100 protein-coding genes (1 of these 100 only partly in view) are annotated in these 114,945 nt (G+C 67.3%); 33 read left to right on the plus strand and 67 right to left on the minus strand.

What is annotated here, in order from left to right; translation table 11 throughout:
* Positions 1 to 20: 20 nt before the first annotated feature.
* The 6 genes from CXG43_RS07265 to CXG43_RS19095 form a co-directional block, all read right to left on the minus strand.
* On the minus strand, positions 21 to 1,247 hold the full coding sequence (locus CXG43_RS07265) for an FtsX-like permease family protein (protein WP_232767665.1): 1,227 nt from the start codon (positions 1,245 to 1,247) through the stop codon (positions 21 to 23).
* Positions 1,244 to 2,554: an ABC transporter permease gene (locus CXG43_RS07270; RefSeq protein ID WP_101099359.1), complete on the minus strand. Its 1,311-nt coding sequence runs from the start codon at positions 2,552 to 2,554 to the stop codon at positions 1,244 to 1,246. Before CXG43_RS07270 ends, CXG43_RS07265 begins: the two co-directional genes overlap by 4 nt.
* Positions 2,555 to 2,570: 16 nt before the next feature.
* On the minus strand, positions 2,571 to 3,353 hold the full coding sequence (locus CXG43_RS07275; protein WP_157825111.1) for a class I SAM-dependent methyltransferase: 783 nt from the start codon (positions 3,351 to 3,353) through the stop codon (positions 2,571 to 2,573).
* Positions 3,340 to 4,215: a hypothetical protein gene (locus CXG43_RS07280; protein ID WP_157825109.1), complete on the minus strand. Its 876-nt coding sequence runs from the start codon at positions 4,213 to 4,215 to the stop codon at positions 3,340 to 3,342. The genes CXG43_RS07275 and CXG43_RS07280 overlap by 14 nt, the downstream gene beginning before the upstream one ends.
* On the minus strand, positions 4,187 to 5,410 hold the full coding sequence (locus tag CXG43_RS07285) for a hypothetical protein (RefSeq protein WP_157825107.1): 1,224 nt from the start codon (positions 5,408 to 5,410) through the stop codon (positions 4,187 to 4,189). The genes CXG43_RS07280 and CXG43_RS07285 overlap by 29 nt, the downstream gene beginning before the upstream one ends.
* A gap of 70 nt (positions 5,411 to 5,480) precedes the next feature.
* Entirely contained in the window at positions 5,481 to 5,789 is a 309-nt protein-coding gene (locus CXG43_RS19095) for a hypothetical protein (protein WP_157825105.1), read from the minus strand.
* 255 nt (positions 5,790 to 6,044) lie between these two features.
* On the opposite strand from CXG43_RS19095, the gene CXG43_RS07290 reads away from it, so the two are divergent.
* Positions 6,045 to 6,407, plus strand: a complete 363-nt coding sequence (locus CXG43_RS07290) for a helix-turn-helix transcriptional regulator (RefSeq protein ID WP_101099363.1) — start codon at positions 6,045 to 6,047, stop codon at positions 6,405 to 6,407.
* A gap of 410 nt (positions 6,408 to 6,817) precedes the next feature.
* Here CXG43_RS07290 and dinG read toward each other — a convergent pair whose 3' ends face one another.
* The 3 genes from dinG to aroE all read right to left on the minus strand — a co-directional run bounded on the left by dinG (position 6,818) and on the right by aroE (position 10,248).
* Complete coding sequence (gene dinG / locus CXG43_RS07295) at positions 6,818 to 8,893, minus strand: ATP-dependent DNA helicase DinG (protein ID WP_198551450.1); 2,076 nt, start codon at positions 8,891 to 8,893, stop codon at positions 6,818 to 6,820.
* A 156-nt stretch (positions 8,894 to 9,049) separates the two neighbouring features.
* Positions 9,050 to 9,403, minus strand: coding sequence for a hypothetical protein (locus CXG43_RS07300; protein ID WP_101099365.1), 354 nt, complete (start codon positions 9,401 to 9,403; stop codon positions 9,050 to 9,052).
* 2 nt (positions 9,404 to 9,405) lie between these two features.
* Positions 9,406 to 10,248 (minus strand): shikimate dehydrogenase, encoded by an 843-nt coding sequence (gene aroE, locus CXG43_RS07305; RefSeq protein ID WP_101099366.1) that lies wholly within the window; start codon positions 10,246 to 10,248, stop codon positions 9,406 to 9,408.
* Positions 10,249 to 10,315: 67 nt separating this feature from the next.
* Between aroE and CXG43_RS07310 the strand changes: the two genes are divergently transcribed.
* Positions 10,316 to 11,182: a PD40 domain-containing protein gene (locus CXG43_RS07310; protein ID WP_101099367.1), complete on the plus strand. Its 867-nt coding sequence runs from the start codon at positions 10,316 to 10,318 to the stop codon at positions 11,180 to 11,182.
* Positions 11,183 to 11,248: 66 nt separating this feature from the next.
* Here CXG43_RS07310 and CXG43_RS07315 read toward each other — a convergent pair whose 3' ends face one another.
* The 4 genes from CXG43_RS07315 to CXG43_RS07330 form a co-directional block, all read right to left on the minus strand.
* Complete coding sequence (locus CXG43_RS07315; protein ID WP_101099368.1) at positions 11,249 to 11,515, minus strand: hypothetical protein; 267 nt, start codon at positions 11,513 to 11,515, stop codon at positions 11,249 to 11,251.
* 33 nt (positions 11,516 to 11,548) lie between these two features.
* Positions 11,549 to 12,538, minus strand: coding sequence for a porphobilinogen synthase (hemB, locus tag CXG43_RS07320; RefSeq protein ID WP_042613203.1), 990 nt, complete (start codon positions 12,536 to 12,538; stop codon positions 11,549 to 11,551).
* Between the two features lie 24 nt (positions 12,539 to 12,562).
* Positions 12,563 to 13,480 (minus strand): bestrophin family ion channel, encoded by a 918-nt coding sequence (locus CXG43_RS07325; protein WP_101099369.1) that lies wholly within the window; start codon positions 13,478 to 13,480, stop codon positions 12,563 to 12,565.
* Positions 13,481 to 13,605: 125 nt separating this feature from the next.
* Complete coding sequence (locus CXG43_RS07330; protein WP_042613201.1) at positions 13,606 to 13,854, minus strand: hypothetical protein; 249 nt, start codon at positions 13,852 to 13,854, stop codon at positions 13,606 to 13,608.
* Positions 13,855 to 14,042: 188 nt separating this feature from the next.
* Here CXG43_RS07330 and CXG43_RS07335 point away from each other — a divergent pair, with 188 nt between their 5' ends.
* Entirely contained in the window at positions 14,043 to 14,507 is a 465-nt protein-coding gene (locus CXG43_RS07335) for a hypothetical protein (RefSeq protein WP_101099492.1), read from the plus strand.
* Positions 14,508 to 14,595: 88 nt separating this feature from the next.
* On the opposite strand, the gene CXG43_RS07340 is transcribed toward CXG43_RS07335, so the two are convergent.
* From CXG43_RS07340 to CXG43_RS07350, 3 genes are all read right to left on the minus strand, one after another.
* Positions 14,596 to 16,395 (minus strand): DUF885 domain-containing protein, encoded by a 1,800-nt coding sequence (locus CXG43_RS07340; protein ID WP_101099370.1) that lies wholly within the window; start codon positions 16,393 to 16,395, stop codon positions 14,596 to 14,598.
* Positions 16,396 to 16,498: 103 nt separating this feature from the next.
* Positions 16,499 to 18,724 carry a S9 family peptidase gene (locus tag CXG43_RS07345; RefSeq protein ID WP_101099371.1) on the minus strand — a complete coding sequence of 742 codons (2,226 nt, stop codon included), beginning with the start codon at positions 18,722 to 18,724 and terminating at the stop codon, positions 16,499 to 16,501.
* 78 nt (positions 18,725 to 18,802) lie between these two features.
* Entirely contained in the window at positions 18,803 to 19,492 is a 690-nt protein-coding gene (locus CXG43_RS07350; protein ID WP_101099372.1) for a glutathione binding-like protein, read from the minus strand.
* Between the two features lie 109 nt (positions 19,493 to 19,601).
* Here CXG43_RS07350 and CXG43_RS07355 point away from each other — a divergent pair, with 109 nt between their 5' ends.
* The 3 genes from CXG43_RS07355 (at position 19,602) to CXG43_RS07365 (ending at position 22,267) form a co-directional block, all read left to right on the plus strand.
* Complete coding sequence (locus CXG43_RS07355) at positions 19,602 to 20,216, plus strand: TIGR00645 family protein (RefSeq protein WP_101099373.1); 615 nt, start codon at positions 19,602 to 19,604, stop codon at positions 20,214 to 20,216.
* A 161-nt stretch (positions 20,217 to 20,377) separates the two neighbouring features.
* Positions 20,378 to 21,415 (plus strand): energy transducer TonB, encoded by a 1,038-nt coding sequence (locus CXG43_RS07360; protein ID WP_101099374.1) that lies wholly within the window; start codon positions 20,378 to 20,380, stop codon positions 21,413 to 21,415.
* Positions 21,416 to 21,562: 147 nt separating this feature from the next.
* On the plus strand, positions 21,563 to 22,267 hold the full coding sequence (locus CXG43_RS07365; protein ID WP_101099493.1) for a transposase: 705 nt from the start codon (positions 21,563 to 21,565) through the stop codon (positions 22,265 to 22,267).
* 53 nt (positions 22,268 to 22,320) lie between these two features.
* Here the strand turns inward: CXG43_RS07365 and CXG43_RS07370 are convergent, their stop codons facing one another.
* The 4 genes from CXG43_RS07370 to CXG43_RS19100 all read right to left on the minus strand — a co-directional run bounded on the left by CXG43_RS07370 (position 22,321) and on the right by CXG43_RS19100 (position 28,537).
* Positions 22,321 to 23,505 (minus strand): ABC transporter permease, encoded by a 1,185-nt coding sequence (locus CXG43_RS07370; RefSeq protein WP_101099375.1) that lies wholly within the window; start codon positions 23,503 to 23,505, stop codon positions 22,321 to 22,323.
* Positions 23,502 to 24,248, minus strand: a complete 747-nt coding sequence (locus tag CXG43_RS07375) for an ATP-binding cassette domain-containing protein (protein ID WP_101099376.1) — start codon at positions 24,246 to 24,248, stop codon at positions 23,502 to 23,504. Before CXG43_RS07375 ends, CXG43_RS07370 begins: the two co-directional genes overlap by 4 nt.
* Positions 24,245 to 25,759 carry an alpha/beta fold hydrolase gene (locus CXG43_RS07380; protein ID WP_101099377.1) on the minus strand — a complete coding sequence of 505 codons (1,515 nt, stop codon included), beginning with the start codon at positions 25,757 to 25,759 and terminating at the stop codon, positions 24,245 to 24,247. The genes CXG43_RS07375 and CXG43_RS07380 overlap by 4 nt, the downstream gene beginning before the upstream one ends.
* A 162-nt stretch (positions 25,760 to 25,921) precedes the next feature.
* Positions 25,922 to 28,537: a hypothetical protein gene (locus tag CXG43_RS19100; RefSeq protein ID WP_157824981.1), complete on the minus strand. Its 2,616-nt coding sequence runs from the start codon at positions 28,535 to 28,537 to the stop codon at positions 25,922 to 25,924.
* 105 nt (positions 28,538 to 28,642) lie between these two features.
* On the opposite strand from CXG43_RS19100, the gene CXG43_RS07395 reads away from it, so the two are divergent.
* From CXG43_RS07395 to CXG43_RS07415, 5 genes are all read left to right on the plus strand, one after another.
* Positions 28,643 to 29,584, plus strand: coding sequence for a LysR substrate-binding domain-containing protein (locus CXG43_RS07395; RefSeq protein ID WP_101099380.1), 942 nt, complete (start codon positions 28,643 to 28,645; stop codon positions 29,582 to 29,584).
* A 96-nt stretch (positions 29,585 to 29,680) separates the two neighbouring features.
* Positions 29,681 to 30,877: a CaiB/BaiF CoA-transferase family protein gene (locus tag CXG43_RS07400; protein WP_101099381.1), complete on the plus strand. Its 1,197-nt coding sequence runs from the start codon at positions 29,681 to 29,683 to the stop codon at positions 30,875 to 30,877.
* Positions 30,874 to 31,806 (plus strand): hydroxymethylglutaryl-CoA lyase, encoded by a 933-nt coding sequence (locus CXG43_RS07405; protein WP_101099382.1) that lies wholly within the window; start codon positions 30,874 to 30,876, stop codon positions 31,804 to 31,806. The genes CXG43_RS07400 and CXG43_RS07405 overlap by 4 nt, the downstream gene beginning before the upstream one ends.
* A 70-nt stretch (positions 31,807 to 31,876) precedes the next feature.
* Positions 31,877 to 33,217: an SLC13 family permease gene (locus tag CXG43_RS07410; protein WP_101099383.1), complete on the plus strand. Its 1,341-nt coding sequence runs from the start codon at positions 31,877 to 31,879 to the stop codon at positions 33,215 to 33,217.
* Positions 33,218 to 33,260: 43 nt separating this feature from the next.
* A complete protein-coding gene (locus CXG43_RS07415) occupies positions 33,261 to 34,520 on the plus strand; it encodes an OprD family outer membrane porin (RefSeq protein ID WP_101099384.1) in 1,260 nt (419 codons plus the stop codon).
* A 546-nt stretch (positions 34,521 to 35,066) separates the two neighbouring features.
* Here the strand turns inward: CXG43_RS07415 and CXG43_RS07420 are convergent.
* Positions 35,067 to 35,816, minus strand: coding sequence for a ferredoxin--NADP reductase (locus CXG43_RS07420; RefSeq protein WP_101099385.1), 750 nt, complete (start codon positions 35,814 to 35,816; stop codon positions 35,067 to 35,069).
* A 103-nt stretch (positions 35,817 to 35,919) separates the two neighbouring features.
* Here CXG43_RS07420 and CXG43_RS07425 point away from each other — a divergent pair, with 103 nt between their 5' ends.
* The 5 genes from CXG43_RS07425 (at position 35,920) to CXG43_RS07445 (ending at position 40,392) form a co-directional block, all read left to right on the plus strand.
* A complete protein-coding gene (locus CXG43_RS07425) occupies positions 35,920 to 36,867 on the plus strand; it encodes an ABC transporter ATP-binding protein (protein ID WP_101099386.1) in 948 nt (315 codons plus the stop codon).
* The gene (locus CXG43_RS07430; protein WP_042612435.1) at positions 36,864 to 37,664 is read left to right on the plus strand and encodes an ABC transporter permease; all 801 of its coding nucleotides are present in this window, start codon (positions 36,864 to 36,866) and stop codon (positions 37,662 to 37,664) included. Before CXG43_RS07425 ends, CXG43_RS07430 begins: the two co-directional genes overlap by 4 nt.
* A 4-nt stretch (positions 37,665 to 37,668) precedes the next feature.
* A complete protein-coding gene (locus CXG43_RS07435) occupies positions 37,669 to 38,406 on the plus strand; it encodes a DUF3800 domain-containing protein (protein WP_232767668.1) in 738 nt (245 codons plus the stop codon).
* Positions 38,407 to 38,563: 157 nt separating this feature from the next.
* Positions 38,564 to 39,502: a 2-dehydropantoate 2-reductase gene (gene panE / locus CXG43_RS07440; protein WP_101099387.1), complete on the plus strand. Its 939-nt coding sequence runs from the start codon at positions 38,564 to 38,566 to the stop codon at positions 39,500 to 39,502.
* 5 nt (positions 39,503 to 39,507) lie between these two features.
* On the plus strand, positions 39,508 to 40,392 hold the full coding sequence (locus tag CXG43_RS07445) for an epimerase (protein WP_232767671.1): 885 nt from the start codon (positions 39,508 to 39,510) through the stop codon (positions 40,390 to 40,392).
* A 57-nt stretch (positions 40,393 to 40,449) separates the two neighbouring features.
* Here the strand turns inward: CXG43_RS07445 and CXG43_RS07450 are convergent, their stop codons facing one another.
* Positions 40,450 to 41,259, minus strand: a complete 810-nt coding sequence (locus tag CXG43_RS07450; RefSeq protein WP_101099494.1) for a TatD family hydrolase — start codon at positions 41,257 to 41,259, stop codon at positions 40,450 to 40,452.
* A gap of 66 nt (positions 41,260 to 41,325) precedes the next feature.
* Between CXG43_RS07450 and hrpB the strand changes: the two genes are divergently transcribed.
* A complete protein-coding gene (hrpB, locus tag CXG43_RS07455) occupies positions 41,326 to 43,830 on the plus strand; it encodes an ATP-dependent helicase HrpB (RefSeq protein ID WP_101099389.1) in 2,505 nt (834 codons plus the stop codon).
* Between the two features lie 127 nt (positions 43,831 to 43,957).
* The gene (locus CXG43_RS07460; protein WP_101099390.1) at positions 43,958 to 44,359 is read left to right on the plus strand and encodes a hypothetical protein; all 402 of its coding nucleotides are present in this window, start codon (positions 43,958 to 43,960) and stop codon (positions 44,357 to 44,359) included.
* A gap of 142 nt (positions 44,360 to 44,501) precedes the next feature.
* On the opposite strand, the gene CXG43_RS07465 is transcribed toward CXG43_RS07460, so the two are convergent.
* Positions 44,502 to 45,035 (minus strand): pseudouridine synthase, encoded by a 534-nt coding sequence (locus CXG43_RS07465; protein ID WP_232767674.1) that lies wholly within the window; start codon positions 45,033 to 45,035, stop codon positions 44,502 to 44,504.
* 158 nt (positions 45,036 to 45,193) lie between these two features.
* Between CXG43_RS07465 and CXG43_RS07470 the strand changes: the two genes are divergently transcribed.
* Complete coding sequence (locus tag CXG43_RS07470) at positions 45,194 to 45,763, plus strand: hypothetical protein (RefSeq protein WP_157825208.1); 570 nt, start codon at positions 45,194 to 45,196, stop codon at positions 45,761 to 45,763.
* A 27-nt stretch (positions 45,764 to 45,790) separates the two neighbouring features.
* On the opposite strand, the gene CXG43_RS07475 is transcribed toward CXG43_RS07470, so the two are convergent.
* Positions 45,791 to 46,657 (minus strand): class I SAM-dependent methyltransferase, encoded by an 867-nt coding sequence (locus CXG43_RS07475; protein ID WP_101099393.1) that lies wholly within the window; start codon positions 46,655 to 46,657, stop codon positions 45,791 to 45,793.
* 169 nt (positions 46,658 to 46,826) lie between these two features.
* Between CXG43_RS07475 and CXG43_RS07480 the strand changes: the two genes are divergently transcribed.
* A complete protein-coding gene (locus CXG43_RS07480) occupies positions 46,827 to 47,777 on the plus strand; it encodes an aldo/keto reductase (RefSeq protein WP_101099394.1) in 951 nt (316 codons plus the stop codon).
* A gap of 207 nt (positions 47,778 to 47,984) precedes the next feature.
* Positions 47,985 to 50,081, plus strand: coding sequence for a methyl-accepting chemotaxis protein (locus CXG43_RS07485; protein WP_101099395.1), 2,097 nt, complete (start codon positions 47,985 to 47,987; stop codon positions 50,079 to 50,081).
* A 240-nt stretch (positions 50,082 to 50,321) separates the two neighbouring features.
* Here CXG43_RS07485 and CXG43_RS07490 read toward each other — a convergent pair whose 3' ends face one another.
* Positions 50,322 to 51,224: a LysR substrate-binding domain-containing protein gene (locus CXG43_RS07490; protein ID WP_101099495.1), complete on the minus strand. Its 903-nt coding sequence runs from the start codon at positions 51,222 to 51,224 to the stop codon at positions 50,322 to 50,324.
* A gap of 106 nt (positions 51,225 to 51,330) precedes the next feature.
* Here CXG43_RS07490 and CXG43_RS07495 point away from each other — a divergent pair, with 106 nt between their 5' ends.
* Entirely contained in the window at positions 51,331 to 52,545 is a 1,215-nt protein-coding gene (locus tag CXG43_RS07495) for an MFS transporter (RefSeq protein WP_101099396.1), read from the plus strand.
* A gap of 94 nt (positions 52,546 to 52,639) precedes the next feature.
* On the plus strand, positions 52,640 to 53,443 hold the full coding sequence (dkgB, locus tag CXG43_RS07500; protein WP_101099397.1) for a 2,5-didehydrogluconate reductase DkgB: 804 nt from the start codon (positions 52,640 to 52,642) through the stop codon (positions 53,441 to 53,443).
* A 48-nt stretch (positions 53,444 to 53,491) separates the two neighbouring features.
* On the opposite strand, the gene CXG43_RS07505 is transcribed toward dkgB, so the two are convergent.
* From CXG43_RS07505 to mgtE, 3 genes are all read right to left on the minus strand, one after another.
* A complete protein-coding gene (locus CXG43_RS07505; RefSeq protein ID WP_101099398.1) occupies positions 53,492 to 54,193 on the minus strand; it encodes an alpha/beta hydrolase in 702 nt (233 codons plus the stop codon).
* A 234-nt stretch (positions 54,194 to 54,427) separates the two neighbouring features.
* Positions 54,428 to 57,142: a bifunctional acetate--CoA ligase family protein/GNAT family N-acetyltransferase gene (locus tag CXG43_RS07510; protein ID WP_101099399.1), complete on the minus strand. Its 2,715-nt coding sequence runs from the start codon at positions 57,140 to 57,142 to the stop codon at positions 54,428 to 54,430.
* A gap of 24 nt (positions 57,143 to 57,166) precedes the next feature.
* Positions 57,167 to 58,480: a magnesium transporter gene (gene mgtE / locus CXG43_RS07515; protein ID WP_101099400.1), complete on the minus strand. Its 1,314-nt coding sequence runs from the start codon at positions 58,478 to 58,480 to the stop codon at positions 57,167 to 57,169.
* Between the two features lie 330 nt (positions 58,481 to 58,810).
* Here mgtE and CXG43_RS07520 point away from each other — a divergent pair, with 330 nt between their 5' ends.
* Positions 58,811 to 60,604 (plus strand): monovalent cation:proton antiporter-2 (CPA2) family protein, encoded by a 1,794-nt coding sequence (locus tag CXG43_RS07520; protein ID WP_101099401.1) that lies wholly within the window; start codon positions 58,811 to 58,813, stop codon positions 60,602 to 60,604.
* A 58-nt stretch (positions 60,605 to 60,662) separates the two neighbouring features.
* Here CXG43_RS07520 and CXG43_RS07525 read toward each other — a convergent pair whose 3' ends face one another.
* The 21 genes from CXG43_RS07525 to CXG43_RS07625 all read right to left on the minus strand — a co-directional run bounded on the left by CXG43_RS07525 (position 60,663) and on the right by CXG43_RS07625 (position 82,006).
* Entirely contained in the window at positions 60,663 to 63,983 is a 3,321-nt protein-coding gene (locus CXG43_RS07525; RefSeq protein WP_232767690.1) for an ankyrin repeat domain-containing protein, read from the minus strand.
* Positions 63,984 to 63,996: 13 nt separating this feature from the next.
* Positions 63,997 to 64,257: a YcgL domain-containing protein gene (locus tag CXG43_RS07530; protein ID WP_101099403.1), complete on the minus strand. Its 261-nt coding sequence runs from the start codon at positions 64,255 to 64,257 to the stop codon at positions 63,997 to 63,999.
* A 127-nt stretch (positions 64,258 to 64,384) separates the two neighbouring features.
* Positions 64,385 to 65,635 carry a beta-ketoacyl-ACP synthase gene (locus CXG43_RS07535; RefSeq protein ID WP_101099404.1) on the minus strand — a complete coding sequence of 417 codons (1,251 nt, stop codon included), beginning with the start codon at positions 65,633 to 65,635 and terminating at the stop codon, positions 64,385 to 64,387.
* A complete protein-coding gene (locus CXG43_RS07540) occupies positions 65,635 to 66,366 on the minus strand; it encodes a 3-ketoacyl-ACP reductase FabG2 (protein ID WP_101099405.1) in 732 nt (243 codons plus the stop codon). Before CXG43_RS07540 ends, CXG43_RS07535 begins: the two co-directional genes overlap by 1 nt.
* Positions 66,363 to 66,815: a hotdog family protein gene (locus tag CXG43_RS07545; protein WP_101099406.1), complete on the minus strand. Its 453-nt coding sequence runs from the start codon at positions 66,813 to 66,815 to the stop codon at positions 66,363 to 66,365. The genes CXG43_RS07540 and CXG43_RS07545 overlap by 4 nt, the downstream gene beginning before the upstream one ends.
* On the minus strand, positions 66,812 to 68,005 hold the full coding sequence (locus tag CXG43_RS07550; RefSeq protein ID WP_101099407.1) for a beta-ketoacyl-[acyl-carrier-protein] synthase family protein: 1,194 nt from the start codon (positions 68,003 to 68,005) through the stop codon (positions 66,812 to 66,814). The genes CXG43_RS07545 and CXG43_RS07550 overlap by 4 nt, the downstream gene beginning before the upstream one ends.
* On the minus strand, positions 68,002 to 68,550 hold the full coding sequence (locus tag CXG43_RS07555; protein ID WP_101099408.1) for a DUF3261 domain-containing protein: 549 nt from the start codon (positions 68,548 to 68,550) through the stop codon (positions 68,002 to 68,004). Before CXG43_RS07555 ends, CXG43_RS07550 begins: the two co-directional genes overlap by 4 nt.
* A 1-nt stretch (position 68,551) precedes the next feature.
* Positions 68,552 to 70,900, minus strand: coding sequence for a hypothetical protein (locus CXG43_RS07560; protein WP_101099409.1), 2,349 nt, complete (start codon positions 70,898 to 70,900; stop codon positions 68,552 to 68,554).
* Positions 70,893 to 71,519: an outer membrane lipoprotein carrier protein LolA gene (locus CXG43_RS07565; protein WP_101099410.1), complete on the minus strand. Its 627-nt coding sequence runs from the start codon at positions 71,517 to 71,519 to the stop codon at positions 70,893 to 70,895. Before CXG43_RS07565 ends, CXG43_RS07560 begins: the two co-directional genes overlap by 8 nt.
* A complete protein-coding gene (locus CXG43_RS07570) occupies positions 71,516 to 71,938 on the minus strand; it encodes an acyl-CoA thioesterase (protein WP_101099496.1) in 423 nt (140 codons plus the stop codon). The genes CXG43_RS07565 and CXG43_RS07570 overlap by 4 nt, the downstream gene beginning before the upstream one ends.
* On the minus strand, positions 71,925 to 73,475 hold the full coding sequence (locus CXG43_RS07575) for an aromatic amino acid ammonia-lyase (protein WP_101099411.1): 1,551 nt from the start codon (positions 73,473 to 73,475) through the stop codon (positions 71,925 to 71,927). Before CXG43_RS07575 ends, CXG43_RS07570 begins: the two co-directional genes overlap by 14 nt.
* Positions 73,465 to 74,412, minus strand: coding sequence for an acyltransferase (locus CXG43_RS07580; protein WP_101099412.1), 948 nt, complete (start codon positions 74,410 to 74,412; stop codon positions 73,465 to 73,467). The genes CXG43_RS07575 and CXG43_RS07580 overlap by 11 nt, the downstream gene beginning before the upstream one ends.
* Entirely contained in the window at positions 74,412 to 75,182 is a 771-nt protein-coding gene (locus CXG43_RS07585; RefSeq protein WP_101099413.1) for a glycosyltransferase family 2 protein, read from the minus strand. Before CXG43_RS07585 ends, CXG43_RS07580 begins: the two co-directional genes overlap by 1 nt.
* Positions 75,172 to 76,860 carry an AMP-binding protein gene (locus CXG43_RS07590; RefSeq protein ID WP_101099497.1) on the minus strand — a complete coding sequence of 563 codons (1,689 nt, stop codon included), beginning with the start codon at positions 76,858 to 76,860 and terminating at the stop codon, positions 75,172 to 75,174. Before CXG43_RS07590 ends, CXG43_RS07585 begins: the two co-directional genes overlap by 11 nt.
* Positions 76,853 to 77,404 carry a hypothetical protein gene (locus CXG43_RS07595; RefSeq protein WP_232767677.1) on the minus strand — a complete coding sequence of 184 codons (552 nt, stop codon included), beginning with the start codon at positions 77,402 to 77,404 and terminating at the stop codon, positions 76,853 to 76,855. The genes CXG43_RS07590 and CXG43_RS07595 overlap by 8 nt, the downstream gene beginning before the upstream one ends.
* A gap of 22 nt (positions 77,405 to 77,426) precedes the next feature.
* Positions 77,427 to 77,702 carry an acyl carrier protein gene (locus tag CXG43_RS07600; protein WP_232767680.1) on the minus strand — a complete coding sequence of 92 codons (276 nt, stop codon included), beginning with the start codon at positions 77,700 to 77,702 and terminating at the stop codon, positions 77,427 to 77,429.
* A complete protein-coding gene (locus CXG43_RS07605) occupies positions 77,699 to 77,956 on the minus strand; it encodes a phosphopantetheine-binding protein (protein ID WP_042612466.1) in 258 nt (85 codons plus the stop codon). Before CXG43_RS07605 ends, CXG43_RS07600 begins: the two co-directional genes overlap by 4 nt.
* A complete protein-coding gene (locus CXG43_RS07610; RefSeq protein ID WP_198551401.1) occupies positions 77,943 to 78,749 on the minus strand; it encodes a lysophospholipid acyltransferase family protein in 807 nt (268 codons plus the stop codon). Before CXG43_RS07610 ends, CXG43_RS07605 begins: the two co-directional genes overlap by 14 nt.
* The gene (locus CXG43_RS07615; RefSeq protein ID WP_101099416.1) at positions 78,739 to 79,479 is read right to left on the minus strand and encodes a beta-ketoacyl synthase chain length factor; all 741 of its coding nucleotides are present in this window, start codon (positions 79,477 to 79,479) and stop codon (positions 78,739 to 78,741) included. The genes CXG43_RS07610 and CXG43_RS07615 overlap by 11 nt, the downstream gene beginning before the upstream one ends.
* Before the next feature lie 114 nt (positions 79,480 to 79,593).
* Complete coding sequence (cydB, locus tag CXG43_RS07620) at positions 79,594 to 80,607, minus strand: cytochrome d ubiquinol oxidase subunit II (RefSeq protein WP_101099417.1); 1,014 nt, start codon at positions 80,605 to 80,607, stop codon at positions 79,594 to 79,596.
* A gap of 1 nt (position 80,608) precedes the next feature.
* The gene (locus tag CXG43_RS07625) at positions 80,609 to 82,006 is read right to left on the minus strand and encodes a cytochrome ubiquinol oxidase subunit I (protein WP_101099418.1); all 1,398 of its coding nucleotides are present in this window, start codon (positions 82,004 to 82,006) and stop codon (positions 80,609 to 80,611) included.
* A 606-nt stretch (positions 82,007 to 82,612) separates the two neighbouring features.
* On the opposite strand from CXG43_RS07625, the gene CXG43_RS07630 reads away from it, so the two are divergent.
* The 4 genes from CXG43_RS07630 to hemF all read left to right on the plus strand — a co-directional run bounded on the left by CXG43_RS07630 (position 82,613) and on the right by hemF (position 87,908).
* On the plus strand, positions 82,613 to 84,982 hold the full coding sequence (locus tag CXG43_RS07630) for a S9 family peptidase (protein WP_101099419.1): 2,370 nt from the start codon (positions 82,613 to 82,615) through the stop codon (positions 84,980 to 84,982).
* Between the two features lie 69 nt (positions 84,983 to 85,051).
* Complete coding sequence (locus CXG43_RS07635; RefSeq protein ID WP_101099420.1) at positions 85,052 to 85,615, plus strand: hypothetical protein; 564 nt, start codon at positions 85,052 to 85,054, stop codon at positions 85,613 to 85,615.
* 41 nt (positions 85,616 to 85,656) lie between these two features.
* The gene (locus tag CXG43_RS07640; RefSeq protein WP_157825209.1) at positions 85,657 to 86,940 is read left to right on the plus strand and encodes a hypothetical protein; all 1,284 of its coding nucleotides are present in this window, start codon (positions 85,657 to 85,659) and stop codon (positions 86,938 to 86,940) included.
* Between the two features lie 71 nt (positions 86,941 to 87,011).
* Positions 87,012 to 87,908: an oxygen-dependent coproporphyrinogen oxidase gene (hemF, locus tag CXG43_RS07645; RefSeq protein ID WP_101099422.1), complete on the plus strand. Its 897-nt coding sequence runs from the start codon at positions 87,012 to 87,014 to the stop codon at positions 87,906 to 87,908.
* Between the two features lie 290 nt (positions 87,909 to 88,198).
* On the opposite strand, the gene polA is transcribed toward hemF, so the two are convergent.
* On the minus strand, positions 88,199 to 90,976 hold the full coding sequence (polA, locus tag CXG43_RS07650) for a DNA polymerase I (RefSeq protein WP_101099423.1): 2,778 nt from the start codon (positions 90,974 to 90,976) through the stop codon (positions 88,199 to 88,201).
* 99 nt (positions 90,977 to 91,075) lie between these two features.
* Between polA and CXG43_RS07655 the strand changes: the two genes are divergently transcribed.
* The gene (locus tag CXG43_RS07655) at positions 91,076 to 91,360 is read left to right on the plus strand and encodes a DUF2782 domain-containing protein (protein WP_182656420.1); all 285 of its coding nucleotides are present in this window, start codon (positions 91,076 to 91,078) and stop codon (positions 91,358 to 91,360) included.
* 16 nt (positions 91,361 to 91,376) lie between these two features.
* Positions 91,377 to 91,619, plus strand: a complete 243-nt coding sequence (locus CXG43_RS07660) for a hypothetical protein (RefSeq protein WP_101099425.1) — start codon at positions 91,377 to 91,379, stop codon at positions 91,617 to 91,619.
* Positions 91,620 to 91,786: 167 nt separating this feature from the next.
* On the opposite strand, the gene CXG43_RS07665 is transcribed toward CXG43_RS07660, so the two are convergent.
* Complete coding sequence (locus CXG43_RS07665) at positions 91,787 to 92,233, minus strand: universal stress protein (protein ID WP_042613877.1); 447 nt, start codon at positions 92,231 to 92,233, stop codon at positions 91,787 to 91,789.
* Between the two features lie 129 nt (positions 92,234 to 92,362).
* On the opposite strand from CXG43_RS07665, the gene CXG43_RS07670 reads away from it, so the two are divergent.
* Positions 92,363 to 93,076 carry a ThuA domain-containing protein gene (locus CXG43_RS07670; RefSeq protein ID WP_101099499.1) on the plus strand — a complete coding sequence of 238 codons (714 nt, stop codon included), beginning with the start codon at positions 92,363 to 92,365 and terminating at the stop codon, positions 93,074 to 93,076.
* 18 nt (positions 93,077 to 93,094) lie between these two features.
* Here the strand turns inward: CXG43_RS07670 and CXG43_RS07675 are convergent, their stop codons facing one another.
* The 7 genes from CXG43_RS07675 to rpmB all read right to left on the minus strand — a co-directional run bounded on the left by CXG43_RS07675 (position 93,095) and on the right by rpmB (position 102,918).
* Positions 93,095 to 96,865: a hypothetical protein gene (locus CXG43_RS07675; RefSeq protein ID WP_157825210.1), complete on the minus strand. Its 3,771-nt coding sequence runs from the start codon at positions 96,863 to 96,865 to the stop codon at positions 93,095 to 93,097.
* Positions 96,866 to 96,999: 134 nt separating this feature from the next.
* Positions 97,000 to 97,326 carry a low molecular weight protein tyrosine phosphatase family protein gene (locus tag CXG43_RS07680; RefSeq protein WP_101099427.1) on the minus strand — a complete coding sequence of 109 codons (327 nt, stop codon included), beginning with the start codon at positions 97,324 to 97,326 and terminating at the stop codon, positions 97,000 to 97,002.
* 17 nt (positions 97,327 to 97,343) lie between these two features.
* Positions 97,344 to 99,533, minus strand: a complete 2,190-nt coding sequence (gene uvrD, locus CXG43_RS07685) for a DNA helicase II (RefSeq protein ID WP_101099428.1) — start codon at positions 99,531 to 99,533, stop codon at positions 97,344 to 97,346.
* A 9-nt stretch (positions 99,534 to 99,542) separates the two neighbouring features.
* Entirely contained in the window at positions 99,543 to 100,943 is a 1,401-nt protein-coding gene (locus tag CXG43_RS07690) for an FAD/NAD(P)-binding protein (protein WP_101099429.1), read from the minus strand.
* Positions 100,944 to 100,976: 33 nt separating this feature from the next.
* Positions 100,977 to 102,395, minus strand: coding sequence for a cardiolipin synthase (gene cls / locus CXG43_RS07695; protein ID WP_101099500.1), 1,419 nt, complete (start codon positions 102,393 to 102,395; stop codon positions 100,977 to 100,979).
* Positions 102,396 to 102,506: 111 nt separating this feature from the next.
* Positions 102,507 to 102,671, minus strand: coding sequence for a 50S ribosomal protein L33 (gene rpmG, locus CXG43_RS07700; protein ID WP_042613882.1), 165 nt, complete (start codon positions 102,669 to 102,671; stop codon positions 102,507 to 102,509).
* Positions 102,672 to 102,681: 10 nt separating this feature from the next.
* Positions 102,682 to 102,918 carry a 50S ribosomal protein L28 gene (rpmB, locus tag CXG43_RS07705; protein ID WP_019185625.1) on the minus strand — a complete coding sequence of 79 codons (237 nt, stop codon included), beginning with the start codon at positions 102,916 to 102,918 and terminating at the stop codon, positions 102,682 to 102,684.
* Positions 102,919 to 103,228: 310 nt separating this feature from the next.
* Between rpmB and CXG43_RS07710 the strand changes: the two genes are divergently transcribed.
* Entirely contained in the window at positions 103,229 to 104,506 is a 1,278-nt protein-coding gene (locus CXG43_RS07710) for a glycosyltransferase (protein ID WP_101099430.1), read from the plus strand.
* Here the strand turns inward: CXG43_RS07710 and CXG43_RS19105 are convergent.
* Together CXG43_RS19105 and CXG43_RS07715 are read right to left on the minus strand one after the other, a co-directional pair.
* Entirely contained in the window at positions 104,495 to 104,647 is a 153-nt protein-coding gene (locus CXG43_RS19105; RefSeq protein WP_157825211.1) for a hypothetical protein, read from the minus strand. The two genes, CXG43_RS07710 and CXG43_RS19105, sit on opposite strands and share 12 nt — an antisense overlap.
* The gene (locus CXG43_RS07715) at positions 104,644 to 105,540 is read right to left on the minus strand and encodes a LysR family transcriptional regulator (RefSeq protein WP_101099431.1); all 897 of its coding nucleotides are present in this window, start codon (positions 105,538 to 105,540) and stop codon (positions 104,644 to 104,646) included. The genes CXG43_RS19105 and CXG43_RS07715 overlap by 4 nt, the downstream gene beginning before the upstream one ends.
* Before the next feature lie 128 nt (positions 105,541 to 105,668).
* Here CXG43_RS07715 and CXG43_RS07720 point away from each other — a divergent pair, with 128 nt between their 5' ends.
* Positions 105,669 to 106,058, plus strand: a complete 390-nt coding sequence (locus CXG43_RS07720) for a RidA family protein (RefSeq protein WP_101099432.1) — start codon at positions 105,669 to 105,671, stop codon at positions 106,056 to 106,058.
* A gap of 181 nt (positions 106,059 to 106,239) precedes the next feature.
* On the opposite strand, the gene CXG43_RS07725 is transcribed toward CXG43_RS07720, so the two are convergent.
* From CXG43_RS07725 to CXG43_RS07755, 7 genes are all read right to left on the minus strand, one after another.
* Positions 106,240 to 109,407, minus strand: coding sequence for a CusA/CzcA family heavy metal efflux RND transporter (locus CXG43_RS07725; RefSeq protein ID WP_101099433.1), 3,168 nt, complete (start codon positions 109,405 to 109,407; stop codon positions 106,240 to 106,242).
* Between the two features lie 28 nt (positions 109,408 to 109,435).
* A complete protein-coding gene (locus CXG43_RS07730; protein WP_101099434.1) occupies positions 109,436 to 110,404 on the minus strand; it encodes an efflux RND transporter periplasmic adaptor subunit in 969 nt (322 codons plus the stop codon).
* A complete protein-coding gene (locus tag CXG43_RS07735) occupies positions 110,401 to 111,672 on the minus strand; it encodes a TolC family protein (protein ID WP_101099435.1) in 1,272 nt (423 codons plus the stop codon). Before CXG43_RS07735 ends, CXG43_RS07730 begins: the two co-directional genes overlap by 4 nt.
* Positions 111,673 to 111,731: 59 nt before the next feature.
* Entirely contained in the window at positions 111,732 to 112,109 is a 378-nt protein-coding gene (locus CXG43_RS07740) for a hypothetical protein (RefSeq protein ID WP_157825213.1), read from the minus strand.
* Positions 112,110 to 112,167: 58 nt separating this feature from the next.
* Positions 112,168 to 112,782 carry a hypothetical protein gene (locus CXG43_RS07745; RefSeq protein ID WP_157825214.1) on the minus strand — a complete coding sequence of 205 codons (615 nt, stop codon included), beginning with the start codon at positions 112,780 to 112,782 and terminating at the stop codon, positions 112,168 to 112,170.
* A 63-nt stretch (positions 112,783 to 112,845) separates the two neighbouring features.
* Positions 112,846 to 114,621 (minus strand): DUF885 family protein, encoded by a 1,776-nt coding sequence (locus CXG43_RS07750; RefSeq protein WP_101099438.1) that lies wholly within the window; start codon positions 114,619 to 114,621, stop codon positions 112,846 to 112,848.
* 84 nt (positions 114,622 to 114,705) lie between these two features.
* Positions 114,706 to 114,945, minus strand: the 3' portion of a protein-coding gene (locus CXG43_RS07755) for a lipid-A-disaccharide synthase N-terminal domain-containing protein (protein WP_101099439.1). Its footprint extends 102 nt past the window's final position; the window shows 240 of its 342 coding nt (coding positions 103–342); its start codon lies beyond the right edge, outside the window; its stop codon occupies positions 114,706 to 114,708.

Genomic DNA, 114,945 nt, shown 5'->3' on the forward strand with positions numbered 1-114,945 from the left:
AGGCCCTCCATCCCTTTTCTCTACTGCCCCTGTTTCGCAGCGCGCCACGCAGGTACAAAGGCAGCGAGCTGCCCAATCAGGATGACCGTCAGTCCGCCCGTGACCAGATATAGCAGCCCTATGCGCGGAACCTCGTAGTGTAGGGCGACAAGCAAATTGATGCCCATTGCCGCTGCCGTGCCGACCAGCGTGCCCGCTGCCGTCAGCATCAGGTTCTCAATCAGGAAGTAGGCGATGACATCGATCCTCCGCGCTCCAAGTGCGCGTCTTATCGCAATCTGAGGATAGCGTCGACGTACCCAGAAGCTGGACAAACCGTAGATACCGGTAGCGGTCACCAGCAGCAGAGCAAGCGAGGCACTGAGAAACATCACGGCCATGATCTGGTCGTGCCGAAGATAGTCTGTCCTCATCTCCTGGAACGTGCTGCTCCTCACGATGCTACGGCGGGGATCGCGTTGCAACAGCTTCTCAAACGCCAGTGCCACTACACCCCCCGATACGCCCGGCGCCTCCCGGATGGCGAACATGACTCGGCTTGTATCGGGAATGAGCGGCAAGATGAGCGACAAGCCGTCGTCACCATCTTTCCGGAATACTGGCCGCGCAAGCCTTCTTACAATTCCGACAACGCGTATCGGGTACCGGGCATCAGCATAGATGAACCTGCCAACCGCACTGCTGCCGGGAAACATTCGAGCCGCCAGATCCTCGGTAAGAACGACTTCGGACACCCCATGCAGGCCTGCATAATCATCTCTCGAACGCATGGAAACAAAGGCCTCAGGCGAAAGATCGCGGCCCGCAGTCAGTTCAAGCCCAAGCAGGCGAACCGCGGGACTCGACACTGCATAGACTGACGGCTCCACCTCGATTATTCCGTCAATCTGATCGCTTTCAATCGGCTTGTTGGTAAAACCAGCGATCCAGTTGCGTTCTGACAGAGGAAGAGACCCTGTCGCCAATGCGTCGATAACACCAGGGATGCGCCGCAACGCCTCAATGTCCTCAGCGATGGCTACGGACGGGGCCGCGAGGGGATCATTCACGAACTCGCCTTCGACTACCAAGAGGCCTTCCTCCTGCATCCCGGTCGCATGGCTCAACGAGGAAACCCGGTCCATCAGAAGAGACATCAGATTTGCCACGCACGCCATGGCTACGAGCACCTGCATGAATAAAAGAAATGCCGTGATCCGATTGCGTCGCAGCGATCGTGCGATCAAGGAAACCTGGTTGAATATCACTCAGCCACCTTGATCTGCATCGCAACGCGTCCCGAGGTCGCGCGCATGGCAGGTAACAGCGCAGCAAGCAGGCTTGAGACCAACGCGAGCATGAAAATTGCGAGAATAAGTCCCGGTCCCAGACGTACCAGCGACGCATAGTCTTCGGGTTGGCTGCGGACCAGAGCAACGCCCAGCCAGGCAACAAGCAGACCGAAAATCCCGCCGAAGAAGCCGATGATCGCCGTCTCACTCAATAGCTGGGCGATTATGTCGATGCGCCGAGCGCCCAGAGCGCGACGGATGGATATCTCATGGCTCATGCCAACAAAACGGGCAAAAATCAGTGCACTCATGTTGAGCAGAGACACTCCCAGAAAAGCGATGCATAGAGCGAGCTGCAATCTGACATCATCGGGCACGATCCGCCGTTCAGTCAGGTATTCCCGAAGACGTGGCAGCCGTGGCGGCACAAATCGTTCAAGTCGACCGACGCGGACCTGAGCGTGAAGGTAGTTCTCCAGGAATCGGATGTAGTCCGCCTTTTCTGCATCATCTCCGAGCTGCACCCAGAACTGCAGCCACGAAGATCGCGAGTCTTCCAGGCTGTTACTCGCGACCGCGTTGGACCAAGAGAAGATGCTGCTCGCCACGTTGAGCTCCAGCTCTATTGCCAGCGCCAGGGGAACGAAAAATTCCTCTGATCCGCTGAAGGCGTCCTGCTGAAGATCAGTGTGAAACCGCGGGCGCGGCTCCCACTTGTCGGCTATGCCGATAACGGTGAAAGAGTGTCCCCCCAGTCTGATGGAGTCACCGATCCGGGACCTATTGAACCCTACCCTCGCGGCCAGTGAACGACTCAGAACCATGACCCGGGCACGGTTGCCCTCTTCGGCCGATGTCCATGCGCGACCGGCCACCAGACCTATTCCAAACATCTCAAAGACGCGGGCAGTGGCGTACTGTCCACGTGCGAAAAATGGCACTGGCACACCCGCCTGGCTGTCGACAAGCAGCCTACCGGAAGCAAGCGCTGCCTGTTGGTACCCCGGTCCCTGCCTGAGCAGTGCTCGTGCATCCGGCCAGGTCATGGCAACCCGTGGATCCCGTCCGGCACGTACTGGATACGACGAAGGGAGGATATCCAGAACAGGATGAAAAAGGTGCCCGCTGCGTCCCGGCAACGGATCCCAGGACATGGTGGAGACCACAGTAATCATCGTCATGCTGGCTCCGACGCCCAGGCCAAGCCCCAGCATCAGTGCAATGCTCATGCCTTTGGTTGCCAACAAGCGTCGATACGCCAGCGTGAGGTAATAAGTGATCACGATCTACTCCAACAGATCAATGGAGAAATGCAGCGGACGTCGGTACAACGTCCACCGGCTCCACTGAAAGCCACGCGGTGCTGTTCTGTGCTCTTTGTCGATCTTCGATGAGATGCATCAGGCGAAACCGGGAGCACTGAACTTTGCGCACAAGTGCGGACACCTCAGCCTCCGTGCATCCCGCTAGAATTCCAATGGGCAACTTGTTCTGGTTCAGATCATCTACGATGCGCTCCAGAGTGAGATAACTCAGTCTCTGCGTCGATGCACTGTCTATGAAGATGGACGCAGTAGGCCTGAGTCGACCCAGGAACGCCCCAAGCAATGACTGTATGCTCTCAGGCGAGTGGCTGAAATCAGAGAAAACGCAATCTACGCCTGGGTCGAGATAAGGCGCCGCCGCAATTTTCTTGAGGTCAATATCACCTTCCACCTGCGCGACCGGGCCATCGACCCCCGCCCAAACCAGCAGCGCTGCCACGAAATCGAGGTAGCTGGAAGGCCCGTCGTCCCTATTAAGCAGGTTGGCCAGAGCACCATCCAGACCAGAAGCGAAGCGGCGTCCCGCCTCGGATTTGAAATGAGAGGCGTTATCATACGTGTACAGCGTTCCGACACCAGTCTCTTTCATGGCAGCCGCTACCCACGCGGTGGTAACGCCAAACCCGGTCCCGAGCTCTACCATGACCCGCGGACGAGTACGCTTTACAAGACTGTAAAGAAGAACGCAAAGATCCTCACTTCCGTAGACCCAGCCCATCTTGCTGCGCAGTTCCAATAAGCGATCAAAGCGGCACACGGAGCTCTCCTTGGTGACCACAACAAATCCATTCATCAATCTCCCGCGTCACATCGACGAACGCCGCGATAGTCGCCAGAAGAGGAGAAAATGCGTGAAATCTGAGCGATGCGCCTTCGGCGAATAGGAGCATCTCACCAGCGTCCGACCGGAAGACCTTGCGAGCAACTGAAACGATTCGTCTGATGGCTGCATGATCAACATCGACCTGCTTTCCAGGAAAATAGACGCCCTGCGCTGACCTGCCCAGATACCAGGGAATGAGAGGCACGCCTCGTGGCTTGGAGACATGGAACTGGCTGCTTTCGTTCTCCTCCCGCGTCATCGCCCGTTCCACTTTCCAGTCAAATAAAGACCACACTGACTTCTGGAACGGGTTGTCGAGCCTGCTCAGGTCCGGTCGTTCCCAACCGCGAGATCGAATGAAGTCCGGCGTGAGCACCTCAGGCGCACCCCGCTTGATCTCGAACCACTGGGCATCCAATGGCAGGAGTGTGCGAGAAACACCTCGTGTGCCGGTGTCGTGCGCCAAGCAGGCTGCGAGATCGAGCCAAGGTCTGATTCGTATGTGGAACCAGCGCACATCAACCTTCTCGGCCCTCAACATGGCGGCTACCTTGGTGCCATGCAGCGAGAAAATCCGATTTATAACGCGGGCTCCACGTACCGCGTCGTTGAAGAAATCTGGAACCTCAATCCTCAGCATTTCAGGCCACGGTTGGACAGTCATGAAATCGCAGAGCTCATCTACGTGTATCACGGCTGACTTTGACCTCGACGCTCGAATCGCAACAGGATCGGCACTATCAGAGACAACAATGACCGTATCCGATTCAGCCAAGGGCGCCGGCTCTGTATTCATCCTTCATCTTCCTCTGCATTAGGTCGATCGATTGGCTGATAGCTTCGGGCAGTGGACTGGATGTGGTGAGGCGCGAGGAGAGCTTCTGTTCAATAAGAAATCCAACAGCACAGCCAGCAAGTCGTCGTCGCACATGGTCCCGCTCCGAAAACGCAAGGTCAGTAGCATTGCTCAGGTGCAGCTTGAGAAGCCGGTGGCAGATGTAGTAAACGAACACTGCATGAATGTAGGAAGCGTTAGGGATCTGGTTGCCCGACCATGGCGATACGACCCGGTGGGCGCATGCAGTTGGAACGAAAAATGTATGCGTCAGTTCCCAGGCAGCCAGCACGTTGTGCGTCGCTTCGTGCATGAGGCTCTCCATGCACGCTGCGACCTCCAGATCCGGATGGTGGGTATTGAGCAGGCGAAGAGATCCCGGCTGACGCGGAGCATGTTCCGAGCCGAAACGGCGAGAGCCTTCGTCATCAAATTCGTGGGATTTACGCAGGATTATCCTGCGCACGAAGTTCCTGATCAGGGCTCCATAGAGCGGCTCGGCTCTATCTATTTTTGTAATTGCCTGCTCCAGCTTCAGCTTAATACCGAGGCGCTCTTCTCCAGTGAATGCTAACGCCCGCTGACTCATCACGCCCGAACTTTCCTCGTGATGACGTGCCAGCGGGCTATCAAAGTCCAGGGCAATGCAGCCACCAATAATGGGGGCCGCACGGACGGACCATTCACCCTCGTCAGTCTTTTCCGCCAGGCAGTCGCCTGACGGGCTATCAATTCTCCAACGTCGGGTGCCGCGAAGGAACCTGCTGACCTTCCCATTGGCAAGTTCTGCAAGCGCGCACTCTCTCTCCATGAGGTCATGTATCGCAACCAGAGCACGGGTCAGCTCGGCTTCTCGACTGTTGGACGAAGTCGACGTCCGCTGACTGATGGTTTCCATTCCGGCTACGACAATCAGATACTCACATAGCTCTGAACTAAGCAGTACCCGCGCTCGTCTAGGGGCGGACATGCGTTGAAATATCCAACGGATGGAACGAGCGAGGGTGCCGTACTCTTCTTTGGCAAGCACTTCCATGAGTCGGCCGCGCATACGCTCTAGGCGAGCCCACTGCAACCTATCCATCAAGCCAGCCGCATCGGCCGTCGCATCCGCGAGTTCCATGAGGCAGCGGGGATTAGAGACGTCCAACGTCATCTCATGGGTTCTCATTTCCTACCTGCGTTCGTCCTGGGCTCGTCTTTCATTGCAACTCATCGTTTCTTCCCTAAACATCGAAACGACTGTTGGCATCTCCCAACCCTGCCGGCAGGCCTGCACCTTGCGCGGTATCGTGGTGATGGTGAGAGCCGATGGAATCCGAATGGTGATGAGCGTCAGAAGCGGCCGTGGCTGTTGCACTGGCGAGTTCGCACATGCGTAGTGCCTCAATATCCGGGCACGTGGTAGTTGCGGCCAACAACGTTTCATGGCCTGCCAGCGCATGTCCGCCATCAACAGAGAGATCCGCGGCGACAACGCCGCAGACAACGAGAGTGAGGGATGAGAGCGCTGCAGTTGTCAGTCGATTGTTCATACTCAGTTGTCTCCAATGGATGCTGATGTATCGCGGTTGCGTCATGGATGGTGGCGTTCGCTCTTCTGCCTAACACCCACCCTCATTACTCCACGCCCTCGATGGTGTTCGCAAGCGCGTCGCTGTGGCCTGCACAGCAGGTCAATCCAGCTGCACGTTCATCGTCTCCATCAGCTCCAATGCAGGACGTCGCGGCTGACCTTTGACTGGCTGAGTGCGATCTCAAACACTGTCGATCACGCTTGCCACCGCTTCATGGAGATTCCTTTGGACTGGGACGCCGGCACACTGGCTGCACGGATACGCTCGGTGAGAATAGACCGTGGTTTTTCGCAGACCGATCTCGCCACTGCCTTGAACGTCAACCGCTCGACGATCGGCCACTGGGAGCGCGAGCATGGCTTCACGCCATCGATCGTCCATCTTCACCGCTTGAGCCAGGTCATGAACGTCAGCCTCACTTGGTTGGCAGAGGGCCGACACGCGGGCACTGGTGCCGGAGTGGGTGGAGCGAGGGCATCCCTCGAATGCAGGCTGCTGTCTTCGTCCAGGAATCTTCCACTCACCGTCGTTGCCAATGTCGTGACATTGATGGAGAGCGCCGAAACACTTCTTTAGATGCTCCGGACTGCAGACGAAAACCGCCCTTTCCGGCAAGTCCCAGGGATGGCAGAGTGCGACCGACAAGGGCGCCGTGCGCAGCACCGCGCTGCTGACAAGGGGCGCGAGCACGGTAGCGCCGAGCCATGCTCGGCGAGCACAGCGGAAGGCAGAAGCGTGACGACCAACGGTCGTCACCCACCGAAGCAGACGGTCGTCATCCACACACCGCAGAGCATGGCGGCCAGCAGCCGTCACTGCCGACAGCCGTGGTTGCGTCCGAGCCATGCTCGGCGAGCGCAGCGGAAGGCAGAAGCGTGACGACCAACGGTCGTCACCCACCGAAGCAGACGGTCGTCATCCACACCCCGCAGGCGCATGACGGCCAGCGGCCGTCACTACCGACAGCCGTGGTAGCGCCGGGACGGTCAGCCGATGATGCGTTTGAACGGGGGCAGTGCGTCGATGATGCGCTTGCCGTAGCGGCGGCTGAGCAGGCGCGAGTCAAGGATGATGACGCGGCCGGTGTCGGTGGAGGTGCGGATCAGGCGGCCGGCGAACTGGGTCAGCGTGCGCAGCGCGTGCGGCACGGCGATCAGGTTGAAGGCGTTCAGCCCGCGTGCCTCGAACCACTCGCTCAGGGTGGCGGTCTGCGGATCGGTCGGCACCGCGAACGGCACCTGGGTGATCACCACCGTGGTACACGCCTCGCCCGGCAGGTCCAGGCCCTCGCCGAACGAGTTCAGGCCGAACAGCACCGAGCCTTCGCCTGCGGCAACCCGACGCAGGTGCTCGTCGATCAACCGGGTCTTGGACATTTCTCCCTGCACCAGCACCTGCTTGCGCTTGGCGGCAGGCATCAGGCCGGCTACTTTCTCCATCTTCCAGCGCGAGGTGAACAGCACCATCGAGCCTTTCTTCCAGTCCAGTTCCTTGCCGAGATAACGCGCCACTTCGCGCGGGTGACCCTCGCGGTCATCCGGCGTCACCGGGAACGGCGGCACGATCAGCTCGGCCTGGTTGGGCAGGTCGAAGGGCGAGGACAGCGACACCATTTCAGCGTCCTCCGGGATGCCGTTGTCGATCGCCAGTGACTGGAAATCACCACCGCCGGTCAACGTGGCCGAGGTCATCACCACCGAGTCCACTTCGTCCCACAACAGCTTGCGCAGTACATGCGCGGCCGATACCGGCGAGCCGTGCAACACCAGGTCGCCTTCGCGCGTGGCGGTGATCCAGCGTGCCATCGGCGGCGCGCCTTCCTTGTCTTCGCGGCGCCAGGCCTGCCACAGGTTGTACTGGCCTTCGACCATTTCCAGCGCCATGCCAAGGTTGCGCTGCAGACGCTCGCGGGCGGGATCGTCCTGCTTGCCCTTGGCCACCTGCGCATTGGCCGCGTGCGCCCAGTTGAACAGGCTGCGGGTGTCGTCGGCCAGCGCTTCGATCGGCTCGCGCCAGGCCTCGGGCAGGCGCCCGTTGGCCGCGCGCCACATCGGTTCTTCGTCGGCCGGCGCCGGCATCCACAGTGCTTCGACGTGATCGCGGAACGCGCGCAGCTGCTTGGCTACGTTGGTGGCGACATCGATGGCTTCGTTCGGCAGCAGGTTGCCAAGCCGGTCCTTGTCCACCGCACGGTAGGCACCGGCGATCAGGATCTGCAGGCGTCCCACGCGCTTGGCCATGTCATCCAGGGCCAGGCTGGCCGCGCCCTGGTCGATGGCCACGTTGCCGATGTGGTGGCCTTCGTCCAGCACCAGCAACATGTCCGAGGGCGCGGCGATCAGCGGCTGGTTGTTCTCACTCTCGCCGATGGACAGCGCTGACAGCAGCAGCGCATGGTTGGTGACCACGATCTGCGCATCGCGCACGGTGTTGCGCGAACGCAGCACCGCGCATTGCGCCGAATAGGCGCAGCGCCGTCCGGCACAGGCAGAGGCCGGCGTGGTGATGCGGCCGCGCAGCCCCGGGCTGATGGTTTCCGGAGCGTTGTCGATGTCACCGTCCCAGCTGCCGGAGGTGAAAGCCACCGTCAGCCGCGCGGCGATGTCCATTTCAATCGGGGCCAACGGCCGGTCGTACAGCGGCTGCTCGTCTTCGAACATGCCGCCCTGCGACGCCTCGCCCTGCGCTTCGGCGGCATTGCGCGTGCACAGGTAACGGGTGCGGCCCTTGGCCAGCGCCACGGTGGCTTCCAGCCCGGTGGCCTTGAGGAAGTTCGGGATGTCGCGCTCGACCAGCTGCGACTGCAACGCCACGGTGCCGGTGCTGATCACCAGCTTCTTCTTGGCGGCGATGGCGATGGGTACGCCGGCGGTGAGGTAACCCAGGCTCTTGCCGACGCCGGTCGGTGCCTCCACCACGCCCACGCCGCCGCTCCTGGCCAACGCACGCGACACCACGCCGATCATCTGGCTCTGCGAGCGGCGGGTGGCAAAGCCGGGGGTGTTGGCCTGCAGCGTGGTGTACGCCTTGCGGATTGCATCCTTCAGGGCGTCATCAAGCATGCGCGGCACGGCGACGGGTTCGGTCACGCCAGGATTACCGGTACGGGATCAGGCTGCGTATTGTCGCACGCTGGACCGCCCCACCCGGGTCGGCGACGCTGAACCTGTCAGCCCGCTGCGGGCCGGTCCCCGCGCTGCCGCAGGGACCTTGCCGGGTCAGGCCGGGCGCGGCACGCCACCGCGCAGGGCGCGCGTCAGCGCCCAGACCACCAGCACCAGGCCGAAGGCTTCGACCAGCGACAGCGCGAAATGGACCCCGTTGAGGATCATGCCGAGCCCGGCGATCGATCCGTACTGCCCGCTGTTGATCAGCCACAACGGCAGCAGCGAAGCCAGCAGGCCGAACACACTGGTGGCGGCCAGCAGCAGCAGCCCGGACAGCGCGCCGGTGCGTACCGGCCCACGGGGTACGTCCATCACCCAGACCACGCCGATGGTCAATGCGATCAGCACCGGCAGCCGCACCGCCGCCATGCTCAACACGGTCATCAGCAGATCGGTGCTTTCCATGTTCATTCCTCTCCGGTGAGGCGCGTGTTGCCACGCAGCCCGGCATATACCGCGTCGGTGTCCGGGCGGACTTCGTGCCACTGCTGGAAGCTCTCGGCGGCCTGTTCGACCAGCATGCCCAGGCCATCGACGGTGTTGCGGCATTCGGCCGAACGCGCCCACGCCAGGAAGGCGATCGCCGCATCACCGTAGTTCAGGTCCACCGCGGTGGTCATGCTGTTGACCAGCGACAGCGGCAGCTTGAAGGACGCACTGGGGTCACGGCCGGCCGAGGTCGCGTTGACGATCAGTTCGAAGTCGCCCAGGTCGTGCAGGTCGTCCCAGTAGCGGCTCAGCGCACGGCCCGGCTCGCCCATCGCATCGATCAGTTCATCGGCGCGTTCCGGCGTGCGGTTGACCACCACCAGTTCCCGGATGCCGGCATCCAGCAGCGAGGGCGCCACCGAGCGTGCCGAACCGCCGGCACCCAGCAGCAGTACGCGGCGGCCGCGCAGGTCCTGGCCGTGGCGGTCGGTGAGGTCACGCACCAGCCCGGCACCATCGGTGGTGTCGCCGTGCCAGCGATCGCCCTTGCGCAGCAGCGTGTTGACCGAGCCGGCACGGGTGGCGCGCGCGGTGCGCGTGGTGCACACCGCGAAGGCCGCTTCCTTGTGTGGAAGGGTGACATTGGCGCCACGCCCGCCTTCGGCAGCGAACGCTTCCAGCGCGGCAAGGAAGCCGTCCGGCGCGGCGTCGATGGCACGGTAGTCCACCGCGATGCCTTCCTGCCGGCCGAATGCGGCGTGGATGTCCGGCGACAGGGAGTGGGCGATGGGGTGGCCAAAGACAGCGTAGCGATCGGTCATGGAATCCTCGGATGGTTCGAAGGGGACGCCCTACACTGGGCCTCCCTGTACTGCCTGGACCTGGACGATGCGATCTGCCCTGCCCCTGCTGGTTGTGGCCGCCAGTTTACTCTGCGCCCCCGTGGCGATGGCGTTGAATGAGTTCGGCATCGAAGGCATGGGCGTGGTCTCGACCAAGGCCGGGGAAGGCCGCGCCAGCCTCCGCCCGGATGGCCAGCGCATCGTCTTCGCCAGTGACCGCGTCGGCGGCAGCGGTGGCTGGGACCTGTGGCAGGCCGAGCTGCGCGAAGGCCGCTGGCAGGCGCCGCAGCCGCTGCCTTTGAACAGCACGGCCGATGACCTGGACCCGTACTTCAGCCACGACGGGCGCTGGCTGCTGTTCGCCTCCAACCGCGCTGGGACGATGGCGCTGTACCGGGTGGCCATCGATGCGGACGGTCGCTTCGGCGCAGCGGAGCGCTGGCAGGAGGGCGCGTTGCTCACGGCGGAGCGCGGTGCGGCCTTGAGTGCGGACGGGCAGCGGTTGCTGTTCGCGCGGCAGGCCGGCAAGGGGCGCGGTTGGGACCTGCATCTGGCGACCATAAGCGATGGAAAGCGCGGCCAGGCGGTTGCGCTGGAGGCACTGAACAGCGCGGCCGACGAGACCGACGGCGATTGGTTGGGCAACGACGGTGCAGTGGTGTTCACGCGTGCCGGCGAGGGCACGGCCCAGCTGTGGCGCAGCGACTGCGCGTGGTCCGCGGCGGCGTTGCAGTCGGTGGCGTTGTCGTTCAATACGGCCGATGGGATGACCCGTGCAGCGGTGGTCGATGCGGCCAGGCCGGGTGAACTGTTGCTGGTGAGCAGCAGCGCACGCGCGCCACGCGCGGGTGGTAGCGATGTGTACCGGATGATGGCGCCACGCACGGTGGCGGTGGCCGGGTGTGGCAGCTGATGGGGAAGCGTGACGACCAACGGTCGTCACCCACCAGTGCCAAGGGCAGACGGCCAGCGGCCGTCGCTACCGGTCCAGCAGGCTGGCGCGGGCCTGTTCGTACTCTGCTTCGCTGATGCGGCCCTCGTCCTTGCGCCGGTTCAACACGGCCAGTTCGGCCTGCACCGCTTCGGGCAGCTGCAGCTCGCGCGATACGCGGGCGGCGGCCGACGGCAGTTCCGGTGCACGCCGTTTTTCGCGGAACGACGCCAGCGCCAGCCAGACGATCAGCGCGCCGAACACCACCACCCCGATGATCCAGATCATCCAGTGGCCAACGCCCAGGATCTCCATCGTTCCATCCTCCTCGTGCAGAAGCCGCTATTGTCAGCGCTCGTGCAGCCAGCGCGCCACCTGCGGCGCGAAATAGGTCAGCACGCCATCGGCGCCGGCGCGCTTGAAGCACATCAGCGATTCCATCACGCAGGCACGTTCGTCCAGCCAGCCATTGGCCGCGGCCGCCTTCAGCATCGCGTACTCGCCACTCACCTGGTAGGCGAAGGTCGGCACGCCAAAGGTTTCCTTGACCCGCCGCACCACGTCCAGGTACGGCATGCCCGGCTTGACCATCACCATGTCCGCGCCTTCTTCCAGGTCCAGTGCGATCTCGCGCAGGGCCTCGTCACCGTTGGCCGGATCCATCTGGTAGGTCTTCTTGTCGGCCTTGCCGAGGCTGCCGGCGCTGCCCACCGCGTCGCGGAACGGACCGTAGAAAGCCGATGCGTACTTGGCCGAGTAGGCCATGATGCGGGTGTTGATGAAGCCGGCTTCGTCTAGCCCACGGCGGATGGCGCCGATGCGCCCGTCCATCATGTCCGACGGCGAAATGACATCCACGCCGGCCCGCGCATGCGACACCGACTGCTTCACCAGTGCTGCCACGGTGATGTCGTTGAGCACGTAGCCACTGTCATCGATGATGCCGTCCTGGCCGTGGGTGGTGTAGGGATCCAACGCCACGTCGGTCATCACCCCCAGCGTCGGGAAGCGTTCTTTCAATGCGCGCACGGCACGCTGCGCCAGCCCGTCATCGGCCCATGCGGCTTCGGCGTCCAGCGACTTCAATGCCGGATCGATCACCGGGAAGATGTCGAGCACCGGGATGCCCAGCTCCACCGCCGCTTCACCGACTTTCAGCAGTTCTTCGATGGACAGGCGCTCCACGCCCGGCATCGACGGGATCGCGGTGCGGCCGGCATGCTCATGCACGAACACCGGATGGATCAGGTCGTCCACGGTCAGCGTGTTTTCGCGCATCATCCGGCGCGAAAAATCATCGCGGCGCATGCGGCGGGGGCGGTACAGGGGGTGCGACATGGGGGGCTCCGTCAAGGCATCAGGTCACTGCAGGCGATAGTCGCGCGGCAGCAGGGGGTCGGGTAGCGGGCGCTGGCCGAGCGCGTCCAGCTGGTCGATTTCAACGGTACGCACCATCGCATCCAGCGGCAGGTCGTTGGGCTCGGTACCGAAGGGGTCTTCCATCTCTTCGCCCAGCTGGTCCAGGCCGAAGAAGGCATACGCCAGCACCGCCGACAGCACCGGCGTGGCCCAGCCCAGCGAACTGGCCAGGCCGAACGGCAGCAGCACGCAGAACAGCCACGCGCAGCGGTGCAGCAACAGGGTGTAGGCGAACGGCAGTGGGGTGGCGAGGATGCGCTCGCAGCCGGCCTGGATGGATGACAGCGCATGCAGGCGCTCTTCCAGCTGGGCATAGAGGATCGGCGACAGGCGGCCGGCGTGCAGCGGTACGGCCAGCTCGGCGGCGATCATCGACAGCAGCGCGTCCAGGGTGTTGCGGCGGTCATGCAGCAGCACGCGCTGGTCGGCATCCAGCCATTGGCGTACCGCCTGCGCTTCGTCCGCGCCGCGCAGGCGCGCGGCCAGGCCGTGCGCGAAGGCAATGGCGAGATGGCCGATACGCGTGCGGCGTGGCGCATCGTCGGGCAGCAGCTGCTGCACCTGGCGGGCCAGCGAGCGCGACTCGAAAATGAGCTGGCCCCACAGCTTGCGGCCTTCCCACCAGCGTTCATGGCAGGCGTTGTTGCGGAAACTGAGGAAGATCGACAGCACCAGGCCAAGCAGCGCGAACGGCGCGGAAGACACCCGTTCGATGCCCGGCACGTTGCCCAGTTCCACCACCGCCGACACGACGATGGCCAACAGCAGGATCGCCAGCACCTTGGGCGCCACCGCCGGAACGATGGAGCCCCGCAGGATGTACAGCAGCTGCCAGCCGTGCGGACGTGGGCGGATGATCATTGGGCGTCGGGGGCGTTGGGCGCCGATCTGGCGCTGGGCAGGGCCGGGCGGCCCTCGGGCTGGTCATTGTACGCCCGCCACCCTGCCCTCCCTGCGCACCTGCGACCGAGGGTCGCACCGCAGCCTCAGACGATGCCGCCGCCCAGCCCCAGGCGGAAGATGCCGACCACGATGACGATGCCGTTGAGGATCAGCCCGGTCCAGGCCCGGCCACGCTTGCTGGGATGGGTGAACAGGATGCCGATCGCTGCGATCAACGCACCCACTGCGGCGAACGGGATCAGGAACCAGTTGCCCCAGCCGAGCAGCGGCACCAGCGCGACCACCATCCATACCAGTGCCACGATGCCCCACAACAGACTGATCAGTCCCATACGCCCTCCTCGCCGATGGATTGGGGCCCACCATAGCCGTTCGCGTGGGCGTCGGATAGGCCCGCATGGGCTTGCCGCCGCGCTCACCGCTGCGGTGCTAGCGTGCCTGCAGGGCCCCGGCGTTGGGGCCGATTCAGATCGATGGACCGATGATCCGCTGCCTACCTACAGGGGTTCGAGCCATGAAGATGACCACCACGACATTCCGCTGGACCGCCGCTGCCGCCGTGCTGCTGCTGGTAGCCGGCTGTGCCAGCACTTCGCGGGTGATGCTGGGCCAGGCCCGCGCCCCCATCGACCCTGCCCAGGTGCAGGTGTATTCCACCCCGCCGGCCGGTTCGGTGGAGATCGCCCAGCTGGAATCGTCCAGTGCGGTGGGCTTCGGCACGCAGGGCCAGACCGATGCGGCCGTGGCCCGCCTCAAGCGCGATGCCGCCGCGCTCGGCGCCAACGGCGTGATCCTGATGGGCGTGGGCTCCAGCGGCTCGCCGGTGGGCATGTCGGTGGGTGCCGGCAGCTACGGTTCGCGCGTCGGCGGTGGCGTGGGCATTGGCATTCCGACGACCCAGCGCAAGGCGGCCGGCGTGGCGATCTGGGTGCCCAACCCGGCGCCCGTCCCGCGCCTGCCGGCCCAACAGATCCCTGCACGTTGAACAAAAAAGGGGACGGAGGGGATTAAGTCGTCTTCAGCCGTAAACGGGCCAGAAACGACTTAATCCCCTCCGTCCCCTTTTTAGTGGGTCAGCGGTATTTCGGGATGAAGACTTCGTTGACCGCCTTGGCCAGCTGGTCCGGCGGCAGCAGGCCCTGGTCCAGCAGGAAGTTGTTGAAGGCCTTGCGGTCGAACTTCGTGCCCAGCGCCAGCTCGGTCTGCATGCGCAGTTCCAGGATGCGGGTGTAGCCGTAAAAGTAACTGCCGGCCTGGCCGGGCATGCGCACGGTGTAGCGGTCCAGTTCCTGGGTGGCCATCGCCTTGGACAGGCTCACTTCGTCGATCAGCACGCGCTCGGCGTCGGCGCGTTCGATCAGGCCCAGGTTGAGCATCGGGTCCAGCATCGCGCGCGCGGCGCGCAGCAGGCGGAACTGCAGCGCGATCAGCTGGCCGTCCAGCGGTTCGTAGGGCACCATTTCCGCTTCGGCATACAGCGCCCAGCCTTCGACGTTGACCGAATTGAACGCGAACATCGTGCGCGCCAACGAGACACCGCGCTCGACCATCGCGGTGAACTGCAGCTCGTGGCCGGGACGGCCTTCGTGCGCGCTCAGCGTCCAGGCGGCGGAACCGAAGTTGAAATCATCGTACTGCGCGCCTTCCCCGGCCGCCGGGTTGCCCAGCGGCAGCACGAAGGTGCCCTGCTGCCCGGTATTGTTGACCAGCGGTGCCGGCAGGAAATGCGGGGCCGGGCTGGCCGCGCTTTCCGCAGCCGAACCCAGCCGCATCTGCATCGCGCGCTGCGGCACATCGACGATCTGGTGTTCGTGGATCAGCGGATCGATCGCATCGATGACCTTGCGGTAATGGCCTTCCAGCTGGTCGTTGGCGATGGTTTCCTTCTTCAGCGCGCGGATCACCGCGACCGGATCGGTCGGGTCGCTGACCTTCAGGCCCTTGGCCTGCACCACCAGCGGCGCCAGCTGGCGCATCGCCGAACGGGTTTCCATGAACTCCAGCTGGGCGCGCTGCATCAGCAGCTTCGGGTCGATGTCGATGCCGACCTGCTTGAGCTGGTAGGCATACACCGGCGCGGGCAGGCGGGTGTCTTCGCGCGCCTTCGGCAGCACCGTGCTGCGCGTCCATGCCGCGTAGTCCTTCAGCTGCCCGGCGAGGGTCTTCATCGCCTCGTCGGCACCGGCGACCTTGTACTTCTGCAGCAGCGATTCGATGCCGCTGATGTAGGTCTCCACGTTGTCCAGCGACTGCTGCACTTCGATCTTCGTCGGCTGCAGCAGCGCACTGTTGGACAGCCGTTCTTCGTAACGCTGGCGGGCCAGCGTGGTCAGCGGCGTACCGCCCGGCTGCAGGCCGGCGTAGGCCTTCAGGCGATCGACCGCCTTGGCGCGGCGCTCGGCCGGCACCTGGTCGGACAGCAGCAGGTTCAGACCGCTGAAGATGGTCTGCGGGGCGTCGCTCCACGGCAGGAAGTACTGCTCGCCCAGCGTGCTGCCTTCGATGCTCTCGCTCGCCGCACCGATCATGATCTCCAGGTCCTGGCGGACGTTGGGGTCCTTCTCGCTGGCCAGCTTTGCCTGCAGTTCACCGCGCGCCTGGGTCATCGCCGCGCGATAGCGCTTGGCGTTGTCCGGGCCGAGGTCGGCGACCTTGTCGTCGTAGCCGGGTACGCCGAAGAAGCCGGTGCTCTCCGGCTGGAACGGACCCTGCGCATCCAGCAGGATCTGCGCCAGCTGGTTGCTGCGCGCCACCCAGGCCGGGGCCGCGGCGGGCTTCTTGGAAGCGGCGGCCGGGGCCGCATGGGCCGGAGCGGTGGACAGCAGCGGGGCGGCACCCAACGCGAGGGCAATGGCAAGGACAAGCGGCTTCATCACACACTCCAGGATGCGGGCAATGCCAGCACCCTACGCATTCATGGCGGAAGCGGCAATGCGCCGGAGGTCACGGGGGCGGGCGGCAGCTCATGCCGGGCGATCAGGGCTTCAGGCAGCGGCCGAGGAAATCCTCTGCAATGCGATAACGGTGCAACGCGTCGGCACCGGACAAGCCGTGCTTGGCGCCCGGGTAGGTCATCAGTTCGAACGGCTGGCCGCGCTTCTGCAGCGCGCTCATCAGCACCGTGGAATTGCTGAACAGCACGTTGTCATCGGCCATGCCGTGGATCAGCAGCAGGCGCGAACGCAGGCCATCGATATGGGTCAGCACGCGTGCTTCGGTGTACCCGGCTTCGTTGCGCCCCGGCAGGTCCATGTAGCGTTCGGTGTAGTGAGTGTCATACAGGCCCCAGTCGGTGACCGGTGCACCGGCCACGCCGCAGGCATAGCGGTTGGACGCCTTGGCCAGCAGCATCAGGGTCATGTAGCCGCCGTTCGACCAACCCTGCACACCGATCCGCGCCGGGTCCACCCACGGCTGCTTCTGCAGCCACTCCACGCCACGCAGCTGGTCGGCCACTTCCACCGTGCCCTGCTTGCCATACAACGCACCGCCGAAGTCGCGGCCACGGCGCGGGGTGCCGCGGTTGTCCAGCGAAAACACCACGTAGCCCTGCTGCGCCAGGTACTGGTTGAACAGATGGTCGCCGCGACCCGGCCAGGCGTTGGTGACGGTCTGCGAAGCGGGACCGCCGTACACGTACACCGCCACCGGATAGCGCTTGGCGGCATCGAAGCCGGCCGGCTTGATCACGCTGTAATTCAGTGGCGTGCGGCCATCGGCGGCGGTCAGCGTGCCGAATTCCACCGGCAGCTGTGCGTCCCGGTAGCGCGCATAGGGATGCGCCGGATCGGCCAGGTTGTTCTCCACCAGGGTGGCGATCTTCTCGCCGTTGGCGCGGAACAGTTCGATCTGCGGCGGCGTGCCGGTGTTCGACCAGCTGTCCACGTAGACGCTGGCGTTGCGTGCGAAGCTGGCCGTGTGCATGCCCGCGGACGGCGACAGTTTCCTGGGCGCGCCACCTTGCAGCGGCACGCTGTAGATGTGGCTCTCGCGCGCCGATTCCATGCCCGCGCGGAAGAACACCAGCCCGGCCTTTTCATCCACGGCCAGCAGCTCATCCACCGGCCACGCGCCGGTGGTCAGCGCGTGCGCCTTGCCTGCCTTGTCGATGCGGTACAGGTGTTCGAAGCCGGTGCGTTCGGACGACCACAGCAGGCTGCCGTCATCGAGGAAACGCAGGCTGTTGTGCAGCGGCACCCACGTCTTGCTGGTCTCACGGGCGAGCACGCGCTGGCGGCCGTCGGCCAACGTGGTTTCCACCAGCTCCAGCTGGCGCTGGTCACGGCTCTGGCGCTGGAAGCTGAGGTGCTGCGGATCGCGCCAGTCCACGCGCGCCAGGTAGATGTCCGCCTCCTTGCCGAGGTCGATCCAGCGCGGCTGTGCGTCCAGCGCCGGGGCGATCACGCCCAGCTGCACGCGCACGTTGGCATCGCCGGCGGCCGGGTAACGCTGTTCGATGACATCGGTGCGGTCGGGGTAGACCTCGTAGCGCTTCTGCACCGGCACCGGGCTTTCGTCGATGCGGGCAAAGGCGATCGCCGAATCGTCCGGCGCCCACCAGTAACCGGTGTGGCGATCCATTTCCTCATCGGCCACGAACTCGGCCACGCCGTTGCCGATGGTCGCGCTGCCGTCGCCGGTCAGCTGGCGCTGCTGGCCGCTGGCCAGGTCGATCACCCACAGGTTGCGGGCGCGGATGAAGCTGACGAATCCACCGCGCGGGGACAGCTTGGCATCGGTGGCGAAGCCCTCGCCGTGGGTCAGCTGGCGCACGGCGGCGGTGCCCTGCTTGCCCAGGTCGTACAGATACAGTTCGCCACCAAGCGGGAACAGCAGGCTGCGCGCATCGGGCGACCACTGGTAATCCACGATGCCGGTCATGGCCGCGATGCGCTGGCGCTCGCGGCGTGCCTTTTCTTCATCGCTCAGCGTTTCGGTGCCGGGCAGGACGACCTTGGAATCCACCAGCAGGCGGGTCTGCGCGCTGGCGATATCGTAGGTCCACAGGTCCAGCTGGTTGCGGTCGCTGTCCTTGCCGCGCAGGAAGCTGACCTGCGATCCATCGGGCGCCACCTTGGGCTTCATCAACGTCGGGCCGGACAGCGGCAACGAGCCGGTGATGGCTTCCAGGGTGAGTTTTTCAGCGTGGGCGGTGGTGGCGGTAACGAGCATCAGGGCAAGGGCAGCGAACAGGTGGCGCATGAAAGGTTCCGGTATACGGCTGCCCCAATCCTAACCCGGCGCCGCCGCATGCGTGGAAGCACCGGGCGTGGTCCGGCTTCAGCGCTTGCCGAACAGGTGCTTGCGTTCTTCATCGCTGAGCGGCTTGCCGGCATCCGGATTGACCTGCTGGCGCAGCGCGTACGCACGTTGGGTGGCCGGCCGCGCGGCGATCGCCTGGTGCCAGCGCTGCAGGTTCGGGAAGGCGGCGAAGTCCGGCGGCAGTTTGTCGTAAGCCCCGATCCACGGATAGCTGGCCATGTCGGCGATGCTGTACGCGCTGCCGGCCAGCCATTCGTGCTCGGCCAGGCGCTTGTCCATCACCCCGTGCAGGCGGCTGACTTCGTTGCCATAGCGTTCGATGGCATACGGAATCTTCTCCGGCGCATACACGTTGAAATGGCCCATCTGCCCGCTCATCGGGCCCAGCCCGGCCATCTGCCAGAACAGCCATTCCAGGGTTTCCACGCGCTCGCGGGGGTCGCGGGACAGGAAGCTGCCGGTCTTTTCGGCCAGGTACAGCAGGATCGCGCCGGACTCGAACACGCTCAGCGGCGCGCCACCACCGGCCGGAGTCGGGTCGAGGATCGCCGGCATCTTGTTATTGGGCGAGATGGCGAGGAATTCCGGCTTGAACTGGTCGCCGGTGCCGATGTTGACCGGATGGATGCGGTACTCAAGCCCGGCTTCTTCCAGGAACAAGGTCACCTTGTGGCCGTTCGGGGTGGGCCAGTAATACAGATCGATCATGGCGGGTCACTCATCGGGGATGTGCTGCGAGTGTAGTAGGTGGACCCGCTTGGCACTGTCTCATTGGACCAGTACTCTGCGCCCTTTCCTGCAACGCAGCATGCCGTCCATGACCCCTCAGCACAGCCCCAATCCCCTGTCCACCCTGATCTTCGCCTCACGCTGGCTGCAGCTGCCGCTGTACCTGGGCCTGATCGTCGCCCAGGGTGTCTACGTCTACCTGTTCGGCAAGGAGCTGTGGCACCTGATCATGGATGCCAGCAACCTGGGCGAGCAGCAGATCATGCTGATCGTGCTGGGGCTGATCGACGTGGTGATGATCTCCAACCTGCTGGTGATGGTGATCGTGGGCGGCTATGAAACCTTCGTCTCGCGCCTGCGCCTGGAAGGCCACCCGGACCAGCCGGAATGGCTGAGCCACGTCAACGCCAGCGTGCTGAAGGTGAAGCTGGCGCTGTCGATCATCGGCATCTCCTCGATCCATCTGCTGAAGACCTTCATCGCCGCCGGCGCGCTGGACGGCCTGCCGCTGTGCCCGCCGGAACTGATGAACGCTGCCGCCTCGGCCGCCAATGCCGGCGCCGCCAAGTGCGCCACGCTGACCTCCACCGGAGTGTTGTGGCAGACCATCATCCATGCCGTATTCATCCTGTCGGCGATCGGCATCGCCTGGACCGACAAGCTGATGGGCGGCGGCAGCAGCGGTACGCGGGATGCTCACTGACCTGGTGGCAGGGGTGGCTTATCCGCCCCTGCCCTTCCCCCCCGGGGGATGCTAGATTGCACAGCTGACAGTATCTGCCTGCGGCGTCGGGAAACGCCGCAGGCTCGTGCCTGGGACCATTGCCAGGTCTTTCGTATCGTCGTTTCAAAGGGGGAAACAGGATGTCGTACGCCAGGAAATCCGTCGTTGTTCGTGCGCGCCTGCTGGCGCCTGCCGTCCTGCTGATTGGCCTCGCCGCCTGTTCAGGCAAGGACGAGACCGCCGCACCCGCCACCGATGCCAAGCCCGCCGCCGCCGCGCCTGCCGCCACCGCGCCCGCCGCCGAACCGGCCGTGTCCAGCAAGGTGCAGGCGATGGGCAGCGAGGAACTGCGCGAAGCGGCCAGCCAGGCACTGCGCGACAACCGCATGTACGCCCCCGCCGGCGACAATGCGATCGAGTACTACCTGGCGCTGCGCGACAAGACCCCGGACGATGCGTCGGTGAAAAGCGCGCTGACCGACCTGCTGCCGTACACGCTGATCGCCGCCGAACAGAACATGGCGCGCGAGGACTTCGAGGAAGGCCAGCGGCTGATCGCGCTGATCGAGAAAGTGGACCCGAAGGCGCCGGCATTGCCGCGCCTGAAGCAGGGCATCACCCGTGGCGTGGAAGTGGCCGCGCTGCGCACCACCGAAGAAACCGAGCGGGTCAAGCGCGAAGCCGAGGCCAAGACCAAGCAGTTGGCCGAACAGCAGAAGCTGGCCGAGCAGCGCACCCGCGAAGCCGCCGCGGCGCAGCAGATCGCCTCGCAGCAGGCCGCTGCCACCCCGGCGGCCGCCGCACCCGCGCCGGCCGCGCAGGATGCCGAACGCCAGGCCGCCGCCCGCCGTGAAGCCGAACAGCGCCAGCAGCAGGCCGCCGCACAGGCCGCCGCCGCTGCCGCCGCACGCCAGACCGCAGCGCCCACCCTGCGTCCGGTCAGCACGCCGGCCCCGCGCTACCCGGCCGACGCGCTGCGTTCCAATACCTCCGGCGAAGTGCTGGTGGAGATCACCGTCGGCACCGACGGCTCGGTCACCAGCGCCCGCGTGCTGCGCGCCACCCCGGCCCGCACCTTCGACCGCGAAGCCCTGGCCGCCGTGAAGCGCTGGCGCTTCGAACCGGTCGCCGCACCGGTCACCACCCGCCGCACGCTGGCCTTCAGCCCCGGCGGCTGAAAAAAGGGGACGGAGGGGATTAAGTCGTAATCCCCTCGTTTCCCCCACTTCGTGCCTTGCTGCCACAGCGTGGCACGACGTGGCCTGATAACACCGCGCGTCCTCGCCCCGCAGGCTGGGCTTCCACCCAACATGGAAGCCCGCGCCATGCCCCGCCATGCCCGCCTGCTGGTGCCAGGTCTGCCGTTCCACGTCGTCCAGCGCGGCGTCAACAAGGGCGCGATATTCGCCGACGATCTGGACCGCGACCATTTCCTGCGCGTGATGCACAAGGCCTTCGTCAAGCATGACGTTGCGCTGCACGCGTATGTGCTGATGGACAACCATGTGCATCTGCTGGCTACGCCGAAGACCACCGGTGGCCTGGCCCATGCGATGCGGGCGCTCGGTACGGGCTACGTGCAGGCGTTCAACCAGCGACACGGTCGATCCGGCCCGCTTTGGCAGGGTCGCTTTCATTCCAGCATGATCGACAACGACGCCTACCTGCTGGCGGTCTACCGCTACATCGAACTCAATCCGGTGCGCGCCGGCCTGGTGGCCTCCCCCGAACAGGCTGCGTGGTCCAGCGTGCACGGCAATCTGGGCCTGCGCCGTGACCCGTTGCTGACCCCGCATCCCGCGCTGCTGATGCTCGGTGGCACCCCCGCGCAACGCCGTGTCGGCTACCGGGCGTTCCTGCGCGATCATCGTCGGGCCAGCGCGGAGGCCCCGGCAATCCGCGAACATGGCAGGGCGCAGTGCCCGCTGGACAGTGCGCGGTTCCTGGAAATGCTGGCTGAAACCCTGGGGCGCCCCGTAGCGGCACCGCCACGGGGCCGCCCGCGCAAGCCAGGCAGCGAATCGCGATGAGGGGACCGAGAGGCGAGTCGAAAACGACTTAATCCCCTCCGTCCCCTTTTTGCTCAGCCGGAGATCGCGAGGCGTTCCTGGCGGTAGCGGTGGATCGCGGCGAACCACAGCAGGGCGGCCAGGCCGAGGTTGGCGCCGAGGTAGATCACCCAGATGGTCGGGCTGATGTGCTCGTGGCGGATCACCTTCAGCAGCATCTGGTTCTGCGACAGGAACGGGATGGCGTACTGCCACACCACGCTCTTCAGCGGATACACCAGCAGCGCGTAGCTGGGCAGCATCGGCAGCAGCATCAGCCAGGTCATGTGGCTCTGGGCTTCCTTCATGCTCTTGGACGCGGCCGACAGGAAGGTCAGCAGCGAAGTGCCGATCAACAGCATCGGCAGCATCACCAGCAGCATCTGCAGCATCGAACCCAGCCCCATGTTGAGCTGGCGGCCAACGCTGCTGTCGGACAGCTGCGCGCTGAGCTTGAACGCCACCAGGGTCAGCACCAGCGAGGCGATACCCACCACGCAGGCGGCGGCGATCTTGCCGCTGACGATGGCGCTGCGCTTGGCCGGGGTGGCCAGCAACGGCTCCAGCGACTGCCGTTCGCGCTCGCCGGCGGTGGTGTCCATCACCAGGTAGGCGCCGCCCAGGAACGAGGTGATGGTCAGCAGCAGCGGCAGCAGCATCGACAGCATCATGCCCTGCTTGGCCTCGGCCGATGCCAGGTCCTGGGTCGCCACGTCCAGCGGGCGGGCGACCTGCGCGTCGATGCCGCGTGCCATCAACCGCAACGAACCGACCTGGCCGTTGTAGGTCTGCAGCGCTGCCTTGAGACGTGCGGTGGGCACGTCGGCGGCGCGTCGGGTGCTGTCCTGCAGGATCTCCACCAAGGCCGGCCGGCCATCGCGCCAGTGTTCGTCGAACGACTCGCTGATCCGCAGCGCCACATCGATGCGCTGGTCACTGATCGCCTCGTTGAGGTCCTTCGGGGCAGCGGTCGCGTTGAGGCCCTGCGCGGCCAGGAACCGCACCAGGTTGGGTGCGTTCTGCGCGCCGATCGTCGGGATTTCCAGCGGCTGCTCGATCTGGGACTTGACCCGGCTTTCGGCCAGCTTGCCCATGCCGAGGATCAGGATCGGATACAGCAGCGGGCCCATCAGCAGGGTCAGGGCCAGGGTGCGGCGGTCACGCGAGAGGTCGCGCAGTTCCTTGCGCATCACCGTGAACAACGTGGACATGATGCTCATGCGTGCAGGCCCTCTTCGGTGCCGATCAGTTTGACGAAGGCGTCCTCGAGGTTGCTCTGGCCCGCTTGTTCGCGCAGTTCATCGGCGCTGCCGGCAGCCATCACCGTGCCCTTGGCGACGATCACGATGTGGTCACACAGCGCGGCCACCTCCTGCATGATGTGGCTGGAGAAGATCACGCAGCGGCCTTCGTCGCGCAGGCCATGCAGGAACCGGCGCATCGCGCGGGTGGTCATCACGTCCAGGCCATTGGTCGGTTCGTCCAGGATCACGTTGCGCGGGTCATGCACCAGCGCGCGGGCAATCGCGGTCTTGGTGCGCTGGCCCTGCGAAAAGCCATCGGTCTGACGGTCCAGGATGTCGCCCATGTCCAGCGCCCGCGACAGCGATTCGGTGCGCTGGGCGATGGTGCCCGCGTCCAGCCCGTGCAGCTCACCGAAGTAGGCGATGTTCTCGCGCGCGGTGAGCCGCTTGTAGACCCCCCGCGCGTCGGGCAGCACGCCCAGCCGGCGGCGCACTCCCGTGGCGTCGACATTGGCATCGATGCCATCCACGGTGACCCGGCCCTGGTCCGGGCTCATCAGCGTGTACAGCATGCGCAGGGTGGTGGTCTTGCCGGCGCCGTTCGGTCCAAGCAGCCCGGTGATGCGCCCGTCTTCGGCACGGAAGCTGACGTCCTGCACCGCCTGGATGCGGCCGGTCTTGGTGTGGAATGCCTTGTGCAGGCCCTCTGCGACGATCATGGTTCCCATCCGTTGAACGAGGTGAACGCCGGCACGTGGCTCAGCGAATCCAGGCAGCTGGCATCCACTGCCTTGGCGTCTGCGGTGTCGATGTACTGGCCCAGCACGCGCGGCATGCAGCCGGCGTTGATACTGCCGTGGCCCTGCCCGCGGGCGACGATGTGGCGACCGTTGGGCAGGCCCTTGAGCACCTGCTCGGCGTAGCGCGGCGGGGTGACCGGATCCAGCTCGCCGGACAGCAGCAGCACCGGCAGGTCGCTCTTGAACGGCGTGGCGGCGTCGGCGGCGGCCTTGTCATGTGGCCACACAGCGCAGGCAGCGAAGAACATCTGCGCCACGTTCGGACCCAGCAGGCGATCGCTCTGCGGCGCCGGCTGGAAGCGCGATGCGTCCTCGCTGCAGATCACCGACCACTGCATGCCCCGGCTGATCTGCAGGTCCATCGCGCGCGAGGCGTTGCGGGTCAGCGCCGCGAGCGGACCGTAGCGCCCCTGCGCGGCTTCGTCGAGCACCACCGGCAGCAGCGAGGACAGTTCGGGAATGTAGGAGAAGGCGAAGATCAGGCCGAGCACGCTGTCCGGCTTCAGCACGTCCTGGCGGGCCTCGGCGGTGGCCGGGTCGCGGTAGTCGACCGTCACCGGCGCGGCGGCCAGGGTGTCCAGCACGCTGCGCAGCTGGGTACGGGTGTTGACGGGGAAGCGCTTGGCGCAGGCCGCGTCCTTGATGCACTGCGCGGACTGCAGGATGATCGCGTCCTCGAAGGTATTGGCGAAGTCACCACCGACCACCAGGTCGTTGGGCACCACGCCGTCGATCACCATGCTGCGCACGTGCTGCGGATAGCGCGCGGCATAGCGCTGGGCGACGCGGGTGCCGTAGGAGCCGCCCACCAGGTTGAGCTGCCCGGCACCGAGTGCCTTGCGCACCGCGTCCAGGTCATCGATGGCCTGCGAGGTGGTGTAGAAACGCGGATCCGCACGGCCTTCCAGCGACGTGGCGCACTGCGCGGCGTAGCCCTGGATGTACGCTTCGGTGGGATCGGCGTGCTCGTCCATCGGCAGTTCCTTGCCGTCCGCGCCGAGGCAGCTCAGCGGGTTGGAGCCGCCGGTGCCGCGCTGGTCGATCAGGAAGATGTCGCGCTGTTTGCGCACCTGGCGCAGCGCGGTGCTGACCGGCAGCGCCACGTCGCTGGCTGCCTGGCCAGGACCACCGGCCAGGAAGAACACCGGATCCGGCAGGCCGCTGGCCGCCTTGTCCGCATCCAGCCAGGCAATGCGCAGGTCGATCTTCCGGCCCTCCGGCGCGGCGGGGTTTTCGGGCACGCTGAAGGTGCCGCACAGCGCTTCGACATTCGCCGCGGCGACTGCGCCGGTCAGCGTGCAGGGTTTGAATTCGATCTGCCCGTAGTGGCGCCCGCTGGCCGAGCCTTCGGTTCCCGAAGGTGGCGCACTGCATGCAGCACACAGGACACTGGCCAACACCCCGGCCAGTTTCAGGTGGTTTCTGGACATCTTCCTTGCTTCCCCTTGCTGATGGTCATGCGACAAGGACGGGGCCCCGGCGCGGATGTGACCAAGTTACACCGAAGCACGGGAGGGCCGCGATGGGTTCCGGCATCGGACCGCGAAACCGAGGCTCCCGGGACACGGCGTGGCGCAGGACGCGACAGTGGGCTAGCTGCCATCGACCCGCTCATAGCCCTCGCCGGCAAGCCACATGACGATTTCCTCCTCGGTATAGCGACGCAGACGATCAAATCCATTTTCGTAGGCGAACGCGCGGTCCTGCGGACGTTCCATGTCGCCCAGCACATAGCGTTCCTGATGCTCAGGCGCCCTGTCGAAGACCAGCGCGCCCTGCTGGCCATGTGGATCGGCATAGCGCAGCACACCCTGTTCGAACGTGAAGCACGCAGGACACATTGCAGGTCCGGGCGAAGGATCTTCGAGGTCATCCGGAGCGGTGGACGTTTCGACAGGGCGTCTTGAGCCCGCTTCGATGTCCGGACCCGGCACCCTCACCATGCCTCGCGCTTCCAGTTGATCGGCCAAGGCTTCAAGGTTGTACGCATAGCCCGCCTGTAGGCCGAACCGTCTGGCGAACGCCTCATCGGGCGAAGTTGGGCAGTGAAGTATCGCGCCGCCAGCCTGATGGGACGTGGGACACCCCAGGCGCAGGACGCCCGGTATCCGTTTTTCGTCTGCGTAAAGCAGACAGTCCCCGGTGAGGGTGAAGCTGTTGGCGTAGAGCTCCACCGCAGCATGCTGCGCGCTCGGGGGTATCACCACCGGATTGATGAAGCTGAGCGTGCGTTCGTGGGGAAGCCGGTCGTGCGGCGGCATCCAGGACAGCTGCTCTTCTTCGGTGACCCAGAGATTGCCCGCCGGTTCCGGGATTGTTCCGCGCTGAGCTCCAGGAAGGGCATCGCCCCGGTGCTCCGGGCCGGGATCGTAGTCCAGTCCACTGACATCCTGCAGGCCGGCCACCAAGCCGTCGAGGTCCGATGCGCCGATGGTCCAGTCGCGCTTTTCGTCCCGGACACTCAGCGCCCCTGCCTCATCGACCTGGACATCCAGCACGCCTGCGGCGACACCGCGCGCCCTGGCCTGGTCACTGGCAATCAGGTAGGCAATCAGCAGGTGCCTGCTGCCTCCGATATCCACATGTTCCATGAGACGGAAGGTGTTGCGCAGAAGCGACATGCGGTGGTCAAGCAGATCCACACTGACGGGACCTTCAAGCAACGCGATGGTGATGACGGAAAAGACAAGGTTGTGACCCACCTCGGCAGGTCGTGAGGGAAGCGTCGGCGAAGGGTGCCCGGGTCGCCGGATGATCTGGATGGCAGACGTGCGCAGCGCCTTGGGAATCCTCTCCTGTATCGGGTGGGCGATGGTTCTCGCGTCTGCGCCAGGCAACGCCGCCCCCGCGAAACTGAACATGTTGGTGAAGCGTTCGCGTGCGCGCGGATGGACGCAATAGCGGGTCATCGTGCTCTGTTCGCGCAGCGCGCGTAGTTGCCTGCACATTTTCCGGCCATCATGGAAGCGCAGACAGCGGGGGCTGTCCACGACGGAAGTGAAAGCGGCTGGGGGTACCGCCGGGGCGGGCATCGGCAGCGCCGTGCGTGACGCGCCAAGCTCCTTTCGCCTGCCGAACAAAGGAGTCGCCGTCGTCGTCGACGTTGCCGGCGTTTCCGCCCTGCGCCGGTCCTCCTGATCGCGAGCCTTGAAGACCGCGCTCGAAGAGTGTGACAACGGGCCCATCATCGATTCCCGAGCGCTATCCGCATTGGAGGCCTGCGCATGACCGGCCATCGCCCCGCCGTTTCTCGCCGCTCCCCGGATCAGGAACCGGTCGCTGTTTCCTGCCTGCGGGCCCCTGCGCTCGTTCGCGTCGGCCCGGTCCAGGGTATTGGTCCTGCGGACTTTTATTCCCGTGCGGGTTCGTGGCTTGACCGGGCGCGCGGCGGCCTTGGGCCTTGCCGGTCGCGGTGGTGCCCCTCTTCCGCCGGAACGCTTGGCGGACGCACCTGGGAAGACTGCGCTGCCTCCCGCATACATCCACCCGCTTGGCCGTTCCGGCGCACGTTCCAGGGTGACGCCATGGCCAGCCGGAAGACCGGCCATGGTGAGACCCGTGGTCTGGTTGCGTGTCACGGCGGGGCCGGGAGCGCCCGGTGAGGCCGCAATGCAATACCCGTTGCCACAAGGGTCCGGCGGGGTCGGCGACGGGCCATGACTGATGGCGCTCCACACGCCTGACAGCAGCCGCACACCTTTGAGCGAGCCCAACAGAGCGCGCTGCGTGGAAGATAGCGGCGCAGGGCCGGGATCGTCCTGCACCCGGGTGGCCCACGCAACAGCCGCCAGGACAAGGATCACTGCCTCATGCCGTTCACTCGTATCACCCAACCGAGGCAAGGCATCCAGCAGCTGTTCGCTGAAAGCGCTGAGCACGAGGCCGACAGGGACGCACCGCAGGGCATCCGTGACATGGCCACGGCGTAGGCCGGACAGCGCCCGTCCCGCCCGCCAGGCACAATCGATCCATGTGAGGCCGGGAAGGTGCCGGCATGCCGCGCGCATCAGCTGGATCGCGGCGATCTGCCGGCCCCAGTCAATCATTTCCTGCGAGATCTCGGCGGGCACGATGGCTCGAGATGGGGCCTGGGATAAAGGTCGGTTGCTTATCGCGCCCGGACGCAGGCCGGGGACCAGCCGACGAATATGCGTCATGACATTCACGCTTCCTGCGGTTCCGCAGGAGAAACACTGCACGGTATCCATGTGAGGCGCCTGGTCTGGGGTCCTATTTTCAGCCTTTCAGCGCCATCGCCACTTGCAGATTCAGTGCGTGCCCGGGAGCGCTGAGCAATGCGGGCGCACCGTACAATGCCGCTCACGCCCCAGCGCAGGATCGCCCCCATCAGCCAGCCGATGTCCATCGACCGGATCAGCCTGACCACCCTGCGGCTGTTCGTGGCCGTGGCCGAGGAAGGCTCGCTGACCCGTGCGGCCGATCGCGAGGCGATTGCCACCTCTGCCGCCAGCCGGCGCCTGAATGACCTGGAGAGCGGACTGGATGTGGCGCTGTTCACCCGCAACTCGCGCGGAATGCAGCTGACCCTGGCCGGCGAGAGCCTGCTGCAGCACGCGCGGCGCATGCTGCTGGCAGCTTCCGCACTGTCATCGGAACTGCTGGAATACCGTCGCGGCATCCGCGGGCATATCCGCATGCTGGCCAACCTGTCGGCCATCGTGGCCTACCTGCCGGAAGAACTGGAGCAGTTCTTCCTGACCCATCCAGACCTGCGCATCGAGCTGGAAGAACGCCCCACCGGCGGCGTGGTGCGCGGCATCCAGGAAGGCTGGGCGGAAATCGGCGTGTGCTCCGGCGATGGCGAACTGGGCGAGCTGACCGCCGTGACCTTCCGCCGCGACCGGCTGGTGATGCTGATGCGGCCGGACCATCCGCTGGCCGGCAGCGGGCCGCTGGCGTTCGCCGATACGCTGCCCTTCGACCAGATCGCGCTGCATGCGGAGAGCTCGATCTTCACCCGTTCACAGATGGCCGCGCGCGATGCCGGCCGGCCGCTGCGGCGGCGCATCCACGTGCCCGGCTTCGACGCCATCTGCCGCACCGTGCAGGCCGGGCTGGGCATCGGCGTGGTGCCCGAGCCGGTGTTCGCGCTGTTCGGCCGGGCCATGCACCTGCACGTGGAAGCGCTGACCGATGGCTGGGCCCAGCGCGAACTGAAACTGGTCTGGCGCGGCGACCGGCCGTTGTCCACCGCCGCCCAGCAGCTGGTCGAGCACCTTCGACCAAAGGCGTAGGCGTTCGCATTTCGCGAACGGTTTTTCGTCAGAAAGGCATGGCGTCATCCGATGATTGCGACCTACCCTGCCGGTCTAGTCCTGGGAGGGTAGAAGATGTCCGGTCCATTGCACGGCATCCGCGTTGTTGAATTCGGAACACTGATCGCGGCGCCGTTTGCCGCGCGGCTGTTCGCCGAGTTCGGCGCCGAAGTGATCAAGATCGAATCGCCCGAGGGCGGCGACCCGCTGCGCAAGTGGCGCAAGCTGCATGGCGACACCTCGCTGTGGTGGTCGCTGCAGGCGCGCAACAAGAAGTCGGTGGCATTGGACCTGAAGTCCGCCGAGGGCGCCGAGGCGGCGCGCCAACTGGCTGCCAGCGCCGATGTGGTGATCGAGAATTTCCGTCCCGGCGGGCTGGAAAAGCTCGGCCTGGGCTGGGACGTGCTGTCCGCGCTGAATCCGGACCTGATCATGGTACGCATCTCCGGCTACGGCCAGGATGGTCCATACCGCGACCGCCCGGGCTTCGGGGCGATCGGCGAGGCGATGGGCGGCATCCGCTACACCACCGGTGATCCAAGCACGCCGCCGGCACGCGTGGGCATCAGCCTGGGCGACTCGCTGGCCTCGCTGCACGGGGTCATGGGCGCGCTGATGGCGCTGCTGCGGGTCAAGACCGGCCAGGGCGGCGGCCAGGTGGTGGACGTATCGCTGGTGGAAAGCGTGTTCAACCTGATGGAAAGCCTGGTGCCCGAACACGCGATGTTCGGCACGGTGCGTGAACGCACCGGCGGCGCGCTGCCGGGCATCAGCCCTTCCAACACCTATCCCACCGCCGATGGCAGCTTCGTGGTGATCGCCGGCAACAGCGATCCGATCTTCCGCCGCCTGATGCGCGCGATCGACCGCAACGACCTGGCCGACGATGCCGCGCTGGCGACCAATCCGGGCCGGGTGCTGCGCAATGCCGAGCTGGATGCGGCCATTACCCACTGGACCAGCGGGCTGCACATCGATGCAGTGCTGGCCGCGCTCGACGCGGCCGACGTGCCCGCCGGGCGCATCTACTCGGCCGCCGACATCGTCGCCGATCCGCACTACCGCGCGCGCGGCATGCTGCTGGAAACCACCCTGCCCGATGGCCAGCCGATCACCCTGCCGGGCATCGTGCCGAAGCTGTCGGCCACACCGGGCCGGATGCACTGGACCGGCCCGGCACTCGGCGAACACACCGACCAGGTACTGGCCACGCTGGGCATGACCGCGGCCGCCATCGCGACCGCCAGTGGCCGCACCGGAGAATCCGCATGAGCACTGTCCGTCCGTTGATCGTGCAGGAAGTCTGCCTGCGCGATGGCCTGCAGATCGAACCGGTGTTCGTGCCCACGGCCGACAAGATCCGCCTGGCCGATGCCTTCAGCGCACTCGGCTTTGCGCGCATCGAAGTCAGCAGTTTCGTCTCACCCAGGGCAGTGCCGGCACTGGCCGATGCCGCCGAGGTATTCGCCGGCATGCAGCGCGCGCCTGGCACGGTGTACGTGGCATTGATACCCAACCTGAAGGGCGCCGAGCGCGCGTTGGCCGCCGGCGCGGGTGAGCTCAACCTGGTGATGTCGGCCGGGCAGACCCACAACCTGGCCAACATGCGCATGACCACTGAGGAAAGCTTCGACGGCTTTGCGCGGATTGCCGCGCTGCCGCGTGGCGATGTGCTGCTCAACGGCAGCGTGGCGACCGCGTTCGGTTGTCCGTTCGAGGGCGAGCAGCCGGTGGCGAAGGTGCTCGACCTGGTGCGCCGTTACCTGGACCTGGGATGCAACGGGATCACCCTGGCCGACACCACCGGCATGGCCAATCCGCGCCAGGTTGCCGCGTTGGTGGAGCAGGCGTTGCCGCTGGTCGGCGCCGACGCGCTTACCCTGCATTTCCACAACACGCGCGGGCTGGGCCTGGCCAACGTGGTGGCTGCCTACGATGCCGGTGCACAGCGTTTCGACGCCGCGCTGGGGGGGCTCGGCGGCTGCCCGTTCGCACCCGGTGCCTCCGGCAACATCTGCACCGAAGACCTGGTGGCGATGTGCGAGGAGATGGGCATCCCGACCGGGTTGGACCTGCCTGCGCTGATCGCCCTGTCGCGCGGGCTACCGGCGCTGGTCGGCCATGAAACCGCCGGCCAGGTGGCCAAGGCCGGCCGCGTCGCCGACCTGCATCCCGCACCGCCGGGGCTGCGCGCCGCGTAAGCCTTTCGTCCTTCATCGCGCAGGGCATCGCCCTGCGAAATCAACAACGCTTCATTCCTGGGAGGGAATCATGCACGAGTGGTTTGTGCTGGCGAACGCTCTGTTCGCCATTCTGTTGATCGTCCTGTTGATCATCTATTTCAAGGTCAACCCGATGATCGCGCTGATCGCCGGCCCGCTGTACCTGGGGCTGTCGTCCGGGCTCGGCTTCGGCCCCACCATCGAGGCCATCACCGATGGCTTCGGCGACCTGATGGGCAAGATCGGCCTGCTGATCGGTTTCGGCGTGATGATCGGCGCGTTCCTGCATCGCATGGGTGCCTTCCAGCAGGTCGTACGCCTGCTGGTGCGCACCTTCAAGCCGACGCAGATGCCGTACGCGTTCGCCACCATCCTGACCTCGATCTTCCCGCCGATCTACACCGACGTGCTGCTGCTGATGTCCGCGCCGCTGGCCCGTGCCACGGCCAAGCGCATCGGCGGCGACGCACTGCCGAAGATGGCTGGCGCGGTGGGCGTGGGCATCTACCTGGCACTGACCATGGTGGTGCCGGGCGTGGCCGCGCTGGCGCTGTCGGCGGTGCTGGACGTGGAGCTGGGCACGATGCTGCTGGTCGGCCTGGCGATCGCCGTCCCGACCGTGTTCCTGACCCTGTGGGGCTTCCATTTCCTGCTGCGTCGCGGCTTCTGGAACCCGGAGACCGACGAACTCCCCGACGACCAGGCACCGGCGGTGGTCGCCGCCGAGGTCAGGGACGAGGACAACGCGGTGCCGCTGAAGCTTTCGCTGTTGCCGATCATCGTGCCGCTGCTGATGATCGCCACCGGCGCACTGGACCGCGCATTGGACCTGGACATCCCGACGCTGGCCGCGGTGGGCAACTCCACCTTCGCCCTGTTCTGTGGCCTGGTGCTGGCCTTCGTGATCGCCCGCTTCACGGTGCCCGCGCAGGACCGCAGTGGCGCGGTGACCGATGCATTCAAGGAAAGCGGACAGATCCTGCTGCTGACCGGCGTGGCCGGCTCGCTGTCGGCAGTGGTCGCCACCACCGGCCTGGGCGACATCCTGTCCGGTTACTTCAGTGCCAACTCGGCGGCACCCCTACTGCTGGTGTGGGTCGTGGCGGCCATCCTGCACATCGCCATCGGTTCGGTGTCGGCCTCTGCGATCACCGCCGCCAGCATGCTGGCCCCGGCGCTGCATTCGCTGGATGTGCCGCCGGTGCTGGTGGCCCTGGCCGCAGGCTCCGGCTCGCTGTTCCTGGTGCACGTCACCAGCAATACGTTCTGGCTGATGCAGACCACCTTCGGCATGACCCTGCGCGGCACGTTGAAGACGCTGAGCCTGCCGGTGTCGCTGGCCTCGGTGGTGTCGCTGCTGCTGATCCTGGCGGCCAGCGCGATCTTCTGATCGATCCTTTTTTCCATCTGTGTACGGCGGAGGGGCCGGACCCATGAACATCACACGCAATGCAATGCTGATCGCCTTCGGGCTGGCCAGTGCGCCTGCACTGGCCGCAGAAAACGAAGGTTTCCTGGCCGGTGCCAGCGCGGACCTGACCGCGACCAACTTCTATTACAACCGTGATTTCCGCAGCGGCAGCGGCCAGGGCAAGCGCGAGGAATGGGCGCAGGGCTTCCTGCTCGATGCGCGCAGCGGCTACACGCCGGGCGTGGTGGGTTTCGGCATCGACGTGCTGGGCCTGGCGGATTTCAAGCTGGATGGACTGCAGTCCGAAGTCGGCACCGGCATCCTGCCCTACGACCAAGACGGCGCGCGTTCGGCGTTCGGCCGCATCGCGCTGACCGGCAAGGCCAAGGCCGGCCCGGCCGAGCTGCGCGTGGGCAGCCACATCGCATCCGACCTGCTGCTGAAATCCAACACCAGCCGCCTGCTGCCGCAGACCTTCGAAGGCGCCTCGCTGGGCGCGGCGTGGGACAACGGCGTGGAGCTGGGCTATGCGCGCTACGACCGTTCCTGGTACCGCGATGGGACCGAGCGGGTGGACCTGACCCTCACCAACAAGGACCGTCGCTTCAGTGGCACACCCGATGCCGATGGCTTCGAACTGGTCACCGCGTCGTGGGCGCCGGATGATCGTTTCAAGCTGCACTACGAACACGGCGAACTGCGCGATCTGTACCGGCAGCAGGTGGCATCGGTGGCGTTCAAGCAGCCGCTGGCGCTGGGCAGACTGAGCACGGAAGTACGCTATTACGTGTCCGACGACGTAGGCCCCGCACTGGCCGGGGTGGTCGACAACCGTGCACTGAACGCGCTGGTGGCCTGGCAGCACGCCGGCCAGGAGTTCGCGGTGATGTGGCAGGACATGAACGGCGATACGGCGATGCCGTTCGTTGGCGGCACCGATGGCAACGTCTTCAACTGGACCTTCATCAACGACTTCATGGAACGCGACGAACGCAGCTGGCAGCTGCGTTACCAGCTGGACGGCAAGCAGATCAACCTGCCGGGCCTGAAGTTCCTGGTGCGCTACGTGAAGGGCGACAACGCGCGCCCGGCCACGTTCAGCGGCGAGGGCCGACAGTGGCAGCGTGATGTCGAGATCGGCTACACGTTCCAGAGCGAAGCGTTGAAGCACCTGTCGGTACGCTGGCGCAACGGCTTCTTCCGGTCCAACTACCAGCGCGATGCCGAAGAGAACCGGGTGATGGTGGTGTATGACGTGCCGCTGTGGGCGGGCCAGGGCTGAGAGCGCAGGGCAACGTCAACGTCAAAAGCTGCACGGGTGCGTGTTGGCGGGGCGGGGTGGGCTGGCGGGGGACGGCAAAAACTGCATCCATGCGGGCCTTGTTTCGCGCCATCCATGGCGCTCGACACCCCCACCAACCCACCCCGCCCCACCTTCGACAGGTCCATGGGGGCCATGGGGCCTGCGGGCATCGGTAGCGCCGACCCATGGTCGGCGAGCGCAGCGGGCCGCTGGCGGGAACATTCCGCCGACCATGGGTCGGCGCTACCAGGGCGCAGTGGCGTGTCGGGAGGAGGGAGCCCCTGAGTCAGGGGCGGCCGCGAAGCGGCGGGGTGTGGGTGCTGGTGAGATGGGGCCCGCGGTTTGCGCAGCAAAGCCTGGGAGCGACAGCGCGAATGCGATGGCGTGGACCCGCGCCATGGATGGCGCGAAACGAGGCCCGCATGGATGCGGCTTCTGCCGTCCCCCGACCAGCCCCACCGCCCGGCCCACCCAAAGCTGCGGCTCTCGAGCCACCCGCGAGGGGGTTTCACCCGTTCGACCAGACTACTTGCTGGAAACGTACTTCTCGCGCCGGATCTGCGAGTTGCCCAGACCCGCCAGCTTCAGCGCGTCCACGCAGGCATCCACCATGTCCGGGTTGCCGCACAGGTAGGCGATGTCGGTGGCGGCATCCGGCGCAAGATCAGCCAGGTGCTGCTGCACGTACCCATGGCGCACGTCCGGGCCTGGGTCGGCCGGCAGCTCGCGGGACAGGCACGGGATGTAGCGGAAGTTCGGCTGGGCCGCGGCAAACGCTTCGAAATCCTCGCTGTACAACAGCTCGGCCGGGCTCCGGGCGCCCTGCAGCAGCACCACCTGGAGCCCACGCTCGGCCATGGCGGTGGCCAGCAGGGGCAGCATCGAGCGATACGGGGTGACCCCGGTGCCGGTGGCGATCAGCAGGTAGCGGCCATTGAGGTCGCCCGGCTGCAGGCAGAACCGGCCATACGGCCCGCTGGCGCTCAGCTGACCGCCGATGTCCAGGCCTTCGAACAGCGCCGTGGCGGCACCGCCGGGGACGAAACTGACCGCGATATCCACCGCCTCGCCTGGCCCAAGCGCGTGGTCGTGGAGGGTCGCCAGCGAGTAGCTGCGCTTGGTTTGCGTGCCATCGGCGTACTGGAAATGGACCTGGATGAACTGGCCGGGCTGGAAATCCAGCGGCTGGCCGTCATCGCGGAGGAACTGGTAATGGCCTACGGTCGGCGCCAGCATGCGGCGGTCGACCAGCTTCATGGGAAATTGGACTGGCACGGCAGTGGGAACAGTGTGTAGCCGGGGCAAGCCCGTGGGGGGATCTATAATAGCCCTCCCTGCACTCCTCCATGCGCCACCCGCAGGCGCAAAGGCTTTCCGCTTGGCTTCCCTGAACAACAGTGCGCCCGCCCTGCGCGTGCGCGACCTGCGCAAGACCTACGACAACGGCACCGTTGCCCTGAAGGGCGTCTCGCTGGAAGTCGCCCCGGGCGATTTCTTCGCCCTGCTTGGCCCCAACGGCGCCGGCAAGTCGACCCTGATCGGCATCGTCAGCTCGCTGGTGAACCTCAGTGAGGGCCAGGTGGAGGTGTTCGGCACCGACCTGGTGGGTGAACGCAGCGCCTCCATGCGGCTGATCGGCCTGGTGCCGCAGGAGATCAACTTCAACCTGTTCGAGAAACCCTTCGACATCCTGGTCAACTACGCCGGCTTCTATGGTGTCGACCGTGCCGAGGCGGAAAAGCGCGCCGAGGAAGAGCTCAAGCGCGCCCACCTGTGGGAGAAGGCGCAGGTGATGAGCCGCACCCTGTCCGGCGGCATGAAGCGCCGGCTGATGATCGCCCGGGCGATGATGACCCGGCCGCGCCTGCTGATCCTGGATGAACCGACCGCCGGCGTGGACATCGAGATCCGCCGCGATATGTGGCGGGTGCTGAAGGAGATCAACACCGCCGGCACCACCATCATCCTGACCACGCATTACCTGGAAGAGGCCGAACACCTGTGCCGCAACCTGGCCATCATCAACCATGGCCAGATCGTCACCCAGGGGCCGATGCGCGAGCTGCTGGCCAAGCTTGACGTGGAGGGCTTCCTGTTCGACATCGACGGCAGCCTGCCGGCCGAGCTGCCGCAGATCGAAGGCGCCACGCTGATCGCTATCGACGGGCACACGCTGGACGTGGACATGCCGCGCGCGATGGACCTCAACCGTGTATTTGCCGCGTTCAACGCCTCGGGTATCCGGGTGCGTTCGATGCGGACCAAGAGCAACCGCCTGGAGGAGCTGTTCGTGCGCCTCACCGGCAACCCGGAGAACGTGGCATGAGCAGCACCCCGACCCCCGTCCTGACCGATGGCCAGCGCAACCGCATCGCACTGGCCACCGTGGTGCGCCGCGAAGTGGCGCGCATCCTGCGCATCTGGGGCCAAACCCTGGTACCGCCGGCGATCACCATGACCCTGTACTTCCTGATCTTCGGCGGGCTGATCGGCTCGCGCGTCGGCGAGATGGGCGGCTACAGCTACATGCAGTTCATCGTGCCGGGGCTGGTGATGATGAGCGTGATCCAGAACAGCTACGGCAACATCAGTTCCTCCTTCTTCGGCGCGAAATTCGGCCGCCACGTGGAAGAGCTGCTGGTCAGTCCGATGCCCAACTGGGTGATCCTGTGGGGCTACGTGGCCGGCGCGGTGCTGCGCGGCCTGATGGTGGGCGTGATCGTGCTGATCATCGCCATGTTCTTCACCCCGGTGCGCATCCCGCACCCGCTGGTGACGCTGACCACGGTGCTGCTGGGTGCGACGATCTTCTCGCTGGCCGGCTTCATCAACGCGGTCTACGCGAAGAAGTTCGATGACGTGGCGATCGTGCCGACCTTCATCCTGACCCCGCTGACCTACCTGGGCGGCGTGTTCTATTCGGTGAAGCTGCTGCCCGGCTGGGCTGAAGCGGCAACCCACGCCAACCCGATCTTCTACATGGTCAACGCCTTCCGCTACGGCCTGCTCGGCACCAGCGACGTACCGCTGTGGGTGGCCTATGCGCTGATGCTGGGCTTCGTGGTGGCACTGACCTTCGTGGCACTGTGGCTGCTGCGCCGTGGCGTCGGCCTGCGCAGCTGACGTGATGCGGTTCAGCGACTACATCGTATTTGTCGATGAAAGTGGCGACCATGGCATGGACAGCATCGACGACGGCTATCCGTTGTTCGTGCTGTCCTGCCGCCTCATCAGCAAGAGGGACTACATGAGCACCGTGGTTCCGGCGATGCAGCAGTTGAAGTTCTCAACGTTCGGCCACGATGCGGTCATCCTGCATGAGCGCGAAATCCGCAAGGACCTGGGGCCGTTTTCGGTGCTTCGTGAACCCAACAGGAAACAGGCCTTCATTCAGGCGTTGACCGATGTGCTCGATCGGACGCCTATGACCGTGTTCTCCGCAGTGATAGACAAGCGCCAGCTAGCGGAGCATCGACGACGCGAAGAGAACCCCTACGAGCTGTCGCTGCGCTTCTGCCTGGAAAGAATTTTCTATTCGCTACGAAGACTGGGTCAGACCTCTGATGCAGAGGGACCCGTACTGACGCATGTTCTGTGCGAATCGCGCGGCCGCAATGAAGACGCTGACCTGGAACTGGCTTTTCGCCGCATCTGCGGTGGAGACAACTTCGGCAACATCCATCTGCCGTTCGAACCCGTGCTGACGGACAAGAAAAACAATTCCATCGGCCTGCAGCTTGCCGACCTGGTCGCCCGTCCGATTGGACTGAAGCAGTTGCGCCCAGTCAGTCCAATCGTGCATGGGATGTCATCGAGCGGAAGTTGGACCGCGACCCATTGGGCCGCTACATCGGATACGGTCTGAAGTGCTTCCCGTAAAAACAAAAGGCCCCGGCGAATCCGCCGAGGCCCAATGCCGACCGGGAATCCCCGATCCAGTGCTCAGCATAGCAAACCGCCGCCGTGCAGAATACATCAGCCCTTAACCTGTTCATGCTTCACGAACCTGGAGTGACCTGCAGATGCGCATCCTGATCCTCGGCGCCGGCGGTACCGGTGGCTACTTCGGCGGACGCCTGGCCCAGGCCGGGGTGGACGTGACCTTCCTGGTTCGCCCGGCACGCGCGGACCAGCTGCAGCGCGATGGCCTGGTCATCCGCAGCCCGCTCGGCGATGCCGCCTTCCCGGTGCAGCATGTCACCGCCGATGCGCTGCCGGCGCTGGTTGCCGGGCACCCCTTCGACCTGGTGGTACTGAGCTGCAAGGCCTACGACCTGGACAGTTCCATCGAGGCCATCGCCCCGGCGGTCGGACCGCGCACCAGCGTGCTGCCGATCCTCAACGGGCTGCACCACTACGCCGCGCTGGATGCACGCTTCGGCCGCGATGCGGTGATGGGCGGACTGTGCTTCATCAGCGCGGCCAAGGATGCCGATGGCGCGGTGCTGCACCTGGCAAAACCGGCCAAGCTGACCTTCGGCGAGCGCGATGACGTCGGCCTCAGCGCCCGTGTGCTGGCCTTCGCTGCTGCCTGCGTGCAGGGCGGCGTGGACCACCTCGCCAGCGAAGACATCCGCCAGGAACAGTGGGTCAAGTACACCTTCCTGACCGCACTGGCGGCCGCTACCTGCCTGCGCCGTGCCGACATCGGCACGATCATGGGCAGCGAAGGCGGCGAGGACTTCCTGCGGGCGCTGTACGCCGAATGCGTGGCCGTCGCCGAGGCATCCGGCGAGCCGATACCGGCCAGCGCACAGGAAACCGCGCTGGCTGCATTGACCCAGCCGGGCTCCGCGCTGAAGGCCTCGATGCTGCGTGACCTGGAAGCGGGGCAGCAGGTCGAAGCGGACCACATCGTCGGTGACATGCTGGCGCGTGCGCGCGGCTTCGGCCAGGACGCTCCGCTGCTGGCACAGGCCTTCGGTTCCCTGCAGGCATACCAGACGCAGCGCGCGGGCTGAACGAGGTGGCAGACCTTCCGAAGACCGTGTTGGTCCTCGGGCTTGGCTACAGTGGCCAGGCCGTGGCACGCCGCCTGCTGGCGCAGGGCGTGGAGGTGGCCGGCACCGTGCGCGATCCAGCCGCGCGCCGTGGCGACGCCCTGCTCCGGCACCGCCTTGCCGCCGATCATCCGCTCGACCCGCTGCTGCTGGACATGCTGGCGCGTGCCGAGGCCGTGCTGTGCACGATCCCGCCCGATGCCGACGGTGACCCAGCCTTGCGCCTGCTGCGCGATGCACTTGTCAGCAGCACGTCACTGCGCTGGGTCGGCTATCTGTCCTCCACGGCGGTTTACGCGAGCCGGGATGGCGGCTGGATCGACGCGGCGTCGCTGGCCGACGGCGCCACGCCGTCGGCACTGCAGCGGCTTCACGCCGAACGGCAGTGGCAGGCGCTGGCCAGCGGACGGGGCATCGACTCGGCGGTGTTCCGGCTGCCGGGCCTTTACGGGCGCGGTCGCAATGCGCTGGTGCAGTTGGCCGCCGGGCGTGCCCGCCGCGTGGTGCGTGCCGGGCTGGTTTTCAACCGGCTGCATGTGGAGGACCTGGCCGATGTGGTGATGGCGGCCCTGCAGCATCCGCAGCCTGCCGGGCTGTACCTGCCGGCCGATGACGAACCGGCCCCGCCGCAGGACGTGCTGGCGTACGCCGCGCAGCTGGGTGGGTATGCGCTGCCCGCGCAGCAGCAGTGGGACGATCCGGCGGTCAGCCCGTCGCTGCGACGGTTCTACGAGGGCAACAAGCGCATCGACAGCGGCGGCACGCGCGCGATGCTGCAGTGGCAGCCGCGCTTTCCGAGCTACCGCGAGGGGCTGCAGGATGCGTGGGAGCATGGGGATGGCAGGCGGTAGCGCCGCGCAGGAAGTGAGGACCAACGGTGGTCACCCACCACGACCAACGCTCGTTGGTCAGCCAGGCAGGCGGAAGAACGCGCGCGCAGCCGCAGTGGTATTGGCCGCTACGATGTCGGTCGCTTCGCCGCGGTCGCGGGCCAGCTCTTCCACGATATGCGCCAGATACATCGGCTCGTTGCGGCGGTCTTTGGGCATCGGCTTCAGCGAGCGTGGCAGCAGGTACGGCGCATCGGTTTCAATCATCAGGCGGTTGGCCGGGATGTGCTTGACCAGCTCGCGCAGGTGCGCGCCGCGGCGCTCGTCGCACAGCCACCCGGTGATGCCGATGTACCAGTCCTGGTCCAGGTAATCGAACATTTCCTGGCGTTCACCGGTAAAGCAATGCACCACCGCCGCGCCGATGCGGCCCTCGAAATTCTTCATCTGCGCCATGAAATCGGCATGCGCATCGCGCTGGTGCAGGAACAGCGGCTTGCGCGCACCGTCGGCCGCGGTGACTTCAGAAGCCAGCTGCAGCTGCCGCTCGAACGCACGGTGCTGCGCCGGACGCGGGGAGAAGTCGCGGAAATAATCCAGCCCGCACTCGCCCACCGCCACTACTTCCGGATGCGCATGCAGCGCGCGCATTTCCGCATCGCATTCGTCGGTGTATTCCACCGCATGGTGCGGATGTACGCCGGCGGTGGCATACAGCAGCCCGGGATGCTGGCGCGCCAGCTGCAGTGCCAACGGTGAATGTTCGCGGCTGGCGCCGGTGATCACCATCTGCGCCACGCCGGCCTCGCGCGCACGCGCCAGCACGGCATCGCGGTCGCGGTCGAAGGAGTCGTGGGTGAGGTTGGCGCCGATATCGATCAGTTGCATGGTCATCGCAGTGGGGAACGCCAGCTCATTGTACCTGCCGGCCCCATGGCCCCTTATCCTTGTGCGATGAGTACCCTGCACTTCCCGATTTCCGCGCTGCTGCCGCAGGTCAAGGACAGCCTCGACCTGCACCCGCGGCTGGTCCTGGAAGCCCCGCCCGGCGCCGGCAAGACCACCCAGGTGCCGTTGGCGCTGCTGCACGCGCCGTGGCTGGGCGGGCAGAAGATCATCCTGCTGGAACCGCGCCGGGTCGCCGCGCGCAGTGCCGCCCAGTTCATGGCACGGCAGCTGGGCGAGGAAGTCGGCGAAACCGTCGGCTACCGCATCCGCTTCGAAAACAAGGTATCCGCACGCACCCGCGTGGAGGTGGTCACCGAGGGCATCCTGACCCGCATGCTGCAGGATGATCCGATGCTTGAAGGCATCGGTGCGATCGTGTTCGATGAGTTCCACGAGCGGCACCTCAGCGGCGATCTCGGCCTGGCGCTGGCGCTGGACGTGCAGGCGCAGCTGCGCGACGACCTGCGCCTGGTGGTGATGTCGGCCACGCTGGACGGCGAGCGGCTGGCGCGCTTCCTCGATGCGCCGCGCCTGTCCAGCCAGGGCCGCAGTTTCCCGGTGGAGATTTCGCACTTCCCCGCCCGCCGCGACGAAGCGCTTGAGCTGCAGGTGCGCCGCGCCGTGCAGCAGGCGCTGGCCACCCATCCCGGTGACGTGCTGGTGTTCCTGCCCGGACAACGCGAAATCCAGCGCGTGCTGGCCGGCCTGCACGACACCGTGGACGCAGCCACCGAGGTGCTGCCGCTGCATGGCGAACTCCCCGTGGAACAGCAGGGCCGGGTGCTGCAACCGGCTGCCGATGGACGCCGCCGCGTGGTGCTGGCCACCAACGTGGCCGAATCATCGGTCACCCTGCCCGGCGTGCGTGTGGTGATCGACAGCGGGCTGGCGCGTGAGCCGCAGTACGATCCCAACAGTGGCTTCAGCCGGCTGGACGTGGTGAACGTGGCCCAGGCATCTGCCGACCAGCGTGCCGGGCGTGCCGGCCGCGTGGCAGCAGGCTGGGCGTGGCGCTTGTGGCCGCAGTCGCAGCGGCTCGAACCGCAACGCCGGGCGGAAATCGAACAGGTCGAACTGACCGGGCTGGCGCTGGAACTGGCGGCGTGGGGCAGCAGTGACCTGCGCTTCGTGGACGCGCCACCGGCCGGGCCGCTGGCCGCCGCGCGCGAGCTGCTGCAGCGGTTGGGTGCGTTGTCGCCCGCCCATGCGATCACCGCACAGGGCCGCCGGATGCTGGCGATCGGCACCCATCCCCGGCTTGCGGCGATGCTGCTTGCCGCAGGCACCGGGACCGAACAGGCGCTGGCGGCCGATATCGCCGCTTTGCTGGAGGCGCGGGACCCACTGCGCCAGGGCGGCGACGCACTGGCACCGCGCTGGCGCGCACTGGCCGCATTCCGCAATGGCCGTGCACCGCATGAGGCGAGCCGCAGCGGGCTGGCCGCCATCGATGCAGCGGCCAGGCAGTGGCGGCGACGCCTGCGCTGCGACGCCGCGCCGCCGTCGAGCATCGAAGCGCACCAGGTGGGTGACTTGCTGGCACATGCGTTCCCGGACCGCATCGCCTTCCGCCATCCGAACGATCCGCTGCGCTACCTGCTGGCCAACGGCCGCAGCGCGCGCCTGCACGAGCTTAGCGACCTGCGCGGCGAGCCGTGGCTGGTGGCCAGCGAACTGCGCTTCGAGGCACGCGATGGGCTGTTGCTGCGTGCTGCGCCGGTGGATGAACAGTACCTGCGCGGCGTGTTCGCTTCGCGCTTCGTCAGCGAGGACATCGTGCGCTGGGACGCCGAGCGCCGGGCGCTGGTGGCGCTGCGCGAAAGCCGCTTCGAGCGCATCGTCCTCGACAGCCGCTCGGCCGGACGCGTCGACCCGGCGCATGCCGCCGCCGCGCTGACCGAAGCGGTGGCCGAACTCGGCCTGCAGGCCCTGCCATGGACCGAGGGCCTGCGGCAATGGCAGGCGCGGGTGGAAGCGCTGCGCCGCTGGATGCCCGAGCTCGGCTTGCCCGATGTCAGCGATGCGGCCCTGCTGGCCACGCGCACCGCGTGGCTGCAGCCTGCCTTCACCGGCAGGACCCGGCTGGATGCGCTGGACGAAGCCAGCTTCGGCGAGGCACTGAAGACCCCGTTGGAATGGTCGCAGCGGCAGCTGCTGGACCGCCATGCACCCACCCGCATCAGCGTGCCATCCGGGCTGGAGCGCACGATCAGCTATGCCCTGGACAGCGAAACCGGCGAGCCGCTTCCGCCGGTGCTGGCGGTGAAGCTGCAGGAACTGTTCGGGCTGGCGGACACGCCGCGGATTGCCGACAACCGTGTCGCACTTACCCTGCACCTGCTCTCGCCGGGCGGTCGTCCGCTGCAGGTCACCCAGGACCTGCGCAATTTCTGGGCCAGTACCTATGCCGAAGTCAAAAAAGAAATGAAGGGCCGTTACCCGCGCCATCCCTGGCCGGATGATCCATGGACGGCCACCGCGACCCACCGCGCCAAGCCGCGCGGGACCTAGGCAGCGTCCCTTGGCCAGCCCTATCCTGAACGGCTGCGGTAGAGTCACGCCGCGCGCGTGCTTGCCTGACATGCCGTTTACAGCGACCGCGCGACACTGGACTTCGACCCGAGGCAAAGGACCCCACATGAGCAGACTGACCGTAATCACCGATCGTGCACTGGAACGCGCGCTGGACCTGGCCCATAGCGCAGGCGATGGCATCAAGCACGCTGGCGGTAACCTGGGCGGCAGCCTGCGCCACTTCGGTCCCACCGCCGCCGACTGGCTCAAGACCGGCGCAGCACTGGGCGCGGTCAAGACCGGTGGCCGGATCGCGACCAAGGCCGCGCGCCGCAATCCGGCGGTGACCATCGCCGCTGCTGCCGTTGGCGTGGGCCTGCTGGGCTATGCGCTGTATCGCAAGCAGCAGAAGAAGAAGCTGGCCGGTGGTCATGTCGTCAACGGACAGGCACAGCGCGTCGCGGCGCGCGATCGTCGCGCGAGCACGATCCAGGACGAACACAGCGATATCGGCAGCGACGCCTGAGTGCGTAGCGCGGGTTGACGTCCCGCAGCTGTCCTGGCCGGTTCGGCGGGCATGAAGGGCGTGGCGGATGCCACGCCCTTCGTCGTTTCGCGCTGGAGAGATAGTGCGCAGGCGCTCGCCAGCCTTACACCCGCAGCCGCCCTTATTCCGCTTGCCGCCACTGCCCCGGCTGGAGCCCGCCCAGCTGATAGGGGCCGATCGATGCGCGTACCAACCGCAGCGTCGGCAGGCCTACCGCTGCCGTCATTCTCCTCACCTGGCGGTTCCGCCCTTCGCGCAACGTGACGGCCAGCCACGCATCGGGCACCGTCTTGCGGAAACGCACCGGCGGATCGCGCGCCCACAGCGAAGGCGGATCGATCTGCTCGACCCCGGCAGGCAGGGTGGGCCCGTCGTTGAGCAGCACGCCACGGCGCAGCTGCGCCAGTCTTTCCGGCGTCGGTTCGCCCTCCACCTGCACCCAGTAGGTTTTGTCCGCCTTGTGCCGTGGATCGGTCAGCCGGTGCGCCAGGCCACCGTCGTCGGTGAGCAGCAGCAACCCTTCGCTGTCGTGGTCCAGCCGCCCCGCCGCATAGACCTGCGGCGGGAGGCCGAAGCCCGCCAGTGTCGGCCGCGGCGGCACACTGCGATCGGTAAACTGGCACAGCACGTTGAACGGCTTGTTGAACAGGATCAAAGACATGGTTGCAGTTTTCTGCCTTGTTCGGCGATGCGACGCAGATGGCCCTGGTGGGTCGTGCGTCAGCCGAGCAGGCTGGGTGGGAATGTGAGTGTGTCAAGTCTGACGCATGCCGTGCCCTTCGTCATGGCATCCCCGCAACCCAGGAGCACCCCATGCACTTGCCCGCCGCCGGAACCCCTCCAGCACTCCGCGCCCGGACGCCACCAGCAACGCTGGCAGCTGCCATCCCTGCATCGACCGGCTCGACACCCGCGCGAATCGAGAACCGCCCCCTGCAGCTGCAGCCGGTGCCTGACCCGGTCCCGGGCCCTGCCACGTCCGCTGGCGCAGCGGGCGCTGTTGCCGAGGCGAGGGATGCGCACTTCACCGACCTGATGCGGGCTACGGCAATGCAGCCCATGGTCACCTGCGTGCAAGCGGCAATGCCCTCTGCGCAGGCACGTCTGTTGGCCTTCGACCAATGGGTAATCAAGCATGCCGTCGCGCTGGGCCGTCCCGCCCTGGCAGGGCTTGCCCCCACCAGTGCAGCGCGTGAATTGATGGCCCAGCTGCCGATGACGGGCGATCCCGCCAACCTGGCTGCTACCGGCTATGTCACCGTGTTGTTCAACACCGTTCTTCCGGACCCGGACAACTCAGACACGCATCCCGTCGTCTTACTGCGGAGCGCCCTCTCCCAGGCTCCGAAACAGCCAGCGGAAGACGCCAGGGCGCCCCGCTGACCACAGCAGACCCGCGTGCGAAAGTGATCAGCGCGCCGCCTTGATGAAGCGCAGCGTCATCCGGTCACTTTCACCGATCGCCTTGTACTTGGCCGCATCGGCAGCGTCGTGGTTGTTGGACGGCGGCAGCGTCCACACGCCGTTGGGATGATCCTTGGTATCGCGCGGGTTGGCGTTGATCTCGCTGCTGCCATCGAGGGTGAAACCTGCCGCTTCGGCCATCGCGATCACCTGCTGCTGGCCGACATAGCCGGACCCGTCGTCGTCGCTGACATCGGCCTTGGCGCGATGTTCGACCACGCCCAGCACGCCGCCCGGCTTCAGCACATCGTAAAAGCCCTTGAACATGCCCGGCGCCTGGCCGGACTTGCGCCAGTTGTGCACATTGCGGAAGGTCAGCACCACGTCAGCCGAAGCGGGCTTGCCGAACACCGGCGCGGCCGGGTCATAGGCCACTTCGGTGGCCTTGTCGAACTGTGCAGGCGAGGCGGCGAACTTCTTCTGCAGGCCATCGCGGCTGCGCTGCTGGTAATCGCGGCCACGTCCTTCCGGCACCGATGCCGGATCCACCACTGCGGCAATGTACTGGCCCTGCTGGCGCACCAGCGGTGCCAGGATTTCCGAGTACCAGCCGTTGCCGGGGGTGATCTCGATGACCGTGCTGGCCGGGGTCAGCTTGAAGAACGACAGCGTCTGCGCCGGATGGCGGAAACCATCGCGGGTGACATTGGCCGGATCGCGCATGGTGGACTTGACCGCCGCCTCGATCGCCGGGCTGACCTGTACCTGCGACGCCGCGCTGGCGGCCACCGGCGAGCGGGCATACAGCGGTGATGCCGACAGCGCCGCTGCCACGGCGAGGCAACAGGCAGACACGGTGATCAGGTTCTTCATGGCGGGGCTCCCTTGGATGATGGGCGCAGACTAGCAGTCCGCACCGCTTCGGTGTTCACAAAGCGTTAGCGCCGCGCGGCGCACCGGAACACAGTTTTGCGGCCGGTGCCGCAGCAGCGTCATCTCCCTCCCCTTATGCTGCTGGCATGGCTATACAAGGAGACTCCGCATGACGGCAACCCGCGAACTCGGCCGTTCGGGCCTGCAGGTGCATCCCATCGCCTTCGGTGGCAACGTGTTCGGCTGGAGTGCGGACGAGAAAACGACCTTCGCCCTGCTCGACGCCTTTGTCGATGCCGGCTTCAACCTGGTCGATACCGCCGACGCCTATTCGGCGTGGGTGCCGGGCAACCAGGGCGGTGAATCGGAGTCCCTGATCGGCAGGTGGTTCGCACGCAGCGGCAAGCGCGACAAGGTGGTTCTGGCCACCAAGGTGGCGAAGTGGTCGGAACAGCCCGGCCTGTCGGCAGACAACATCACCGCGGCGGTGGAAGGCTCGCTGCGTCGCCTGCAGACCGATGTCATCGATCTCTACCAGGCGCATGAGGATGACGAATCCACCCCGCTGGAAACGACGCTGGGAGCCTTCGCGCGGCTGGTCGAACAAGGCAAGGTCCGCGCCATCGGAGCCTCCAATTACAGTGCCGAGCGGCTGGCTGAGGCGCTGAAAATATCGGCCAACTATCGGCTGCCACGGTATGAAACGCTGCAGCCGGAATACAACCTCTACGACCGTTCCGGTTATGAGGCCGGCCTGGAAGCCCTGGTGCAGCGCGAGCAGCTCGGCGTGATCAGTTATTACTCGCTGGCCAGTGGGTTCCTGAGCGGCAAGTACCGCCGCAGTGAAGACGCGGCCAGGAGCCCCGCACGCGGCCAGGCCGTGGTGGCGAAGTACCTCAACCCGCGCGGCAACCGCATCCTGGGGGCGCTGGATGACATCGCCGGCAAGCATGCCGCGACCGCCTCCCAGGTTGCGCTGGCCTGGCTGATCGCGCGTGCTTCGATCACCGCGCCGATCGTCAGCGCCACAAGCGTCGAGCAGCTGCGCGAGATCCTGGCAGCGGCGACGTTGGCGCTGTCGGCGCAGGACATTGCCGAGCTGGACGAAGCCAGCGCCTAGCCGCGCGCAGACCTGCCCCCGGCCGTTCCGCCGCTGCAACCGCATCGGCCGGTGCGTCATGCTCGGCACTGTTCCATTGATGAGCCACCATGAAGATCACATATCTTTCACGTCGTTGAATGGAACGATAACCGTGACGCACTTCGCACTTAAGCATTGAGGGACGCACCCGATAAGGAAGTCTCCCCTTCCCGGACCCATGCGCTCATGCGGAACGCCTCGCCCGCTTCTCCCCCACCTGCTCGTGGCATCCAGTTCAAACTCATCGGCGCCACCTCGCTCGGCGTGCTGTTGCTGGTGGCCAGCGCCCTTGCCGGCCTGGCCTCGGCCTGGTTCGACCTGGGTGCGGCGATGCCGGCGTCCTACGCGGTCAGCCGCGATGCGGAACAGCTGCAACGGGAGTTCCGCCTGCAGGTGCAGGAGTGGAAGAACGTGCTGCTGCGGGGGGCCGATGATGCGCTGCGCGAAAAGCACGCAGCCGCCTTGACCGAAGAGGGACGCAAGGTGGCGGAACTGGCTGCCAGGGTCGGCCGTGCCGAGGATGGCCGGACGCGTGAGCTGGTCGCGGCGTTCATGACCGACCAGGCCACGCTGCAGCGTGACTACCAGGCTGCGCTGCAGGCCTACATCGCATCGGGTTACGACCCGGCCGCCGGTGATGCGCCGGTGCGCGGCCGCGACCGCCCGCTGGCACAGGCGCTGGATGGCCTGGCCGCGCATACCGCGCAGGTCGCGGATGCGGCCATCGCGCGCCGCTCGAGCCACGCACGCGAACTGCTGGTGACCAGTGCCGTGGTGACGGTCATCACCGCCGTGCTGCTGCTGCTTGCGCTGTCATGGTGGCTGCGCCGCGCTGTCGTGCGGCCGGTGGTGGCGGTGGAAGCCGCTGCGCGCGCCGTGGCCGCCGGCGACCTGGACTACCGCGTGCAGGTGCAGGGGCGCGATGAGATCGGCAGACTGGCTACGACCATGCAGGACGTGCAGGGCACGCTGCGCGGTGTGCTGGCAGCGCAGGCAGAGATGGCCCGCACCCACGAAGCGGGCCGGATCAGCCATCGCATGGACGCAGCTGCATTCCCCGGCGCCTACGGCCGCATGGTGGCCGACTGCAATGCCTTGGTCGCAGCGCACATCCAGGTGAAGATGCGTGCCATCGCCGTCATGGGCCGTTACGCAGTCGGTGATCTTTCCGAAGACATGGACCGCCTGCCGGGCGAGAAGCGCGTCATCACCGATGCACTGGATGCCGCCAAGGCGAACCTCGGCGCGATCAATGCCGAGATCAAGCAGCTGGCAGGCGCCGCTGCCGCCGGCGACTTCAGCCAACGCGGCAACGTGTCCCGCTTCGAGCACGATTTCGCCGACATGGTGGCCGGCCTCAACCAACTGATGCAGGCCAGCGACGGCAACCTCGCCCAGGTATCGAGCATGCTGCGCGCGATCGCCGACGGTGACCTGCGTGTGCGCATGGAAGGTGAATTCCATGGCGTGTTCGCGCGTATCGCCGGCGATGCCAATACCACGGCGGCGCAACTGGCGACGATCGTCGCCGACATCCAACAGGTGGCCGGCGGTGTCCGCGAAGCGGCGATGGAGATCGCCAGCGGCAACAGCGACCTGTCCCAGCGCACCGAACAGCAGGCCGCCAACCTGGAAGAAACCGCCGCTTCGATGGAGGAGCTCACCTCCACCGTGCGCCAGAACGCAGAGCATGCACGCACCGCCAACGACCTGGCCCACAGCGCGGCGAGTGTGGCATCGCAGGGCGGAGAGGTGGTGGGCCAGGTGGTGGCGACGATGGGCGGTATCGAAACGTCTTCGCGGCGCATCGCCGAGATCATCTCGGTGATCGACGGCATCGCCTTCCAGACCAATATCCTGGCCTTGAACGCGGCCGTGGAAGCCGCGCGCGCAGGCGACCAGGGCCGCGGCTTCGCCGTGGTGGCCAGTGAAGTGCGCACGCTTGCACAGCGTTCGGCGGCGGCGGCAAAGGAGATCAAGGGGCTGATCGATGAATCGGTGGAGAAGGTGGCCGATGGCTCCGCGCTGGTACGCCAGGCGGGCAGCACGATGGGCGAGATCGTCGCCTCGGTGCAGCGCGTGACCGACATCATGGCCGAGATCTCCGCCGCTTCGCAGGAACAGTCCGCCGGCATCGAACAGGTCAACCAGACCGTGGTGCAGATGGACGGTGCGACCCAGCAGAATGCCGCGCTGGTGGAAGAAGCCTCTGCTGCCGCGCGCAGCATGGAACAGCAGGCCGCGCGTCTGGTCGAATCGGTGGGCGTGTTTACCCTGGCCTGAAGGCCTGGCCCGTGGTGGGTGCCGACCACTGCTGTTGGTGGGTGCCGACCACTGCTGTTGGTGGGTGACGACCGCTGCTGTTGGTGGGTGACGACCGCTGCTGTTGGTGGGTGACGACCGTTGGTCGTCACGCGGTGCTTTTTGCCGCTGCGCTCGCCGAGCATGGCTCGGCGCTACCTGCTCCGGTAGTGACGACCGCTGCTGTTGGTGGGTGACGACCGTTGGTCGTCACGATCCGGCCTACACCACGAACGGCTCGCGCTGCATGCCTTCTGCCAGCACATCCACGAACGAGCGCACGCGCGCCGACACGGCCGTGTTGCGGTAGTACACCGCGTGGATCGGCTGGTAGACATCCAGCGTCTGCACGACCAGCAGCGGCACCAGCGCACCGCTCGCGCGGTCGGCGTGGGTCAGGAAATCAGACAGGCAGGTGATTCCCGCCCCTTCCACCGCCAGCCGGCGCAGGGTCTCACCACTGGAGGCGGCGATGTCCGGGCGCACCCGAAGCTGGCCCTCGTCGTCGCCGGGCAGCGGCCAGCGGTTCAGCGATTCGGGTTCGTTGAAGCCCAGCAGCGTATGCGCGGACAGGGCGGCCACGCTGTCCGGCGTGCCGTGCTGGCGCAGGTAGGCCGGACTGGCCACCAGCTGCAGGCGGCAGCGGCCGAGCAGGCGCGCATGCAGGGTGGAATCGGCCAGCGGACCGATGCGGATGGCCAGGTCGGTGCGCCGTTCCAGCAGGTCGATGTAGCGCTCGGAGCTGTTCACTTCCAGCGCCACCTCCGGGAACTGCTGGCGATAGCGGGCCACCAGCGGGGCGATCACATGCAGCACGAACGGCATCGCCGCATCCACGCGCAGGCGACCGGCCGGGCGTTGACGACGCAGCGCCATCTGCTCTTCCGCCGTCTCCACCGCCTCCACGATCTGGCGCGCCTGGCGGACGAACGCCTCGCCTTCGGCGGTCAGGTGCAATCGGCGGGTGGTGCGGGTCAGCAGCGTGGTGCCCAGCTTTTCTTCGAGCCGGCCCAGGGCCCGGCTGACCCCTGAGGGGGTCTGGCCCAGCTGTTCGGCCGCCGCGCTGATGGTGCCGCTGTCGATGACGGCCAGCAGCGCCTGCATTTCGTCCAAGGTGATTTTCATGGCCGCATTATTGACCATCAGGCAAGAGTGATTGGCGTGAAGACGTGTGTTTCAGCAAAGGTCAGCGGCGCAGACTGCGCTCCTTCCTTTCCTGCCGGACCCTGTCATGACCCGTGGCATTCCCCTCGCCCTGTTGGCGTTGACCCTCGGTGCCTTCGCCATCGGCACCACCGAGTTCGTCATCGTCGGGCTGCTTCCGACCATCGCCGCCGACCTCCAGGTCAGCCTGCCCTCGGCTGGCCTGCTGGTGTCCCTGTACGCGCTTGGCGTGGCGATCGGCGCGCCGGTGCTGACCGCGCTGACCGGGCGCGTGCCGCGCAAGACCCTGCTGGTGGCGCTGATGCTGGTGTTCACCCTCGGCAACCTGGTCGCCTTCCTGGCCCCCGGCTACAACGCGCTGATCGTGGCGCGGATCCTGACCGGCCTGGCCCATGGCGTGTTCTTCTCCATTGGTTCGATCATCGCCACCTCGGTGGTGCCGAAGGAGAAGGCCGCCAGCGCGATCGCCATCATGTTCACCGGCTTGACCGTCGCGTTGGTGACCGGCGTGCCGTTGGGCACCTTCATCGGCCAGCACCTGGGTTGGCGCGCGACCTTCCTGGCGGTCTCCGGGCTGGGCGTGGTGGCGCTGCTGGGCAGCCTGGCGTTCGTGCCGCGCAACCTGGCGCAGAGCGCGCCGGCGACCTTCCGCCAGCAGCTCGGCGTGCTGGCGCAGCCGCGGCTGTTGATGGTGTATGCGATGACCGCGCTGGGCTACGGCGGCACCTTCCTGTCCTTCACCTACCTGGCGCCGATCCTGCAGGAGGTCACCGGTTTTTCCGCCAACGCGGTCAGCGGCGTGCTGCTGGTATATGGCATCTCGGTGGCGTTCGGCAACGTGTGGGGCGGCCGCCTGGCCGACCGGCTGGGGCCGATCCCCGCACTGAAGCGGATCTTCGCGCTGCTGGCGCTGGTGCTGCTGGTGCTGACCTTCACCGCCCACAACACCTGGCTGGTGCTGTTGACGGTGCTGGCGCTGGGCGCGGTGGCATTCGGCAACGTACCCGGCCTGCAGGTCTATGTGGTCAAGCAGGCACAGCGCCATGCGCCGCAGGCAACGGATGTGGCATCGGGACTGAACATCGCGGCGTTCAACATCGGCATCGCCCTCGGCGCCTCGCTGGGTGGGCTGGTGGTGGAGCATATCGGCCTGATGCACACCCCATGGCTCGGCGCGCTGGTGGTCGTGGGTGCCTTCGCCCTTACCGCGCTGAGTGGCCGGCTGGACCGCCGCGATGGCATCGACGACCGCGCCGAAGGCATCCTCATGGCGGCGCATTGATGGCTCCGCTGGCGCACGGGGTCGCCACGCCGCGTTGCCCGCATGCATACGTTCCCTGCCCTACCCTCTGTCCATCCCCCACTGGAGTATCCCCATGACCGTTCCTGCTTTTGGCCTTGGTACGTTCCGCCTGAAAGACCAGGCGGTGATCGATTCGGTACGCAACGCGCTCGACGTCGGCTACCGCGCCATCGATACCGCGCAGATCTACGGCAACGAAGCCGAGGTCGGCCGGGCGATCGCCGAATCCGGCGTACCACGCGATGACATCCATCTCACCACCAAGATCTGGATCAGCGAATTCAAGCGCGATGCGCTGCTGGCCAGCCTGCAGGGAAGCCTGGAAAAGCTGCGCACCGACCGCGTCGAGCTGACCCTGATCCACTGGCCTTCGCCGGATGATGCGGTGCCGATGGAGGAGTACCTGCCGGCCCTGGCCGAGGCCAAGGCGCAGGGCCTGACCCGTGAAATCGGCATCTCCAACTTCACCATCGCCCAGACCCGCCGCGCGATCGGAATCCTGGGCGCGGCTGAGATAGCCACCAACCAGGTGGAGATCCATCCGTACCTGCAGAACCGCCTGCTGGTGCCGTTCCTGCAGGAACAGGGCATCCACGTCACCGCGTACATGAGCCTGGCCTACGGCGAGGTGATCAAGGATCCGGTGATCCAGGCGATCGCCGGCCGCCACCAGGCCACCCCGGCGCAGGTCGCGTTGGCGTGGGCACTGCAGCAGGGCTTCGCGGTCATTCCCTCTTCCACCCGGCGCGAGAACCTGGCCAGCAACCTGGAAGCAGCCCGCCTGCATCTGACCGACGAAGACCTCGCCCAGATCGCCACGCTGGATCGCGGCCATCGGCTGGCCAACCCGGACGGCATCGCCCCCGCCTGGGATTGACGGACCCGGGTAGCGCCGAGCCAGGCTCGGCGGAATGCGGCTGCAGGATCAATCGCTCAGCAACCACCCGCGCATCGCGGCACTGACCTCGGCAGGCTTTTCCATCGGTGACAGGTGCCCGCATCCGGGCACCACCACCAGCGTGGCGTGCGGCGCCAGCGCCTGCATCTCCTGGCTTATCGGCAGCGGCGTGATGCGATCGTTCTCACCGCAGACGATCAGCATCGGGTCGCGGTAAGCGGCAAGCAGCGCATGGCCATCCTCGCGGTCCAGTCCACTTTGCCGCAGGAACACCTCGGCGCCGAGCCGTGCGGTCATATCGCGTACGCGCTGTACCAGTACGTGGTCGTCCAACCGGGAGGCGTCGATGTAACTGCGCATCAGCGTGTCGCCGAAGCCGTGGAACCGGCCGGGCAGCCGGACGCTGGCGATCTGCGTGGCGCGCTGTGCGGCACGCTGCGGCGAATCGGCGTGGATGGAGGTATCGATCAGGGCCAGCCGCAGCACGCGCTGCGGTGCGCTGCGCAGGATCTGCTGGGCCACGAAACCGCCCAGTGAAAACCCGGCCAGCGCGAAGCGTGGCGGCGCCTGCGCCAGCACGGCATCGGCCACCGCCTGCATCGTGTCGCCAGCGGTAAGATCGCCGACGGTCGGATCGGCGATGTCGGCCAGGTCGGACAGTTGGTCGCGCCACAACTCGGCATCGTTGAGCAGGCCGGGAAGCAGCAGCAGGGGAATGCGTTCTTTCATGCTGCCATTGTAAGAGGGCGACGGGTAGCGCAGCGGCAGGCAGGGGCGTGACGACCAACGGTCGTCACCCACCGGAGCAAAAGCGTGACGGCCAACGGTCGTCACCCACCGGAGCAAAAGCGTGACGGCCAACGGTCGTCACCCACCGGAGCAAAAGCCTGACGGCCAACGGTCGTCACCCACCGGAGCAAAAGCCTGACGGCCAGCGGCCGTCACTACCAGAAGCCGGCGGGATCATTCCAGCAACTGCGCGGCCACCTGCTGCACCGGCAGGCTCACCATCATCACCGTCGAATCATCCGGATCCAACCGGGTGGTGAAGCCCAGGCTCTGGCACATCGCGATCATCGTGCTGTTCTCGCGCAGTACCTGCCCTTCCACCACGTCCAGTCCCAGCCATTTCGCGTACTCGATCATGATCGTCATCAGACGCCAGCCGATGCCGTGGCCCTTCAGGTCCGAACGGATCAGGATGCCGTACTCGCCGCGATGGTAGTCGGCATCTGCATGCAGGCGGACGGCACCGAGCATGTCACCGCTGCGCGGATCGATCGCCACCAGCGCGATGGAGCGTGCGTAGTCCAGCTGGGTCAGGCGGGCGATGAACTCGTGGCTGAAATGCTTGACCGACTGGAAGAAGCGCAGACGCAGGTCTTCATCACTGACGCGGGCGAAGAACGCGCGGAACAGCGCGTCGTCTTCCGGCCGCACCGGCCGCACGAAGGCGTTGCTGCCATCGGACAGCTGCAACGTACGCTCCCACTCCTTCGGATACGGAAATACCGCGAAACGCGGATGGCCACGGCCTTTGTGCAGGATGCGCGAGGGCGCGATGGCGACCCGCGCGTCCAGTGCCAGGATGCCTTCGCGGTCGGCCAGCAGCGGATTGATGTCCAGTGTGCGCACTTCGGGTATGTCGGCCGCCAGCTGCGCCAGCTTGACCAGCACCAGTGCGACGGCGCGTTCATCGGCGGCGGGGAAATCACTGTACGGCTTGAGGATGCGCGAGACCCGGGTACGGCCGATCAGTTCATGCGCCAGCCGCAGGTCGAGCGGCGGCAACGCCAGCGCCTTGTCGTTGATCACTTCCACTGCGGTGCCGCCACGGCCGAACACGATCACCGGGCCGAACGTCGCGTCATCGGCGATGCCGGCGATCAGCTCACGCGACTTGGGCCGCACGATGGTCGGCTGCACCAGCAGGCCATCGATGCGCGCATCGGGACGCAGTTCGCGCGCGCGCGCCAGGATGCTGGTGGCCGCTGCCTGCACGGCGGCCAGGGTGGACAGGTTGAGCCGCACGCCGTCCACTTCGGATTTGTGCGGGATGTCCGGCGAGAGGATCTTCAGCGCCACGCTGGCGCCCTGTTCCAGCAGCGGCTGGGCCAGGTCCATGGCTTCATGCGCGTCGCGGGCATGCAGCACCGGCGCCGAAGGAATGCCGTACGCCTTCAGCAGCGCATGCGTGGCCAGCGGGTCCAGCCAACGCTGGCCGGCCGCCAGGGCCGCGTCGACGATCGCGCGCGCGGCACCTGCATCGACCACGAAATCCTGTGGCAGGCTGGGCGGGGTCTCCATCAGTGCGCTCTGCGCATCGCGGTAGCGGACCAGATGCTGGAAGCCACGCACTGCTTCGGCTTCGGTGGGGTAGGTCGGCACGCGCGCGGCGTTGAGGGTTGCCGTTGCGCGCTCGTCGTTGCCCAGCCACACCGCGAACACCGGCTTGTCACGCTGGTGCCGAGGCCGCAGGCCCAGGGTGCGGGTGAGCGCCTGCGCGGCATCTGCGGAGGAGGTGAACGCGGTCGGCACGTTGACCACCAGCAGGGCATCGTTTTCGTTGTCAGCCAGCAGCGCTTCGATGGCAGCGGCATAGCGCTCGCCATCGGCGTCGACCACGATGTCCACTGGATTGGAACGTGACCAGCCCTGCGGCAGCACCGCGTCGAGCTGCTGCACGGTGCTCTCCGACAGCGTGGCAAGCGTGCCGCGCAGCGCCGCCAGCTGGTCCACCGCCAGCCGCCCGACGCCGCCGCCGTTGCTGAGGATGGCCAGCCTGCGTCCGGGGAAAGAGCCCAGCCGTCCCAGTGTCTCCGCGGCGGTGAACAGTTCGTCCAGCGCGCTGACCCGCAGCAGGCCGGCGCGGTTGAACGCCGCGCCGTAGACATCATCGGCGCGCGCCAGTGCCTGCACGTGGGTATCGTTGCCCGGCATGATGCGCTCGGCACGGCCGGACTTGACCACCATCACCGGCTTGGAGCGCGCGGCGGCACGTGCGGCCGACATGAACTTGCGCGCGTCCTTGATCTGCTCCACGTACAGCAGGATGGCGCGCGTGCGGTAGTCGGTGGCGAAGTAGTCCAGCAGGTCGCCGAAGTCCACGTCCATCGTATCGCCCAGCGACACCACCGCCGAAAATCCCACCGAACGCGCCACGCCCCATTCCACCAGCGCGGCGGCGATCGCGCTGGATTCGGAAATCAGCGCCAGGTCGCCTGCCTGGGGAACATGCGCGGCGATGCTGGCATTCAAGCGCGCGTGCGGGGCGATGACCCCCAGGCAATGCGGCCCGAGGATGCGCAGGCCTTTGGCGCGGGCACTGGCTTCCACCTGTGCGGCCAGCGAACCGGGCCCTTCGCCCAGGTGCGCGGTGAGGATGATCGCCGCGGCCACGCCCAGCGCGGCGGCATCGGCGATCACCTGCGGCACGATGCTGGCCGGGGCGGTCACCACCACCAGCTCCGGTACCCAGTCCAGGTCCTTGAGCCGCTTGGTGGTGCCGATGCCATCGATTTCCGCGTGGCGCGGATTGACCCAGGCGACCTTGCCGGCGAATCCCGCCCCGCGCAGGTTGCGCATCACCGCCCGACCGGCCGAGCGATCACGCGGACTGCCGCCGATCACGGCGACCGACTGCGGGCGGAACACGGACTGCAGGTTGTAAGTGCTCATGCCGCTAGTAGAGCAAAAAAGGGGTTACAGCAGGGTGCCGTGGAGGATGCTGGCGGCGATGCTGAAGTAGATCACCAGGCCGGTCACATCGACCAAAGTGGCCACGAACGGGGCCGAGGCACTGGCCGGGTCGAAGCCGAGGCGCTTGAGCGCGAACGGCAGCATCGATCCGGACAGCGACCCGAAGGTGACGATGCCCACCAGCGCAGCGGCCACGGTGAGCGCCAGCAGCAGCCAGTGTTCGCCGTAGTCGTGCAGGCCGCCCAGCTGCCAGATCACGATGCGGATCATCGCAAGGCTGCCCAGGATCGTGCCCAGCACGATGCCGGTCGGCAGTTCGCGCAGGGCAACCTTCCACCAGTCACGCAGCCGCAGTTCGCGCAGCGCCAGGCTGCGGATCAGCAACGAAGTGGCCTGCGAACCGGAGTTGCCACCGGAGCTCATGATCAGCGGGATGAACAGGGTCAGCACCACCGCGCGCGCCAGCTCGTCTTCGTAATGCTGCATCGCGCTGGCGGTCAGCATTTCGCCAAGGAACAGCACGCTCAACCAGCCGCCGCGCTTGCGCAGCATTTCCAGGAAGCCGATCTGCATGTATGGCTTTTCCAGAGCTTCCATGCCACCGAACTTGTGCGCGTCTTCGGTGGATTCCTCGATCAACGCGTCCAGGATGTCATCCACGGTGACGATGCCGAGCATCTGCATGCCCGCATCCACCACCGGGATCGCCAGCAGGTCGTGGCGGCGGATCAGCTGCGCCACTTCTTCCTGGTCCATCGCCACGTCCACCGTCACCGGTGCATTGACCTGCGCTACGTCCAGGATCGATTCGTCAGGCAGGCCGGTGATCAGCCGGCGCATGGTCACCACCTGGCGCAGCTGGCCGCTGGCCGGGTCGAGTACGTAGATGGCATAGACGGTTTCGCGGGTGCGCTCCACTTCGCGGATGTGCTGCAGGGTCTGGCCCACCGTCCAGTTGGCCGGCACGCTGACGAACTCGGTGGTCATCAGGGCACCGGCGGTATCCGGCGGGTAGCTGAGCAGGGTCTGGATGACCTGGCGCGCCTCGGCGCCGATCAGCGGCACCAGCCGCGCGCGCTCGTCCTGGTCCAGTTCGTGGACGATGTCGGTGGCGCGGTCGTCGGCCATCAGCCCCAGTTCGGGCGCTTCAAGCAGCTTCACCGCACGCGGCAGCGGCAGTGCGGCAAGCAGGTCGACCGCCGCGGCGGTGGGCAGCGTGTTGAGGTATTCCACCGCGTCGGCGGTGTTGAAGTTGGCCAGCGGTGCGGCCGTGGTGGCGGCGTCGGTGGCGGGACGCAGCATCTGCTTCTGGTTCATCGTGGTTCGCCTTTCGTCGTTGCAGCTGCAACGCCAACGCAGGCGAACCGTCCCTGTCAGGCGGTCGCCGTCGCTGGCGTCGAATAAGGTCGACTTCTACTGTCGCTGGACATGGGGGGTTGGATTCCGGAAGGGTGGTGCCAGCGGGCAGGCCGTGGCGGGGGGCAGGATGGACCTGTGGGCAGCATGGGTCAACCCCGGTGTGGCGGCCGGGTTTGGCCCGGCTCAGCTGCACCCCCGTGCGAGCGGCGGCGGGCGGCGCATAATGTCGCGCAAGGGCTGGCTGCACCCGGCTTGCCCTTCCTCCTGCGGCCATGACCTCGACTTCCCATGCATAGCGGCGTGCTCGAACTTGCCCTGGTCCTGCTGCTTGCGGCCGTCATCGCGGTGCCGGTGTTCCGCCGGCTGGGCTTTGGCGCGGTGCTTGGCTATCTCGCCGCCGGGGTGGTGCTGGGTCCGGATGGGCTGGGCTTCGTGCAGGACACGGACCGGATACTGGGCGCGGCCGAAATCGGCGTGGTGATGCTGCTGTTCGTGATCGGGCTGGAGCTGTCGCCATCGCGCTTGAAGGTGATGCGGCGTTCGGTATTCGGTGCCGGGGCGCTGCAGGTGGCGACCTGCGCACTGGTGCTGGGCGGCCTGCTGATGCTGGACCATTTCCACTGGAAGAGCGCGCTGGTGGTCGGCGTGGCGCTGGCGCTGTCCTCCACCGCGGTGGGCCTGCAGCTGCTGTCCGAACACAAGGCGCTCAACAGTGATCATGGCCGGCTGGCGTTCGCGATCCTGCTGTTCCAGGACCTGATCGCCATCCCGCTGCTGGCCGCCATTCCGCTGCTGGGCGGTGCGCGCAACCAGACCCTGCACTGGCAGGATGTGGCGCTGGCCATCGGCGCACTGGCGGTGGTGATCCTGTGCGGCCGGCCGCTGCTGCGCCGCGTGTTCGCCATGGTCGCACGCACGCGCAGCCCGGAAATGTTCACCGCCACCGCGCTGCTGGTGGTGCTGGGCACCGCCTGGTTCCTGCAGGAGGCCGGGCTGAGCCCCAGCCTGGGCGCGTTCCTGGCCGGGGTGCTGTTGTCCGATTCCGAGTTCCGGCACGAACTGGAAGCGCAGATCGAACCCTTCAAGGGCTTGTTCCTCGGCCTGTTCTTCATCGCCGTGGGCATGGGCATCGACCTGGACCGCATCGCCGCCGAACCGGGCATGATCGCCGCCGGCGTGGGCGTGCTGCTGCTGGTGAAGTTCGGCCTGCTGTATGCGATTGGACGGGTTGCCGGGTTGGCGTCACGCCAGGCGATGATGCTGGGCAGCGTGCTGTGGCTGGGCGGCGAGTTCGCCTTCGTGGTGTTCAACGAAGCGCAGCGCGCGCTGCTGCTGGGCAGTGCCAACCATGACCGGCTGGTGGCCATCGTCGGCCTGTCGATGGGACTGACCCCGCTGTTGCTGATCGCACTGCTGCGCCTGATCGGCCGCGAGACCGTGGCAAAGCCCGACGCCGCGCCGGCCGATGAGGTGAATCCGGACCACCGTCCGAAGGTGCTGATCGCCGGGATGGGGCGCTTCGGGCAGGTGGTGGCGCGACTGCTGACCGCGCAGAAAGTGCCGTTCGTCGCGCTGGAGGTCAATCCGGATACCGTGGCCGACCTGCGCCGCTTCGGCAACCAGCTGTACTACGGCGATCCGACCCGGCCGGAGATGCTGCGCGCGGCCGGCGGGGCGGAGATCGCGGTGTTCGTGGTGACCATGGATGATCCGGAAACCAACCTGCGCGCGACGCGGATGATCCGGCGGTTGTATCCGGACGCGCGGGTGCTGGCGCGGGCACGCAACCGCCAGCATGCGTGGCGGCTGATGGACATGGGCGCCGAGCCGTTCCGCGAGGTGTTCGGCACCAGCCTGGAACTCAGCGAACAGGTGCTGAAGCTGCTGGGGGTGTCCGAAGAGACGGCCCGCCGGCATGTGCAGCGATTCCGCGAACATGATGAGAAGCTGCTGCGCGATCAGTACCTGGTCTACGACGACGAGGCGGCGGTGATCCAGACTTCGCGCGATGCGCGCACTGACCTGATGCATTTGTTTGAAGCGGATGCGGGAAGCGGGAAGGAGGCGCCACCGGAGCGGTAGCGCCGAAGAGCGTGACGACCAACGGTCGTCACCCACCAGGGCCGTCACTACCGGTGATTCATTCGCGCAGGAACCGCGCCATCGAGGACACGCCGGGCACGCGCGGCTGGAACTCGGCGGCCACGTCGATGAAGCCGCGCATCACCGCGATTTCGCGGGGGCTGCGGTTGAGCGTGTCGCGTGCCTCTGGATCGGCACCGGCACGCAGCAGGCGCTGCACCAGCAGCGGCAGTCCGTGCAGCGCGGCCAGGTGCAGCGGGCCGAAGCCGCGCGGATCACGCACCTCCAGCGAAACGTCTTCATCCAGCAGGCGTTCCACACCGGCCAGTACCACCTGTTCGTCGCAGGCGGTCCCCGGTTCGGCACGTGCGCCCAGCAACAGCAGCAGTGGGGTCACCTCGCCGGCAGCGGCCTTGTCCGGCTCCGCGCCGGCCAGCAGCAGGGTGTCCAGCAGGGCCAGCAGGCGCGAGCGGTCACGAGCGGAGAACCCGTACAGCGCAGCGCAATGCAGCGCGGCCAGCTGCTGCGCGTCGCTTGCATGGACGTCCGCACTGGCGGTCAACAGCCGCGCCACGATATCCGGAAGGCCCAGCGCCGAGGCCAGCATCAGCACCGTGACCCCGCCGGGCAGGCGGTGTTCCAGCTGCGCACCGGCATCCAACAACGCGGACACGATATCCATCTGGCGCATGCTGACCGCCGCCGACAGCGGCGTGGCGCCACTGGCCGAGGCATGCTGCGGATCGGCATTGCGCGCCAGCAGCAGGTCGACCACCGCAAGGTGCCCACCACCGGCCCCCCGCAACAGGGCGGTGCAGCCCTGCGCGTCGACGCTGTCCACGGCGAAGCCAAGATCGATCAGCCGGCGTACGGCGTCCACGTCGCCGGCGGTGGCCGCGGCGGCCAGGTCGGATTCACGCAACGTCCTTCGTGGCAACGACCAGACCCGCCAGTCCAGCCAGTCCGCCAGGTCACGGCGGCCGCTGGACAGCGCCACACCCAGCGGTGTCTGCCCATCAGCCGCACGGGCTTCCGGCGAGGCGCCGTGGCGCACCAGCAGCTTGAGCGCGGCTTCGCGTCCCAGCGCAGTGGCCAGGTGCAGGGCGGTCATGCCATGGCTGTCGCGTGCCTCGCGATCCACCCCCAGGCCCAGCAGCGACTGCTGCAGGCGCAGCCAGCCCAAGCGCACGGCCAGGGCCAGCGGCGGATCGCCGGCGGGCGATGCAGCGAATGGATCAGCGCCACGCTCCAGCAGTTCCAGCGCCAGCTGCTCCAGCCCGCGACTGGCCTGGTCATGCTGCGCGCAGGCGGCGAGGAAGCGCGCCAGGCCACCACTGCCGGCAGGCGAAACGCCCTGCTCCAGCATCACCTGCAGCGCCGGCACCGCATCCACGCCGCGCGCCAGCAGCGCGAACATCGGCGTATCGGTGCAGGCATCCAGTACGTCGTGCGAGGCGCCCTGCTGCAGCAGCCAGCCGATGGCGCGCGGCTCCAGCGCCAGGTCCGGTTCGTGCAACAGGCTGCCCAGTTCTTCGGCACGGCACAGGCGCGCCATCGATTCCATTCCGTCCAGGTTGCCAAAGCGCAGCGATTCGCGCAGCAGCTCGAGCGGTGGCCGGTCCGGCAACAACGACGTCGCCACTTCGTTGCCTTCGCTGGCCGCCACCAAGCCGTCGCTGACCGCGGCAGGCAGCGGATAGGCCGGATCGAGCATGGCCACGATGGCCCAGCGGCCGGCTTCGGCCGCGCTGTCCACTGCGCGCCGCGCCAGTGGATCGTCCAGGTCGGCAACCAGCCCCAGCTCCAGCAGCCGCTTCACCACCAACGGCGGCACATCGGTCGCCATGGCGGCCAGCAGCAGGGCATTGCGGCCGTCGGCGTCGACCGCTGCTACATCGGGGTTGTGGCGCAGAAGGTGCTCGATGACCGCCGCGCGTCCACCGGCGGCGGCCTCCAGCAGCGGCGTCCGGCCGAGCGCATCGCGCGCTTCCAGGTTGGCACCGGCGGCAAGCAGGGCGTCCAGGATCGCGGTGTGCCCGGCCAGAGCGGCTTCGTGCAGGGCACTGCGGCGCTGGCGATCACGCGCATCGGCACGCGCCTTGTGCTTCAGCAGCAGCTGCACCCCGGCCGGATCATCATCTTCGGTTGCCGCGGCGGCCAACAGCACCGGAATGCCTTCGGCCGGTTCGGTACGGGCGCCGCGCTCCAGCAGGAACCGCGCCAGGCGCCAGTTGCCGACCTGGCAGGCCACCGCCAGCGGCGACCAGCCGTCCTGGTTCAGCGCGTCGATCTCGGCGGCGGCATCGCGCAGCAGCGCGGCGACGCCAGGGTCGGAACTGCGCGCTGCGTGGTGCAGCGGCGTATTGCCGTCGGCATCGGTGGCACGCGAATCGGCACCGTTGGCGAGCAGGGTCATCACCGCTTCCGGGCGCCCATGCCAGCTGTCACGGGTGGCCGCCAGCAGCGGCGTCATGCCCTTGTGCGGGGCGTTCACATCGACGCCGCGGGCGATCAGTTCGCGGAGCAGGCGCAGGTCCGGCAGTACCGCGGCCAGCACCGGCAGGTTGCGCTGGTCGCGCCACTGCGGATCCGGCGTGGCGTGCGGGTCGGCACCGGCCTGCAACAGCTGCAGCGCGCGGTCGATCCGGCCGTGTCGCGCCGCTTCGTAGAGTGCCGGCGACAGCGCGTCGGCCGGCATGGCTTCAAGTGCGACCGGTGCCGGATCGGCATCGGGTTGCTCGCGCGCCTGCCAGGCGCTGCGCAGCTCCTGCATGCCGTGCACAGGCGCAGGATGCGTGGTGCCCGCCGGCGCTACCCGCTGCAGCAGCAGGTGCAGCAGCGGCGACAGCAGCACGGTGGCGCCCACCGCGGGCCAACGCAGGCCTGCCGGCAGCAGCTCCGGCCAGGCCGGCATCACCACCAGCGCGCACAGCGCCAATACCAGCGCAGCGACGGCCAGTCCACGCCAGGCGCCCAGTTCGCGCCCGGCCAGGCCCGCAGCGTGGCGCTGCAGCCCACCGGCCAGGCGTTCCACGTCACTCCACAGCGGCCATGTACGCCATACCGCCAGCAGACCGACGCCCAGCAATACCGCCAGGCCCAGCGCGGCGGCCAGGCTGCCGCTTTCGCGCAGGGCGGCGAGCGGCCAGGCCATCAGCAGCGCAAGCACCGCTGGACCGGCCAGCCACAACGCCAGCAGCGCAGGCAGTTCTTCGCGCACCACCTGCGGCAGCGGACGCAGGACACGGCTTCGACGCAGCCAGGACACGCCCAGCGCGAAGGCCGGCTGCGCCAGCGCGGCCAGCAGCGCACCCGGCAGGCCGCCGATCGCCGAAGCCGCAGCGAGCAGCGCACCCAGGGCCAGCGCGGCAGGCACCATGCGCGGCCGCGGCTCAGTCATTGTGGCGCGGCATCATGCTGGTGATGCTCGGGGGCACCTGCAGGTAGAACCCGCGGCTGGCCAGCTCGTCGCGCACCTGCGCGGCGTCCGCGCGCGCCAGCCGACGGCCCTCGGTCAGTTCCACCTCCAGCACCAGCTGCAGCCGGCCCAGGGATTCGGCCAACGGCCCGGGCAGCACGCCGAAGCCATCCCGTTCGGCGAGGTAGACGTAGCTATCGTCTTTGCGTTGGCTCTTGTAGACGTAGGCTTGCATGCTTTCAGGTTTACCCTTTAAGGCATGATTGTGTCGGAAACCCGTCACCGGCGGAAGGCGTCAGGCCAGGCACATCCCCGCCACGCGCTGTTTCCCGACACGAAGTTCATCAATGTCAGGACGCGGTTCAGTCTTCCGCCAGCGGATGCCGGGCGAACACCAGCGAGGTGTTGATCCCGCCGAAGGCGAAATTGTTGCTCATCACATGGTCGACCTGCAGCGTGCGACCTTGTCCGCGGACATGGTCCAACGGAGCGCAGCGCGGGTCCACCTGGTCCAGGTTCAAGGTGGGGGCGAACCAGCCCGCGCGCATCATCTCGATGCTCAGCCAGGCTTCGAACGCGCCGCAGGCACCCAGCATGTGGCCGACGTAGCCCTTCAGCGAGCTGATCGGCACGCCCGCCCCGAACACCGCAGCCGTGGCCTGGCATTCGGCGATGTCGCCATGGTCGGTGGCCGTGCCATGGGCGTTGATGTAACCGATCTGCGACGGCGCCAGACCGGCGTCGTCCAGCGCCAGCTGCATGGCGCGCGCCATGGTCGGGCTGCTCGGCTGGGTCACGTGCTGGCCGTCGCTGTTGCTGCCGTAGCCGCGTACTTCGGCCAGGATCGGCGCTCCGCGCTCCAGCGCATGCTGGCGCTCCTCCAGCACCAGGGTGCAGGCACCTTCGCCCAGCACCAGCCCATCGCGGCCGGCATCGAACGGGCGCGGCGTGGTCTGCGGCGCGTCATTGCGCACGCTGGTGGCATACAGGGTGTCGAACACCGCGGCCGCCGTGGCGTCCAGCTGCTCGGCGCCGCCGGCCAGCATCACCGTCTGGCGACCGGCGCGGATCGTTTCGTAGGCTTCGCCGATGCCCTGGCTGCCGGACGTGCACGCGCTGGACGTCGTGTGGATGCGCCCGCTCAGTCCGAAGAACACCCCGATGTTCACCGGTGCGGTGTGGCTCATCATCTTCAGGTAGGTGGTGGCGGTGATGCCGGCGGTAGTGAAGCTGTTGAGCATGCGGCCGAACTCACTGATCGCCTCGTGGCTGCCTGCGGACGACCCGTAGGACACGCCGGTGCGCCCGCCATGCAGCACCGGATGATCGATCAGGCCGGCCTGCTGCAGCGCCAGTTCGCTGGCGCGCACGGCCATCAGCGCCACGCGCCCCATCGAACGGGTGGTCTTGCGGTTGTAGTGCGGTGGCAGCTCGAACGCCTCGGCCGGTGCGGCCAGCCGGGTGTTCAACCCTTCGTAGACATCCCACTCCGGCATCGCCCGCACGGCGTTGCGCAGCGAGCGCAGGCGTGCGTGGATGCTCGGCCAGTCCTGCCCGAGCGGGCTGATCGCCGCTGCACCGGTAACCACCACGCGGCGTCCTTCGCGCTGCATCAGGCCAGGCCTCCGTTGACCGAGATCACCTGGCGGGTGATGTAACCGGCATCGGCCGACAGCAGGAACGATACCGCCGCGGCTACTTCGTCCGGTGTGCCGACACGGCCGGCGGGAACCAGCTTGAGCGCGTGCTCGACCACCTCGGCGTCCAGCATCTCGGTTTCGACCAGCCCGGGTGCCACGCAGTTGACGGTGATCCGGCGACTGGCCAGTTCCAGCGCCAGTGCCTTGGTGGCACCGATGATGCCGGCCTTGGCGGCGCTGTAGTTGACCTGGCCGCGGTTGCCGATCAGCCCGGACACGGAGGCCAGGGTGACGATGCGCCCCGGCTGGCGGCGCCGCACCATCGGCATCACCAGCGGATGCAGCACGTTGTAGAACCCATCCAGGTTGGTATGCAGCACCTGGTCCCAGTCCGCTTCGCTGAGCGCGGGGAAGGCCCCGTCGCGGGCGATGCCGGCATTGCACACCACGCCGTAGTACGCGCCATGGGCGGCCACGTCGGCTTCCAGCACAGTGCGCGCGGCGGCGCGGTCACTGATGTCGAAGGCGAGTACGCGCGCCTGCCGGCCCAACGCGATGATCTCCGCGACCACGGCCTGCGCTTCGTCGATGCGGCTCCGGCAGTGCACGGCCACATCGAAACCATCGCGGGCAGCGCGCAGGGCGATCGCGCGGCCGATGCCGCGGCTTGCACCGGTCACCAGCACGGCAAGATTGGCTGTCATGCGTTTCCACTCTCCAGGTAAGCCTGCGCATCGGCCGGTTCGAACACCGATACGTTGGCGTCGACCCATGTTTCGGTGCCCGCACTGATACGGCAGGCGAACATTCCCAGGCCATTGTCACCCATCAGTTCGCGCCGCGCGTGGACCACCAGCGCGGTACCCGCCGGGAACACGGAAACCTGGCTGCTGTAGCGGCGACTGCCAAGCAGGAAGCCGATCCGCGGCGGGCGACCGTCACGCCGCGCGCGGCAGCCCGCCCACGCCGCGATGGCCTGTGCCATGTACTCGATGCCGATCCAGGCGGGCACGCCGTCGGCCTGGTTGAACAGGCCCGAGGCCGGCACCACCAGCGCCACCTCGATGCTGTCCTCGTCCCAGCGCAGCACCTGCTCCAGCAGCAGGGCACTGCCACGGTGCGGCACTACGTCCTGGATCGGATGGATCGTCATGCGCCGGGCGTCCGCTGCAGGGCCAGCACGGCATTGCTGCCACCAAAGGCGAACGAACTGCTGAGGAGGCGCTGCAGGGGGCCGGCCGCCACGGTGCCCGGCGCCACCAGGGCCAGCGCGGGCAGCTCCGGATCAGGCTTGCCATCCCACCAGTGCGGCGGCAGGCGGTGGGCGGGGTTGTCCGCCAGCGCGATCCAGCACAGCGCCGCTTCGATCGCCCCGGACGCGCCCAGTGCGTGGCCGGTCAGCGGCTTGGTGGAGCTGGCCGCGACCTGCCCGCCCAGCACTGCATGCACCGCACGCGATTCCATCGCATCGTTGTGGCGGGTGGCCGTGCCGTGCAGGTTGATGTAGTCCACGTCCGTCGGTGCCCAGCCGGCGCGCTCCAGCGCCTCGCGCATCGCCGCGATGGCACCGGCACCACTCGGTTCAGGGGCGGACATGTGGTGGGCGTCCGAGCTTTCGCCCCAGCCGGCAAGCTGTACCGGGCCCGGCTCGCGGGTCAGCAGGAACAGCGCGGCCCCTTCGCCGATGTTGATGCCCGCCCGCGTTGCCGAGAACGGAAGGCAGCGGGTGGCGGAGATCGATTCCAGCGCATTGAAACCGGCCACGGTGAAGCGGCAGAGCGAATCGGCACCGCCGGCGATCACCGCCTCGACGATGCCGGCGCGCAGCAGGCGCGCCGCCGAAGCCATCGCCTTGGCACCTGAAGAGCAGGCAGTGGACAGCGTCCACGCCGGCCCCGTTGCACCGCTGCGATGGCGCACGAATGCCGCCGCGCTGCCCATCTCCTGCTGGCCATAGGCGAAGCTGTCCGGCCAGCGACCGCTCTCCTCGCGCGCACGCAGGGCCGGCTCGGTTTCACCGATGCCGGAGGTGCTGGTACCGATGACCACCGCGACCCGCCCGGCACCGTAACGCTCGATGGCGGCCTGTACGGCGGGGGCGATCTGTTCCAGCGCAAGGTCCAGCAAGGCATTGTTGCGGCCGCGCAGCGCGGTGGGCAGCGCCGACAGATCCGGCAGCGTGGCCTGCACCCGGCCCAGCGCCAGGGTGCGTCCGGGCAGCACGTCGTCGCAGTCGCTCAGCCCACCGGGGTGGTCGGCGAACAGGCCGGCGGCGACCGGCGCGCGGCCGGCGCCGAGCGCGCAGACGATGCCCATGTCGTTGAGGAAAACCGGCGCGCTCATGGGACTTGCTCGCCGGTAGGCACCGAACGGATGGTCAGCGAATAGCCTTCGATGCGGTTGTCCAGCTGCAGGCTGCCATCGTCGTTGCGCTGCAGCCGCAGGGCCTCGACCCCGCTACGCTGCAGCCGGCGCACGCGGCCATCGTCGACCACCTGCCAGCCGTCGGTCAGCACCGCGGCAATCGCCGTGGTCGGCCACAGCGCGAACTGCAGGTCGTCCAGCACGCGCTCGGCACGTACCTGCCTGGGCAACCAGGCAGCGCGCTGTTCCTGCAGGTTCTGTCCATCCCACTGCACGCGGAAGCCGGTCTGGCCCATTGCCTGCACCAGCAGCTGCACCTGGTCGGCATCGGCTTCAAGCAGCGCATCCAGGTCGCGTTCGGCGCGACCGAAGCGGAAATGCAGCTGTTGCTGCAAAGCGAGCGTTCCCTGCAGGCTGGCCGGTGACAGGCGCAGCGGCGGCAGCGCCGCATCGGAGCGCACCGGCCGGCCGGCGCAGGCGGCGAGCAACAGGGTGAGCAGGATCGCAGGCAGCAGGCGGCTCATGTCACGGGGTTCCTGTCGTTGTAGGCGGTGCGGGGCGGAACAGCGGCGACAGCAGCCATACCAGGCCGATGCCGAGCAGCAGGGTCATGCCGAAGGCGCGCAGCGCCGGGGTGTTGGAAAGCCCGAGCAGGCCGAACGAAAGCCAGGTACTGGCCGCACCCACGCACACCGCGACCCAGGCGCTGGGATCGCCACGGTGTTCCAGCAGGAAGATGCCGTAGTCGATGCCCATGCCCAGCAGCAGCATCAATGCCAGCACGTTGAACAACTGCAGCGGATGACCAAGCAGGGCCAGCACGGCAAGCGTCAGGCTGCCGGCGAGCAGGGTGGGCACGATCACCCGCCAGGCATGACGGCGGTAGCGCCACCACAACGCGGCGAACACCAGCGCGATACCCGCCAGCAGCATGCCGCTCATCAGCTTGCGGTAATGCCCCAGCAGGCGCGAGAAATCGGCGGTGCGGTCGACCCAGCGCACGCCGGGCAGTCCGGCGCCGGCCTGGTCGAGGTCGGCCAACGCACGTGGCTGCGACAGGTCATCGACCAGCACCACGCTGGCCACGCCCTCGCCCAGTGCGCCGATCCACAACGAACGGAACGGTGCCGAGGCCGGCGAAGCGAGGAAGGCCTGCAGGTCGATCGGGGTGCGGGCGAATGCCGGTCGCTGCAGCGACTCGCCACTGACCGCGCCGACCGCCTGCAGCACGGCCGACTCGGCCTGCGCGGCCAGCCGGGCATCGGCATCCTGCTGCGACGGAGACGGCAACCAGTCACTCAGCGCGCGGTGGCTGCCGATGCGGCCTTGCCCTTCCAGCGCGCGCAGGCGCACGGTCAAGGCTTCTTCGCGCTGCAGCAGCTGACCGGCATCGGCGCCCTGCACCAGGAAGAACTGCGCCGGGCTGGGCATGCCGAGCAGGCGCGAAATCCGGATCTGCTGTTCCATCAGCGCCGGTGGCGAAGACTGCAGGCTGCGCAGGTCATCATCCACGTGCAGGAACAGCATGCCGCCGGCGGAGAACAGCAACAGCACCGCGATCACACCGCCCAGCGACCGGCCGCGCAGCCGCGGCCAGCGCTGCAGCGTGTTGCCCAGCCAATGCGAGAAACGCGTCTGGCGTACCGTTCCACCATCCAGCCACGGGAACCACAGGATCACCGTGACGAACGCAGCCGCCAGCCCGACCACCGAGAACAGTGCCATCTGGCGCAGCCCGGGGAACGGGGTGACCGCCAGCGCCAGATAGGCCAGGGCGCTGGTCAGCAGCGCCAGCCACAGGCCGGGCAGCAGATGGTGCAGCAGGGACCAGCGACTCTGCCGCGGCGCTGCCTGGCGCGAGGCGAACCAGTGGATGCCATAGTCTTCGGCCACGCCCACCAGCGAGGCACCGAACACCAGCGTCAGCAGATGCACCTTGCCGAACACCAGCACGGTCACGGCCAACGCCACGCCGCAGCCGACCAGCAGCGACATCGCCACCAGCAGGATCGGGCGCAGCGAACGGAACGCCAGCCACACCAGCAGCAGCACCGCAGCCAGCGAGCCCCAGCCGATGGTGTTGATCTCGCGGTTGGCCTGCACCGCCGCGGCTTCGGCATGCAGCGGCACCCCGGCATGCAGGATCTCCAGGCCGGGCGCGGCGGCGGTCGCGGCCTGCCCCGCGCGTTCCAGCAGCGCGCCGATATGCGGTTGGCCATCCAGCTGGAACGCCGAATCGCGGGTGTCCAAGCGCAGGACCGCCCACTGCTTTCCATCTGCCTGCAGCAGGCCGTCCTCACCCAGTCGCAGGCCGGCCGCCTTCGCCTGCTGCTGCCACCAGGCCGGCCACAGGCCCAGCGGATCCTGCAACCAGGCGGTCAGCCGTGGCCCGCCCATGGGCCCGTACAGCTGGGCCAACGCCTGTTGCGCCAACGCATCCGGTGCGGTGTGCTGCAGGGTGTCGCGCTGTGCGGGGGTCAACAGGCGGTCACGGTAGGGCGCGTAGAAGGTACGTGCCTCTTCGAACCAGCCATCGAGCGCCCCGGCTGGCTGCAGCAGCGCCGCATCGGCATCGCCTGCCATCGCATCGGCGAAGGCCGCCTGCGCGCGCAGCGTAGCGGCCGCCTCCGCACTGCCCAGCAGTACCACCACATCGCGCGAGTTCGCATCGGCGATGCGCCGGGTCACGTCCGACAGCAGCCGGTCCTGCGCGTCCTGGGGCAGCAAGGCGAGGATGTCGGTGTCGATCGGCGCATGCTGCCGCCACTGCAGGACCTGCTGCACGCCCAGCGCCAGCAGCACCAGCAGCCAGGCAAGGGCCAGCCAGCGCCAGCGGCGATGGGGGGTATCGGCGCGCGGCACGCGATCAGTCAAGGCGTGCTGCCTCGTCCGCCGCCAGCGTGGCCGGTGCATCGGTGAGGGCACTGAAGGTGAGGCGGGTACGGTCCTTGCTGGCCTCCACGATGTCGACCTGGCGGACGTAGCGGTCACCCCGCAGCTGCAACGAACTGAAGGCCTTGGCCAGCATCGGCGACTTCGGTGTCAGTGACAGGGCCCAGCCCTTCGCATCGCGTTGCGCCTCCACCGTGAACTGGCTGGACAGTGCCTGCACGTCGCCGCTCATCAGCGCGAACAGGATCGCGTTGACCGAGCGCATCGCCGGCTGTTGGCGTGCATCCAGCTCTACCCGGGTAGTGCCATCGCGCTGTCGGCTGAGGATGCGCTCGGCGGTGATCACCATTTCCGACGGGAAAGGCTTCAGCGTGGTCCAGATCACCCCGCGCTCGCGCGCCACCACGAAGCGGCCCTGCGAACGCAGCGGGTTGCGGAAACCGGCGACCTGTTTTTCCTGGCTGAACTGGCCGCGCAGCACCGCCGGCCGTGCGACATCGCGGGCGATCGCCTGCACCGCGTCTTCGGCGGCGCCGGCCACGAACGAAACGAAAAGCAGGCCGGACAGCACCAGCAGGCGCAGGAAATGAGGGGACTTCATGGCGCGGGAACTCCGAGTTTCTGCCACAGGATCGGCGGGCACAGGTACTGCATTTCACCGCTGGCGGCATCGACGGCCACCTGCACGGTGTGCGCGCGGGTCAGTCGTTCACCGCTGCCGGCGTCGAAGATCTCATAGGCGATCTTCAACCGGTTTTCCCATTCGACGATGCTTGCCCGCACCCGCACCTGCTGCTGGAAACGCAGTGGGCGCACGTACTTGACCCGTGCATCCACCACCGGCCACAGATAGCCCGATTCCTGCATCTGCGGATAGTCGTAGTCATAGCGCTGCAGCAGTGCGCAGCGCGCGATCTCGAAATACTTGAAGTAGTTTCCATGCCAGACCACCTGCATCGGGTCACAGTCGTGGAAGGCAGGCGCCAGGGTGATCTCTTCGACCATCTCATGCATCCGGATACAGCTCCCACTGACGGCTGCGGATGTCCTGCAGCAGTTGGCGCAGCTCGCCATCCAGCGAGCGGTCTTCTTCGATCAGCGCGATGCGCTGGCTGATGTCATCGTGCATCGCGGCCAGCTCACCCTGCAGCTGCGCCTGCAGGCCGACCCGCTGGCGCAGGGCCACCGCCTGGCGTGCGGCGATCAGCATGCCGGCGGCCACCTGTTCGGTTAGTTCGATCACCCGCAGGCAGTCGCGCGCGGCGATGGTGCCCATGCTGACCTTGTCCTGGTTGTGGCATTCGGTGGAACGCGAGAATACCGACGCCGGCAGGGTGTTCTTCAGCGCCTCGGCCGTCCACGCCGAGACGCTGATCTGCAGCGCCTTCAGGCCATGGTTGATGGCTGCACGCGGACCGGTTGCAGCGGACAGGTTGGCCGGCAGGCCGTGGCTGTAACGCGCATCCACCAGCAGCGCCAGCTGGCGATCCAGCAGGTCGGCCAGGTTGGCCACGGTATTCTTCAGCGTGTCCATCGCCAGCGCGATGTGCCCGCCGTAGAAGTGGCCGCCGTGCAGGACGCGTTCCTCGTCCGGGTCGATCAGCGGGTTGTCGTTGGCGCTGTTGAGCTCGGTCTCGATCAACTGGCGCAGGAACGGCAGGGTGTCTTCCAGTACGCCGATGACATGCGGGGCGCAGCGCAGCGAGTAACGATCCTGCAGGCGCTGTTCGTTGCGCGGCGGGCGATCGCTGTGCAGATCGGCACGCAGGCGCGCTGCGATGCGCGCCTGGCCCGGGTGTGGCTTGGCTGCGAACAGCGTTTCGTCGAAATGGTGCGCGTTGCCATCGCTGGCCAGCACGTTGAAGGCGGTCAGGCGCGTGGCCAGGCGGCACAGGTAATCCGCGCGCTGCCAGGCCAGGCAGGCCAGGCCGGTCATCACCGCCGTGCCATTCATCAGCGCCAGGCCTTCCTTCGGGCGCAGCCGCAACGGCTGCATGCCGATCCGCGGCAGTACCTCGGCGGCGGACTGCACACTGCCTTCGAACAGCACCTCGCGCTCACCGCACAGCACCGCCGCCACGTAGGACAGCGGGGTCAGGTCGCCGCTTGCACCGACCGAACCCTCCGCGGGAATGCGCGGCAGCACGTCATGCTGCAGCAGGGTGGCGAGGCCTTCGAGCAGCGCCACGCTGGTCCCGGACATGCCCTGGGACAGTGACGCCAGCCGCGCCGCCAGCACCGCGCGCGTTTCCTGTGCGTCCAGGAAACGACCCAGCCCACAGCCATGGTAGGTGTACAGATGGTGCGGCAGTTCGGCCACCAGCGACGGCGGGATCACCGTGGTGCAGGAATCCCCGTAACCGGTCGTCACCCCGTAGACCACCCCGTCCTCGCGCAGCAGGCGGTCGAGGAAATCCGCGCCGCGCTGGATGCGTGCGCGGAACCCGGGCGCATCGTCGAGCACGGCCAGCGCGCGGCCGTCCGCCAGCGCAACGACGTCTTCGATGGTCAACGGGCCGGCACCAAAGCGACAGCAGGGAAGCGGTTCAATCGGCATCGGTGGCCTGGTCCCAGAACGGAAAGAAGTTGAACCAGTCCAGCGGCGATTGGATCACCTGCTGTTCCAGCCATGCGGCATAGCGTTGCGCACAGTCCTGCAGCGCGGCTTGGCGGGCTCCGCGTGGCAGTACGATGCGTTCGTCGAACAGATCGAAGCGGATCCGGTAGCCACCGCCATTGTGCAGGCAGGACAGCGTGTACACCGGGCAACCGAGCGCGGCGGCGAGCACGTAGCCGCCCACCGGGAACGGCGCGCGATGACCGAGGAAGTCGGCATGCACCACGCGTTCGCTGTGGACCGGGACGCGGTCACCGACGATCGCCACGAAGCCACCTGCGGCGACCCGCTGGCCCAGGGTCATCGCCATCGCCGGGCCGACGTCGGTCACCTGCACCAGCTCCACCGACGCGAGCGGATCCAGACGTGCCAGCAGGCTGTTGAAGCGCTGCGCGTGCTTGGTGTGGACCAGCACGGTGAGATGCAGGCCCGGGACTTTTTCCGCCAGCACCTGGCACAGCTCCAGGCAGCCGACATGGGCGGTCAGGAACACCCCGCCCTGCGCGCGACCAATGCGCTGCAACGCCTCGTTGTCGTGCAGCTGCAGGCGCTGCGGCGGGTAGCGCCGTCCCAGCGCCAGCAGCTTGTCCAGCATGGTGTCGCCGAACAGCGCGAAGTGGCGCAGGCTATCCAGCCAGCCCGGCGCGCGGCCGAGCGCACCGCTGTGCGCCTGCAACCGCTGCAGGTACTGCAGCGAGGCGCGGCGTGCCAGGCCGTTGGCCAGCCACTGGCAGGCCACCGCCGGCCAGGCGCACACCCGGTACGGCCAGCGCCCGAACCAGCGGTGGATCCAGCACAGGACCAATACGCCGCGTACCGAGGTGCGCTCGCCGATGTCGGCCCAGTGCGGTGCGGCAGGACCAGGACGGGCAGCCATCAGGGCTGTCCCCGCAGGCGCCGACGCAGCAATCGAGGAGCGCGCCGCAGCATGCCCCCGAACAGCCGCGCGTGCATGCCGCTGATGCGAAGGTTGTCGCGCCACACATCGAAGTGCGACACGCCGTCCTTCGGATACGTGACCGGCGTGGCCAGGTGATGCACCGGCACCTCGCGCCAGTACAGGCGCACCAGGATCTCGGTGTCGAAATCCATGCGCCGGCCGATGGTTTCCTCCGCCATCACCTGCAGCACCGGTGCCAACGGATAGACCCGGAAACCGCACATCGAGTCGCGCAGGTGCAGCGACAGGGTGTTGATCCAGACCCACACATGGGTGCCATAGCGGCCGTACAACCGGATCTTCGGCACGGTTTCATCGTAGGCCGGGATACCGCAGATGACCGCATCCGCACGCTCGCGCGACAGCGCGGCGAAACGGCCCAGCTCGGCGGTGTCGTGCTGGCCATCGGCATCGATCTGCAACACGTGGGTATAGCCCAGGCGCGCTGCTTCGCTGAAACCGGCCAGCATCGCCCCGCCCTTGCCCTGGTTGTGTTGCAGCCGCAGCAGGCCTACGCCCGGCTGTCGTGCCAGCCTGGCCAGCACGGCCGCGCAGTCCGCGTGCGATCCGTCATCCACCAGCAGGCACGGCAGTCCCGCAGCGCGGATTCCGTCCACCACCTCGGCGATGGCGTGCTCATGGTCGTAGACCGGTACCACGACCAGCAGGGCGTACTCGGCGGCGGGGACCAGGGAATCAATCGGCATCGGCGAACAGTACTTTGCCACTGGCGTGGATGCCGTGATCGGAGCTGAACCGGAATCCCAGCACGCCGCGCGCCGCGTCCCAGTCCAGCTGCAGCATCAGCACGTCGTGGGGGCGCGCAACGTGGTGGAACTTCAGGGCATCCATGCGCAGGAAGCGCGGTGGCAGGTCGAATGCCTCGCGGCCCAGGCGGATCGCCCAGTCCAGCTGGGCCACCCCCGGCAGCACGGCGACTTCGGGAAAATGACCCTCGAAGGCGCCCAGGTCGGGCTCCAGTACAAGCTGCACCCGTGCCGTGGCGGCATCGCGCGCAAGCCACTGCGGCGACGGAAGCGTTTTCTGGAACAGCCCCTGCAGCAGCGCCTGGGTCGGTTTGCCCTGTGCATTGACGGGCAGTGCGGCAACCAGCCGCCAGCGCCGCGGCCGGGTCACCGCGTCATGGCCCTGCGCCAGCAGTGCGGTGAGACGGCCGATGAAAGCACGCCGCTCGGCATCACCGGCCTGCGCCAGCGCAGGGTCGCTCGGCACGATCACCGCGGCCAGCTGCTCGCGCGTACCCGGCAGCACCAGCACCTGCGCTTCAGCCACGCCCGCATCGCCACACAGGGCCTGCTCCAGCGCCCCCAGCGAAACCCGGCGCTCTTCGATCTTGACGATGCGGTCGGCCCGCCCGAGCAGGCGGAAGCCGCCGGCAGGACTGGCTTCGGCACGGTCTTCGCTGCGCCACCAGCCGCCCTGCGCAAGATGGGCCGATGCCACCGCCAGCTGGCCGTCATCGATGCGCCACTGCACGCCGGGCAACGGTTGCCACGCGGGGGCGTCATCGGCGCAAACGCGCCAGGCGATGCCACCGGTTTCGCTGCTGCCGAACACTTCGATCGGCGCGATGCCCAGCACCTCGCGCACGTCCGCGGCGGCCTGTGCCGGCAGCGGCCCACCGGAGGAAAACACCGCGCGCAACTGGCCACGCGCGCCAGCCCAGTCCAACTGCGGTGGCAGTCGTTTCAGGTGCGCCGGGGTGGCCACCAGCACACTGGGTGCGGCGGCCAGCGCGGCTACCAGGTCTTCATGGAAGAAACGTCGTGGCTGGATCGCCCGGCCCGCGGCCAGCGGCCACAGCACGCGGAACAGCAGGCCGTAGATGTGCTGGTGGGAGACCGTTCCATGCACCTGCGCACCGGCCAGCAGCGCGCCGAAGGCCTGCTGCAGTGCCTCGACTTCGCTGCCGAGCTGGTCCAGGCGTTTTTCGATCGCAGCCGGTTGGCCGGTGCTGCCGGAGGTGAACACCACCAGCCGGCAGGCGTGTGGATCCAGCACGACGCCGGTGGCGGGAATGTCGGTGGCCGGTGCCGCGTGCAGCGGCTGCCAGCACGGATCGACATCGCCGACGAAGCCATCCACGTGCGGGCGCAGCGCCTGCAGCGTACCGGGCAGGTCGTCGCCGGGCAGGTAGACCCGCTTGCCAGCCGACCATGCGCCCAGCAACGCAGCGGCGAAGGCCAGGCTGTCGTCGAAGTAGAGCGCCCAGTCACGCCCTTCGGCGGCCGCGAACGCAGCGTGCCAGCGGCATACCCGTGCCAGCAGCGCGGCGTGGTCCAGCGCTGCACCGTCGAGCGCGCCCACCGTGCGGCCAGGCCGTGCAGACTGCAGCAGGAGGTGCAGCGGGATCCATTCAGACATGGCCATGCGCTGCCTTCACCCGGCGCCGCACGGTCCATTCCCCGGCATGCAGCAGGCCCATCAGCAGATAGGCCAGCAGGCCGTTGTACAGGGCCCACGTGGCATCGGAGGCCCACAGCGCAGTGGCCAGCGCCAGGCTGCCGTTGAGCACGAAGAAGCCGCACCAGCCCTGGGTGACCCGGCGCGTGTAGACGATGGCGAACGGCGGCAACTGTGGATCCTGCAGGCGTGCGAAGCGCTCGACCACGGTGGGGGGATGGCGCAGGCTGACCAGGAAAAACACCAGCAGCACCGCATTGACCAGCGCGGGATACAGCTTCAGCGGCAGCGCTTCATTGCCCAGCAGGGCCACCATGGCCAACACCCCGGTGCCCACCGCCGACCAGATCCACAATCGTTCGCTTGTGCCCAGCGCGCGCAGCAGGGCCACCGCGAACAACAGCAGCGACAGCCAGCGCGGCTCGAACCGGCCCATCGCCAGGTACATCAGCGGCGGATAGGCCAGCGACAGCAGCACGAAAGCCAGCCTGCGCGGATGGGACACGAGGGAGTTCCGGCGCGCGCGGTCAGGCAGCGGCCGGGTCGGGCAGCAGCCCATGCACCACATCGACCACGTCCTGCACGGTGCGCACTGTCTTGAAGGCATCCGGCTGCAGGTTGCGGCCCAGCAGCGGCTTCAACTGCACGATCAGGTCCACCGCATCGATGCTGTCGATATCCAGGTCGGCATGCAGCCGCGCGCTGGGCACGATCAGGGCCGGATCGATCTCGAAGCTGGTCGTCAGCAGTCGGGCGATGTGGTCGAACAGGTCGGTCTTGGTCATGGCGTTGAGGTCACTCACGCGCGGCTGCCGGCGACGAAGGCCGCCAGCGCCTGCACGCTGCCGAAATGGCGGCGGGTTTCTTCCGAATCCGCGGACAGGCTCACGCCGTATTGCTTCTGCAGGGCCAGGCCCAGCTCCAGTGCATCGATTGAATCCAGGCCTAGGCCTTCGCCGAACAAGGGCGCGGTCGCATCGATTTCGGCGGCGGAAATGTCTTCCAGCGACAACGCCGAAATGATCAGCTCCTTGATCTCGTGCTCAAGTTCCTGCACGGGGCAGCTCTCCACAGGGTTGGAAGTATCGGGTGAGATGGTCGGTGACGCGCCGCGCGGCCAGGGCTTCCCCTCCTGCCGCTGCGTCCTCGTCGATGAACGTGCTGATCGGAATGTCCTCACCGACCTCCAGCGAAACGTGGAAGCGTCGCGGGGGCACACGATACCATTTCCGCCCCTTTTCCAGCGTCGGCGGGGTGCAGCGTATCCGTACCGGGGTGATGTCCCGCCGCCCGCGCACGGCGATGTTGGCCGCGCCACGGCGCAGTTTCAGCGGCTGGCCGGGCTCGCTGCGGGTGCCCTCGGGGAAGATCACCAGGCAGCCCCCGCCGCGTACCGTGGCGATGCCCGCTTCCACCAGCGCCGGTCCATCATCGTTGACGATGTAGCCGGCGGCCCGGACGGTGGCGCGCATGAACGGATTGCGCGCCACCGCGTGTTTGACCACGCAGTCCGCATCCGGCAGCAGCGCGACCAGCAGCACCACGTCGATCAGGGTCGGATGATTGGCCAGCACCAGCAGGCCTTCGCGCTGCAGCCGAGCTGCGCCGCTGACCGAAACCGTGAGCACGCCGAGGCGGCGCATGATCGCCACCTGCAGCGCGAATCCCCGTTGGACGCCCCGGCGCGCGAGCCGGCGGCGACGCGCGGGGTCGCGCACCAGGACCAGCATCCACGGCGCCACGACCAGACCGGCGATCAACCCGCCCAGCCCGAATGCCGCAAAGCTGAGGCCGGTGGCCAACACCCGCCAGGCCCGGTCCAGGCCGCGCAGCAGCGCCTCAGCAGCCACGCTTCCAGGTCCAGCGCTGGCCGTCGATCACCCGTTCGCAGGACGGCTGCGCGGACAGCAGGAAACGCTGCAGGTCCAACGCATGCGGCAGCAGCCCGGGCGGATCATCCGCCTGCCCGGTGGCCTGCCAGCCCAGCTGCAGGCGCACGCCCGGCGACTCGGAGCGCCGGACGCGCCAGCACCAGGCGTGGAACGGAGCCGGCTCATCGATGAACTCCGCATACAGTGCCGGCAACGGCGGGTCGTAGACCACGATGCGGACTTCCTCGGCGCCATCGGCCAGCAGCCCGGCCGCTTCCAGGCACGCCGCTTCGGCCGTGGCCTTGCCCGCCGCCAGCGCCAGGTTGTTGCCGCGGTGCCCACGGGTGATGGAGTACAGCGCGCCGATCGCGTTGTGCACCGACAGGCCGAAGGTGGTGGGTGAAAGCGCTTCTTCGGCCACCAGCGCGGCCAGCAGCTCCATCGAACGGGCGACATCGCCATGGCGGCTGGCGAACACCAGTGGCACCCGGCTGTCCGCCCCCTCGCCGGCTTCGCACCAGCAGGCGGCCTGGATCGCCATGCGGCCCAGCCGCTCGATCCGGCGACGTTGCATGGCCGGTACTTCCGGCAGCCCGGGAGTGTCCTCGCCTTCAGGCAGCCAAGGTGCCTGCGCCCATTCCTGCCAGGCGCTGCGGGTGGCCAGCCCGGGCGCCCAGGCGGCCCAGTCGACAACGGAAAACTCGATCATTGCGGAACGACTGCTGCGGTTGCGCGGAGCGCCGCACGCTAGCACGGCCGGGGCGAAGAGCGTGACGACCAACGGTCCTCACCCACCGCGGCCAACGGTCCTCACCCACCGCGCCTAGTGGTAGCCGGCGCCAGCTTCCACCTTGCCGCGGAATACCCGGTACGACCACGCCGTGTAGCCCAGGATCACCGGCAGCAGCACCACCAGGCCGACCAGGCTGAAGCCCAGCGACGACGCCGGCGCCGCTGCGTCCCACAGGGTCATGGTAGGTGGCAGGAGGTAGGGCCACATGCCCAGCACCAGCCCGGCGAAGCCGAGCACGAACAAACCCAGGCTGAGCAGGAACGGCGGCAGATCGCGCCCGGGATGCAGCGCGCTGCGCCACAGCGCGGCGGCCACCGCCAGGGTCAGGATCGGCACCGGCGACAGCCACCAGAAATTGCCGTCGGAGAACCAGCGCTGCATCAGGTGCGACTGCAGGAACGGCAGCCAGCTGCTGACCAGCCCCATCGCCACGATCACCGCCACCACCAGCGGCCGGGTCAACTGCCGGGCCAGCACCTGCACCGGGCCGGTGGTCTTGAGGATCAGCCAGGTGCTGCCGAGCAAGGCGTAGCCGGCCACCAGCGAGGCACCGGTCAGCATCGCGAACGGGCTGAACCAGCCGAGCGCCCCGCCGGTGTAGACCCCGTCGACGATCGGCAGGCCCTGCACCAACGCACCCAGGATGAGTCCCTGGGCGAAGGTGGCCAGCAGCGAACCCAGCCCGAAGGCCACGCTCCACAGCCGCTTGGAGCGGTGCGCCTTGAAGCGGAACTCGAAGGCCACGCCGCGGAACACCAGCGCCATCACCAGCAGCAGCACCGGCAGGTAAAGCGCCGACAGCAGCGCGGCGTACGCTTTCGGGAAGGCCGCCAGCAGGCCCGCACCGCCCAGCACCAGCCAGGTTTCGTTGCCGTCCCAGATCGGCGCGGCGGTGTTCATCATCTGGTCCAGTTCTTCTTCGCTGTGGGCGAACGGGGCCAGGATGCCGATCCCCAGCACGAAACCGTCCAGCACCACGTACATCAGCACGCCGAAGCCGATCACCGCGAACCACGCCACCGGCAGCCAGGTCATCAGGTCCATGTCAGCGCTCCTCCAGGGGTTCGTCCGCGCCGGACAATGGACGCGCCGGGGTGTGGTGGCCGCCATCCAGCGAGGGGCCGTCTTCGTGCGGCCTGGGGCCCTGCCGCAGGATCTTCACCAGATACCAGATGCCCCAGCCGAACACGAAGGCATAGCCGACCACATAGACGCCCAACGACAGCGCGGTCATCCATGCGCTCTGCGGCCCCACCGCATCGGCGGTGCGCAGCAGGCCGTACACCACCCATGGCTGGCGCCCCATTTCGGTCACGAACCAGCCCGACACCAGCGCGATGAAGCCACTCGGCAACATCCAGTTCCAGCCACGCAGCAGCCAGCGCGACTGCAGCAGCCTGCCACGCCACAGGGCGATGACCGACACCAGCGCCAGCAGCAGCATCAGCGTGCCCAGCCCGACCATGATCCGGAAGGCGAAGAAGACAGGGGTGACCGGCGGCCGCTCGCTGGCCGGCACGGACGTCAGCGGCGCGATGGTCCCCTCGCGTGAATGGGTCAGGATGAGACTGCCGAGCGTGGGGATGGCGACCTCGAAATCATTGCGTTCGTGTTCCTCGTTGGGCAGCGCGAACACCACCAGCGGCACCCCCTCCCCTGGCGCGGTTTCATGCCAGTGCGCCTCCACCGCCGCGATCTTCATCGGCTGGTGCTTGAGGGTGTTCAGGCCGTGCATGTCGCCAACGAAGATCTGCGCCGGCACGGTGATCGCGGCGAAGATCACGGCGGCGGTCAGCATGCGGCGGCCCGCTTCCACGTGCACGCCGCGGCGCAGGTAGAACGCGCCGATGCCGCCGATCACGAAGCAGGTAGTGATGAACGAGCCCAGCGCCATGTGGGTCAGGCGATACGGGAAGGACGGGTTGAACACCACCTTCCACCAGTCGACCGGATGCACGATGCCGTTGATCATCTCGAAGCCGGCGGGGGTATGCAGCCAGCTGTTGGAGGCCAGGATCCAGAAGGTGGACACCAGCGTGCCCAGGGCCACCATGCAGGTGGACAGGAAGTGCAGCCGCGGCGACACCCGGCCCCAGCCGAACATCATCACGCCGAGGAAACTGGCCTCCAGGAAGAAGGCGGTCAGTACTTCATAGGTGAGCAGCGGGCCGATCACCGACCCGGCTACCTGGATCAGGCGCGGCCAGTTGGTACCGAACTGGAAGGCCATGACGATACCGCTGACCACGCCCATGCCGAAGGACACGGCGAAGATCTTCTGCCAGAAGAAGAACAGTTCGCGCCAGATCGGGTTGCGGGTACGCAGCCAGCGCCATTCCACGAAGGCCAGCCAGCTGGCGGTGCCGATGGTGAAGGCGGGGAACAGCACGTGGAAACTGACCACGAAGCCGAACTGGAAACGGGACAACAGCAATGCGTCCAAGGGGACGTCCTCCTGCCGGGCGCGGGTGGGGATACCGGACCAGTCTGGGTGGATTTGCGTGAAGAAGGGATGCGACCGGGTGACGCGCTGCTTCACTTTGTCGCGGGGGTGCCAGCAACATCAAAAGCGTGCAGGGCTGGGGGTAGGTGGGGCGGGGTAGCTGTGCAGGACACGCCGTAAACCCATCCATGGGGGCTCGCTGTTGCCTTCCATGGCAACAGACGGTCCTGCACAGCCACCCCGCCCCACCTTCGACAGGTCCATGGCAGCCTGGGAACATGCGGCTCTGGTAGCGCCGACCCATGGTCGGCGGATCGTTGGGGGAACAGGATCTGATGGTCTCCGCCGACCATGGGTCGGCGCTACCGCTCGCTTGCTGGCGGCCACGGGAACTGTCAGAGCGACGGGCGGGTGGGCTGTCCGGGACACTGTGAGGCAGGAGCCGAACAGTAGCCTACAAGGACGTACTTGCGGCGTGTCCCGGACAACCCACCCGCCCGTCGCCGTCCCAGAGCAAACCAGCCCTTGCATGACCTGTGGGCCAGCCCCTGCCGGGAAGGGGCTGCTACCCTTGGCCGGTTTTCTCCTTCACGGTGCGTCCCGTCCATGTCCCGAGTGCTGCCGCTGTCCCTGTTGTTGTCCGCCCTGCTGGCCGCTCCGGCCGTTCAGGCTGCGCCGACCCCGATCACCATCGAACAGGCCATGGCCGACCCTGACTGGATCGGGCCGCCGGTGGAACGCGCCTGGTGGTCCTGGAACAGCCAGCAGGTCGAATACCAGCTCAAGCGCAAGGGCAGCCCGGTCCGCGATACGTTCCGCCAGCCGCTCGGCGGGGGCGTCGCCGCCCAGCTGGCCGACGACCAGCGCGGCAGCCTGGACGTGGCCGATCCGGTCTATGACAGCAGCCGCAGCCGCATGGCCTTCGCCCGCAACGGCGATGTGTTCGTGCGCGACCTGCGCAGCGGCGCACTGACCCAGCTCACCCGTGGCAATGAACGCTCGAGCGGCATCAATTTCGCCACCGACGGCGGGGTGATCTGGCGCAACGGACAGAACTGGTTCCATTGGACTGCAGCGAACGGCGTGGCCCAGGTGGCCAGCCTGAAGGCCGAAAAAAATCCGTCCGACGCGCCCAAGGCCGATACCCTGCGCGAGCAGCAGCTGCGCACGCTGGAAACCCTGCGCCGCGACCGCGAACAGCGCGAGGCCCTGAAAGAGCAGGACCAGCGCTGGCGCGAGACCGACCCGACCCGCGCGCCGGGTCCGGTGTTCCTCGGCGCCGATGTGGAGATCGTCGACAGCGTGCTGTCGCCCGATGGCGTGCACCTGGTGGTGGTGACCAAGCCGAAGGGCTTCGAAGAGGGCCGCACCAGCAAGATGCCGCTGTACGTGACCGAATCCGGTTACGAAGAAACCGAAGACACCCGCACCCGCGTCGGCCGCAATGAGCCGGAACCGCATACCTTCTGGCTGGTCAATGCACGCACCGGCAAGGTCGACAAGGTCTCGCTGGACGCGCTGCCGGGTATCGGCACCGATCCGCTGGCCAGCCTGCGCAGGCAGGCCGGCAAGGACGCGCTGAAGGGCAACCGCCCGCTGGAACTGATGAGCGACTTCATGGGCGGCGGCATCCGCTGGAGCGCCGACGGCCAGCAGGCCGCGATCATGCTGCGCGCCAACGACAACAAGGACCGCTGGATCGTCAGCGTCGGCGCGGCCGATGGCCGCCTGCAGAGCCGCCACCGCCTCACCGATGCGGCCTGGATCAACTGGGGCTTCAACGATTACGGCTGGATGGCCGACGGCCGCACGCTGTGGCTGCTGTCCGAGGAATCCGGTTTCTCGCACCTGTATACCCAGGCCGGCACCGGCAAGCCGCAGGCGCTGACCAGCGGCAAGTGGGAGACCTCCGCGCCGGCGCTGTCGGCCGATGGCAAGGGCTTCTACTTCCTGTGCAACCAGCAGGCTCCGCACGACTATGAAGTGTGCAGCGTCGACGTGGCCAGCCGCCAGGTGCGGGAGCTGACCAGCCTCAACGGCGTGGAGGATTTCACCGTCTCCCCGGATGGTCAGCAGCTGCTGGTGCGCTACTCCGGCGCCTATCTACCGGCCCAGCTGGCCGTGGTGCCGACGGCAGGCGGGCAGGCGCGCGTGCTGACCGACACCCGCAGCGCCGAATTCAAGGCGCGTGAGTGGATCCAGCCGAAGCTGGTGGCCGTGCCGTCCAAGCACGGTGCCGGCGTGGTCTGGGCGAAGTACTACGAACCGGAAAACAAGGAACCCGGCAAGAAGTATCCGATCGTGATGTTCGTGCACGGCGCCGGCTACCTGCAGAACGTCCACCAGCGTTATCCGGCCTATTTCCGCGAACAGATGTTCCACAACCTGCTGGTGCAGCAGGGCTACATCGTGCTGGACATGGACTACCGCGGCAGCGAGGGCTACGGTCGCGACTGGCGTACCGCGATCTACCGCAACATGGGCCACCCGGAGCTGGAAGACTACAAGGACGGCCTGGACTGGCTGGCCGAAACCCAGCAGGGCGACCGTGACCGCGCGGGCATCTACGGCGGTTCCTACGGCGGCTTCATGACCTTCATGGCGCTGTTCCGTTCGCCGGGCACGTTCAAGGCCGGCGCCGCGCTGCGTCCGGTGGTGGACTGGCACAACTACAACCATGCCTACACCGCCAACATCCTCAACACGCCGGACATCGACCCGGAGGCCTACCGCGTTTCTTCGCCCATCGAGTACGCGCAGAACCTGCAGGACCACCTGATGATCGGCCACGGCATGATGGACGACAACGTGTTCTTCCAGGATTCGGTCAACCTGACCCAGCGCCTGATCGAACTGCACAAGGACAACTGGACCATCGCGCCGTACCCGCTGGAACGCCATGGCTACACCCGTGCCGATTCCTGGCTGGACCAGTACAAGCGCATCCTCAAGCTGTTCAACGAAAACGTGAAGTAAGCGACCCGGATCGTGCCGATCCGCTCGGCACGATCGGTCTGGCGTTGCCTCCCCCTGCAAGGACACCGGATGTCACAGCTGCCTCCCACCCTGGCCCCCACCGGCCAGGCAAAACCACCGCGCACGGACTTCGTGCGCCCCATCGCGTTGACCACCCTGCTGGTCTGCGCGGCCATGATCGTGTGGTTCCTGCTGCAGGCGCTGGTGGCCTGGCCGCTCGGCGCCAGCCAGCCCTGGCAGATGCTGATCGAGCTGGCCGAGGAAAGCGGGTGGCCCGCCAGCCTGCGCTGGATGCTGGTCCACCCGGTGGCCACCAGCCTGCTGCTGGGCGCGGCCTGCGTGCCGTCACTGGTCTCCAGCTGGGGCCTGTACAAGGGCACCCGCTGGGGCCTGCTGAGCTTCGTCTGGCTGCTGGTGATCACCGGCATCGGCAACATCGGCGTGGCGTGGTGGATGGATCGCGTCGCCGCCGTGTTGATCGGCATGCTCGGCGAGGCGGACGTGGTCGAGGCGCTGAATGCCCAGCGCATCCTGTTCACTGCCACCGTGCTCGGCAGCTGCGTGTTGTTCGCGGTGCTGCAGGGCTGGCTGGCATGGCGGCTGATGCGCCCGGACATCCGTTCGCGCTACTGACCTCCCCTCTTCCTTCTTTACTTCCCCCCCCCGGAGTCTGCATGTCAGTGATGACGTTGCCGCTGCGCGCGATCACCGCGCTTTTCCTTCTGTCCGCCACTGCCGCGGCCAGCGCACAGGACTGTGCTGTCTACGATGAGGCCACCTGTGGCAACCAGCTGTACAGCGCCGATGCAACGCGCCTGCAGCAATGGTGCGAGCAGGGCACCGGCGTGGCCTGCAGCGGCCTGCTGCGTGAATGGGTCAGCGAGGCGCGTCAGGCCGACACCCGCGCCCCCAACGACGACCCGGACCTGCAGGAACCGGCAGTGTGCAAGCAAGCCGACCCCGCCTATGACGAGCAGGCCTGCGAGGAGGCGGCCAAGGCGGCGCTTTCCAAGGCGCTGGGCATGGCGCTGACCGGAGTGTTCGACCAGCGTGAGATCGTGTTGCCGACGGCCCGGTTGGAGGCCCTGCAGGCATTGTGCGTGGCCCATCCGGACGGCGATTTCTGCCGCGAGGTCGCCGAGGAACAGTGGAAAGCCGGCGGCTTCGCGCAGGCCGTGGCGGCGTTGCAGCTCAGCTGCCGCAGCGGCGATGAGCGCGCCTGCGAGCTGCATGCCCCGCTGCAGGCGCTCGGTGGCGCGCCGCGGCCGCAGCCGGCCACCAGCGTGCCGTGCGGCCAGTACCGCAGCGAGGGCGGCCTGCTGGACACGCTGGACTTCGGCGACGGCGGCCTGGTTGGATTGGGGTTGGGCGCACAGGCGCGCGCGCGGCTGGAAGACGGCGCGATCCGGCTGCGCCACGACAAGGGCGGGGACTTCGTGTTCCAGACCCTGCCCGGCGGCCGCCTGGTCGGCATGGACGAGTGGACCCGGATGCGGGTTTTCCAGCGTACCGGTGGCAAGGCGCAGTGTGCCGAAGCGGTGGTGTTCAACGTAGTGCCGCTGCCACGGGACTGCCCGCAGGCCGCCAGCGGGGATGGCGCCGCGGCCTGCTGCAAGGCCGGCAGCCTGCAGGGTTGCAACACACTGGGCAACCAGCAGGCCCTGGCTGGCGATTGGGTGAAGGCCGCCGGAAGCTACCTGCAGGTATGCCGCGCGGGCGTGCGCGAAGGCTGCGAGAACCTGGCCAGTGCACAGGAAAACAGCGCCGAGGTGGATGCGCGGGGGCAGTTGCAGCAGCTGTGCGAGGCCGACCGCAGCGGCCGTCACGTGGCCTGCGATGTGGTGGCCACCCGCAACTGGACACTGATGGAACTGGGCCGGGCGCTGCAGGACGCCGCCGAGGAGAGCAGCAACGACGACCCACCGGCACCGTCGCGCACGCGCAACCACAAGCGCTGATGGCATCGGCCGAGCGTGGCCCGGCGCTACCAGCGCTGCAGCGGGCGGCGGGCACCGGCTAAACTGCACGCATGAACCAGTTCGACCGCGTCCGCGCCTACCTCACCGACCTGCAGGACCGCATCTGCGCCGCCATCGAAGGCGCAGACGGCCAGGCCCGTTTCCAGGAAGACCTGTGGCAGCGCGCCGAAGGCGGCGGCGGGCGCACCCGCATCCTGCGCGATGGCGCCGTGTTCGAGCAGGCAGGCATCGGCTTTTCCGACGTGGCCGGCAGCCGCCTGCCGCCTTCGGCCTCGGCCAACCGGCCGGAGCTGGCGGGCGCCTCGTGGCGTGCCACCGGGGTGTCACTGGTGTTCCACCCGCTCAATCCGCGGGTGCCCACCACCCATGCCAACGTGCGCTTCTTCCAGGCCGAACGGGACGGTCTGGTGGTGGCCAGCTGGTTCGGTGGCGGCTTCGACCTGACCCCGTTCTACCCCGTCGATGAAGACGTGCGTCACTGGCACCAGACCGCGCATGACCTGTGCGCCCCGTTCGGCGCCGAGCGCTATCCGGCGCACAAGCGTTGGTGCGATGAGTATTTCTTCCTGCGCCACCGCAACGAGACGCGCGGCGTGGGCGGGTTGTTCTTCGATGACCTGCATGGCGATTTCGAGCGCGACTTCGACTACCTGCGTGCGGTCGGCGATGGCTTCCTGGATGCCTACCTGCCGATCGTGGCGCGGCGCAAGGACGACCCGTACGGCGAGGCCGAGCGCGAGTTCCAGCTGTACCGGCGCGGCCGCTACGTGGAGTTCAACCTGGTCTACGACCGCGGCACCCTGTTCGGCCTGCAGAGCGGCGGGCGCAGCGAAAGCATCCTGATGAGCCTGCCACCCCGCGTGCGCTGGGAGTACGGCTTCCAGCCCGAATCCGGCAGCGCCGAAGCGCGGCTGGCCGATTACCTGGTGCCGCGCGACTGGCTGTAACGGCGAGGCCCTGCAGATGCCCCAAATAAAAAGCCCCGCTGACCAGGGGGAGGTCAACGGGGCCGGGGAACGGGTGCTTGGGGAGGAGCCCCCGTTCCGAGATCTGCTCCAGGGGATGGGAGAGATCCACAACAGGCGTTGCGCCTGTTGGAGCCTATGGAAGCACTTCGAACATTGATGAATCGTGAAGGCGGCCCATTTAGCCAACCTCACCCACCAGAATATTCATCATTTAGTCAGCTAAATCCGTTCGATTAACCCATTCAGCGGCTTAAGGCGCCGAACGCGACTCAATGGGCTTGGTCCCAGTTGTGACCGTGCCCGGTATCGACCACAAGCGGCACCTTCAACTGTGCCGCTTGTGACATATGGAGGACCACCGCCGTACGCAGCTCGTCGATGTACCCGGCCTCGCACTCGAACACCAGTTCATCGTGCACCTGCAGGATCATCCTGGCCGGCGCCGCAGACGCCTTCAGCCAGCCGTCCACGTCCACCATCGCCCGCTTGATGATGTCGGCCGCGGTGCCCTGCATCGGTGCATTGATGGCCGCCCGTTCCGCACCGGCACGCAGGCCCTGGTTGCGTGCGTTGATGTCGTTCAGATACAGGCGCCGGCCGAACAGGGTCTCCACGTAGCCCTGCTCGCGTGCCTGCTGGCGCATGCGATCCATGAAATCGCGCACGCCGGGATACCGGCTGAAATACAGCGCAACGTAATCCTGTGCCTGGCCGCGGTCGATGCCCAGGTTGCGTGCCAGCCCGAATGCGCTCATGCCGTACATCAGGCCGAAGTTGATCGCCTTGGCGGCGCGGCGTTCGTTGCTGGTCACCTCGTCCAGGCTGCGCCCGAACACTTCGGCGGCGGTGGCGCGGTGCACGTCCGCGCCCTGTTCGAAGGCCCGTACCAGGCCCGGGTCTTCGGACAGGTGGGCCATGATCCGCAGTTCGATCTGCGAGTAGTCCGCGGCCAGCAGCAGCTTGCCCTCCGGTGCGACGAAGGCACGGCGGATGCGGCGGCCGTCGTCGGTGCGGATCGGGATGTTCTGCAGGTTCGGATCGGACGAGGACAGCCGCCCGGTGGCCGCACCGGACTGGTGGTAGCTGGTGTGCACCCGGCCGGTAGCGGCGTTGACCATCTCCGGCAGCTTGTCGGTGTAGGTGCTGCGCAGCTTGGCCAGGCCACGGTAGTCCAGGATCACCCGCGGCAGCTCGTGCTGTCCGGCGATCGCTTCGAGCGCTTCTTCGTTGGTGCTCGGCTGGCCCTTCGGCGTCTTCACCAGGGCCGGCAGCTTGAGTTCGTCGAACAACACCGCCTGCAGCTGCTTGGGCGAATCCAGGTTGAAGCTGCGCCCGGCCAGTTCGGTGGCCTTCTGCTGCGCAGCCAGCATGCGGGTGGACAGGTCCTGGCTCTGGCGGCGCAGTTCGGCCACGTCCACCTGCACGCCATTGGCTTCGATGCTGGCCAGCACCGGTACCAACGGCATTTCGATTTCCCGGTACACCTGGTCCAGCGACGGCAGCGCCAGCAACTGGGGCGCCAGCGCGCGATGCAGCCGCAGGGTCACATCGGCATCTTCAGCAGCGTAGCGGCTGGCCTCGTCGATGCCCACCTGGGAGAAGGAAATCTGCTTGGCGCCCTTGCCGGCCACGTCCTCGAACTTGATCGTGGTGTAGCCGAGGTAGCGCTGCGCCAGCGAATCCATGTCATGCCGGGTGGCCGTGGAGTTCAGCACGAAGCTTTCCAGCATGGTGTCGTCGTGGTATCCACGCACTTCGATGCCGTGCCGGCGCAGCACGTGCAGGTCGTACTTTCCGTGCTGGCCGAGCTTCTTCTTCGCCGGGTCTTCCAGCACCGGGCGCAGCGCATCCAGCACCTGCTGCATCGGCAGCTGGGCCGGCGCGCCGGGGTAATCATGGTTGAGTGGAATGTAGGCCGCCTTGCCTGGCTCCACCGCCAGGCTGATGCCCACCAGCCGTGCCCGCATGGCATCCAGCGCATCGGTTTCGGTATCGAAACTGACCAGGTCGGCCTGCTGCAGCCGCTCGATCCAAGCCTGCAGCTGGGCCGGCTCCAGCACGGTCTCGTATTCGCCCGGCAACGACAGGAACGGATCCAGGGTGGCCACCGGCGCCTCTTGGCCACCGCCACGGGCAAAGCCAGCGGCCGTCCCGCGCAGGCTCGGAACCGCCTCGCTGGCCGGGTTCGGGGCCAGCCCCGCGCTGCCTTCCAGTTCCTTCAGCGCCTGGGTGAAGCCGTACCGTGCATACAGTTCGCGCAGTGCCTCGACGTCGCGCTCGCGCAGCGGCAGGTCCTGCGGCCCGGCTTCAAGCGCCACGTCGGTACGGATGGTCACCAGCTCTCGGTTCAGCGGCAGCCGCTCCAGCGCTGCGCGCAGGTTCTCGCCGATCTTGCCTTTCATGGTCGGCGCGGCGGCGATCACACCGTCCAGGTGCTGGTACTCGCCCAGCCACTTGGCGGCAGTCTTGGGACCACATTTCTCGACGCCCGGCACGTTGTCCACGGCGTCGCCCATCAAGGCCAGCAGGTCGACGATCTGGTCGGCGCGCACGCCGAACTTTTCCATCACCGCAGCGTCTGAATCCATCCGGCTGCCGGTCATGGTGTTGACCAGTTCGATGCCCGGTCGCACCAGCTGGGCGAAGTCCTTGTCCCCGGTGGAGATGGTCACGCTGAGGTCGCGCGCCACGCCCTGCAGGGCCAGCGTACCGATCACATCGTCGGCTTCCACGCCGGAAACGCGCAGGATGCTGATGCCCAGCGCGTCGACGATGCGGCACATCGGTTCGACCTGGCTGCGCAGCTCGTCCGGCATCGGCGGGCGGTTGGCCTTGTACTGGTCGTACAGGTCGTCGCGGAAGGTCCTGCCCGGCGCATCGACCACGAACGCCACGTAGGCGGGGCGCTCCTTCAGGGTTGCGCGCAGCATGTTGACCACGCCGAACAACGCACCGGTCGGTTCACCCTGCGGATTGGACAGCGGCGGCAGCGCGTGGAACGCGCGATACAGGTAACTGGACCCGTCGATAAGGACTAATCTGCTCATGCCACGATTCTACGCGCCCCGCGCCTGCACGTCGGTCACGTCAGCTGGGGCATAATCCCTGACACACCCGGCCAAGGACTCCTGCCCATGAAACCCATGATGCTCGCCGCGCCGCTGCTGCTGGCCCTGCTGCTGGCCGGCTGCGCGACCTCCGGTGGCGCCGGTGCACCGCCGGTCGACGTGGCCGGTGCCGACATCGCCAAGCGCACGCTGGACAACGGCGATGTGCTGGAGGAATACCGCGTGGCGGGCCAGCTGCGCATGGTCAAGGTGACCCCGCTGCGCGGTGCCCCCTATTTCATCTACGACCAGAACGGCGATGGCCGCATGGATAATTCCAGGGACGGCGTGTCGCCGGTGTACTGGAAGCTCTACAGCTGGTGATGCACGTTCTTTCGAAATGAGCAACGTAGAACGCCGTAACCTGCCGATCGACCAGGCCGCCCTTCGCCAAGGGCTGACTGCCGAGCAGCTGTCCGCCGTGCAGACCCTGGAACATTTCGGCTGGCAGCTGCGCTTCGTGCGGCGGCCGCTGTTCCGCGATCCGATCCCGGTGCTGTTCGACCGCAGTGGCGAGCGCTACGTGGTGCTGCAGGCCGATGGCAGCCTGGACGAATCACAGACCCTGAAGCTGCGCGACTGAGCGTGGCGCGGCTGGCGTTGCGCAACAGCGTGACGACCAACGGTCGTCACCCACCACGACCAACGGTCGTCACCCACCGCGGCGCCGGGCGCCACCCACCAGGGCAGGAGAACGGCGCCGGCCGCTTCCTGCGACCGACGCCGGGTCCCCTCCCCGGGAACGCTGTCTCAGCGGATGACCAGCACCGGTATGCTGCTGCGCGCGAGCACTTCAGCGGTCTGGCTGCCCAGCAGCACGCGGGTCATGCCGCGCCGGCCATGCGAGGTCATCACGATAAGGTCCGAGCTGCGCTCGCCGGCCACGTCGATCACACCGTCGGCCGCATAGCGGTCCAGCACGTGCACGCCGTTGGCGCGCACGCCCTGCGCCTGCGCGGTGGCCAGCGCGGGCTGCAGGATCTTCTGCGCCGCCTCTTCGCGGTCGGCCTTGTATTCCGGGCTGTTCATGTAGCCGACGCTCCAGCCCATGGCGTCATACATGCCAACGGCCCAAGGCTCCGATACGGTAACGATATCGACCTCCGCGTCCAGGTCCTTGGCCAGCTCCAGACCCTTCATCAGGCCTTTTTCCGACAGTTCGGACCCGTCGGTGGCAATCAGGATGCGCTTGTACATGGCCGGGCTCCTTGGTGATCCGCCGTGTGGGAACAGAAGCATTACATACCCGGCGTGCAGGCCGCGCCTTGAGCACGATCAATGCAGTGCAGCATGGCGCAGCGGGCGGTGCGTGCCAGAATCGGCCGCATGCGCACTCTCATCTCCTGCTGCCTGGCCCTGTTGCTGCTCCCCTGGCCGGCCTTTGCCGACGATGCGATCCTGATTTTCACCCGGACCGCCAAGTTCCGCCACGACTCCATTCCAGCAGCCGTGGAAACGCTGGGATCGCTGGCCGCCGAGCAGGGACTGCGGGTGGTGCATGGCGAAGACAGCGGCGTATTCACTGCTGAAGGGCTGTCCGCCTTTCGCGCCGTGGTGTTCGCCAACACCACCGGTGACGTGCTGGATGAGTCGCAGCAGGCCGCGCTCCAGGCTTTCATCGAAGGCGGCGGGGGGTTCCTCGGCCTGCATTCGGCGGCCGATACCGAATACGACTGGCCGTTCTATGGCGAACTGGTCGGTGCCTGGTTCCACAAGCATCCACCCGGCCTGCAAACTGCGCCAGTGACGCTGCACGGCGAGGGCCATGAGGGCGTGCAGTGGTCGATCACCGATGAGATCTACAACTATCGCCGCAATCCACGTCCGTGGGTGCAGGTGCTGGCCACCGTGGATGAAGCAGGCTACGAAGGCGGCACGATGGGCAATGACCATCCCATCACCTGGTGCCGGCCGATGGGCCGCGGCCGAAGCTGGTATACCGGCTTCGGCCACGATGCGGCGGTGTACGCCGATCCCGATGTGCGCGCCATGCTGCGGCGGGGACTGGCGTATGCCAGTGGTGCGTCCCCGCACTGCTGACCGACGCCCCGCGGCTCATCAGGTGGTGCTGCCGGACGCTCCGCTGTGAGGGTCAACGTACTGCCGGGTGCGTTGCCGCGCGGGGCGGGAGGCAGGCGCCGCGCCTGCGCGTGGAGAGCCTTCCCTGAGCGCCCGCAATCGTTGTTCCAGCGCGGCCGTGGCGCTGTCTTGCCGCAGCGCGTGCAGGCGCCTTTCAAGCTGCGCATCGGTGTGCCTGACAGCGGACGTGGAGCCGCCGGCAACATCCGGGCTGCGCAGCATCGCAAGGCGTGTTTCAACCTCGTTTCTGAATCCGCGGTTTTGGACGATCGCATCACGCGTGGCGCGGGCCGAAGCTTCGCTGGCGGCCTTGGCAGCTGCGCGACGCTCGGCCTGCCTGTGCGCGGTGGCCTGGGCCTGCGCACTGGCCTGCGCATTTGCCTGCGAAGAGGCGGTAAGAGCCGCAGCACGGGTGGCGCTTCCAGCAGCACGGGCAGATGCCCGCTGAGCGGATTCCCCGGCCTTGCTGCGCGTCTGCTGTTCGGCCTGTGCCTGCGCATCCCGCTGCGCCTGGGCTGCTGCACGGGCTGCCATGTCGCCTGCGGTGGCAGCCGCGTGCTGCTGCGCGCGTTGGCCGATGCCCACTGCATGCAAGGCCTCATTGCCGGTGTCGCCCGCGTCACGCACCATGTTGCGGATGTCGACCTCGATCTCCGCGGCACACTGTTTGAGCAACCGACGCCGGTCCGGCAGCGACAGTCCCGGCTGCGCCAGCACCGCGTCCGTGTAGCGCCGCTCACCGGCCTGAACCCGTAGCTCGGCGTCGGCTTTGCGCAGGTTCCTCATTCGAATCCGGTAGTCGTCCAGTGCTTCGCCCTTGAGCGTTTCGATCATCCCGGGCGGCACGGGGGCGTTGCGTGGAAGCCGGTGTTTTGCCAGGGCCTCCTTCCAGGCGCCTTCCACGCTGTCCTGCACAAGCGCCTGCAGCGCCTGGTCCTCGGCATGGCTGGTCAGCTTCATGTGCAGGTTTGCGCGTATGACTTGCAGCTCCAGTTCAATGATGCGGCGGACACCATATGCGCCTTCGACATGCTGCACGAGGGCGCGCAGCGGCAACGCAGAGCGTTGTCCTGCGTCCGCTGCGATCCTGATCGGTTCGTCACCGCGGCGCGGCGCGTAGGACAGCTTCTTCGCCGCCCAGCTGCGCCACGACCGCAATCGGATGTACTCCGCGTTGCCCGGCAACAGCTCGGCCAGTTGCAGGCGACGGTCCCAGGCGGTCGATGCGCCTGATGCCGCCAACGCGGCGTAATAGTTGGGATAGCCCTTCTCCTTCGCCGTCAGCAGGCCCTCGCGCAGCATCGTCGGGGTGATCTCCGCCGATCTGGCGATCAGGGTCTCCAGCAGTTCGATGAACGCCATCCCGAGCGCGGGGTCACGATGGGCGTGCGCGCCGACGTTGGGCGGATAGGCGGATCCCTCGAACGGCTCCAACAGGCAGCGCGTGACCCGCGTGGCATCGAGGTGACCTGCGTCCACCAGGCGGGTCAGCAGCAACAGCCAATCGCGGTTTGCCTCGAAGCTGGCGTGCCCGAGGACATCCGAGCCCGGACCCAGTTCCAGGTCCCTCAACAGCTGCCCGAATACCAATGGGGACAACAGTTCTTCGCCGATCGCACGGATGTCCGTTTCCTCGTTGGTGTCCAGCGCGGCCGCCAGCCTTCGATTGCAGTCATGCAGCTGCTGCAGCGTCCTGATCCGTGCCGTGGTGGCATTGGGGGCGTGCGCCGTGGCGTCACCCATCACAGCGGCAAGGTCGCCGTCCAGCAGCATCTGATGCCCGGCGTGCAGGGCGTTGGAGTGTTCCTGCAGGACCGTGGGGTCGGCATCACCGCCCAGGGCAGCGCCGATGCCGTCCAGCATCTGCTGCCGGACCCGCGCGGCGCGCTCGGGGTCGGCGCTGATCCAGTCGCGGATCTGCGCTGGCGCATACTGCGCCAGCAGGGCCTGCCGGCGCTGCACCAGAGTGCTGGCCATCCGTGCGGCGTCCGGCCAGTGGCCTTGCGGCGCGCCAGCGGGAACCTGCCATCCTGCGCCGACGACGGCGTGCACCGTCATTGCAGGAACCAGCGCGAGCCGATACCCCATTTCAGCCATCGCATCGGCAATGGCCGGGTCGGGCGCGGCGGGCGCACGCATGAGCTCGGCAACGCTCTCCGACTGGAATCCATAGGGCCAGCCCAGCGTGTCATGCAGCCGGCCGGGATCTGCCCCCATGGCGTCGAACTCCGCAGCGTTCTCAACGAAGGCATCGGGTATCGGGAACAGCGAGGCGGGCCGCTGCAGCATGGCGATATCGCCACTGGCCTGCTTGGGCAGCATCACCCTGCGCGCATCGAGCGTGGCGAATCCAAGCGGCCCGCACGAACCGAAATCCACGGTCATCGCCACGGGCTGCCCATCGCGCTCGGCGTAGCCGAAATTCTCCATCCGGAAGTTGAGATGATCCCAGTTGCCGAGCCATCGCGAGGCGATGAAATGGCGGACCTGGTCGCTGCGCACTGCGGTCGGCAGCAAGCGGTTCATCGCCTCCAGCGCATCGAATCGCTGCCTGTCGGCCGCTGCGTGTTCGGCCTGCAGTCCAGCGTCCTGCACCTGCCAGAAGTGCGCGACCCCAGCGCGCTGCAGCACCGCATCGCAGGTCGAAACAGCCGCTGCATGGTCGCTGCGCAGTTGGGCGTAGCGCATCCTGGCCTCTTCATCGCCTGCGGCGGCCAAGGCTTCGGCAGCCGGCGTGGCAAGGAAGCTGCCAAGGTCCTTGAAGCTGGGTTCGTAGCGCGAAGCAAAGCGCTGGCTGTCGCCCGGCAGCGAGGCGTCGGCTGCCATCACGCGCGCGTCCGGCGCGGCCAGGCCGGTGAGCTGGAACACGCGGGACAGGCTGGCCTCCATCGCACTGAGCCCGGTGTCCCCGGTTTCCTTCACCCTCCAGTCGGCGTCATCGAGGCAGACCAGCGCGGCGGGTCGACTGCCGGCGCCGGTCCATGCGCGGGCCGCTGCCGGGCCCTGGCCGTCACCTTCCGCATCGGAATCTGCATCGGGATGGAACAGGTGGACCCGCTGGTCGACGCCCTGCACGGCTTCTCCGGAAAGCTGCGGCAGCAGCGCACCGCGCTGGATGCTGAACAGCGAAGGGCCCGACCCGGCGACAGCAGCTACATCCTCGTTCTGGATCCCGGCAAGCAGCAGGTTTCCCTGCACGCGTCGCAGGCCACCGATTTCTCGCGTGCAGGTGACCGGGGCATCCCGGCTCAGCGATTCCAGCGAGTGCGCCCGTGATGGCGTGGACTGGAAGAACGGGCTGTCGCGCAGACCGCCGGGCCCACCGCGCTGGAACTCCATCGACACCATGCGGCCTGCCCACTCTGCTTCGGAAGCAGGGATGAGTGCTGGCATGTTGGCGTCCACGCTACGCCGCAGCAGCGAAGACTCCAGCGCGGCCGAGCGCCGGCCAGCCCCCGTGCGTCCGCTCTGCAATGCCCGCCGCACCTCGTCCATCTGGTCGTACAGGGCGCGCAGCGTGGTCGTCTGCCGCATCGCGTCGGCTGATCCAGCGACAGGCGGGTAGTTCTCCGCCGACACCCGCCGCGGGCCCGAGGGCGCAGAGAGACGGCGCACGCGCAACGGGGCGGTGTTGCCGACCAGCAGGCTGCCGAGGGTGGACGCTGTGGCGCGTCCCTGCACAGGGCCGGATGGATGCCGGCCGCGGATCAGTGCGGGCGTTGTCTGCGACGAGGAGCCAGCAACGGGCATGCGCCTTCCTTCATTGAACAAGAAGGAAATACTGCTTTCAGCCATAGGCGCGGGCTTTCATAAATACGGCACTGGTCAGCATTACACCGTCATCCGCCAGCTGGACCGCGATGCCGTACGCCCACGCCGGCCACTCAGCGCAGGTGCGGACTGACCTTGCGCTTGAGCAGCTCGACCAGCACCGGGTCCATGTAGTCGTAGTCATCCGGGATATCCAGGCACACCACGCGCTTGCCGTTCAACCAAGGGGCGAAGCGTGCCGACAGCCGCGTGCGGTGCGCACGCTCCATCACGAACACCAGATCGGCCCATTCCAGCAGCTCAGGCCCTAGCAGTTCATCCGCATCGGCCAGCAACCCGGCCGACGCGGTTTCAATGCCAGGCCAGTCGGCGAACACCTGCTCGGCCGTCGGGCTGCGCAGGCGGTTCTGGCTGCACAGGAACAGCACGTGGCGGGACATGGCGTGCGCTGCTGACGTTACAGCGCGGTCAGGTTGGCGTAGGCCATCACCAGCCACTTGCTGCCGGCATCGGCGAACTCCACCTGCACGCGTGCATGCGCACCGCTGCCTTCGTAGTCGGTGACCATGCCTTCGCCGAACTTGGGATGGGTGACCATCGTGCCGAGCTTCAGCGGCGGTGCCTCCAGCGCGGCATGCCCGCCGCCGCGGCTGGCGCCCAGCGATGCCGGCCGCGACACCTGTACCTTCGGCCGTACTTCATGCAGCAGCTCGCGCGGGATCTCGCGCAGGAAGCGCGATGGCACCCCATAGTTGTCCTGGCCATGGATGCGCCGTGATTCGGCGTAGCACAGCACCAGCTTCTGCCGCGCGCGGGTGATGCCGACGTAGGCCAGTCGGCGTTCTTCCTCCAGCCGCCCGCTTTCTTCCAGCGAACGAGCGCTCGGGAACAGGCCGTCTTCCATGCCGGCCAGGAACACCAGCGGGAACTCCAGGCCCTTGGCCGAATGCAGGGTCATCAACTGCACGCCGTCTTCGTTGGCCTGCGCCTGTCCTTCGCCCGCTTCCAGCGCGGCATAGGCGAGGAAGGCGACCAGCTCGTCCATGTCCTCCACTTCTTCGACATCGTCGGTGCGGCGCACGAAGCGCGAGGCAACCGACACCAGTTCGTCGAGGTTGTCGGTGCGCGATTCGGAGTCCAGCGCGTTGCGGCTTTCCTTGCTCCAGTGCTCGCGCAGCAGCGAGCGCGCCAGCACGTGGTCGATGCGCTCGGCCAGGGTCATGTGCACGGTCTGCGCCTGCAGTTCATTGACCAGCACCAGGAAGCCGGCCAGCGCATTGCGCGCGCGTGCCGCCAGCGCGTTGCCCTGGGTAACCAGCATGGTGGCTTCCCACAGTGAAATGCCCTGCGCACGCGCCTCGCGGCGCACCTCGTCCAGGGTGCGGTCGCCAATGCCACGGGTGGGGGTATTGACCGCACGCTCGAAGGCCGCATCGTCGTTGCGGTTGGACAGCAGCCGCAGATAAGCCAGCGCATCCTTGATTTCGGCGCGTTCGAAGAAGCGCATGCCGCCGTACACGCGATACGGTACCTGCTCGCTCAGCAGCACCTCTTCCAGCGCGCGCGACTGCGCGTTGCTGCGGTAGAGCACCGCCACTTCGCCATGGCTGCCGCCGTCGCGCACCCACTGGCGGGCACGTTCAACGATGTAACGCGCCTCGTCCATCTCGTTGTAGGCCGCGTACAGGTCGATCGGATCGCCCTCGCCGCTGTCGGTCCACAGCTCCTTGCCGATGCGGTCCGGATTGTGCGAAATGACCGCGTTGGCCGCGCCGAGGATGTTGGCGGTGGAACGGTAGTTCTGTTCCAGGCGGATGGTCTGCGCGCCGGGGAAATCACGCAGGAAGCCCTGCACGTTTTCCACCTTCGCACCGCGCCAGCCATAGATGGCCTGGTCATCGTCGCCGACCACGAACACATGCCCGGTGTCGCCGGCCAGCACCCGCACGAAGGCGTACTGGATGGAGTTGGTGTCCTGGAATTCGTCGACCAGGATCTCGCGGAAGCGGGCGCGGTAATGCGCCAGCAGGGCCGGGTTGTCGCGCAACAGCTCATGCGCGCGCAGCAGCAGTTCGGCGAAGTCGACCAGGCCGGCGCGGTCGCAGCGCGCCTGGTACTCGGTGTAGGCCTGGCGCATGGTGTCCAGCCAGGCGTCATTCGGCTCGGGCTGGATGTGCTGCGGCCGGCGACCCTCGTCCTTCTGTTCGTTGATCCACCAGGCGATCTGCTTGGGCGGGTACTTGCCGTCATCCAGCTCCAGGGCCTGCACCACGCGCTTGACCAGCCGCAGCTGGTCATCCGAATCCATCACCTGGAAGGAATCGGGCAGCCTGGCTTCGGCCCAGTGCAGCCGCAGCAGGCGGTTGGCCAGCCCGTGGAAGGTGCCGATCCAGGCGCCACGGCTGCCATTGGGCAGCTGCGCGTCGATCCGGTGGCGCATCTCGCCGGCCGCCTTGTTGGTGAAGGTCACCGCGAAAATGCCATGGGTCGGCACGCCGAACACTTCGTGCAGCCAGGCGATGCGGTGGGTCAGTACGCGGGTCTTGCCGGAGCCCGCGCCGGCCAGCACCAGGTGGTGGCCAGGGGGGGCGGACACGGCATCGCGCTGGGCCGGGTTCAGGCCATCAAGCAGGTGGGAGACATCCATGCCCCCATTTTACGGCATCGCTGCTTCGAGCTCCCGCACCGCGTGGCGCGCCGCATCTTCGGCCTGCTGACGCAGTTCAGGCACGGCCAGGCTCTCCCACAGCGTGCCGATGCGCAGGCTGCCCAGCACGCCGATGGCGCCATGCGCGGTGCCGTCTGCATCGATCAGCCGGTCACCTGCTGCCTCGCTGTCCAGGCCGAGGCCATGCGGCCCCGGGCGCGCGATGCCTTCAGCCAGCAGTTGCCTCAGCAAGGGATTGCGCAGGCCCTCCGCACGCGTCTCCACGCCGGTGGCGTTGACCAGTGCGCCAAGGTCCCACTGCACCGCTGCGCCGTGCGACAAGGCGGTCAGGCGCAGGCCCGTGTCCGTTTCCACGACACCCTGCAGGCGCACACGATGCAACTGCAGGCGACCATCGGCCAGCGCATCGCGCAGCTGCACATGGACCTCTTCAGCGATACGGTGCCGGTGTACATCCCAGTGCCGTACCACGTGGCGCAGGAAGCGCCGCTGGTCAGCCTCATCGAGGGTCTGCCACAGTGCCTTGCCCAGTGGGCGGATGCGCTCCATCACGCTCTGCCAGGGAATGCCGTGCGTAGCCGCCTCACGGGCATGCCGACGCAGCGTGCGCAGGCGCGCGCGCAAGCCCATCGCCAGCAGCGGTTGTGGATCATACGTGGCGGGCGCGCCGTGGGCATGCGGCAACGGCATCAGCGCGTGACGCGAAAACACGTGCAGCACGCCGGTCTGGCCCGCCGCGAACAATGCCACCACGCTGTCCACCATGCTCAGCCCGGAGCCGATGATGCCGGTCGCCTGGTCACCCGCCAGCAGGCGCACCCCATCGTAATCCCAGGCCTCGGCGATCGACTCGTGCGGCAGGGCATCGGCGCCAGCCAGCGGAATCGGGCGCACGCTGTTGCCGCAGGCCAGCACGACCTGGCGGGCATCGACGACGGTGCCGTCGGCCAGCTGCAGCCGTGCCATGTCGTCCTCCTGGCGCAGCGATAGCACCGCCTGCGCGACCACCTGCACCTGCGCGCTGCTGGCCTGCTCCGCTTCGGCCAGGCGCTGGCGCAGATACGCCGCGTAATGCCGACGCGGCACGAAGCGGCCCGCCAACGTCGCATCATCATCCTGCGGACAGGCATCGACCTGGCGCAGGTAGGCGGTGAAATCGGCGGGCTGGTCGGGCAGCGCGCTCATCCGCCCGGCCGGCACGTTGAGCAGGTGCTGCGGTGCCGGCGTGGCATAAGCGATGCCCTCGGCCAGGGTCGAGGCCGGCTCGAACAGCTGGACCTTCAGCGGGGTCGTTGCGTGGTGCAGCAGGTGCAGGGCGGTCAGCGCACCGGCGGCGCCGCCGCCGATGATGGCCAGGTCGATGCGGTGCGGAGTCGCTGTATCGTTCATGCGTTGATTGTAGGCGATGCGTCGGCCAGCGCCTTACATCAGCGCATCGGCCAGCCGCGCGATGCCTTCGCGGCTGCGCCGCCAGGTGGCGCGCTTGCGCCACTGTGAAAGCTCCAACGGCCGCGAGTTGCGCAGGTAATCGTCCTCGATGTCCAGCAACTGGCGCACGATCTTCCGGTCATAGCAGAGCAGGCCGACCTCGGCATTCAGCGCGAACGAACGGATGTCCAGGTTGATCGATCCCAACAGGGCGATGTCCTCGTCCACGCTGAGGTGTTTGGCGTGCAGGAAATGGGGCTCGTACAGCGCGATGCGCACGCCGCTGCGCAGCAGTTCATCGTAGTAGGCTTCCTGCGCCCACGCGGTCAGCCGAGCATTGCTGGTGGCCGATACGATCAGCTGCACATCCACCCCGGACAGGGCAGCAATGCGCAGCGCGCTCAGGGTGGCTTCGTCGGGCACGAAGTACGGGGTGACCAGCACGATGCGCCGGCGCGCCAGGTGGATCAACGCATTGACCGCATCGCGCGCGTTGCTGAAGGGGTAGGCCGGGCCACTGGGCAGCAGCTGGGTGGCCACGTCTTCGCTGCACACCGGCACATCGGCCATCACCTCCAGCCGCTGGCCGGTTTCCATGTACCAGTCGCTGGCGAACACCGCTTCCAGGTGGGCCACGGCGGGGCCGCGCACCCGCGCCACCAGCTCGCGGTTCGGCCTGCCGCGCACGAAGCCGGCATCGGCCAGGTTCTGCGAGCCGATATAGCCGACCTTGTTGTCGATGACGGCGATCTTGCGGTGGTTGCGCAGGTCCATGCGCCCACTGCGGCGCCAGCGCAATCCACCGGGCAGCATCGCGCGGACATCGATATCGCGCGCCAGCAGGCGCTTGCGGTAGGCCCGCAGTCCACGCTTTGCGCCTACCGCATCCAGCAGCAGGCGGCAGTGCACGCCGCGCGCGGCGGCACGCTGCAGCGCCTCCACGATGGCCTCGCCCACCGCATCGTCGAACATCAGGTAATACAGAAGGTGGACGCGCTCTTCGGCCTGGTCGATGTCGGCGATCAGGTGGGCCAGCGAGTCGTCGTAACCGGTCAGCAGGTCCAGTGCATTGCCGTGCACGGGCATGAAATCGCCCTGCCGCTCCACCAGTGGCACCATTTCGGCGACGGTGGTGTCCGCGTCCGGCTGCCAGCGCAGGGCCGCCTGCAGCGCCTGTTCTTCGCGGATCACCTGCGAGGCTTCGGCCTGGCGGCGCAGGCGCTCGGCCGACAGCCATGGATGGCCGAACAGCAGGTACAGCGGCAGGCCCAGCAACGGCACGAAGCCGACCAGCAACAGCCAGCTGCGTGCAGCCCCGGGTGTGGTGCGGGTGGGGATCCACAACAGCGCGGCCAGCCGGATCAGCCAGTCCAGCAGCAGCAGCCATGAGCCCAGCATCCACTCGAAGAGCATCGCGCCACCCGCCCGGAGGAAGCCGCATTCTGCCACGGGCTGGGCCACGGCCAAAAAAAACCCGCCTCGCGGCGGGTTTCTTCATTCGGGAAGCTCAAGCATCCTGGCGGATTACTTGATCTTGCCTTCCTTGTACGGGACATGCTTGCGCACGACCGGATCGTACTTCAGGAATTCCATCTTCCCGGGGGTGTTCTTCTTGTTCTTGTCCGTCGTGTAGAAGTGGCCGGTACCGGCCGTCGAAATCAGACGGATCTTGTCGCGCTTGCCTGCCATGATTTACTCCTCAGACCTTTTCGCCGCGCGAACGCAGCTCAGCCAGAACGGAGTCGATGCCGTTCTTGTCGATGGTGCGCAGTGCATGCGCGGAAACACGAAGCTTGACCCAGCGGTTTTCGCTGGCGACCCAGAAGCGGCGCTCATGCAGGTTGGGCAGGAAACGACGACGGGTCTTGTTGTTTGCGTGCGAGACGTTGTTACCCGTCTGCACTCGCTTGCCGGAAACTTGGCATACGCGGGACATTGCGCACCTCGATAAGTTTGTATTGAAAGTCCGGCCAGGGAAGGCCGAGCTTCTGCGGAAGGATCCGCACATGTTGTCAGCCCGTAGCCCGGGCGACGGCGGCCTCGATGGTTGCCCACCACACGTCAAGAGAATCAAAGGGTTACGCTGTCCTAGGCGCACCGGAGGACGTATTCCCGGTACCGCCATCCGGGGTTGACCGGACACAGCGAGCCGCGAATTATGCCGCGAACCGGGGAAACCTGCAAGCCTGCCCGGCGGCGTGAGCCGGTTTACGGAGCCCTCGCCCGGTCCCTGCTACACAGGGCACATGAGACTGCTCGCCCTTACCTACGGCACCGAAGGCGACACCCGCCCGCTGACCCTGCTCTGCCGCGGGCTGATCGACGCCGGGCACCAGGTGCTGCTGCTGGCCGACGGCGGCACGCTGGGCAGCGCGCGGGCGCTGGACGTGCCGCACGCCGCCCTGCAGGGCGACATCCACGAAGAAGTGGTGGCGCTGTTGTCGCGCGGCAACAGCCCACGCGCCGCCAGCAGCGGGCTGGCACGGATGGCACGGCGGCATGTGGCCGACTGGATGCGCCAGGCCGACCAGGCGGCGTCAGGCTGCGAGGCGGTGCTGGCCGGCGGGCTGGCCGCCTTCGTCGGCCTCAGCGTGGCCGAGCGCCACGGCATTCCGGTGATCGGTACCGGCATGATCCCGATCACCCCGACCCGCGCCTTCCCCTCGCCGTTCCTGCCGCCCGGCTGGACGCCGCCACCCCTGAACCGGCTCAGCCACCGGGTGGTGACCCGATTGATCTGGCAACAGTTCCGCGCGCCGATCAACCAGGCCCGGCGCGCCGTGCTGGGCCTGCCACCGGCCACCACGCCGTGGATCGATGCGCCGATGTTGTACGGCGTGTCGCCAAGCCTGGTCGCCACGCCCGCGGACTGGCCGGCCGACCATCGGGTGTGCGGCCAGTGGCGACTGCCCGACAGCACCGGCTGGTCGCCAGCGCCCGCACTGCAGGCGTTCCTGGATGCCGGCCCGCCACCGGTCTATGTGGGCTTCGGCAGCATGACCGGATTCGACCGTGACGCCGTGCTGTCGGCCCTGCTGCGCATGCTCGAAGGACGCCGCGTGCTGTTGTCGCCCGGATGGTCCGGCACGCCGGCATTGGCCCTTCCCGGCAACGTGCATGTGGTGGGGGCGGTGCCGCATGAAGCCTTGTTCCCGCTTACCTCGCTGGTCATCCACCATGGCGGCAGCGGCACCACGCACTCGGCGTGCCGCGCCGGCGTGCCCTCGATGGTGATGCCCTTCGCGGCCGATCAGTTCTTCTGGGCCGACCGCCTGCATCGGCTCGGCGTGGCGCCGCCGGCCCTTTCGCCGCGGCGGCTGGACAGCCAGCGATTGTCCGCGGCACTGGCCGTTGCCGAACATCCGGACGTGCGTGCGCGTGCGACGGCGCTGGGTCGGCGGATGGCGACGGAAGACGGTGTGGCCATCGGAGTGGCGGCCGTGGGGCAGCTGCTCGGTCAGCCGGCCACCAACGGCAGTGCCATGGCGCCGAGCGCGTCCGCGCGTTCCCGATCAGACCCATGAAGCGCGCAGGTCGCCGATCCCGCCCACATACGCCTGGTAGCCGTCGGACAAGCCTTCGAACGGAAGCAGGATGCCGTCCATATCGAACCGGGCGGCCTCACCGGGAGGGGCCGCCGCCAGACGGCACCCAGGTCGGTTCATGCCTTCATCAGCGCGGTCACCCAGTCGATGAACACCCGCAGGCGCTGGTTCACGTGCCGGCCGGGGGAAAACATCAGGTACATCGGCATCGGCTCGATCTGCCAGTCGTCGAACAACGGCACCAGTTCGCCGCGCGCAACAGGTGCGGCGGCCATGTAGTCCGGCACGCAGACAATGCCGAGTCCGGCCAGGCCAGCGGCGAGATAGGCGTCGCCATCGTCGATGGCGATCACGTGGCGTCCCTGCAGGTCGATCTGCTCTGCACCACGCTGCATCACGAAGCGGCGCGTGCGGCCGGTGCGCGGTCGCAGGAAACCGACCGTGAGCTGATGCGGCCCTTCCAGTTCGCCGGGATGGGTGGGCCTGCCATGGCGCCGCAGGTAATCAGGCGATGCATGGATGCCGAAGCCGAGGTCACCGATATGGCGCGCCACCAGCGACTGTTCGACCGGCGCACCGCCGCGGATCACGCAGTCCACGCTGTCCCCGATGAGGTCGACCTCGCGGTCGCTGACGCCGATCTGCAGCTCGATGTCCGGGTAGCGCGCATGGAAGTCCGGCAGCGCCGGCACCAGCAGCAGGCGTGCGAACGGGCTGGGCACGTCGATGCGCAGGCGGCCACGCAGGGCGGCGGTGGCGGTGGAAAGGCTGGCTTCGGCATCGTCCAGCTCGGCCAGCAGGCGCACCACGCGCGCGTAGTACAGCTCCCCTTCCGCGGTCAGGTTGACCTGTCGGGTGGTGCGGTTGAGCAGGCGTACGCGCAGGTGCGCTTCCAGCTGCTGCACCCGTTCGGTCACCCCGGTCCGGCCCAGCTGCAGGGTCTGCGCCGCACGGGTGAAGCTGCCGGTTTCCACCACCCGCGCGAACGCGCGCATTGCGTCGAAGCGGTCCATGCCGGGCCTCATCTGTCGGTTCTGCCGAACAATCTAGGCGGCTTCTGTCGGTTTATCCAGCAGGCCAGCCGGTCCAGCATGCAGCTCGTGCTGCGGCAACCTGCCGCGCCCCCTGATGGAGTAATCCCATGACCCGTGACGTCGTTTTTCCCGCTGGCCGCCAAGCCTTGTATGAGCGCAACCGCTACTCCCCGGCGGTGCGCGCCAACGGCCTGCTGTTCGTATCCGGCCAGGTCGGCAGTCGCGAAGACGGCTCACCCGAGCCCGAGCTGGAAGCGCAGGTCCGGCGCGCCTTCGACAACCTCAACGCGGTACTGGCCGCGGCCGGCTGCAGCTTCGACGACGTGGTCGACGTGACGGTGTTCATCGTCGACCCGGAGAAGAACTTCGAGAAGGCCTGGGCGATCGTGCCGGAGTACTGGGGTGAGGCGCCCCACCCCACCCTGACCGGCATCGGCGTGACCTGGCTGTATGGATTCCAGTTCGAGATCAAGGTGATCGCCAAGTTGCCGGCGTAAGTGGATGGGTGACGACCCTACCCGGTGGGTGGGTGACGACCGTTGGTCGTCACGCTCTTCCAGCAGCCATGGGAAAGCAGAAGCGGTGACGACCAACGGTCGTCACCCACCAGGGCGGTTCGTTACCCGCCAGAGCGGTTCGTCAGCCACCAGCGCAGGTCATCGCCACCAGGGCCTTTGTTCAGTGTTCGCGGCGGTGCAGCCAGCGGTACAGCACCGGCAACAGCAGCAGGGTCAACAGCGTGGACGACACGATGCCGCCAATCACCACCGTTGCCAGCGGCCGCTGCACTTCCGAACCCGCACCGACATTGAACGCCATCGGCACGAAGCCCAGCGAGGCCACCAGCGCGGTCATCAGCACCGGCCGCAGCCGGCCGAGCGCACCGTCGCGCACCGCGTCCGGCAACGCCAGTCCCTGCCCGCGCAGCTGGCGGATGAAGCTGATCATCACCAGCCCGTTGAGCACCGCAACGCCGGACAGCGCGATGAAACCCACTCCGGCGGAGATCGACAGCGGCATGCCGCGCAGCGCCAGCGCCAGCACGCCACCGGTCAACGCCAGCGGCACACCACTGAATACCACCAGCGCATCGCGACCGGAACCGAAGGCCCAGAACAGCAGCGCGAAGATCAGCACCAGGGTGACCGGCACCACTACCGCCAGCCGCTCGCTGGCGGAAATCAGCTGCTCGAAGCTGCCGCCGTAGTCGATCCAGTAGCCGCTGGGGACCACGACCTGCGTGCCCACCGCTGACTGCAGTTCAGCAACGAACCCGCCGAGGTCACGGTCACGCACGTTGGCGGTGACCACGATGCGCCGCTTGCCGTTTTCACGGTTCACCTGATTCGGCCCTTCGCTGGTTTCAATGCGGGCCAGTTCGCGCAGCGGCACGGTGCGCGGGCCCCCACTGGCCGCGCTGTCGCCACGGCTCAGCTCGTCGGCGTCGCCGTTGGCAAGCGCCGTTTCCAGCGACACCGGCAGGTCCGCCAACGCCGCCGGGTCCTGGCGCAGGGCTTCGGGCAGGCGCACCACGATATCGAAGCGGCGATCACCTTCGAACAGCTGCCCCGCCACCGTGCCGCCGACGGCGGTGGCCACGGTCGACTGCACCTGGCCCGGATTGAGCCCGTAGCCCGCCAATGCCTGGCGATCGGGCCGCACCGTCAGCAGCGGCAGGCCGCTGGTTTCCTCCAGGCGCACGTCGGCGGCGCCGGGCACGCCGGAAACCACCTGCTCCACGCGCCGGCCAAGCTGCGCCAGCATGTCCAGGTCATCGCCATACACCACCACCGCCACATCCGCGCGCACACCGGAGACCAGTTCGTTCATGCGCATCTGGATCGGCTGGGTGAACTCGTAGTTGTTGCCCGGCAGCTGCTCCACCGCCGCTTCCAGTTCGGCCAGCAGCAGGCTGCGGGGCTTGCGCGGATCGGGCCAGTCGCGGCGGTCCTTCATCATCACGAAAGTGTCGGCCACCGAGGGCGGCATCGGGTCCGACGCCACTTCCGGCGTGCCGATCTTGGAGAACACCTTGGCCACCTCGGGCACCTGCAGCAGACGCGTTTCGATCTGCACCTGCATCCGTACCGACTGGCCCAGGCTGGTGCCGGGAATGCGCATGGCATGCATCGCCACGTCACCCTCGTCCAGGCTGGGAACGAACTCGCTGCCGAGGCGGCTGGCCAGCACGCCGCAGCCCACCACCAGAACCAGCGCGGCGGCCACTGCCCAGCGCCCACGCTGCAGCACCAAGCCCAGCAGCGGCTGGTAGCGCTGGCGCAGCCAGGCCATCACGCGGTTTTCCTTTTCCTGCACCCGTCCACCCAGGAACAGCGCGATGGCGGCCGGCACGAAGGTCAGGCACAGCAGCATCGCGCCGGTCAGTGCCAGCACCACGGTGATCGCCATCGGGTGGAACATCTTTCCTTCCACCCCGGTCAACGCGAAGATCGGCAGGTAGACCGCGGTGATGATGCCCAGGCCGAACAGGCTCGGGCGGATCACTTCGGCGGTCGCGCTGGCGGTTTCGGCGAAGCGTTCGGCGGCACTCATGTCGCGACCCAGCGCATGCTGGCGCTCACCGAAGCGGCGCAGGCAGTTCTCGATGATGATCACCGCGCCATCGACGATCAGGCCGAAATCCAGCGCACCCAGGCTCATCAGGTTGGCCGACACGCCGCCGCGTGCCATGCCGGTCAGGGTGAACAGCATCGCCAACGGGATCACCGCCGCGGTGATCAGCGCGGCACGCACGTTGCCCAGCAGCAGGAACAGGACCACGACCACCAGCAGCGCACCCTCCAGCAGGTTCCTGGCCACGGTGGTGATGGTGCGGTCCACCAGCGCGGTGCGGTCGTAGCTGGCAGTGGCGGTGACTCCTTCGGGCAGGCTGCGCTGTGCCTGCGCCAGTTTCGCTGCCGCAGCCTGGGCCACCTGGCGGCTGTTGGCGCCGACCAGCATCACCACCGTGCCCATCACCACTTCATGACCATCCTGGGTGGCCGCGCCGCTGCGCAGCTGCGCCCCTTCGACCACTTCGGCCACATCGTGCACGTGGATCGGCACCCCTTCGCGGCGGTCCAGCACGATGTTGCCGATCTCTTCCAGGTTGGCCACCTGGCCGGGTATGCGCACCAGGAACTGCTGCCCGTTGCGCTCGATATAGCCGGCACCCACGTTCTGGTTGTTGGCTTCCACCGCGGCCGCCACGTCCTCGAGCGTGAATCCCAGTGCGCGCAGCCGAGCCGGGTCCGGGGTGATGTGGACCTGGCGCTGGAAGCCGCCGATGGTGTTGACCTCGGTGACTCCTGGCACGTTGCGCAGCTGCGGGCGGATCACCCAGTCCTGCAGCGTGCGCAGGTCGGTGGCGGTGTAGGCCGTGCCATCGGGCTTGCGCGCTCCGGGCGCGGCGTCGACGGTGTACATGAAGATCTCGCCGAGTCCGGTGGCGATCGGCCCGAGCTGGGGATCAAGGCCGTCGGGCAGCTGCGAGCGGACCTGCTGCAGGCGTTCGGCCACCTGCTGGCGGGCGAAGTACAGGTCCGTGCCGTCGTCGAACACCACCGTCACCTGTGACAACCCATAGCGCGACAGCGAACGGACCTGCTCCAGTGCCGGCAACCCGGCCATCGCGGTTTCCACCGCATAGGTGATGCGTTGCTCGCTCTCCAGCGGCGAATATCCGGGCGCTGCGGTATTGATCTGCACCTGTACGTTGGTGATGTCCGGCGTGGCATCGATGGGCAGCCGTCCGAAGCTCCACGCACCCACCAACACCAGCACCACGGTCAGCGCCATCATCAGCCAGCGCTGGGCGATGGCGCCGCCAATCAGACGCTCCAGCACGCCAGGCCTGGCGCGGCCGCCTTGCGGTTCAGTGCTCATGCGCTGCGCCCGCCTTGCCGATGTCCGCCTTCACCGTATAGCTCTGCTCCACCACCACCTGCTCGCCGGCCTGCAGGCCGCCGGTGACCGCCACCTGGCGTGCGTCGCGTGCACCCAGCTGGACCTCGCGTGCCTGGTAGGTTTCACCGTCGCGGACGAAGACCACGTCCTTGCCATCCAGCGTCTGCAGTGCGCTCAGCGGTACCGCCAGCGGCGCCGGCGTGCTGGCCACCACGATGCGCGCGCGCACCGCGGCACCCGGCCGCCACAGGCCATCGGCATTGTCGATGGTGGCCCGGGCCACGGTGCTCTGGCTGGCCGTAGCGGTGCCCGGCAGCACACGTTCCAGGGTCACGGTCTGCGCGGCGCCATCGGTCATGCGGGTGATGGTGACCGGCACGCCGGCGGTGATGTGCTGGGTATCGGAACCGAAGATATGCAGGTCCACCCACAGCTGTGACAGGTCGCCGATGTCGAACAGCACCTGGCCTTCGGCTGCCACTGCGCCCAGTTGCACCTGGCGCGACAGGACAACGCCGGAGATCGGCGCGGCGATGCTGTAGGTGGTCAGGCTGAGGTTGCTCTCGATGCTGGCCAACGGCTGGCCGGCGCGCACCCGGTCACCGACATTGGCGCGCAGGGCGCGCACCGGTCCGGGAAAACGCGCGGTGACCTGTGCGCTGCGCCCATCGACCGGCGCCAGCAGACCCTGCACTTCGTGCTCGTCGGCGATGGTGCCCGGGCCTGCCGCTGCGCTGACGATGCCGGCGGCGCGGGCCTGTATGTCGCTGATACGGGTGCTGTCGGCAGGCGCTTCATCATCGTGCGACCCACCTTCTGCGTGCGCGTGTGGGTCTTCATCGGTGGCCTTGGCTGCCTTGTCACTACAGCCCGCCAGCAGGGCGGACAGCAACAGGATCGCGAGCATGCGGCGCGGCGCCACGGTGGTGGAGGTCATGGTGCGATTCCTTGGGTTGCGTTGGCGACCAGTGGCTGTCCGGTCAACCGCTGGATCTCGATCAGGGCACTCTGCGCGGACACCGCTGCATCCAGCTGGCGCTGCCGCGCCTGGATGCGCATCGCCTGCAGCTGGGCCCATTCCAGGTAACTGATGGCACCGGCGCGCCACGCGGTTTCGGCGCCCTTTTCGGCGCGGCGCAGCTGCGGCAGCACATCGCGCTCCATGCGGGTGACCTCCAGCCGGGCGTTGGCGTAACGCCCATGCGCTTCGGCCAGGGTGGCGTGCAGTTGCAGCGCGCGCGCCTGCCGCTCCACTGCACTCATTTCCAGTTCGCTGCGCGCCGCGCGGATCTCTGGATCGGCACGCCGGGCGTTGCCCAGCGGCACGCTGAAGCCTCCCACCAGCGATGAGTCCCGGCCTGCCCGGTCGTTGCGGATCCCCAGCTGCCAGGACACATCGCCGCGCAGCTGGCTGCTGGCCAGCTGCAACTGGGCCTGGCGCACCCGCTGCTCGCCGGCGATCAGCGCCAGCTCCGGGGTCCGCTCGAGCAGATCGGCCAGCTGGCCGAATTCCTGCAGGGCAGGCAACTGCAGCGGATCACCACTGGCCACGGCGAAGTCGACGTCGCGTGCATTCCACAGCGCGGCCAGCGACAACCGTGCCGCCCTGCCCTCCTGCAGTGCACGGTCACGGTCAAGCTCTGCCTGGGCCAGTGCGGCCTGCGCGGTCATCAGGGTCGAGGCTGGCGAAGCACCGGCGCTGAGCCGCCGGCGCGCCGCGTCCACCGCGCGCCGGCGCTGCTCGATGTCTTCCAGCGCGATGCGCTCACGGCCACTGGCGACGGTGATCGCAAGGTAGCGACGGGCCGCCTCGGCCATCATGTCCAGCCGGATGATCTCGCGCTGCGGCGCCAGCGCATCGATGTTGGCCTGGGCCACGGCACGGCGGGCATCCAGCTTGCCGCCGCGCTCCAGGACGCCGGCCAGCGATACCGTGGTTTCCAGCGCGTCGATGCCGCGGCTGTCGCCACTGCCAAGCGCGTTCTCAAGGTCCACGCCGAACACCAGCGGCGGTGCCAGCCCGGCGGCGTCGTAGCGGGCGCGGGCGGCCTGCTGCTGCAAAGGCAGCAGTCGCAGGTCGGGGTGGGTGCGCGAAACACGCTCGATGGCAGCATCGAGCGTCAACGGGACAGCAGACGATGTCACCTGTGCGCCTGCGCACGGTGCCATCGCCAGGGCCGCAAGCGCGGCCAGGCGTTTCCACATGGGGTTTCTCCAGCAATCTCAGGACAGGATCGGGTCGTCCGCTGCGTGCGGACCGCGGATCAGGCCTGGATCGGGGGACGCAACGGGCTGTCCTGTGGCGCCGGACGCCACGTCGCGTCATGCCGAGCGTGGCGCACGCCAGCCGGTGCAGTGATCAGTTCCCAGCCGGCGTAGGCAAAGGGCAGCACGCCGCCTTGTCCATGACAATGGCCGCAATGCACGAGTGCATGCAGCAGGCGCGCGCCGGTATCGTCATCGTCGTGGCCGGTGTCTGTTTCTGCATCGCCATGCGGCACCGCGGGGTGAGCGGCGTGGGACAACTCATGCAGGTCACCCAGCGCCGACGCCAATGCGCCACCGGCCGTGCCAAGCGCCACCACCACCAACATCAGCAGGCGGATCAGGAACAGCGGGCGTCGGCGGACGGTGCGGATCATCATCGTCAGGGTAGCGGCCGCACGCGGCGTTACACAATCGCAGCGCCGCGGGCAGGCGCTACAGGTGGCTGATGTCCGGGTCGCCAACGGATATTGCGTGCACTTCGCGCATGCCGGGCGGCAGCGCCGCCTTGAGCGCCTGCAAGGTCTGGAAATGCCTGCCTCGCACTGCCGACCACGCTGGACTGGCGTTGTCGGCGACCTGCAACTGCCAGCCTGCCGCCGAGAGTTGCAGCGGCGTGCGCACCAGCTGTGCTGGGCTCAGTGCTGAACGCGAACGATGCACCAGGATCAAATCCCCGCCTTCGGCATGGCGTACACAGAAGCTGCCCGGGCGCTGGAACTGCGTGCACAGGGCGCGATAGCTGACGTGCGCCTTGGCCTGCTCGGGATCGATGTTGACGATGCGCTCCGGGTCGTTCAGCGCATTCCCGTACCGCGCATGGTCGCTGGCGATGACGCCGCGCTCCTGTGCTGTCAGCACTTCAGTGATGCCCTGCGGCGCCTGTCCGCCGTAGCATGGCATCCCGGCCATCCAGATGGCGGTGATGACCGGAGCATTGCCCACGGCGCGTGGCACCAGCGAAGCCGCCGGGCCGCTTGCCGGGGCAGCGACGCTGCGGATGGTGAAAATACCTGGCGCGGCCGGATGGGACTGTAGGGGTCGGGGCATGCGGCAGGCCTGTCTGTTGGATCCGACAAGCCTGCCGCAGCGCGCGATTCCCGCTACCAGGAATCAGCCTTTCCTGCGTTCTGCGATGAACGCCTGGATCTGCTGTTCCAGCACCGGCAGCGGCACCGAGCCCTGCTGCAGTACTGCATCGTGGAATGCCTTGATGTCGAACGAATCGCCCAGTTCCTTCTCCGCCTGCCCCCGCAGCCGCACGATGGCGATCTCGCCGAGCTTGTAGCTCAGCGCCTGGCCCGGCCAGGAAATGTAGCGATCCACTTCGGTGGTGACTTCGTGTTCGCTCAACGCAGTGTGGTCGCGCAGGTAGGCCAGCGCCTGCTCGCGGCTCCAGCCCTTGCTGTGCACGCCGGTATCGATCACCAGCCGCGCCGCACGCCACATTTCGTAGGTCAACCGGCCGAAGTCTTCGTACGGGGTCTCGTAGATGCCCATCTCCACGCCAAGCTTTTCGCAGTACAGGCCCCAGCCTTCGCCGTAGGCGGAGATATAGCTGTTGCGACGGAACTCCGGCAGTTCGCCCTGCTCGGCCGCCAGCGCGCCCTGCAGCGCGTGGCCCGGATCGGACTCATGCAGGGTCAGCGCGGGCAGGTTGTACAGCGGGCGCGCCGGCAGGTTGTAGGTATTGAGCCAATAGGTGCCCATGCCACCGCGGCCGGCGGTCCAGAACGGGGCGATGTCCGGCGGCACCGGCACGATGGTGAAGCGCGCACGCGGCAGCGTCATGTACCTGCCGATCACCCCGTCCACCCGCTTTGAGATCCAGGCCGCGCGATGCAGCAGTTCATCGGGCGTCTTGGCGTAGAACTGCGGATCGGTGCGCAGGAAGGTCAGGAACTCACCGAAGCTGCCCTTGAAGCCGACCTGCTTGATGATGGCGTTCATCTCAGCCTGGATGCGCGCCACTTCGGCCAGGCCGATCGTGTGGATCTCATCCGGGCCCAGGTCCAGCGTGGTGTACTCGTGGATCTGCTGCTTGTAGAACGCCTTGCCGTCCGGCATCGCCTCGGCGGCCAGGGTGGTGCGCGCCTTCGGCACGTACTCCTGCAGGAAGAAGCGGCGCAGCTGCTGGAACGCCGGGATGACCTTGCCGGCGATCGCCTCGCGCGCCTGCGCCTGCAGCTGGGCCTGCTCGGCGGCGGGAATGCTGGAAGGCAGCTTCTTGAACGGTGCGTACAGCGGCGACCGGGTCGGATCGGTGAGGTCGGCGACGTTGGAGATCGCCACTTCGCGGCCGTCCAGCACGGCGCGCGGCACGCTGAAACCACGCGCCAGGCCGGCACGCATGTTGTCGGTCTGCTGGGCGAAATAACGCGGCACGTCGTTGAGGCGCGCGATGTAGTCGCGATGGTCCTGCGCGGTCTTCATTTCGCGGCGGGCCATGAAGGACAGGTTCGACCAGAACGAGGAATCCGAATTGAACGGCATCTCGTAGGCGCGCAGGCGCACTTCCTCGGCCAGGTTGAACACCTGGTCGCGGTAGATCGCCAGGTTGACCTGGTTCACGCCAGACAGGGCCTTGGCATCCAGCCCGTCCAGCTGCTTGAGCACACCGTCCCAGACCGCAAGCCGCGCCTGCTGTGCAGCCGGGCCTACATCGGGCATGCGCGCGGCGCTTTCCGGAGCGTCGCCGTCTTCGCTGGCTTCACCCCCACCGGCCTGGCGCCATGCCCATTCCTTTTCATAGATCGCGCGGAACGCCGCATCAGCGGCGCTTTCGTTGGCAATGCTGGCCGGCGCGGCGGTGGCCGCCGGCGGGGCCGCGTGGGCGAGCAAGGGAGCGGACAGGGCGAGCAGCAGGGCAACGGCGAGGCGGGTTTTCACGAGCGGCAGATTCCCGGGGAGGCAGTCCTTCGATGATGGCACCGATGGTCGTCGCCGACATGGGTCGAACGTCCTGCCCGCTGCCTAATGAGCGGCCTTGTCGCGCTTCCAGCCGCGGTGGGCGATGTCCAGCTTCAGGCTGTACAGTGCGGTGAACGCAGGGAACAGGTTCTGCAGCACGCCGACGGAGTCCTGTTTGGCGGAGAACAGGAAGTAACTCAGCGTCATCAGGCTGCCGACCACGCTCATGTACCAGAACAACCGCGGGATCACCGGCTTGCCGGCGCGCCGCGAAGCGACGAACTGCACCAGCCAGCGGCCGCC

The sequence above is a fragment of the Stenotrophomonas sp. Bg11-02 genome (genome assembly GCF_002836635.1).
Taxonomy (GTDB): domain Bacteria; phylum Pseudomonadota; class Gammaproteobacteria; order Xanthomonadales; family Xanthomonadaceae; genus Stenotrophomonas; species Stenotrophomonas lacuserhaii.

Bases quoted from the DNA above. Each gene is read 5' to 3' on its own strand.
- CXG43_RS07280 (WP_157825109.1), bottom strand. From the start codon at position 4,215: ATGAATACAGAGCCGGCGCCCTTGGCTGAATCGGATACGGTCATTGTT.
- CXG43_RS07285 (WP_157825107.1), bottom strand. From the start codon at position 5,410: ATGACGTTGGACGTCTCTAATCCCCGCTGCCTCATGGAACTCGCGGAT.
- CXG43_RS19095 (WP_157825105.1), bottom strand. From the start codon at position 5,789: ATGAACAATCGACTGACAACTGCAGCGCTCTCATCCCTCACTCTCGTT.
- CXG43_RS07290 (WP_101099363.1), top strand. From the start codon at position 6,045: ATGGAGATTCCTTTGGACTGGGACGCCGGCACACTGGCTGCACGGATA.
- dinG (WP_198551450.1), bottom strand. From the start codon at position 8,893: ATGCTTGATGACGCCCTGAAGGATGCAATCCGCAAGGCGTACACCACG.
- CXG43_RS07300 (WP_101099365.1), bottom strand. From the start codon at position 9,403: ATGGAAAGCACCGATCTGCTGATGACCGTGTTGAGCATGGCGGCGGTG.
- aroE (WP_101099366.1), bottom strand. From the start codon at position 10,248: ATGACCGATCGCTACGCTGTCTTTGGCCACCCCATCGCCCACTCCCTG.
- CXG43_RS07310 (WP_101099367.1), top strand. From the start codon at position 10,316: ATGCGATCTGCCCTGCCCCTGCTGGTTGTGGCCGCCAGTTTACTCTGC.
- CXG43_RS07315 (WP_101099368.1), bottom strand. From the start codon at position 11,515: ATGGAGATCCTGGGCGTTGGCCACTGGATGATCTGGATCATCGGGGTG.
- hemB (WP_042613203.1), bottom strand. From the start codon at position 12,538: ATGTCGCACCCCCTGTACCGCCCCCGCCGCATGCGCCGCGATGATTTT.
- CXG43_RS07325 (WP_101099369.1), bottom strand. From the start codon at position 13,480: ATGATCATCCGCCCACGTCCGCACGGCTGGCAGCTGCTGTACATCCTG.
- CXG43_RS07330 (WP_042613201.1), bottom strand. From the start codon at position 13,854: ATGGGACTGATCAGTCTGTTGTGGGGCATCGTGGCACTGGTATGGATG.
- CXG43_RS07335 (WP_101099492.1), top strand. From the start codon at position 14,043: ATGACCACCACGACATTCCGCTGGACCGCCGCTGCCGCCGTGCTGCTG.
- CXG43_RS07340 (WP_101099370.1), bottom strand. From the start codon at position 16,395: ATGAAGCCGCTTGTCCTTGCCATTGCCCTCGCGTTGGGTGCCGCCCCG.
- CXG43_RS07345 (WP_101099371.1), bottom strand. From the start codon at position 18,724: ATGCGCCACCTGTTCGCTGCCCTTGCCCTGATGCTCGTTACCGCCACC.
- CXG43_RS07350 (WP_101099372.1), bottom strand. From the start codon at position 19,492: ATGATCGATCTGTATTACTGGCCCACCCCGAACGGCCACAAGGTGACC.
- CXG43_RS07355 (WP_101099373.1), top strand. From the start codon at position 19,602: ATGACCCCTCAGCACAGCCCCAATCCCCTGTCCACCCTGATCTTCGCC.
- CXG43_RS07360 (WP_101099374.1), top strand. From the start codon at position 20,378: ATGTCGTACGCCAGGAAATCCGTCGTTGTTCGTGCGCGCCTGCTGGCG.
- CXG43_RS07365 (WP_101099493.1), top strand. From the start codon at position 21,563: ATGCCCCGCCATGCCCGCCTGCTGGTGCCAGGTCTGCCGTTCCACGTC.
- CXG43_RS07370 (WP_101099375.1), bottom strand. From the start codon at position 23,505: ATGAGCATCATGTCCACGTTGTTCACGGTGATGCGCAAGGAACTGCGC.
- CXG43_RS07375 (WP_101099376.1), bottom strand. From the start codon at position 24,248: ATGATCGTCGCAGAGGGCCTGCACAAGGCATTCCACACCAAGACCGGC.
- CXG43_RS07380 (WP_101099377.1), bottom strand. From the start codon at position 25,759: ATGTCCAGAAACCACCTGAAACTGGCCGGGGTGTTGGCCAGTGTCCTG.
- CXG43_RS19100 (WP_157824981.1), bottom strand. From the start codon at position 28,537: ATGGATACCGTGCAGTGTTTCTCCTGCGGAACCGCAGGAAGCGTGAAT.
- CXG43_RS07395 (WP_101099380.1), top strand. From the start codon at position 28,643: ATGCCGCTCACGCCCCAGCGCAGGATCGCCCCCATCAGCCAGCCGATG.
- CXG43_RS07400 (WP_101099381.1), top strand. From the start codon at position 29,681: ATGTCCGGTCCATTGCACGGCATCCGCGTTGTTGAATTCGGAACACTG.
- CXG43_RS07405 (WP_101099382.1), top strand. From the start codon at position 30,874: ATGAGCACTGTCCGTCCGTTGATCGTGCAGGAAGTCTGCCTGCGCGAT.
- CXG43_RS07410 (WP_101099383.1), top strand. From the start codon at position 31,877: ATGCACGAGTGGTTTGTGCTGGCGAACGCTCTGTTCGCCATTCTGTTG.
- CXG43_RS07415 (WP_101099384.1), top strand. From the start codon at position 33,261: ATGAACATCACACGCAATGCAATGCTGATCGCCTTCGGGCTGGCCAGT.
- CXG43_RS07430 (WP_042612435.1), top strand. From the start codon at position 36,864: ATGAGCAGCACCCCGACCCCCGTCCTGACCGATGGCCAGCGCAACCGC.
- CXG43_RS07435 (WP_232767668.1), top strand. From the start codon at position 37,669: ATGCGGTTCAGCGACTACATCGTATTTGTCGATGAAAGTGGCGACCAT.
- panE (WP_101099387.1), top strand. From the start codon at position 38,564: ATGCGCATCCTGATCCTCGGCGCCGGCGGTACCGGTGGCTACTTCGGC.
- CXG43_RS07450 (WP_101099494.1), bottom strand. From the start codon at position 41,259: ATGCAACTGATCGATATCGGCGCCAACCTCACCCACGACTCCTTCGAC.
- hrpB (WP_101099389.1), top strand. From the start codon at position 41,326: ATGAGTACCCTGCACTTCCCGATTTCCGCGCTGCTGCCGCAGGTCAAG.
- CXG43_RS07460 (WP_101099390.1), top strand. From the start codon at position 43,958: ATGAGCAGACTGACCGTAATCACCGATCGTGCACTGGAACGCGCGCTG.
- CXG43_RS07470 (WP_157825208.1), top strand. From the start codon at position 45,194: ATGCACTTGCCCGCCGCCGGAACCCCTCCAGCACTCCGCGCCCGGACG.
- CXG43_RS07475 (WP_101099393.1), bottom strand. From the start codon at position 46,657: ATGAAGAACCTGATCACCGTGTCTGCCTGTTGCCTCGCCGTGGCAGCG.
- CXG43_RS07480 (WP_101099394.1), top strand. From the start codon at position 46,827: ATGACGGCAACCCGCGAACTCGGCCGTTCGGGCCTGCAGGTGCATCCC.
- CXG43_RS07485 (WP_101099395.1), top strand. From the start codon at position 47,985: ATGCGGAACGCCTCGCCCGCTTCTCCCCCACCTGCTCGTGGCATCCAG.
- CXG43_RS07490 (WP_101099495.1), bottom strand. From the start codon at position 51,224: ATGAAAATCACCTTGGACGAAATGCAGGCGCTGCTGGCCGTCATCGAC.
- CXG43_RS07495 (WP_101099396.1), top strand. From the start codon at position 51,331: ATGACCCGTGGCATTCCCCTCGCCCTGTTGGCGTTGACCCTCGGTGCC.
- dkgB (WP_101099397.1), top strand. From the start codon at position 52,640: ATGACCGTTCCTGCTTTTGGCCTTGGTACGTTCCGCCTGAAAGACCAG.
- CXG43_RS07505 (WP_101099398.1), bottom strand. From the start codon at position 54,193: ATGAAAGAACGCATTCCCCTGCTGCTGCTTCCCGGCCTGCTCAACGAT.
- CXG43_RS07510 (WP_101099399.1), bottom strand. From the start codon at position 57,142: ATGAGCACTTACAACCTGCAGTCCGTGTTCCGCCCGCAGTCGGTCGCC.
- mgtE (WP_101099400.1), bottom strand. From the start codon at position 58,480: ATGAACCAGAAGCAGATGCTGCGTCCCGCCACCGACGCCGCCACCACG.
- CXG43_RS07520 (WP_101099401.1), top strand. From the start codon at position 58,811: ATGCATAGCGGCGTGCTCGAACTTGCCCTGGTCCTGCTGCTTGCGGCC.
- CXG43_RS07525 (WP_232767690.1), bottom strand. From the start codon at position 63,983: ATGGTGCCTGCCGCGCTGGCCCTGGGTGCGCTGCTCGCTGCGGCTTCG.
- CXG43_RS07530 (WP_101099403.1), bottom strand. From the start codon at position 64,257: ATGCAAGCCTACGTCTACAAGAGCCAACGCAAAGACGATAGCTACGTC.
- CXG43_RS07535 (WP_101099404.1), bottom strand. From the start codon at position 65,635: ATGCAGCGCGAAGGACGCCGCGTGGTGGTTACCGGTGCAGCGGCGATC.
- CXG43_RS07540 (WP_101099405.1), bottom strand. From the start codon at position 66,366: ATGACAGCCAATCTTGCCGTGCTGGTGACCGGTGCAAGCCGCGGCATC.
- CXG43_RS07545 (WP_101099406.1), bottom strand. From the start codon at position 66,815: ATGACGATCCATCCGATCCAGGACGTAGTGCCGCACCGTGGCAGTGCC.
- CXG43_RS07550 (WP_101099407.1), bottom strand. From the start codon at position 68,005: ATGAGCGCGCCGGTTTTCCTCAACGACATGGGCATCGTCTGCGCGCTC.
- CXG43_RS07555 (WP_101099408.1), bottom strand. From the start codon at position 68,550: ATGAGCCGCCTGCTGCCTGCGATCCTGCTCACCCTGTTGCTCGCCGCC.
- CXG43_RS07565 (WP_101099410.1), bottom strand. From the start codon at position 71,519: ATGAAGTCCCCTCATTTCCTGCGCCTGCTGGTGCTGTCCGGCCTGCTT.
- CXG43_RS07575 (WP_101099411.1), bottom strand. From the start codon at position 73,475: ATGCCGATTGAACCGCTTCCCTGCTGTCGCTTTGGTGCCGGCCCGTTG.
- CXG43_RS07580 (WP_101099412.1), bottom strand. From the start codon at position 74,412: ATGGCTGCCCGTCCTGGTCCTGCCGCACCGCACTGGGCCGACATCGGC.
- CXG43_RS07585 (WP_101099413.1), bottom strand. From the start codon at position 75,182: ATGCCGATTGATTCCCTGGTCCCCGCCGCCGAGTACGCCCTGCTGGTC.
- CXG43_RS07590 (WP_101099497.1), bottom strand. From the start codon at position 76,860: ATGTCTGAATGGATCCCGCTGCACCTCCTGCTGCAGTCTGCACGGCCT.
- CXG43_RS07615 (WP_101099416.1), bottom strand. From the start codon at position 79,479: ATGATCGAGTTTTCCGTTGTCGACTGGGCCGCCTGGGCGCCCGGGCTG.
- cydB (WP_101099417.1), bottom strand. From the start codon at position 80,607: ATGGACCTGATGACCTGGCTGCCGGTGGCGTGGTTCGCGGTGATCGGC.
- CXG43_RS07630 (WP_101099419.1), top strand. From the start codon at position 82,613: ATGTCCCGAGTGCTGCCGCTGTCCCTGTTGTTGTCCGCCCTGCTGGCC.
- CXG43_RS07635 (WP_101099420.1), top strand. From the start codon at position 85,052: ATGTCACAGCTGCCTCCCACCCTGGCCCCCACCGGCCAGGCAAAACCA.
- CXG43_RS07640 (WP_157825209.1), top strand. From the start codon at position 85,657: ATGTCAGTGATGACGTTGCCGCTGCGCGCGATCACCGCGCTTTTCCTT.
- hemF (WP_101099422.1), top strand. From the start codon at position 87,012: ATGAACCAGTTCGACCGCGTCCGCGCCTACCTCACCGACCTGCAGGAC.
- polA (WP_101099423.1), bottom strand. From the start codon at position 90,976: ATGAGCAGATTAGTCCTTATCGACGGGTCCAGTTACCTGTATCGCGCG.
- CXG43_RS07655 (WP_182656420.1), top strand. From the start codon at position 91,076: ATGCTCGCCGCGCCGCTGCTGCTGGCCCTGCTGCTGGCCGGCTGCGCG.
- CXG43_RS07660 (WP_101099425.1), top strand. From the start codon at position 91,377: ATGAGCAACGTAGAACGCCGTAACCTGCCGATCGACCAGGCCGCCCTT.
- CXG43_RS07665 (WP_042613877.1), bottom strand. From the start codon at position 92,233: ATGTACAAGCGCATCCTGATTGCCACCGACGGGTCCGAACTGTCGGAA.
- CXG43_RS07670 (WP_101099499.1), top strand. From the start codon at position 92,363: ATGCGCACTCTCATCTCCTGCTGCCTGGCCCTGTTGCTGCTCCCCTGG.
- CXG43_RS07675 (WP_157825210.1), bottom strand. From the start codon at position 96,865: ATGCCCGTTGCTGGCTCCTCGTCGCAGACAACGCCCGCACTGATCCGC.
- CXG43_RS07680 (WP_101099427.1), bottom strand. From the start codon at position 97,326: ATGTCCCGCCACGTGCTGTTCCTGTGCAGCCAGAACCGCCTGCGCAGC.
- uvrD (WP_101099428.1), bottom strand. From the start codon at position 99,533: ATGGATGTCTCCCACCTGCTTGATGGCCTGAACCCGGCCCAGCGCGAT.
- CXG43_RS07690 (WP_101099429.1), bottom strand. From the start codon at position 100,943: ATGAACGATACAGCGACTCCGCACCGCATCGACCTGGCCATCATCGGC.
- cls (WP_101099500.1), bottom strand. From the start codon at position 102,395: ATGCTCTTCGAGTGGATGCTGGGCTCATGGCTGCTGCTGCTGGACTGG.
- rpmG (WP_042613882.1), bottom strand. From the start codon at position 102,671: ATGGCAGGCAAGCGCGACAAGATCCGTCTGATTTCGACGGCCGGTACC.
- rpmB (WP_019185625.1), bottom strand. From the start codon at position 102,918: ATGTCCCGCGTATGCCAAGTTTCCGGCAAGCGAGTGCAGACGGGTAAC.
- CXG43_RS07710 (WP_101099430.1), top strand. From the start codon at position 103,229: ATGAGACTGCTCGCCCTTACCTACGGCACCGAAGGCGACACCCGCCCG.
- CXG43_RS19105 (WP_157825211.1), bottom strand. From the start codon at position 104,647: ATGAACCGACCTGGGTGCCGTCTGGCGGCGGCCCCTCCCGGTGAGGCC.
- CXG43_RS07715 (WP_101099431.1), bottom strand. From the start codon at position 105,540: ATGGACCGCTTCGACGCAATGCGCGCGTTCGCGCGGGTGGTGGAAACC.
- CXG43_RS07720 (WP_101099432.1), top strand. From the start codon at position 105,669: ATGACCCGTGACGTCGTTTTTCCCGCTGGCCGCCAAGCCTTGTATGAG.
- CXG43_RS07730 (WP_101099434.1), bottom strand. From the start codon at position 110,404: ATGACCTCCACCACCGTGGCGCCGCGCCGCATGCTCGCGATCCTGTTG.
- CXG43_RS07735 (WP_101099435.1), bottom strand. From the start codon at position 111,672: ATGTGGAAACGCCTGGCCGCGCTTGCGGCCCTGGCGATGGCACCGTGC.
- CXG43_RS07740 (WP_157825213.1), bottom strand. From the start codon at position 112,109: ATGATCCGCACCGTCCGCCGACGCCCGCTGTTCCTGATCCGCCTGCTG.
- CXG43_RS07745 (WP_157825214.1), bottom strand. From the start codon at position 112,782: ATGCCCCGACCCCTACAGTCCCATCCGGCCGCGCCAGGTATTTTCACC.